Annotated in this window: 116 protein-coding genes and 1 tRNA gene (1 of these 117 running past the window's edge); 51 read left to right on the forward strand and 66 right to left on the reverse strand. The window is 71.7% G+C overall.

Going from position 1 to position 113,069, the window contains the following annotated elements; translation table 11 throughout:
* Positions 1-110: the final stretch of a type II 3-dehydroquinate dehydratase gene (locus EV378_RS04975; RefSeq protein WP_207908579.1), read on the forward strand. Its footprint begins 415 nt before the window's first position; only the last 110 of its 525 coding nucleotides appear in the window; its start codon lies off the left edge, out of view; the stop codon is at positions 108-110.
* Positions 111-159: 49 nt separating this feature from the next.
* Positions 160-552, forward strand: coding sequence for a YchJ family protein (locus EV378_RS04980; protein ID WP_132421527.1), 393 nt, complete (start codon positions 160-162; stop codon positions 550-552).
* A 96-nt stretch (positions 553-648) separates the two neighbouring features.
* On the opposite strand, the gene EV378_RS04985 is transcribed toward EV378_RS04980, so the two are convergent.
* Complete coding sequence (locus EV378_RS04985; RefSeq protein ID WP_132421528.1) at positions 649-2,106, reverse strand: pyridoxal phosphate-dependent decarboxylase family protein; 1,458 nt, start codon at positions 2,104-2,106, stop codon at positions 649-651.
* Complete coding sequence (locus tag EV378_RS04990; protein ID WP_132421529.1) at positions 2,099-3,391, reverse strand: MFS transporter; 1,293 nt, start codon at positions 3,389-3,391, stop codon at positions 2,099-2,101. The genes EV378_RS04985 and EV378_RS04990 overlap by 8 nt, the downstream gene beginning before the upstream one ends.
* Positions 3,392-3,534: 143 nt before the next feature.
* Here EV378_RS04990 and EV378_RS04995 point away from each other — a divergent pair, with 143 nt between their 5' ends.
* Both EV378_RS04995 and EV378_RS05000 read left to right on the forward strand, forming a co-directional pair.
* Positions 3,535-4,011 (forward strand): hypothetical protein, encoded by a 477-nt coding sequence (locus EV378_RS04995; protein ID WP_132421530.1) that lies wholly within the window; start codon positions 3,535-3,537, stop codon positions 4,009-4,011.
* A gap of 75 nt (positions 4,012-4,086) precedes the next feature.
* A complete protein-coding gene (locus EV378_RS05000) occupies positions 4,087-4,848 on the forward strand; it encodes a DUF5995 family protein (RefSeq protein WP_132421531.1) in 762 nt (253 codons plus the stop codon).
* Between the two features lie 25 nt (positions 4,849-4,873).
* Here EV378_RS05000 and EV378_RS05005 read toward each other — a convergent pair whose 3' ends face one another.
* The gene (locus EV378_RS05005) at positions 4,874-5,446 is read right to left on the reverse strand and encodes a hypothetical protein (RefSeq protein ID WP_132421532.1); all 573 of its coding nucleotides are present in this window, start codon (positions 5,444-5,446) and stop codon (positions 4,874-4,876) included.
* A 109-nt stretch (positions 5,447-5,555) separates the two neighbouring features.
* Here EV378_RS05005 and EV378_RS05010 point away from each other — a divergent pair, with 109 nt between their 5' ends.
* From EV378_RS05010 to EV378_RS05035, 6 genes are all read left to right on the forward strand, one after another.
* Positions 5,556-5,843, forward strand: a complete 288-nt coding sequence (locus tag EV378_RS05010; RefSeq protein WP_132421533.1) for a hypothetical protein — start codon at positions 5,556-5,558, stop codon at positions 5,841-5,843.
* Positions 5,844-5,847: 4 nt separating this feature from the next.
* Complete coding sequence (locus EV378_RS05015) at positions 5,848-6,429, forward strand: hypothetical protein (protein ID WP_132421534.1); 582 nt, start codon at positions 5,848-5,850, stop codon at positions 6,427-6,429.
* The gene (locus tag EV378_RS05020) at positions 6,414-7,025 is read left to right on the forward strand and encodes a hypothetical protein (protein ID WP_132421535.1); all 612 of its coding nucleotides are present in this window, start codon (positions 6,414-6,416) and stop codon (positions 7,023-7,025) included. The genes EV378_RS05015 and EV378_RS05020 overlap by 16 nt, the downstream gene beginning before the upstream one ends.
* Before the next feature lie 83 nt (positions 7,026-7,108).
* Entirely contained in the window at positions 7,109-7,951 is an 843-nt protein-coding gene (locus EV378_RS05025; protein WP_132421536.1) for a DMT family transporter, read from the forward strand.
* A 42-nt stretch (positions 7,952-7,993) separates the two neighbouring features.
* A complete protein-coding gene (locus EV378_RS05030) occupies positions 7,994-8,701 on the forward strand; it encodes a hypothetical protein (protein ID WP_132421537.1) in 708 nt (235 codons plus the stop codon).
* A gap of 123 nt (positions 8,702-8,824) precedes the next feature.
* The gene (locus EV378_RS05035) at positions 8,825-9,547 is read left to right on the forward strand and encodes a dienelactone hydrolase family protein (RefSeq protein ID WP_132421538.1); all 723 of its coding nucleotides are present in this window, start codon (positions 8,825-8,827) and stop codon (positions 9,545-9,547) included.
* A 231-nt stretch (positions 9,548-9,778) separates the two neighbouring features.
* On the opposite strand, the gene EV378_RS05040 is transcribed toward EV378_RS05035, so the two are convergent.
* The 4 genes from EV378_RS05040 to EV378_RS05050 form a co-directional block, all read right to left on the reverse strand.
* Positions 9,779-10,075 carry a ribbon-helix-helix protein, CopG family gene (locus tag EV378_RS05040; protein WP_132421539.1) on the reverse strand — a complete coding sequence of 99 codons (297 nt, stop codon included), beginning with the start codon at positions 10,073-10,075 and terminating at the stop codon, positions 9,779-9,781.
* 246 nt (positions 10,076-10,321) lie between these two features.
* Positions 10,322-10,489, reverse strand: coding sequence for a hypothetical protein (locus tag EV378_RS35220; RefSeq protein WP_165922145.1), 168 nt, complete (start codon positions 10,487-10,489; stop codon positions 10,322-10,324).
* Between the two features lie 102 nt (positions 10,490-10,591).
* On the reverse strand, positions 10,592-11,983 hold the full coding sequence (locus tag EV378_RS05045) for a flavin monoamine oxidase family protein (RefSeq protein WP_132421540.1): 1,392 nt from the start codon (positions 11,981-11,983) through the stop codon (positions 10,592-10,594).
* Positions 11,984-12,082: 99 nt separating this feature from the next.
* Complete coding sequence (locus EV378_RS05050; protein ID WP_132421541.1) at positions 12,083-12,688, reverse strand: TetR/AcrR family transcriptional regulator; 606 nt, start codon at positions 12,686-12,688, stop codon at positions 12,083-12,085.
* A 553-nt stretch (positions 12,689-13,241) separates the two neighbouring features.
* On the opposite strand from EV378_RS05050, the gene EV378_RS05055 reads away from it, so the two are divergent.
* Entirely contained in the window at positions 13,242-15,968 is a 2,727-nt protein-coding gene (locus EV378_RS05055; protein WP_132421542.1) for an NACHT domain-containing protein, read from the forward strand.
* A 71-nt stretch (positions 15,969-16,039) separates the two neighbouring features.
* Here EV378_RS05055 and EV378_RS05060 read toward each other — a convergent pair whose 3' ends face one another.
* Entirely contained in the window at positions 16,040-17,083 is a 1,044-nt protein-coding gene (locus tag EV378_RS05060; protein ID WP_132421543.1) for a hypothetical protein, read from the reverse strand.
* A gap of 391 nt (positions 17,084-17,474) precedes the next feature.
* Between EV378_RS05060 and EV378_RS37000 the strand changes: the two genes are divergently transcribed.
* The 3 genes from EV378_RS37000 to EV378_RS05070 are packed head-to-tail and all read left to right on the forward strand — an operon-like array spanning position 17,475 to position 19,765.
* On the forward strand, positions 17,475-17,819 hold the full coding sequence (locus tag EV378_RS37000; protein WP_424511204.1) for an effector-associated constant component EACC1: 345 nt from the start codon (positions 17,475-17,477) through the stop codon (positions 17,817-17,819).
* A 31-nt stretch (positions 17,820-17,850) separates the two neighbouring features.
* A complete protein-coding gene (locus tag EV378_RS05065; protein ID WP_132421544.1) occupies positions 17,851-18,594 on the forward strand; it encodes a caspase family protein in 744 nt (247 codons plus the stop codon).
* Entirely contained in the window at positions 18,578-19,765 is a 1,188-nt protein-coding gene (locus tag EV378_RS05070) for a serine/threonine protein kinase (protein ID WP_243653291.1), read from the forward strand. The genes EV378_RS05065 and EV378_RS05070 overlap by 17 nt, the downstream gene beginning before the upstream one ends.
* Positions 19,766-19,816: 51 nt before the next feature.
* Here the strand turns inward: EV378_RS05070 and EV378_RS05075 are convergent, their stop codons facing one another.
* The gene (locus EV378_RS05075; protein ID WP_132421546.1) at positions 19,817-20,497 is read right to left on the reverse strand and encodes a DUF5710 domain-containing protein; all 681 of its coding nucleotides are present in this window, start codon (positions 20,495-20,497) and stop codon (positions 19,817-19,819) included.
* Positions 20,498-20,933: 436 nt separating this feature from the next.
* Entirely contained in the window at positions 20,934-21,740 is an 807-nt protein-coding gene (locus EV378_RS05080) for a hypothetical protein (protein ID WP_132421547.1), read from the reverse strand.
* Between the two features lie 43 nt (positions 21,741-21,783).
* Here EV378_RS05080 and EV378_RS05085 point away from each other — a divergent pair, with 43 nt between their 5' ends.
* The 4 genes from EV378_RS05085 to EV378_RS05100 all read left to right on the forward strand — a co-directional run bounded on the left by EV378_RS05085 (position 21,784) and on the right by EV378_RS05100 (position 23,328).
* Complete coding sequence (locus EV378_RS05085) at positions 21,784-22,326, forward strand: hypothetical protein (RefSeq protein WP_132421548.1); 543 nt, start codon at positions 21,784-21,786, stop codon at positions 22,324-22,326.
* Between the two features lie 33 nt (positions 22,327-22,359).
* A complete protein-coding gene (locus EV378_RS05090) occupies positions 22,360-22,659 on the forward strand; it encodes a hypothetical protein (RefSeq protein WP_132421549.1) in 300 nt (99 codons plus the stop codon).
* On the forward strand, positions 22,660-23,055 hold the full coding sequence (locus tag EV378_RS05095) for a hypothetical protein (protein WP_132421550.1): 396 nt from the start codon (positions 22,660-22,662) through the stop codon (positions 23,053-23,055).
* Between the two features lie 87 nt (positions 23,056-23,142).
* Positions 23,143-23,328, forward strand: a complete 186-nt coding sequence (locus EV378_RS05100; protein WP_132421551.1) for a hypothetical protein — start codon at positions 23,143-23,145, stop codon at positions 23,326-23,328.
* On the opposite strand, the gene EV378_RS05105 is transcribed toward EV378_RS05100, so the two are convergent.
* From EV378_RS05105 to EV378_RS05135, 6 genes are all read right to left on the reverse strand, one after another.
* Complete coding sequence (locus EV378_RS05105; protein WP_132421552.1) at positions 23,305-24,498, reverse strand: AAA family ATPase; 1,194 nt, start codon at positions 24,496-24,498, stop codon at positions 23,305-23,307. The two genes, EV378_RS05100 and EV378_RS05105, sit on opposite strands and share 24 nt — an antisense overlap.
* Positions 24,495-24,851, reverse strand: coding sequence for a site-specific integrase (locus EV378_RS05110; protein ID WP_132421553.1), 357 nt, complete (start codon positions 24,849-24,851; stop codon positions 24,495-24,497). The genes EV378_RS05105 and EV378_RS05110 overlap by 4 nt, the downstream gene beginning before the upstream one ends.
* Positions 24,848-25,393 carry a tyrosine-type recombinase/integrase gene (locus EV378_RS35225; protein WP_165922147.1) on the reverse strand — a complete coding sequence of 182 codons (546 nt, stop codon included), beginning with the start codon at positions 25,391-25,393 and terminating at the stop codon, positions 24,848-24,850. Before EV378_RS35225 ends, EV378_RS05110 begins: the two co-directional genes overlap by 4 nt.
* A 307-nt stretch (positions 25,394-25,700) precedes the next feature.
* A tRNA-Val gene (locus tag EV378_RS05125) sits at positions 25,701-25,772 on the reverse strand.
* Positions 25,773-25,799: 27 nt separating this feature from the next.
* Positions 25,800-26,258 carry a peroxiredoxin gene (locus EV378_RS05130; protein WP_132421555.1) on the reverse strand — a complete coding sequence of 153 codons (459 nt, stop codon included), beginning with the start codon at positions 26,256-26,258 and terminating at the stop codon, positions 25,800-25,802.
* Positions 26,259-26,267: 9 nt separating this feature from the next.
* Positions 26,268-26,645 carry a DUF5655 domain-containing protein gene (locus EV378_RS05135; RefSeq protein ID WP_132421556.1) on the reverse strand — a complete coding sequence of 126 codons (378 nt, stop codon included), beginning with the start codon at positions 26,643-26,645 and terminating at the stop codon, positions 26,268-26,270.
* A gap of 148 nt (positions 26,646-26,793) precedes the next feature.
* Between EV378_RS05135 and EV378_RS05140 the strand changes: the two genes are divergently transcribed.
* On the forward strand, positions 26,794-27,057 hold the full coding sequence (locus EV378_RS05140) for a hypothetical protein (protein ID WP_132421557.1): 264 nt from the start codon (positions 26,794-26,796) through the stop codon (positions 27,055-27,057).
* A gap of 550 nt (positions 27,058-27,607) precedes the next feature.
* On the opposite strand, the gene EV378_RS05145 is transcribed toward EV378_RS05140, so the two are convergent.
* Together EV378_RS05145 and EV378_RS05150 are read right to left on the reverse strand one after the other, a co-directional pair.
* Positions 27,608-28,744, reverse strand: coding sequence for an MFS transporter (locus EV378_RS05145; RefSeq protein ID WP_207908580.1), 1,137 nt, complete (start codon positions 28,742-28,744; stop codon positions 27,608-27,610).
* A gap of 8 nt (positions 28,745-28,752) precedes the next feature.
* Positions 28,753-29,190, reverse strand: coding sequence for a DUF3052 domain-containing protein (locus tag EV378_RS05150; protein ID WP_132427454.1), 438 nt, complete (start codon positions 29,188-29,190; stop codon positions 28,753-28,755).
* Positions 29,191-29,479: 289 nt separating this feature from the next.
* Here EV378_RS05150 and aceE point away from each other — a divergent pair, with 289 nt between their 5' ends.
* Together aceE and EV378_RS05160 are read left to right on the forward strand one after the other, a co-directional pair.
* Positions 29,480-32,272 carry a pyruvate dehydrogenase (acetyl-transferring), homodimeric type gene (gene aceE, locus EV378_RS05155; protein ID WP_132421558.1) on the forward strand — a complete coding sequence of 931 codons (2,793 nt, stop codon included), beginning with the start codon at positions 29,480-29,482 and terminating at the stop codon, positions 32,270-32,272.
* A 303-nt stretch (positions 32,273-32,575) separates the two neighbouring features.
* On the forward strand, positions 32,576-32,782 hold the full coding sequence (locus EV378_RS05160) for a cold-shock protein (RefSeq protein WP_132421559.1): 207 nt from the start codon (positions 32,576-32,578) through the stop codon (positions 32,780-32,782).
* A 37-nt stretch (positions 32,783-32,819) separates the two neighbouring features.
* Here EV378_RS05160 and EV378_RS05165 read toward each other — a convergent pair whose 3' ends face one another.
* Entirely contained in the window at positions 32,820-33,557 is a 738-nt protein-coding gene (locus EV378_RS05165) for a pirin family protein (protein ID WP_132421560.1), read from the reverse strand.
* Between the two features lie 66 nt (positions 33,558-33,623).
* Here EV378_RS05165 and EV378_RS05170 point away from each other — a divergent pair, with 66 nt between their 5' ends.
* From EV378_RS05170 to EV378_RS05190, 5 genes are all read left to right on the forward strand, one after another.
* On the forward strand, positions 33,624-34,949 hold the full coding sequence (locus EV378_RS05170; RefSeq protein WP_243653292.1) for a PucR family transcriptional regulator: 1,326 nt from the start codon (positions 33,624-33,626) through the stop codon (positions 34,947-34,949).
* A 117-nt stretch (positions 34,950-35,066) separates the two neighbouring features.
* Complete coding sequence (locus EV378_RS05175) at positions 35,067-35,996, forward strand: ACP S-malonyltransferase (protein WP_132421561.1); 930 nt, start codon at positions 35,067-35,069, stop codon at positions 35,994-35,996.
* The gene (locus EV378_RS05180) at positions 35,993-36,979 is read left to right on the forward strand and encodes a beta-ketoacyl-ACP synthase III (protein WP_132421562.1); all 987 of its coding nucleotides are present in this window, start codon (positions 35,993-35,995) and stop codon (positions 36,977-36,979) included. The genes EV378_RS05175 and EV378_RS05180 overlap by 4 nt, the downstream gene beginning before the upstream one ends.
* Positions 36,980-37,024: 45 nt before the next feature.
* The gene (locus tag EV378_RS05185; protein ID WP_010231572.1) at positions 37,025-37,267 is read left to right on the forward strand and encodes an acyl carrier protein; all 243 of its coding nucleotides are present in this window, start codon (positions 37,025-37,027) and stop codon (positions 37,265-37,267) included.
* 38 nt (positions 37,268-37,305) lie between these two features.
* A complete protein-coding gene (locus EV378_RS05190; protein ID WP_132421563.1) occupies positions 37,306-38,550 on the forward strand; it encodes a beta-ketoacyl-[acyl-carrier-protein] synthase family protein in 1,245 nt (414 codons plus the stop codon).
* A gap of 53 nt (positions 38,551-38,603) precedes the next feature.
* Here EV378_RS05190 and EV378_RS05195 read toward each other — a convergent pair whose 3' ends face one another.
* The 4 genes from EV378_RS05195 to EV378_RS05210 form a co-directional block, all read right to left on the reverse strand.
* A complete protein-coding gene (locus EV378_RS05195) occupies positions 38,604-39,164 on the reverse strand; it encodes a hypothetical protein (RefSeq protein ID WP_132421564.1) in 561 nt (186 codons plus the stop codon).
* A gap of 70 nt (positions 39,165-39,234) precedes the next feature.
* Entirely contained in the window at positions 39,235-39,723 is a 489-nt protein-coding gene (locus EV378_RS05200; protein ID WP_165922148.1) for a DUF3145 domain-containing protein, read from the reverse strand.
* Positions 39,724-39,918: 195 nt separating this feature from the next.
* Positions 39,919-40,980 carry an MBL fold metallo-hydrolase gene (locus EV378_RS05205; RefSeq protein WP_243653293.1) on the reverse strand — a complete coding sequence of 354 codons (1,062 nt, stop codon included), beginning with the start codon at positions 40,978-40,980 and terminating at the stop codon, positions 39,919-39,921.
* A gap of 14 nt (positions 40,981-40,994) precedes the next feature.
* Complete coding sequence (locus EV378_RS05210) at positions 40,995-41,663, reverse strand: transglutaminase domain-containing protein (RefSeq protein WP_207908581.1); 669 nt, start codon at positions 41,661-41,663, stop codon at positions 40,995-40,997.
* A 205-nt stretch (positions 41,664-41,868) separates the two neighbouring features.
* On the opposite strand from EV378_RS05210, the gene EV378_RS05215 reads away from it, so the two are divergent.
* Genes EV378_RS05215 through EV378_RS05225 form a run of 3 tightly spaced genes read left to right on the forward strand, consistent with a single transcriptional unit; the run spans position 41,869 to position 43,137 of the window.
* Positions 41,869-42,081, forward strand: a complete 213-nt coding sequence (locus EV378_RS05215; RefSeq protein ID WP_132421567.1) for a helix-turn-helix domain-containing protein — start codon at positions 41,869-41,871, stop codon at positions 42,079-42,081.
* Positions 42,082-42,085: 4 nt separating this feature from the next.
* Positions 42,086-42,853: a methyltransferase domain-containing protein gene (locus EV378_RS05220; RefSeq protein ID WP_132421568.1), complete on the forward strand. Its 768-nt coding sequence runs from the start codon at positions 42,086-42,088 to the stop codon at positions 42,851-42,853.
* Positions 42,854-42,900: 47 nt separating this feature from the next.
* Positions 42,901-43,137: a hypothetical protein gene (locus EV378_RS05225; RefSeq protein WP_132421569.1), complete on the forward strand. Its 237-nt coding sequence runs from the start codon at positions 42,901-42,903 to the stop codon at positions 43,135-43,137.
* Between the two features lie 3 nt (positions 43,138-43,140).
* On the opposite strand, the gene EV378_RS05230 is transcribed toward EV378_RS05225, so the two are convergent.
* Complete coding sequence (locus tag EV378_RS05230) at positions 43,141-44,136, reverse strand: pirin family protein (protein WP_132421570.1); 996 nt, start codon at positions 44,134-44,136, stop codon at positions 43,141-43,143.
* A complete protein-coding gene (locus EV378_RS05235; protein ID WP_132421571.1) occupies positions 44,133-44,627 on the reverse strand; it encodes an NUDIX hydrolase in 495 nt (164 codons plus the stop codon). The genes EV378_RS05230 and EV378_RS05235 overlap by 4 nt, the downstream gene beginning before the upstream one ends.
* 260 nt (positions 44,628-44,887) lie before the next feature.
* Between EV378_RS05235 and EV378_RS05240 the strand changes: the two genes are divergently transcribed.
* Positions 44,888-45,886 (forward strand): alpha/beta fold hydrolase, encoded by a 999-nt coding sequence (locus tag EV378_RS05240; RefSeq protein WP_132421572.1) that lies wholly within the window; start codon positions 44,888-44,890, stop codon positions 45,884-45,886.
* 16 nt (positions 45,887-45,902) lie between these two features.
* Here EV378_RS05240 and EV378_RS05245 read toward each other — a convergent pair whose 3' ends face one another.
* The 5 genes from EV378_RS05245 to EV378_RS35230 form a co-directional block, all read right to left on the reverse strand.
* Positions 45,903-46,595: a DUF1345 domain-containing protein gene (locus tag EV378_RS05245; protein WP_132421573.1), complete on the reverse strand. Its 693-nt coding sequence runs from the start codon at positions 46,593-46,595 to the stop codon at positions 45,903-45,905.
* Positions 46,592-47,347: a DUF1345 domain-containing protein gene (locus tag EV378_RS05250; RefSeq protein ID WP_165922149.1), complete on the reverse strand. Its 756-nt coding sequence runs from the start codon at positions 47,345-47,347 to the stop codon at positions 46,592-46,594. Before EV378_RS05250 ends, EV378_RS05245 begins: the two co-directional genes overlap by 4 nt.
* A 105-nt stretch (positions 47,348-47,452) precedes the next feature.
* Positions 47,453-50,335, reverse strand: coding sequence for a vitamin B12-dependent ribonucleotide reductase (locus EV378_RS05255; RefSeq protein ID WP_132421575.1), 2,883 nt, complete (start codon positions 50,333-50,335; stop codon positions 47,453-47,455).
* Positions 50,336-50,429: 94 nt separating this feature from the next.
* Positions 50,430-50,933: a transcriptional regulator NrdR gene (nrdR, locus tag EV378_RS05260; protein WP_132421576.1), complete on the reverse strand. Its 504-nt coding sequence runs from the start codon at positions 50,931-50,933 to the stop codon at positions 50,430-50,432.
* 2,097 nt (positions 50,934-53,030) lie between these two features.
* Entirely contained in the window at positions 53,031-53,180 is a 150-nt protein-coding gene (locus tag EV378_RS35230) for a hypothetical protein (RefSeq protein WP_165922150.1), read from the reverse strand.
* A gap of 386 nt (positions 53,181-53,566) precedes the next feature.
* On the opposite strand from EV378_RS35230, the gene lexA reads away from it, so the two are divergent.
* Positions 53,567-54,310, forward strand: coding sequence for a transcriptional repressor LexA (gene lexA / locus EV378_RS05265; protein ID WP_132421577.1), 744 nt, complete (start codon positions 53,567-53,569; stop codon positions 54,308-54,310).
* A 48-nt stretch (positions 54,311-54,358) separates the two neighbouring features.
* Here the strand turns inward: lexA and EV378_RS05270 are convergent, their stop codons facing one another.
* Genes EV378_RS05270 through EV378_RS05285 form a run of 4 tightly spaced genes read right to left on the reverse strand, consistent with a single transcriptional unit; the run spans position 54,359 to position 58,615 of the window.
* Positions 54,359-55,537 carry a hypothetical protein gene (locus EV378_RS05270; protein ID WP_132421578.1) on the reverse strand — a complete coding sequence of 393 codons (1,179 nt, stop codon included), beginning with the start codon at positions 55,535-55,537 and terminating at the stop codon, positions 54,359-54,361.
* The gene (gene hflX, locus EV378_RS05275) at positions 55,423-56,934 is read right to left on the reverse strand and encodes a GTPase HflX (protein WP_132421579.1); all 1,512 of its coding nucleotides are present in this window, start codon (positions 56,932-56,934) and stop codon (positions 55,423-55,425) included. Before hflX ends, EV378_RS05270 begins: the two co-directional genes overlap by 115 nt.
* A 47-nt stretch (positions 56,935-56,981) precedes the next feature.
* Entirely contained in the window at positions 56,982-57,911 is a 930-nt protein-coding gene (gene miaA / locus EV378_RS05280; RefSeq protein WP_132421580.1) for a tRNA (adenosine(37)-N6)-dimethylallyltransferase MiaA, read from the reverse strand.
* The gene (locus EV378_RS05285) at positions 57,908-58,615 is read right to left on the reverse strand and encodes a class III extradiol ring-cleavage dioxygenase family protein (RefSeq protein ID WP_132421581.1); all 708 of its coding nucleotides are present in this window, start codon (positions 58,613-58,615) and stop codon (positions 57,908-57,910) included. The genes miaA and EV378_RS05285 overlap by 4 nt, the downstream gene beginning before the upstream one ends.
* Positions 58,616-58,999: 384 nt before the next feature.
* Here EV378_RS05285 and EV378_RS05295 point away from each other — a divergent pair, with 384 nt between their 5' ends.
* Positions 59,000-60,295, forward strand: coding sequence for a DUF349 domain-containing protein (locus EV378_RS05295; protein ID WP_132421582.1), 1,296 nt, complete (start codon positions 59,000-59,002; stop codon positions 60,293-60,295).
* 19 nt (positions 60,296-60,314) lie between these two features.
* Here EV378_RS05295 and EV378_RS05300 read toward each other — a convergent pair whose 3' ends face one another.
* Both EV378_RS05300 and miaB read right to left on the reverse strand, forming a co-directional pair.
* Entirely contained in the window at positions 60,315-60,794 is a 480-nt protein-coding gene (locus EV378_RS05300; RefSeq protein ID WP_132421583.1) for an Rv2732c family membrane protein, read from the reverse strand.
* Positions 60,791-62,272: a tRNA (N6-isopentenyl adenosine(37)-C2)-methylthiotransferase MiaB gene (miaB, locus tag EV378_RS05305; protein ID WP_132421584.1), complete on the reverse strand. Its 1,482-nt coding sequence runs from the start codon at positions 62,270-62,272 to the stop codon at positions 60,791-60,793. The genes EV378_RS05300 and miaB overlap by 4 nt, the downstream gene beginning before the upstream one ends.
* 57 nt (positions 62,273-62,329) lie before the next feature.
* Between miaB and EV378_RS05310 the strand changes: the two genes are divergently transcribed.
* Positions 62,330-63,325: a TAXI family TRAP transporter solute-binding subunit gene (locus tag EV378_RS05310; RefSeq protein WP_132421585.1), complete on the forward strand. Its 996-nt coding sequence runs from the start codon at positions 62,330-62,332 to the stop codon at positions 63,323-63,325.
* Here EV378_RS05310 and EV378_RS05315 read toward each other — a convergent pair.
* Both EV378_RS05315 and EV378_RS05320 read right to left on the reverse strand, forming a co-directional pair.
* On the reverse strand, positions 63,313-64,743 hold the full coding sequence (locus EV378_RS05315; protein WP_132421586.1) for a sensor histidine kinase: 1,431 nt from the start codon (positions 64,741-64,743) through the stop codon (positions 63,313-63,315). The genes EV378_RS05310 and EV378_RS05315 overlap by 13 nt on opposite strands.
* A gap of 2 nt (positions 64,744-64,745) precedes the next feature.
* The gene (locus EV378_RS05320; protein WP_132421587.1) at positions 64,746-65,423 is read right to left on the reverse strand and encodes a response regulator transcription factor; all 678 of its coding nucleotides are present in this window, start codon (positions 65,421-65,423) and stop codon (positions 64,746-64,748) included.
* A gap of 141 nt (positions 65,424-65,564) precedes the next feature.
* On the opposite strand from EV378_RS05320, the gene EV378_RS05325 reads away from it, so the two are divergent.
* The 4 genes from EV378_RS05325 to EV378_RS05340 are packed head-to-tail and all read left to right on the forward strand — an operon-like array spanning position 65,565 to position 68,768.
* Positions 65,565-66,293 (forward strand): amino acid ABC transporter ATP-binding protein, encoded by a 729-nt coding sequence (locus EV378_RS05325; RefSeq protein ID WP_207908728.1) that lies wholly within the window; start codon positions 65,565-65,567, stop codon positions 66,291-66,293.
* Positions 66,294-66,309: 16 nt separating this feature from the next.
* Positions 66,310-67,206 (forward strand): glutamate ABC transporter substrate-binding protein, encoded by an 897-nt coding sequence (locus tag EV378_RS05330; protein WP_132421589.1) that lies wholly within the window; start codon positions 66,310-66,312, stop codon positions 67,204-67,206.
* Positions 67,207-67,239: 33 nt separating this feature from the next.
* Positions 67,240-67,887 carry an amino acid ABC transporter permease gene (locus EV378_RS05335; RefSeq protein WP_132421590.1) on the forward strand — a complete coding sequence of 216 codons (648 nt, stop codon included), beginning with the start codon at positions 67,240-67,242 and terminating at the stop codon, positions 67,885-67,887.
* Entirely contained in the window at positions 67,884-68,768 is an 885-nt protein-coding gene (locus tag EV378_RS05340) for an amino acid ABC transporter permease (protein ID WP_243653294.1), read from the forward strand. Before EV378_RS05335 ends, EV378_RS05340 begins: the two co-directional genes overlap by 4 nt.
* A 3-nt stretch (positions 68,769-68,771) precedes the next feature.
* On the opposite strand, the gene EV378_RS05345 is transcribed toward EV378_RS05340, so the two are convergent.
* The 3 genes from EV378_RS05345 to EV378_RS05355 form a co-directional block, all read right to left on the reverse strand.
* A complete protein-coding gene (locus tag EV378_RS05345) occupies positions 68,772-70,757 on the reverse strand; it encodes an alpha/beta hydrolase family protein (protein WP_243653295.1) in 1,986 nt (661 codons plus the stop codon).
* Between the two features lie 113 nt (positions 70,758-70,870).
* Positions 70,871-71,560, reverse strand: a complete 690-nt coding sequence (locus tag EV378_RS05350; protein ID WP_132421592.1) for a DUF899 domain-containing protein — start codon at positions 71,558-71,560, stop codon at positions 70,871-70,873.
* A 64-nt stretch (positions 71,561-71,624) separates the two neighbouring features.
* A complete protein-coding gene (locus tag EV378_RS05355; protein ID WP_132421593.1) occupies positions 71,625-71,945 on the reverse strand; it encodes a hypothetical protein in 321 nt (106 codons plus the stop codon).
* A 29-nt stretch (positions 71,946-71,974) separates the two neighbouring features.
* On the opposite strand from EV378_RS05355, the gene EV378_RS05360 reads away from it, so the two are divergent.
* On the forward strand, positions 71,975-72,199 hold the full coding sequence (locus EV378_RS05360) for a hypothetical protein (RefSeq protein WP_132421594.1): 225 nt from the start codon (positions 71,975-71,977) through the stop codon (positions 72,197-72,199).
* A 69-nt stretch (positions 72,200-72,268) separates the two neighbouring features.
* Here the strand turns inward: EV378_RS05360 and EV378_RS05365 are convergent, their stop codons facing one another.
* The 9 genes from EV378_RS05365 to EV378_RS05405 all read right to left on the reverse strand — a co-directional run bounded on the left by EV378_RS05365 (position 72,269) and on the right by EV378_RS05405 (position 82,000).
* The gene (locus EV378_RS05365) at positions 72,269-73,039 is read right to left on the reverse strand and encodes a succinate dehydrogenase/fumarate reductase iron-sulfur subunit (RefSeq protein WP_132421595.1); all 771 of its coding nucleotides are present in this window, start codon (positions 73,037-73,039) and stop codon (positions 72,269-72,271) included.
* Between the two features lie 2 nt (positions 73,040-73,041).
* Entirely contained in the window at positions 73,042-74,955 is a 1,914-nt protein-coding gene (locus EV378_RS05370) for a fumarate reductase/succinate dehydrogenase flavoprotein subunit (RefSeq protein WP_132421596.1), read from the reverse strand.
* Between the two features lie 5 nt (positions 74,956-74,960).
* The gene (locus EV378_RS05375; protein WP_132421597.1) at positions 74,961-75,761 is read right to left on the reverse strand and encodes a hypothetical protein; all 801 of its coding nucleotides are present in this window, start codon (positions 75,759-75,761) and stop codon (positions 74,961-74,963) included.
* Positions 75,762-75,955: 194 nt separating this feature from the next.
* Positions 75,956-76,606 carry an alpha-ketoglutarate-dependent dioxygenase AlkB family protein gene (locus EV378_RS05380; protein WP_132421598.1) on the reverse strand — a complete coding sequence of 217 codons (651 nt, stop codon included), beginning with the start codon at positions 76,604-76,606 and terminating at the stop codon, positions 75,956-75,958.
* Between the two features lie 236 nt (positions 76,607-76,842).
* Entirely contained in the window at positions 76,843-77,589 is a 747-nt protein-coding gene (locus tag EV378_RS05385; protein ID WP_132421599.1) for a methylated-DNA--[protein]-cysteine S-methyltransferase, read from the reverse strand.
* The gene (locus EV378_RS05390; protein ID WP_243653296.1) at positions 77,586-78,203 is read right to left on the reverse strand and encodes an RNA polymerase sigma factor; all 618 of its coding nucleotides are present in this window, start codon (positions 78,201-78,203) and stop codon (positions 77,586-77,588) included. The genes EV378_RS05385 and EV378_RS05390 overlap by 4 nt, the downstream gene beginning before the upstream one ends.
* Before the next feature lie 343 nt (positions 78,204-78,546).
* Positions 78,547-79,305 (reverse strand): succinate dehydrogenase/fumarate reductase iron-sulfur subunit, encoded by a 759-nt coding sequence (locus tag EV378_RS05395; RefSeq protein ID WP_132421601.1) that lies wholly within the window; start codon positions 79,303-79,305, stop codon positions 78,547-78,549.
* Entirely contained in the window at positions 79,302-81,248 is a 1,947-nt protein-coding gene (locus EV378_RS05400) for a fumarate reductase/succinate dehydrogenase flavoprotein subunit (RefSeq protein ID WP_132421602.1), read from the reverse strand. The genes EV378_RS05395 and EV378_RS05400 overlap by 4 nt, the downstream gene beginning before the upstream one ends.
* Entirely contained in the window at positions 81,248-82,000 is a 753-nt protein-coding gene (locus EV378_RS05405) for a succinate dehydrogenase cytochrome b subunit (protein WP_243653297.1), read from the reverse strand. Before EV378_RS05405 ends, EV378_RS05400 begins: the two co-directional genes overlap by 1 nt.
* A gap of 51 nt (positions 82,001-82,051) precedes the next feature.
* On the opposite strand from EV378_RS05405, the gene EV378_RS05410 reads away from it, so the two are divergent.
* Positions 82,052-83,002 carry a LysR family transcriptional regulator gene (locus EV378_RS05410; protein WP_132421603.1) on the forward strand — a complete coding sequence of 317 codons (951 nt, stop codon included), beginning with the start codon at positions 82,052-82,054 and terminating at the stop codon, positions 83,000-83,002.
* 16 nt (positions 83,003-83,018) lie between these two features.
* Positions 83,019-83,741 carry a mycothiol-dependent nitroreductase Rv2466c family protein gene (locus EV378_RS05415; protein ID WP_341540408.1) on the forward strand — a complete coding sequence of 241 codons (723 nt, stop codon included), beginning with the start codon at positions 83,019-83,021 and terminating at the stop codon, positions 83,739-83,741.
* 36 nt (positions 83,742-83,777) lie between these two features.
* Here the strand turns inward: EV378_RS05415 and EV378_RS05420 are convergent, their stop codons facing one another.
* The 4 genes from EV378_RS05420 to EV378_RS05435 form a co-directional block, all read right to left on the reverse strand.
* Positions 83,778-84,548, reverse strand: a complete 771-nt coding sequence (locus EV378_RS05420; protein WP_132421605.1) for a hypothetical protein — start codon at positions 84,546-84,548, stop codon at positions 83,778-83,780.
* Between the two features lie 64 nt (positions 84,549-84,612).
* Positions 84,613-85,695 carry a regulatory protein RecX gene (locus EV378_RS36880; protein ID WP_132421606.1) on the reverse strand — a complete coding sequence of 361 codons (1,083 nt, stop codon included), beginning with the start codon at positions 85,693-85,695 and terminating at the stop codon, positions 84,613-84,615.
* A gap of 2 nt (positions 85,696-85,697) precedes the next feature.
* Entirely contained in the window at positions 85,698-86,759 is a 1,062-nt protein-coding gene (recA, locus tag EV378_RS05430; protein ID WP_132421607.1) for a recombinase RecA, read from the reverse strand.
* Between the two features lie 258 nt (positions 86,760-87,017).
* Positions 87,018-87,212: a DUF3046 domain-containing protein gene (locus tag EV378_RS05435; RefSeq protein WP_132421608.1), complete on the reverse strand. Its 195-nt coding sequence runs from the start codon at positions 87,210-87,212 to the stop codon at positions 87,018-87,020.
* A gap of 63 nt (positions 87,213-87,275) precedes the next feature.
* On the opposite strand from EV378_RS05435, the gene EV378_RS36695 reads away from it, so the two are divergent.
* From EV378_RS36695 to EV378_RS05450, 4 genes are all read left to right on the forward strand, one after another.
* Positions 87,276-87,404, forward strand: a complete 129-nt coding sequence (locus EV378_RS36695) for a hypothetical protein (RefSeq protein ID WP_279389593.1) — start codon at positions 87,276-87,278, stop codon at positions 87,402-87,404.
* A gap of 66 nt (positions 87,405-87,470) precedes the next feature.
* On the forward strand, positions 87,471-87,980 hold the full coding sequence (locus EV378_RS05440) for a hypothetical protein (protein ID WP_132421609.1): 510 nt from the start codon (positions 87,471-87,473) through the stop codon (positions 87,978-87,980).
* Between the two features lie 104 nt (positions 87,981-88,084).
* Positions 88,085-88,672 (forward strand): TIGR03086 family metal-binding protein, encoded by a 588-nt coding sequence (locus EV378_RS05445; protein WP_243653298.1) that lies wholly within the window; start codon positions 88,085-88,087, stop codon positions 88,670-88,672.
* 40 nt (positions 88,673-88,712) lie between these two features.
* Complete coding sequence (locus EV378_RS05450; protein WP_481404375.1) at positions 88,713-93,827, forward strand: ATP-dependent helicase; 5,115 nt, start codon at positions 88,713-88,715, stop codon at positions 93,825-93,827.
* Positions 93,828-94,015: 188 nt separating this feature from the next.
* Here EV378_RS05450 and EV378_RS05455 read toward each other — a convergent pair whose 3' ends face one another.
* From EV378_RS05455 to EV378_RS05465, 3 genes are all read right to left on the reverse strand, one after another.
* Positions 94,016-94,642, reverse strand: coding sequence for an ankyrin repeat domain-containing protein (locus EV378_RS05455; RefSeq protein ID WP_207908582.1), 627 nt, complete (start codon positions 94,640-94,642; stop codon positions 94,016-94,018).
* Between the two features lie 66 nt (positions 94,643-94,708).
* Positions 94,709-95,989, reverse strand: coding sequence for an S-adenosylmethionine:tRNA ribosyltransferase-isomerase (locus tag EV378_RS05460; protein WP_132421611.1), 1,281 nt, complete (start codon positions 95,987-95,989; stop codon positions 94,709-94,711).
* Complete coding sequence (locus tag EV378_RS05465) at positions 95,986-96,675, reverse strand: SDR family NAD(P)-dependent oxidoreductase (protein WP_132421612.1); 690 nt, start codon at positions 96,673-96,675, stop codon at positions 95,986-95,988. The genes EV378_RS05460 and EV378_RS05465 overlap by 4 nt, the downstream gene beginning before the upstream one ends.
* A gap of 192 nt (positions 96,676-96,867) precedes the next feature.
* On the opposite strand from EV378_RS05465, the gene EV378_RS05470 reads away from it, so the two are divergent.
* Positions 96,868-98,316, forward strand: coding sequence for a glycosyltransferase family 39 protein (locus EV378_RS05470; RefSeq protein WP_132421613.1), 1,449 nt, complete (start codon positions 96,868-96,870; stop codon positions 98,314-98,316).
* Between the two features lie 36 nt (positions 98,317-98,352).
* On the opposite strand, the gene EV378_RS05475 is transcribed toward EV378_RS05470, so the two are convergent.
* Positions 98,353-98,790: a hypothetical protein gene (locus EV378_RS05475; protein WP_132421614.1), complete on the reverse strand. Its 438-nt coding sequence runs from the start codon at positions 98,788-98,790 to the stop codon at positions 98,353-98,355.
* 72 nt (positions 98,791-98,862) lie between these two features.
* Here EV378_RS05475 and EV378_RS05480 point away from each other — a divergent pair, with 72 nt between their 5' ends.
* Together EV378_RS05480 and EV378_RS05485 are read left to right on the forward strand one after the other, a co-directional pair.
* Positions 98,863-100,827, forward strand: a complete 1,965-nt coding sequence (locus tag EV378_RS05480) for an acetoacetate--CoA ligase (protein ID WP_132421615.1) — start codon at positions 98,863-98,865, stop codon at positions 100,825-100,827.
* A gap of 334 nt (positions 100,828-101,161) precedes the next feature.
* A complete protein-coding gene (locus EV378_RS05485; protein ID WP_132421616.1) occupies positions 101,162-102,001 on the forward strand; it encodes a DNA-formamidopyrimidine glycosylase family protein in 840 nt (279 codons plus the stop codon).
* A gap of 93 nt (positions 102,002-102,094) precedes the next feature.
* On the opposite strand, the gene EV378_RS05490 is transcribed toward EV378_RS05485, so the two are convergent.
* The 4 genes from EV378_RS05490 to EV378_RS05505 form a co-directional block, all read right to left on the reverse strand.
* The gene (locus EV378_RS05490) at positions 102,095-102,934 is read right to left on the reverse strand and encodes a PspA/IM30 family protein (protein WP_132421617.1); all 840 of its coding nucleotides are present in this window, start codon (positions 102,932-102,934) and stop codon (positions 102,095-102,097) included.
* A 216-nt stretch (positions 102,935-103,150) separates the two neighbouring features.
* Positions 103,151-103,522 carry a helix-turn-helix domain-containing protein gene (locus EV378_RS05495; protein ID WP_132421618.1) on the reverse strand — a complete coding sequence of 124 codons (372 nt, stop codon included), beginning with the start codon at positions 103,520-103,522 and terminating at the stop codon, positions 103,151-103,153.
* Between the two features lie 137 nt (positions 103,523-103,659).
* On the reverse strand, positions 103,660-104,292 hold the full coding sequence (pgsA, locus tag EV378_RS05500; RefSeq protein WP_132421619.1) for a CDP-diacylglycerol--glycerol-3-phosphate 3-phosphatidyltransferase: 633 nt from the start codon (positions 104,290-104,292) through the stop codon (positions 103,660-103,662).
* A 73-nt stretch (positions 104,293-104,365) separates the two neighbouring features.
* Positions 104,366-105,868 carry a MiaB/RimO family radical SAM methylthiotransferase gene (locus EV378_RS05505; RefSeq protein ID WP_243653299.1) on the reverse strand — a complete coding sequence of 501 codons (1,503 nt, stop codon included), beginning with the start codon at positions 105,866-105,868 and terminating at the stop codon, positions 104,366-104,368.
* 58 nt (positions 105,869-105,926) lie between these two features.
* Between EV378_RS05505 and EV378_RS05510 the strand changes: the two genes are divergently transcribed.
* Both EV378_RS05510 and EV378_RS05515 read left to right on the forward strand, forming a co-directional pair.
* Positions 105,927-106,424, forward strand: coding sequence for an amino-acid N-acetyltransferase (locus tag EV378_RS05510; protein ID WP_132421620.1), 498 nt, complete (start codon positions 105,927-105,929; stop codon positions 106,422-106,424).
* Positions 106,425-106,434: 10 nt separating this feature from the next.
* Positions 106,435-107,265: a helix-turn-helix domain-containing protein gene (locus tag EV378_RS05515; RefSeq protein WP_132421621.1), complete on the forward strand. Its 831-nt coding sequence runs from the start codon at positions 106,435-106,437 to the stop codon at positions 107,263-107,265.
* Between the two features lie 105 nt (positions 107,266-107,370).
* On the opposite strand, the gene EV378_RS05520 is transcribed toward EV378_RS05515, so the two are convergent.
* Both EV378_RS05520 and gvpJ read right to left on the reverse strand, forming a co-directional pair.
* Positions 107,371-107,841, reverse strand: a complete 471-nt coding sequence (locus EV378_RS05520) for a hypothetical protein (protein WP_132421622.1) — start codon at positions 107,839-107,841, stop codon at positions 107,371-107,373.
* Positions 107,838-108,224 carry a gas vesicle protein GvpJ gene (gene gvpJ / locus EV378_RS05525; RefSeq protein WP_243653300.1) on the reverse strand — a complete coding sequence of 129 codons (387 nt, stop codon included), beginning with the start codon at positions 108,222-108,224 and terminating at the stop codon, positions 107,838-107,840. The genes EV378_RS05520 and gvpJ overlap by 4 nt, the downstream gene beginning before the upstream one ends.
* 158 nt (positions 108,225-108,382) lie before the next feature.
* Between gvpJ and EV378_RS05530 the strand changes: the two genes are divergently transcribed.
* Together EV378_RS05530 and EV378_RS05535 are read left to right on the forward strand one after the other, a co-directional pair.
* Complete coding sequence (locus EV378_RS05530) at positions 108,383-108,772, forward strand: VOC family protein (protein ID WP_132421624.1); 390 nt, start codon at positions 108,383-108,385, stop codon at positions 108,770-108,772.
* Between the two features lie 13 nt (positions 108,773-108,785).
* A complete protein-coding gene (locus EV378_RS05535; protein WP_132421625.1) occupies positions 108,786-109,283 on the forward strand; it encodes a tRNA (cytidine(34)-2'-O)-methyltransferase in 498 nt (165 codons plus the stop codon).
* Here EV378_RS05535 and EV378_RS05540 read toward each other — a convergent pair.
* Together EV378_RS05540 and EV378_RS05545 are read right to left on the reverse strand one after the other, a co-directional pair.
* Positions 109,252-110,121 (reverse strand): YceI family protein, encoded by an 870-nt coding sequence (locus EV378_RS05540; RefSeq protein ID WP_243653301.1) that lies wholly within the window; start codon positions 110,119-110,121, stop codon positions 109,252-109,254. The two genes, EV378_RS05535 and EV378_RS05540, sit on opposite strands and share 32 nt — an antisense overlap.
* A 106-nt stretch (positions 110,122-110,227) precedes the next feature.
* Positions 110,228-112,804, reverse strand: a complete 2,577-nt coding sequence (locus EV378_RS05545) for a DNA translocase FtsK (protein ID WP_132421626.1) — start codon at positions 112,802-112,804, stop codon at positions 110,228-110,230.
* Positions 112,805-113,069: the final 265 nt, after the last annotated feature.

Below are 113,069 nucleotides of genomic sequence, written 5' to 3' on the forward strand. Positions count from 1 at the left end.
CCGGGCTGGTGATGGGGCTGCGGCAGTACAGCTACCTCGGTGCGCTGCTGGCCCTGACGCTCGCGCTGGACGACGAGTCGTTCCTGGACGGAGGCGCGCGCCGGCACTGAGCGGCCTTGAGCAGCCTCGAGCGGCACTGACACGGCATACTCGTCGGCCGTGGCTCCCCGACCCTGCCCGTGCGGCCTTCCCGAACCGTTCGAGTCCTGCTGTGGGCGCTACCTCGGCCCGGACGGTGCCGCGCCGCCCACGGCGGAGGCGCTGATGCGCTCGCGGTTCACGGCGTTCGCCCGGGGCGACGTCGAGCACCTGCGGCGCACGTGGCACCCGGACACGCGGCCGTCGGAGATCACCCTGGACCCGTCGATGCGGTGGCTCCGGCTGGAGGTCCTGGACCGCTCCGGCGGGAGCCTGTTCGACACCGAGGGCGTCGTCGAGTTCCGCGCCCATCACAAGGAGGGACCGCGGACCGGCGTGCTGCACGAGCGCAGCCGGTTCGTGAAGGAGTCCGGACGGTGGGTCTACCGCGACGGGGACACGACCTGGATGTGAGGCGATCCGGTCGAGATGGCGCTCATGGCTGCTCGACCAGTGCCGGAGCAGCCATGAGCGCCATGTCAACCGGTGTCGATCACGGCTGACGGCGGGTCAGCGGGTGAGCCGGTCCAGGAACGCGATCAGCAGCGCCTCGCGCAGGCGCGGTGGGGCGACGTCGAGCAGCGCGTTCACCGGGGCCATCCGCTTCGGCACCGAGACCGTGCCACCCGCCGACGTGCTTCCTCCCGCGGAGGCGGGATCGACACTGCCGCCCAGGCCGGCGAGCGCGAGCAGGCCGTCGAACGCGGCGTCGTCCAGTGTGGACGGGTCGAGCGCCGCTGCGGCCGCGCGCAGGTCGGGGTCGACGGTCACCGGGCCGGCCGCGACGGCCGCGTCCACCGACTCGCGCAGCGCGACCACGAAGTCGTCGACGCCGCCCGCCGTCGCCGCGCACACGGTGAGGTGCAGCGTCGCGGGCAGCCCGCGGAACGCCATCTGCGGCTGGACGAACCAGCCGCGCTCGCCCATCTCGTCGGACAGGGTGAACACGTCGAGCGCGTCGTCGCAGGCCACGGCCAGCAGCGACGCGTCCGGCTCGGCGGCCAGGCGCAGATGCTCCGTCCCGCGCACCGCGTCGGCGAGTACCCGCGTCGCGTCCACGGTGGTCGCCACGAGCGCGCGGTAGCCGTCGGCGCCGATGTGCGCCACGACCGCCCATGCCGCGGCGAGCGGACCGCCGGAGCGTGTGGACTGCATCGTCGCGTTCAGCATCGTGTAGCCGGGCCAGTCGGCGCTGGCGAAGAACTGCGGCCGGCGCAGGGCCGGGTCGCGGTACAGCAGCAGCGAGACGCCCTTCGGTGTGTAGGCGTACTTGTGCAGGTCCGCGGACAGGCTGGTCACGCCCGGGACGACGAAGTCCCACGGGTCGGGGTGCGCCATCCAGGGCAGCACCCAGCCACCGATGCACGCGTCGACGTGGCAGCGCACGCCGCGCCCGGCCGCGTCGGCGGCGACCACGGCGACCGGGTCGACGACGCCGTGCGCGTAGGACGGCGCGGACACGGCCACCAGCACCAGCCGCTCCCCTGCCGCGTCCATCGCGTCGGCCATCGCTCCCGGGTCCGCGCGCATCGTGTCCGGGTCGACGTCGACGGTCACCAGCTCGACGCCGAAGTAGTGCGCCGCCTTGTGGAACGCACCGTGCACCGTGGACGGAGCCACCATCACCGGGGACTCCACATCGGACCGTGCGTCGCGCGCGGTTTGGACGGCGAGCAGGATCGACTCGGTCCCGCCGGAGGTGACCGTGCCGACGGCGCCCTCCGGTGCGTGGAACAGCGGCCGGGCGAACGCGACGAGATCGCGCTCCATCGCGGCCAGGCTGGGGAACGCCGTCGGGTCCAGCCCGTTCGTCGACCCGAAGCTCGCCAGCGCCTCCCGTCCGACGCGGTCCGCCTCGGCGAGCCCGGAGTCGTAGACGTAGGCGAGCGTGCGCCCGCCGTGCGTGGGCAGGTCGCCGCCGCGCAGCGCCTCCAGGCGGGCCAGGACCGTGTCGCCGGGCTCAGGCATGCGCCGTCCTCTCGTCGAGCGAGTACCTCCGCAGCGGCAGCAGGCTGAGTGCCACCAGCACCGCAGGGACGATCGTGAAGCCGACCGCGATCGCGGTCAGCGCCGACGGGGACTGTGCCGTCCCTCCCGTCGACTCGGCGTACCCGCCGACGGCCAGGACCAGCCCGTACAGGCCGGGGCCGAGCGCGAGCCCGAGCGTCTCCCCCGCCGTCCAGAGCCCGGTGAAGATCCCGATGCGGTTGGCGCCCGACGCCCGGGTCGCGGCGGCGGCGACGTCGGGCAGCATCGCGAGCGGGCAGACCTGCGTGCCCGCGTACCCGATGCCGGCGATCCCGGCGGCGACGTAGGACGGCCACGCCACGTCGCTCGTCACCGTCCACAGTGCCACCGCCCCGACGACGAGCACGACGGTCGACGCGAGGTAGCCGGCCTTCTTCCCCCGGTGCCGGCACCAGCGCTCCCACAGCGGGCTGACCAGCAGCGCCGGACCGACGAACGCCGCGAACAGCACGGACGAGGCCGCCGGGTCGGCGAGCAGGTACCGGGCGACGTAGGAGACGCCGGCCAGCAGCGCCCCGACACCGAGCGCCTGGGCGACGAACGCGACCAGCAGCCGTCGGAAATCGGGCTCGGAGACGACCACCCGCAGCTGCTCGCGCAGCGGGCCTCTCGGCGCCTCGGTCGCGTCCTCCGTGACGCCTGCCGTCGCCACGTAGGCGCCTACCGTGCCGATCAGCAGCAGCACGCCGACGTAGGCACCCATCGCCGTGTAGCCGAACGTGTCGACGATCAGTGGCGCCGTCGCCCCGGACAGCAGGATCGCGATGGCGATCACCGCGACCCGCCACGTCATCATCCGCGTCCGCTCCCCCGCGTCCGAGGTGATCTCCGCGGGCATCGCGTTGAACGGCACCTGGAAGAAAGCGTAGGCCGTGGCACACACCAGGAACGCCACGAGCACCCAGACCGCCGCGAGCGCCGGCGGCCCGGACGGTCCGGCGAAGATCAGCGCGAACGTGACCGCCAGCGCGATGCCGGCCCTCAGCAGGAACGGCCTGCGACGACCGCGCGGCGATTGGCTGCGGTCGCTGATCCGCCCGGCGATCGGGTTCAGCACCACGTCCCACGCCTTCGGCACGAACACGATCAGGCCGGCGACGATCGCGGCCACGCCGAGCGTGTCGGTGAGGTATGGGAGCAGCAACAGGCCCGGAACGGTGCCGAACGTGCCGGTCGCGACGCTGCCCATCGCGTAGCCGCGACGCACCCGGGCGGGGAGGGCCATGAGGCGCAACGCTAGCGACCGCCGATCCGCGCGGACAGGGCAGCGGGTGATCGGCGCCATGGACCTCGAGCTTGACCCTGCCGCAACGGCACGGTCTGAACTGGACCTCGACACCGACCGGAGACCACGCAGAGAGGTCCACCATGGACTCGTTCGTCCCCCAGCTCGTCGAGTTCGTCGGCGGCCTGCACCCCGTGCTGCAGTTCCTGGCCGTGTTCGTGATCGGACTCGTCCCGTTCCTGGAGTCGCACTTCGGCGCGTTCGTGGGCACGCTGACCGGCGTCCCGGTGGTGCTCGCGGCGCTCGCCGCGATCGTCGGGAACCTGCTGGCCGTCGCGCTCGCCGTCCGGGCGGGGAGCGCCGTGCAGCGCAAGGTCGCGAGCCGCCGCGGCGAGCCGAGCAGGCGGGCCAGGAAGGTCCTGACCAACGTGGACAGGTTCGGCGTCCCGGTGGCCAGCCTGCTCGGCCCGTTCGTGATGGCGACCGCCATCTCGACGTTCGCCATGATCGGCGCCGGTCTGGACCGGCGGACCGTGATCATCTGGCAGGCGATCGCCGTCACCGTGTGGGGCGTCGTGTTCGCGGCGCTGGCGACCGGCGTGATCGCGTTCGTCGCGTGACACCGGCCATGGCGGCGACCGCCACCAGCGTCAGCGAGCGGTAACGCACGGTCAGCTCCCGCCGAGTCCGCACCCGTGCGCAGCCTGGCGGAGTTCACCGGTGAGGTCTCGTCCATCCCGCAGGTCGTGACGGCGCTGAGCGCCATCCGCGACGCGTCGGCCGAGGACCTCTTCCAGCCGGAGATCGACGGGATCTCGGCGTTCACCCGGCTCTACACGATCATCACGCAGAACGTGCTGGACACCGTCGACCGCAAGAAGACGCGCCGGTTCAACGACCCGGACTTCCTGACCCGCCTCGACCTGGAGTTCGCCCGCCGGTACCTCGCGGCGATCAAGGCCTACCAGTCCGGGTCGCCGGACACCCCGGCCTCCTGGTCGGTGCTGTTCGACCGGCGGCGCGACCAGGACATCCGGCACGTGAACTTCGCCGCCTGCGGGGTGAACGCCCACGTCAACTTCGACCTGACGTTCGCCCTGATCGAGACGTGGCGGGACTTCCCGCCGAACGACGCCCGCCGCGAGGACTACGACCAGGTCAACGACATCTTCGCCGAGGAGATGGACGAGCTCCGCGAGGACTTCGGCGCGTTCCTCGCCGAGACCCGCGACGGCGGGATCCTGGACCGGTTCGGGAACTTCGCGTCCGACCTGGTCGTGCGCGTCACCCGCAGCTGGGCGTGGGACTCGGCCGTCGACGTGTGGGACACCTACGACCCCGACCAGGACGGCGGAGGGCAGAGGTTCCAGAACGCGTACGCCCGCGAGCTCGGCGCCCAGGACCGGGCCGCGTCGCTCGCGGGCCGGATGCTGCTGGGCGCGCCGACGCTGCCCTGACCGTCCGGACCACCTGGTCCGGCACTCAGCCGGCCGGCGCGCCGCAGTTCTGGCAGAACGCCGTACCGCGCTGCGGCGAGCCGCACCCGACGCACGGCGGCGCGTCGTAGGACGTGCCGCACGACCCGCAGAACCGGCCCGATCCCTGGGCCCCGCAGTGCCCGCAGAAGCGGACGTCGCCCGGCACGGTGCCGTAGGAGGGCCCCGGCACCGGAGTCGTCACCGCACAGTTGCGGCAACGGCCGACGCGCTCGTCCCAGCAACCGCCGCTGCAGACCCAGTCGCTGCACGTGCCGCACTGCCGGAACTCGTGCGCGACGTCCGCGGCGGCCTCGACCATGTGCTGGTCGCTCATGGTGCCGCGGGTGCTGGGCCGGTTCCACTGCGCCATCAGCCCGATCTGCTGGATCCGGCTGCCGATCTCACCGCCGAGGATCGTGCCGCCCAGTGCGGCCAGACGGCCGCCGAACCCGGTCACGGAGTGACGGAACGTCGAGCGGTAGCCGTTGCCGCATCGCTGGCAATGGAACTCGAACTGGTAGCCGTCGCTGGTACTGCAGTCCGTCACGTTGCTGGTGAAGCGGATCACCTCGGGCATCGTCGGATCCCGTCCCTTCTCGACTGTCGGGGTAGTCGTCGAGAGGGCCGGGAGTGCTACACGCTCCGGCCATGGCGTGATCGGGGCTCCGGTGGTTACGTTCCCTGCCATGAGCGCCAAGTCCGACTCCCGGCTCGCCGAGTTCCTGCGACGGGTACGGGCCGGCGACGGCGACGCCTCACCGGTCGAGATCGTCTTCGGGCAGCCGTCGATGTCGGAGGTCCAGGAGTCGATCGCGCTGCAGTTCGCCGCGTCGGTCCGCGAGATGGGCTACATCGAGCCGGCAAGTGGCCCGGACGGTGAGCTCCGCAGCGTGCGGGTGACCCCGGAAGGCGGGGAGTGGCTCGACGAGTACGACCGGCGCGACCGGACCCTGCACCCGCGGTACTCGTCGTGACCCCATGCTGATCACGTTCAGCTTCACCCGGATCGCGATCTCCGTCCGGCGCTGGTTCGAGGTGGCCGCCGACGCCACGACGGAGACCGGCGCGCGCGTCGAGATCGCGCTGCTCGAGCCCCAGGAGCACCGCGGCAGCGAGTCCGCGGCCCAACGGCTCGTCGTGGACCGGACGTTCTGGCGCGCCGACATCTTCGGTCGTACGGACGTCCCCGACGACCCGTACTCGGCGGCGCACTTCCATCCCGTGTTCAGCGGGCCGGAACCGTCGGACCGGGTGTGGTCCGACGAGCTCACGCAGGACGCGTGGGGCTGGCTCCGCGGGCACCTCCTGGACATCGAGAGGACGGCCGTCGACGCAGGCGTCGAACCGGGGATGGCCGCCGACGACGCCGGGGCCGTCCGCGCCGCCACCGATCGGATCGTCGCCACGGCGCAGGACCTCGGACCCGAACACGTGCTCGGCCGGGACGAGACGTTCCGCCTCACCCGTGACGCGGCTCTGCGCGTCCGGATGCTGATCGGCCTGGTCGAGGACCCGGCCGCGCTGGACGAGGACTACCTCCGGCCGTGGATGGACGCGTAGCGGAGCCCTCCCCGGGGGAGGGCACGAGCATCGAACCCGGCGACTTCGTGCTCGGCGTCGCGCGCGGCCACCGCAAGCACCAGCTGATCAAGCTGGTTCAGGGTGCCCGCCTCGCCCCCGAACACCGCCGGTACGCCGGCTACACGCACGCCGCACTCGTCGTCAGCGCGGACGGTGACCTGCTCGAGGCGTTCGGCCAGGGGATGCGGCTCTCGCATCTCGACGATCTCGCGATGCGACCCCACCAGGTCGTGCACGTCACCGCGTCGCCGGAGGTCCGCGAGCGTGTCGTCGCGATCGGGTTGCACGCGTTCGCCGGGCGGGCCCGGTACAACGCGCTGGCGATCGTGAGCACGGCGCTGACGTCCGCCACCGGGCGCCCGGTGAGCCTGAGCGTCGCCGGGACGCACACCTGCTCGGGACTCGTCGCGCATGCCCTGCTCGCGGCCGGGGCGGTCTACGACGTCGACGCGGCACTGGTCACGCCCGCCCAGCTCGCGATCCACTTCGGCGCTCCGCAGCCTCCTCCGGAGGACCCGTCGCCGGCCTGTCGGACCCGACGATCGGTCGGTCGGCCCGCCGTCACGGCGCCCTGATCCCGGCCCGCCGGAAAACCCCGTCGTCTCTCGACGATCTTGGCTCGTAACCTCACACGCATGTGCGACGACGCGGGTGGCCCGTGCTAGCGGTCGGGCTCGCCCTGGTCTCGGCGCTGGCCTACGGCACGTCGGACTACATCGGCGGGGTCCTGAGCAAGACGCGGTCCAGCTGGACGGTCGCGCTCGTCGCGCAGCTCGTGTCCGCGCTGGTGACCGCCGCGCTGGCCCTGGTGTTCGCCGGGAGTCCGACGGGCGCCGACTTCGGCTGGGCCGCGGCGGGTGGCGTCGGTGAGGCGGTCGGCATCGCGGCCCTCTACCGCGGCCTCGCGCGCGGCCGGATGGGGATCGTCGCCCCGATCTCGGGCATCGGTGCGACGCTCGTGCCGGTGGTCGTGGGTGTCGCGACCGGCGACCAGCCGTCGGTGACGGCGTGGATCGGCATCGCGCTGGCGTTCCCGGCCGTCTACCTCATCCCCCGCGCACCCGGCTCGGCCTCGGACGGATCCACGTCGGACGGAGTGGTCACCGGGACGGTCGCCGGGCTGGGCTTCGGCGCCCAGTTCGCGTTCGTCGGCCAGATCGGCGACGGATCGGGGTTCCTCCCGCTCGCCCTGCTCTGGCTCGTCTCGGCCGCGACGATCGCCGTCGTCGCGACCCTGCTGCGGCAGCCGTGGATCCCGCGCCGGGACGGCCGGCTGGGGCCGGTGCTCGCGTTCGGTCCGATCAGCGCGGTCGCGGTCGCGTCGTTCCTGCTGGCGACGCGCGAGGGGCTGTTCACCGTGGTCTCGGTGATCGCCGCGCTGTACCCGGCGGTCACGGTCGCGATGGCCGCCGCCGTGTTGCGCGAGCGGATCGGCAGGCTGCAGGCCGTCGGGCTGCTCCTCGCCGCCGCGACCGTCGTCCTGGTGACGGTCGGCAGGTGACCCGCCGCGCGGCCGGCGGGTGGACGCGGTAGGAAATCGGACGTGGCGGAACGGAAGAACGGCACGCTGACCCCGACGTCCGGCGACGGGCCGCGCGGCCTGCGCGGGTGGGTGCTGCGGCAGGGGGTGGAACGGGCACTCAAGGCGCAGCAGCCGCTGGTGACCGCACGGATCGCGGCGATCCGGCGCAAGAAGCCGAACGCGACCCCGGCCGAGGTGATCACGACCCTGGGCAGGCAGTACCGGACCGCGGTCGCCCTGACCGGCGCCGGAGGCGGTGCGCTGGCCATCGTCCCCGCGCTCGGCACCGTCGCGTCCCTGGCCACCGCGACCACCGAGGCCGTCGCCACCCTGGACGCCGCCGTGCTCTACACGCTGGCCGTCGCCGAGGTACACGCACTGCCGACCGACGAACCGCAACGCCGGCAGGCGATCGTGCTCGGCGTCGTCGTCGGGCAGGGTGCGCAGGAGGCCCTGCAGAAGCTGGCCGGACGCTCGCGCGGCTGGGCCGAGGACGTGACCGACCGCCTGCCGATCGGACGGCTCGGCGCCCTGAACGCGTTCCTGGTGCGCTGGTTCGCGAAGCGGTTCCTGATCCGCCAGGGCACCCTGGCGCTGGGACGGGCGTTGCCGCTGGGCATCGGGGTGGCCATCGGGGTCACCGGGAACCTGGCCATCGCCCGTGCGGTGATCCGTTCGGCCGAGCAGGCGTTCGGGCCGCCGCCGGCGACGTGGCCGGGTCACGGCTGAGCCGGTGGTGCTGCCGCGGGAACCGGGGTTGTGACGGTTCGCGCATGTCGGGGCCACCCGCGCTGTTATGCCGGCGGCGAACACCGGCCGGACCGGGCCTGACGGTCCCTACCGTTCAGTCTCATGACGATGGCGACGCGTCCGGTCGAGTACACGGCCGACGGTCTGACGATGATCGGGCATCTCGCGCTCCCGGGCGGTACCGACCGGCGGCCCGCGGTGCTGCTCGGGCCGGAGGGCGTGGGGCTCAGCGACGTCGAACGCCGCCGGGCCGATGCCCTCGCCGAGATGGGGTACGTGGTGCTGGCCTTCGACCTCCACGGCGGGCGCTATCTGGCTGACCCCGAGGAGATGCTGGCCCGGTGCATGCCGCTGCTCGGTGATCCCGACCGGATGCGGGGAATCGGCCGTGCGGCCCTCGACGTGTTGCGCGCCGAACCGCGGACCGACCCCGACCGGATCGCCGCCCTCGGTTACGGCACCGGGGGCGCCATCGGGCTGGAACTCGGGCGCGACGGCGTCGACCTGCGCGCGATCGGGACGGTCAACGCAGTGACCACGGGGCGACCGGGAGAAGCGGCGCGCATCCGCTGCCCGGTGTGGGCGGGGGTCGGGTCGGAAGACCCGATCATGCCGCCTGCGCAACGGAACGCGTTCACCGCGGAGATGCAGGGCGCCGGCGTCGACTGGCGCCTCACCGTCTACGGCGGCGCCCTGCACGCCTTCCACCACCCGCCGGTCGGCCACGCGACGGTCCCCGGCGTCGACTACCACCCGCGGCACGCACAACGAGCCTGGCGCGACGTCGTCGACCTGCTCACCGAGTGCCTGCCCGTGACCCAGTGATCCGGTCATGACGTTGCCGGTCAGATGCGTGGGCGCGGCAGGGCTCGAACCTGCGACCACTCGGGTGTGAGGAGCGCCGACGACGTCCCTCCTGGCCACGACCTGCGACTACTGTGCGCGCTCCACCCCCAATCGAACGGCGGAGACCACGCCACGCGACGAGAGTTCGTGTCACGAGTGGTGTCACGCCCGAAGGCGGGTGGACCGTGCGCGGAGGTAGGTCTCGTCAGGTCAGCCGGCGTCGCGCAGATACCTCTCCAACGCGTCCCGCGCGATCTCCGACACCGATCGACCCTCGGTCACCGCACGCTGCTCGGCCTGACGCCGAACCTGCTCCGGTACCCGGAACGACACCCGCGGCGAATGCCGCCCCACCTCGCCGAGCGCGGGGCGACCCGGCCGCACGAGCCGCAACGCCTCCGCCGCGGCCTGCTCCGCGTACGCCTCGGTCACCCGCCGGCCCTGTCGGTCCCGAACCTCCTCGGTATCCAGATCGACGTCCGGACCGACCTCGTGACCCTCGCTCATCGGTCCTCCTCAAGGCCGTCGGCACGACATGGACGACCAACCATTCGTCCGGCAGGTCGAGCGCGACGATCTCCAACTCGACACCGGGATCGTCGGGCCCGATCCACACGAGCCGAACGTCTGCGGTTTCCGTCGCCGGCACTGCGACCGGCGAGACCGAGTTGATGACGTGCATTGCGTGCGCCTTGCCGACGCGGTGCCGGCGGGCAGGACACGTGAACCTGACCCGCACCCGGACAAGTTTTGTCAGACATAACCCGTCGAGAGCAAGACCGATGGCGACCTGCAGCCCTCTGTCGTATACGCCGTCTCCCGGGACATCAGGGCGTCGCGGTCCCCAGCGAGGTCGTCGGCATGGAAGGCGACCGCGACCGAGACCACGACGCGCACCCACCCGACGACGATCAGCTCCACCGCCGTCGCGATCCGGACGCCGTCGGTCGGGCTGCGGCCACCCGCGTCCCCGACCTCACGGGACGGAACACTCGTCGCAGTCCCGCCATGTCGGCTGCACGCTCACCCCACAGACGACGCCGGCCGACGCTCGCTCGTCCGGTCCAGCTCGTTCAGGACGTCCTCGGCGGTGACCCGGCCGGAGCGGACGGCGCCCTCCATGTAGCCGCTCCAGTCGACGGCGTACTCCGCGCCGGCCCAGTGGATGCGTCCCACCGGTTCCCGCAGGGCGGGGCCGTAGCTGGTCCAGGTGCCGGGGGCGAAGTGGGCGCCGTAGCAGCCGCGCGTGAACTCCTCCGCGCTCCAGTCCTTCTCGACGTAGGAAACGGGATCCGCCGCGTCGGGGCCGAAGTAGCGCACGAAGCGGTCGAGCACGGCCGTGCGGCGCTGCTCGTCGGGGAGCCGTTGCCAGCGACGGGCGTCGCCGCCCTCGACGAAGCCGAGCAGGACACCGACCTCGGCGCCGGGCGGGGAGACGTCGAAGGTCACCTTGACCGGGCCGGTGTCGGAGATCGCCTGCCCGTTGAGGCCGGTGTCGCGCCAGAACGGCGTCCGGTACGCCGCGAAGCACTTCGCCACGGTGCCGGCCGGTACCCGTTGGGTCAGCTGGTCGCGCCAGGCCGGCAGGACCGGGGAGTAGTCCAGCCGCCCCGACAGCGTCGGGGGGAGTGCCACGATCACTCGCGACGCGTGCAGGTGCTCGCCGGTCCTCGTCGTGACGGTGACTCCCCCGTCGTCCTGGACGATGCCGGAGACGACCGCTCCCAGCCGCACGTCGAGGTCCTCGGCGAGTCGTTGCGCGACCCGGACCGAGCCGCCGACCACGCGGTCCCTCTGCGCGCCCCGGTCCACCGAGATCAGCGTCTCGATGTCGCCGTTGCTGGCCGTGTAGAACAGCGTGTGCAGCAAGGACAGGTCCGTGGAGTCCGCCGAGTAGATCGCCTCGGCGAGCACCCGGAAGTAGGCACGCCCGGTCGGCGTCCGCAGGTTGCGACGGAGCCAGGACTCGTAGGTCTGCCCGTCGAGCAGCGCCGCGCGCGGGTGCGCCCACGGAGCGGCCGGATCGACACTGCGGGCCAGTCTCCCGAACCGGGCCAAACCCTGGGCGAGATCGGCGAGCGCAATCGGGTTCAGCTTCGGCGTCGCCCCCTTGTGCGACGGCATCCGGGACCGTCTGCCGCCGAGGTCCAGGACCAGGGTTCCGGCGTCGTTCCACGTGGGGAAGGTCTCGAGACCCAGCTCGGCGACCAACCGGTACATCTCGGTGTGGCCCTCCCCCAGCCAGGTGCCACCGAGCTCGATCGGCTGCCCCTCGAGCACGCCACCCTCGGTGCGCCCGCCGACCCGGTCACGCGCCTCCAGCACGGTCACCGACCGCCCGGACCGCGCGATGGTCCGCGCCGCGCTCAGCCCGGCCAGCCCCGCTCCGACGACCACCACGTCCAGGTCCGACATCGACGCCTCCACGCCTCACCAATCAAGTCAGTCGTATGACTGATTCACGGAACATACGAGTCGACCTCGGCACGACGCAAGGTCCGGTACCTGCCGCGCCTACGTTCGGCCGGGGCCCGCGAGCGCGACGACCATGTCGACCATCGCCTCGACGTCCTCGCGAGAGCGGGACTCGTCGGGGTCGCAGACGTACTGCAGGATCAGCCCGTCGAGGCCGGCGACGATGACGCGGGCGAGCCGGCCGAACGGAACAGCGCACGTCTCCCCCGCCCGGTGCGCGGCAGCCTGGCACCACTCGGCGACGACACGGCAGTAGCGCTCGTACTGCCACCGGGCCAGGTGCTCCTGCCCTCCAGCCCGCAGGGCATACGTTGTCAGCTCGTACTGCATGAGCTGCAGGCCGCGGTGGCCTGCGACGAGGCTCGACCAGAATCTCCGCACACCCTCGCGGATCGCGTGCGCCAGTCCCCGGTCGAGCTCGGCCGAGTCCTGCAGCACCTCCGCGATCTCCTCGACCACGTCCTCGATGACCGCCTGCAGGAGCTTCTCCTTCGACGGGAAGACGTACTGCATCGTCCCCAGCGGGACGCCGGCCTGCGCGGCGACCGCCCGCAGCGACGTGCCCGCGACGCCGTCGCGTGCCAGTGCGGTCCGCGCGGCGCCGATCAGCTGCGCGCGACGGACGGATGCTTCGACGTAGGGCACGGCGCCACCTTCCCGGTCAGACGACTGAGATGGTGCCATGTCGGCAGGCGTCGACGATCCGAGCGGGCGGGCCGCTTCCTCCACGAACCGCGCGCTCAAGCCTGCCCAGGGCCAGGAACGTCGCAGTGCTCAGTTCGGCGGAGTGCGGTCACGACCACATGAACGAGGACGACTCACCGGCGACGCAACCGACGCGAAGCAGAGAGACCGCAGGCGACATCGGAGAGTGGGCGCGGCAGGGTTCGAACCTGCGACCGCTCGGGTGTAAAGAGCGCCGACGACATCGACTACCGCCACAACCTGCGACAACTGCAGCCAGGTACACCGCGCCAAACAGCCAGAACCACACTAGACCCCCAACGTTCGTGTCACGGATGGTGTCACGCGACGCTCCTATGTGGCGGCTCGTACGTGGTAGAGGAGCCTCGGGGCCGATCACCGCGGAGCAGCTTAAATCGGCAACCTCAACCTGTACGGCTGGAAGCTGCGGTCGCTTGAGCTCCCGCAAAGGGCAGTGCAGGTCGGAAGGCGCAGATCGTCTACCCTCGCGCATGTGTTGTTTGACTTGACCAGGCTGGGCAGTCAACGGTTCGAGCACATGGTTCAGGCGTTGGCCCTCGACTGCATTGGCCCCGGAATACAAGTCTTTGGTAGGGGCCCCGATGGCGGCCGGGAGGCGACCTTCGACGGAGAGGTCCACCTCGATGGCAAGGCGAAGTGGGACGGCTATGGAGTCATCCAAGCCAAGTACCGTGACCGACTAACTGGAACGAGTGAAGACCAGAAGTGGTTCTTTGAGCAAGTTACGGCGGAGCTGGACGCGTGGATCAAACCCACAAGTAGACGCAAACTGAACCCGCCGAAGTATCTTATCATTGCAACAAATGTGCCGTTGACCGCAGTGGCAGAGTCCGGGGGGATCGATCGCCTGGACAAGCTTGTTACCGTATATCGAGACATGCAAGATAAGGATGGGAATAGAATTGGCTTACCCGACCTTCTCGACCATGCGCTCTGGCACGCCGAATATCTGGATCGACTCCTAGAAGGCAGCGAAGATATTCGGCATGCGTACGCCGACTTAGTCCTTCCTGGAGATGTACTAAGTCGACTCTTTGGAGTTCTGGACGGGCACGAGCGTCGAATCGCGGAGAGCTGGATTGGACATTTAAGCCGCGCCATTGCCGATGACTCCAGTGTCGAGCTTGGCGAATCAGGCGACATGGCCAACACACCATTGAAGCTAGCCGATGTAGCTGTTGACCTTCCGGCCCAGACTGACTCAGCGTCACTAACTACTGCGATTTCGGCAGTCATCGCACGATCGGATCACATTCTTCACCCGGCGCTCCACCCCGCGGCAAACGATCGCATGATAATGCTCGGAGGACCAGGTTCCGGAAAATCGACTCTATCGAGAATAATATGCCAAATCTACCGTAGTTCAATGCTTGCTTCTTATGCCCCGGGTCACATAACTCGACAAACCAGCCGCCTCGCTGGCGACGTGCAACAAATGCTGCTAGCCGGTGGTCTATCCCAACCGACTTTGCACCGCCTGCCAGTGCGGGTAGTGCTAGGTAAGTACGCTGACGCCGTAAGCAAGTTTCGACAGTTGACGCTCCTGCAGCATGTGACGGATCTAATTAATCAGCGCGCTTCGGAAGACGTCTCTGTTGCGGACGTTAAAGCATTGATGCGGAAGTGGCCAACTCTCGTGGCCCTCGACGGGCTCGACGAAGTTTCATCCGCGAGCGTCCGGGCCGACGTCTCTATCAAGATTGCAGACTTTCTAGAAGAGATGGCAGCGGCTCAAATAGACATTATGATGCTATGCACGTCGCGGCCAATTGGCTATGAGGACGATCCCCGCGTCGACTTTGAACACCTAAATTTAGTCCCCCTTTCTACTCAAGATGCCATCAGATATGCGCGTCGCCTGCTAGAGAAACGGTTCGAAGCCAGCCCCGAACGCCAAGAGCAGACGCTGCAGCGGCTGTCGCATGCTGCAAAGAGCGATGACACAGCGAAAGTAATGACCACGCCGCTACAGGTCACGATTCTGGCGCTTATCCTCGAGCAACGAACGCGCGCGCCAGCAAGCCGATGGGCGCTCTTCAGTGCCTACTACGATACAATCTTCGCACGCGAATGCAATAAGGCTGGCGAGCTAGGCGTACTTCTTGAAAGGTACCGCAGCCAGGTTAATGGTCTTCATGAGCAGTGCGCCTTAACTATTCACTGTAGGGCCGAGCGAGAGGGTCAAGCCGAGTCGATTCTTCCTATTGACGCTGTTGAACGTATCGCTCGCGATATCCTAGTCGAGGATGGCTACACCTCCACGGACATCGACCCGCTAATCGGCCAGCTTCTACGCCTAGCGCGCGAACGTCTCGTATTAATGGTGCCCCGGCAGAGCGGTGTGGCGTTCGAGGTTCGCAGCCTGACCGAGTTCTTTGCTGCCCGCGCGCTCATGGCGGGCGAAGACGCAGCTGACAGATTGCAGACCTTGATCACGTCAGCACACTGGAGCAACACCTGGCTCCTGGCTTCCGGCTACATCTTTAACGATCGCCGCGGCATGCGCGATGCGGTAGTGGCGAGGCTAGACAGGATCGACCAACTATTGTGGGCGCACCGCTTAGTCATGCCGGGAGCCGCACTAGCCATCGATGCGCTTGCGGATGGATTTGCTGCGCACGCACCGGGATATGAGTTGCAACTTACACAATCTGCAATGCGCCTGTTGAATGGGCCGATCGGTGAACATATTACCCGGCTGGCCCGGACATTGGCGCCACTGATGGCCGAGTCGAGGGATATTCGGTCTGCTGTAAACCAGGAGGTTGACGCGCGCATCGCACAGGGCACACCAGGCTCGCTCCGTGCCTTCCTTTCGGGTCTCGTCGACTCTGACACTGACGCGATAGCGGCAGCTGCGACCAGTAAACTGGCAGACTATGATGAAGAGCGTGGTCCGGAGCTTCATCCCGACTACACTTCTGATGCAACTGACGAATTCTGCATAGGTGAGGATCTCAATAGCAGATTGGTTAGTGTTGGCACCCCTAAACGACGCCTAACGGCGAGTTCTGATCCATCAAGAATATTGACGATCAGTTACGATGGAACGCCCGCAACGGCTTGGGTAATACCCGCCCGCGAAATCTTAATCGAGTACGTTATGAGCATATCCGATAAACGTTCTCAGATCCGAAAGATTCTCAGCGACGCCATGCAACGCGACGATGTCAGCTACTCGCTACTTGAGGACGGTTAAAAGATCCGTCGAAACGGCGTCAGGCTAAGTTTCCTGGATAAGCCGGTTACGCGACCGCGCCGCAACTCCAGCTAAGCAGCATCGTCCTCGGTCTCCTCGCTAATCTGCTCCTGAGCCTCACGGACCAGCGAGGTCGCCAGTGTCACAGCAATGAGCGCGTTGGCTGGACTGTATTGCACACGTCCGACAGCGTGTGCGCTGGCGTGGCGGTTGAACCGATCGGGGACTGGGTCACCGGCAGGAGCGTTGAACATCTTCAGAGCTGCCACGGCAGGAATGTGCACGAGTCCCCACCGCAGCTCAGACAGCGAAGCGTTTTCCTTGTGATCCTCGATCTCGGCCTTGACCTTTGCGTAGTAGCCACTAATGCGCTCAGGCTCGATTGTGAAGCGCAACGTCGTGTCGAAGATCGACGCAGCAAGGGCCTGCGCAGCAACCAGGTGGCCACCCTCAGCCACAGTCAGCATCTCCTCGAGCATCTCGGCCAGCTCGACAAGATCCTCGTCGACAACGTCGGCAATGACGGTCCGACAGTCCTCGATGATCTCGGCTTGGTGGCCCGCGAAGATCTGGCCACGCTCGTCGTCCGTCTCAGCCTGGATCAGCTGGTTCAGGATCGATGCTCGAGGCACCCATGCGGTCGGGTAGCCGGCCTCGGTGATGTCGAAGAGCTCGCTGATGCGAACCATGTCATTGAGCTCCTGCCAGTTCGGCGGAAGTCCCCGATGTATGGCGTCAGCGATCTTGCCGAAGTCGATCCGGGAAAGGACGCCGGCGAGCTGTTCACGTAAGCCTTCGAGCCAGACGAAGTCGATCTGCTGCAGATGCTCCGCCACGGCCTGCGCTGCCTCGGTCTGGATCTTGATCAGCTGTTGGTTGCGGGCGACCACCGCAGAGATGGCGTCGGTCTGACGCTTCACCACCGGTAGCTCGGCGATCCGGCCAGCCAGTGGCTGCATGATCCTCCTGATCCGCTCGACGTGAGCGTCCAGACCTCGGGCGAGGCTGTTCATGGCTTCCTCGGACGGCTGCCAGACATTGCTGGCGTCATTGGTTGCTTCCTCGTCCCCGTGCCCGTCCGCGGGTTCGTATGGCGGCCGCCGGTCGTCGGACACTGCTGGCCTCCTTCGTCGTGTCGAGGAGGCGAGCGTAGAGGTGAGCACCGATGACCACGGGCTGTCACACCCCCGCGCCACCGTCGAGTTGTGACGGGGATGCAGCTCGGCTCTTGCCAGTCCTCCGCGAGCGGCAAGATCGGTGTCTCCAGCTCGCCGAATCTGCGGTACAGATCGATCCGACACGCCACCGCCGGCCGCGGGTGGTGCAAGCGGCGTACTTGGTTCGTGGACGTTGTCCACAGCCTTGTCTTGCCGTACGGACGTGCTCGGTCACTCTTCGTCGCCCGACAACAGCTTGGACTCAACCGCTGAGGTGCTCCGACCCCAGAAGTAACGGATGCGTTCTACCGAACGAAGGTCGAGCAGGGACTCAAGCGGAGGGTGCTGCATGCAGCTCAACTTGCGGGTCGTCGACGGTGAGAATCCGATCGATGAACTGCACCACCTAGAAAGATGGCTGTCTAATGAGCAAGACCTTCGAGGCCGTCTGACGTATCCGGTCGCTGACATTACCCCTAAAGGCGAGATGGGCGGGCTTAGCGACGTACTTGTCGCGAGCCTCGCTAGCGGCGGAGCAGTAACAGTACTGGTCCAATCAATTCAATCCTGGATCGCTGCCCAGCGGCCAAAGGTATCGGTTGAGATCAAGACCAGGAAAGGAGACTCCATTCGAGTCGACGCTGAGGGGTTTTCCCCGGATGACTTGACGCGACTCCTTAAGGAGATCGATTGAAATTCTTTCGATGGCCGTGGACTGATTCAGCGTGACTGATGAAGCTGCGTTCGGCCGCCTCCCCGACCCGTCGGCTTCGCGCGTTGTCCTAATTGGCGCCAGCGAATTTAGCCATCTCAGTAGCTTGCCATCTGTTTCGCGTAACGTGGCCGCGCTTTCGGCGGCCTTCCGCAATCTCGATCTATGGGGCCTGCCGCAGCAGCATTGTGTCACCGTGCAGAATCCGGACTCGCTGACGGAACTGGTCACGCCGGTTGATGAAGCTGCTTCGTGCGCGGAAGACACGCTCATCGTCTACTACTCAGGCCATGGACTGGTCGATCGCGAAACCGGCGAGCTGCATCTTGCACTTCGCGGATCCATTGCCGATCGATCCTATACCGCTGTTCGGTATGACCTCGTACGACAGCAAGTCCTCCGAAGTCCGGCTCGACGCAAACTCATCATTCTCGACTGCTGCTATAGCGGCCGCGCACTCGGTTTAATGGGAGACGCCGCCACCGCTCTTGCAGAAGAAGCCGCTGCGGAGGGCACGCTAGTTATTGCCTCCGCGCCTGAAAATAGCGCGGCTTTGGCACCAGAAGGAGAGAACTTCACCGCGTTCACAGGAGAACTCCTAGATGTCCTTGATCGCGGCGTGAACTCTGAGGCCGAATACCTTGACGTAGATCTAGTTTATCGGAGAGTGTTCAGCGCACTCAAGGCTAAAATCGAGACCACTCCCGCAGAAGCGCGAGAGAAATACTGCTGGACGACTAGTGATTGCCCGCAATAGGGCACACCTGCGCTCAGATCTAATTCGACGTCTGCCCTCAGGTGACATTTTGCGAGCGGCGGAGGCTTTTGGCAATCGTTTCGATTTTCGTGAGACTCTCCATCGTTCCCGAAACACTGAGGTAGCGAGGTACTTCGACCAAGATTTCGGGAGGCAGGTTGTCGTTCGGTTCACCTTCGCAGAAGCCGACCAAGAGATCACGCCCGCTGTCTTGCGCAGCTTTAGGGCGACCACACGGATTCTGGCTGCTGCCGCTCATCCAGCAATTGTCTCAGTATATGAATCAGGTCTGACTTTTCGTGAATCGACCGAAGCACTCTTCGTGATCTTGGAAGACATGGACGCTGGATCGCTCCGAGAAAGGTTGCCAATCACCGAATCCGAGGCGGCAGATACTATAAGTATCGTACAGCGCTGGTTCGGACCACTTATGGCCGCGCTAGATCGACTTCATAGGTTGGAGATCGTTCACCGCAACCTCCGGCCCGAGACATTACTAATCGATACATTCGACCGGGTTAAACTAGGCGGCTTTCGATTTGCATCCTATTTATCCGACCTAGAGGCAAGAGCGAACTCCTCACCTCCGCAGGGCCTGCCAGCCGCTTACACGGCCCCAGAGGTAACGGCCGGGCAGGCTGTTACCGTGCGCTCCGATATCTACTCAATCGGCTGCATTCTCTATGAGGTACTGGCTCGGCGGCCAGTCTTCGTTGGAGAGTCAGACGTAGAACAAGCTTACATGCACCTTCGCGAGAAGCCTGATCCGCCGTCGGCATTAACGTCGTCCTCAGCAATTCAGCCGCTTGACAAGATCGCGCTGCGGGCACTTGCGAAAGACCCGAGCGATCGCTATGAATCTGTTTCCGATATGCAGCTGGAACTGGACCAGGCAGTCGCTAGCGCCGTAGCAGCTCTCGTCGGCGCCGGATATCCTCAGGCGGAAGTGGGAGAAGATGTTGCCGAGCCCGACGGCGAAGCCGAGCAGGCCAATAAAGTCGTAGTCGAGCAGCCGATACAGCGAATGGCTGAACCGGCACGAAGCGCCGGGGGTTCACTGAGCTCTGAACGACAGGACGCAAGGAAGTCGAGCGGCAGCGGAGGGTTGTTTCTTCTCGTTGCGCTACTTGTGCTGATGATTGTGATTGCCGCCTTGGTCGGAGTTCGGTGACCGCGTAGGAGGATCTGGGGCGTACCACGCCCGCAGCATGTGATCTGGCGTTCATCTGGGTGGGACCAACTCGATCCCTTGCCGGGTTAGGACGGTCAAGTCCAGAAACCATTCTCGAAGACTCCGGGCGTGCCACAGGTCGACTGCGTCGGAGATATGGCTTTTCGCTTGCGCAGCGCTGAGGCCGTTCACAGCCATCAGGTGATGGAACGCCTGGTCCGCCGTTCCATGTATTTCAGCGAGGCCGTAATGGGTGGTGCGGTGGCAGTCGGTGCACAGGCAGACGAGCCGGCGCAGCGACTGGACGCTGTGCTTGGCGTCGTAGGCCCACCGCTCGTGTGCTTCGAGCCATCGTTGTTCGGCGCGGTTCTCGGCCGCTCCACATGCCTCGCAGGTGCGGCCGGCTCGGCGGGTGACCATCCAGCGGACGCGATCCCAGTCGCGGGGTGCGACGCAGCTGCGGACGTTCGTGAACCACGACGTCGTCGGAATGAGGTCGACGAACAGGCCCGGCTTGTAGGTGCGGTCCTCGCCCGGTAGCAGGTCGGGAAGCTCTGGGCGCGCAGCCCACTGCTGCAGCTCGGGCGTGGCCGGTCGCGGGTCGTACCAGCGGCGGGCGTGCGGGTCCCAGCGCGCGCCGACTGCCTTCGCGGCATCCTTCTCCGCGTAGGGGACGTCGAGCCAGATGCGATCCGCCCGCGTGGTGGCCGTGCTGCTGGACGGCTGGCCCATGGTCGTCGCCTCCCTCGTCGTCTCAACGACCGAGGGTCTCACCGACCACCGACATTAATCGAGCACGAAGGCTGCGTCGGCGGCCGTTCAGCGGGGTCGGAGGGCATGTGAAGGTACGAGCTGGCGGTCGGCGATGTAGCGCTCGGTGCGGCCGTCGCGGTACGGAATGTGCAGCGTGACGACCCCGAACCACCGCCCGTCGCTGCCTCGTACCCACTCCCAGAACCCGCCCGGGATCTCCTGATCGAGATCGAGGCCGGCCGGCAACGCGTCGACGTTCCCGGCGCCCGGGTAGGCCCGTCGTAGGTCGACCCACACCGCCCGCGCGCGTGGCCCCGCCAGGCCATATCTATCGGCTCGGCCTCGACTCGAACGCACGGTCGAATGATGACCGACCGGCGGCGGATCCGCCACGACGGCCCGCTCACATCGGACGTCAGCGGTGGAGGACGTCCACGTCGCCGTCCGTGTCGGCGTCATCGTGCCCGGTGCCGTCGGCTCGATCGTCGGCGTCCCAGGCAGCGAGGTCGTCAGCGTGGTCGGCCTCGACCGTCTGCTCGTAGCGGCGGCGCTGCTCGATCTCTTGCAGCGCGACTTGTGCTCGCGCGACGTCCTCGGCGGTCTCGTCGAGCGTCGGGATCCCGGCTCGGGTACTGGTGTCCGCTCGTTCGTCGGCCTGGGGGGCGCTGAGTTCGCGGATGCCCGGGACGTCGGTCTCGGCCACCTGCTCGGCGACATCGTCCGCCTCCTCCACGTCGGCGGCACGCTGGTTGGTCGGGTGGTCGCTGAGCTCGTAGTCCTCGGTGATCTCGCGGTGGCGGTCGGTCTCGGCCTGTTCGGCGCGGTGGGCTTCGATCCACTCGTCGGCGGTGACCCGGTCGGGCGCTTCGGGGTCGACTCCGCGAGCGCGGAGCTCGGCTCCCGCGCGGTGCGCGTTGTCCCGCGTGACAGCGGTTTCGGCGAACCAATGCGACCGTGCTTCGTCGACCTCTCCCAGTTCGCGGGACACCTGCTGCGCGTCGGCGGCGTCGGCGGAGGCGTTCTCGGACGCGTCGCGGAGGGTCTCGATCTGGTCGTCGTCTCGGCCCGGGCTCTTCGCACGGGCGGCCCAGACGGCGGCGTCGGTGCGCGAGCGCGCGGCGTGCTGGTGGGCGGCGGCCAGATCGTCGTCGACGTGCCGTGGCGCCCAGGTCTCCTCGCGCTTGAGAGCGTGGTAGCGGGCCCGGAGCTGGCCGTCGCTCATTCCGGCCTCCTCGGCGCCGGCGTCGACCAGGCCGAGCGCCTTCGTGGGCGGTGCGGAACACGGCGGCCTTCTCGACCATGCCGGGCGCCGGGGCGGCGCCGAGCAGGTCGGTCTCGTCGCCCTGGTGGGCGGCGAGCTCCCGGTGGGCGCCTGCCCACCCGGCGCGCTGCTCCCATTCCTGGCGAGCCAGTGGGTCCTCGGCGCTGTCCGGGACCGGTCCGAGGGAGTCGAGCGCCCACCCGGGCGGGTCGTTCGCCAGCTCGGCGCCCAGCTCGTGGCGGCGGGTGTCCGCGGCGTCGGCGCGGTCCTGCAGGAACTGGCGGTCCTTCTCGTCGGTGACCGTGGCGGGGATGAGATCGGCGGCGCTGTCCAGGTGCGGGGTGAGGCGGCCCAGCAGGCTGCTGGTGATGCGGTGGTGCAGCACCTGGGCCGGGGACTTGGCGTCGGTGAGGCCGCGGTCGTCGCGGGCGGCGTCGGCGAGGACCTGGTCCGGGTCGTGGCCGGCCAGCTCGGCGGTGCGCAGCAGCCGCTCCAGCGTCGGCATCGCCTCGTCGGCGGCAAGCCGCGTCCGCTCGTGGGCGGTTAGGGTGCCGTCGGCGGCCAGGGCGTCGAGGGTGCTGTGGGTGCGCTCGGCGGTGACGCGTTGCGCGACGTGGATGAGCTTGTCGAGGTGGGTCATGGTCGAGGCGGCCTGCTGCTGGGCACGTTCCTGCTCGGAGAGGGAAGAGCGTTGCTGCTCGGCGGCGTCGAGGAGGTCCTCGATCACGGCGCGGGCGGTGCGGGGTTCGAGCTCGAACGTGCGCCCGGTCTCAGAGTCCTCGGCCAGGCGGCGGGTGGCGGTCCAGGCTGTGTTGTCGTCGCGGCCGCGGGTCATCGCGACGTAGACCGCGGCCGCGTCCATGCCGGTGCCGACGACTGAGTGGGTGGTGTCGACGGTGCGTCCCTGGGCGGCGTGCACGGTGGAGGCGTAGGCGAGCGTGACGTGCTCGGCGACGTAGCCGGCGGGCAACTGCAGGGTCTCCCCCGCGGCCGGACCGGTGGCGCGTTCGACGGTGAGTCCGCCGTCCTCGCGAATGGCGGTGACGCTGAAGGTCTGCCGGTTCAGCGGGACGCCGTCGTTGCCCTCGAACCCGGCCAGGTGCCAGGCGTTCGCGCGGGCCTGGATGACGTCGCCGACCCCGGCGACACAGCCCTGCGCGCCGTCAGCGCCGAGCGCCACACCCGCCTCGTCGACGAGGCCGAGTCGGACGAGGTCGGCGCGCAGGGCGGCGCCGACGCGGGCGGCGTCCTCGTTCGAGGCGACCAGCAGCAGTGACTCCTGCCCGGTGACGGTGTCGCCGAGCCAGGCGCGGGCGGCGTCGGACTCGGCCTGGTCTGCGGTGCCGGCGTCGAAGAGCCGGCCGTGCTTGGCGTACTCGTCGAGCGCGCCGCGGTCGCCGTCGCGCAGTCGCAGCGATGCAGGGCCTTCCCAGTCGGCGGTGAAGCGGCGGACGTCGGTGAGTTCGTAGTGGATCCCGCACTCGGCGAGGTCGGCGAGGGTGCCGCCGGGGCCGACGGCGGCGAGCTAGTGGGGGTCGCCGACGAGTAGCAGCTTGGCGCCCGCGGCCTGGCAGCGCTGGTGGATCTCGCCCAGCTCCGTGGTGCCGGCCATCCCGGCCTCGTCCACGACGACCAAGTCTCCGGCGCGCAGACGAAGGGCGTCGTCGCCGAACCGGTCGGGTGCGCCCAGGCGGGCGGTGTCGAGGCGTCGCTGGGCGCCGAGCCACCGGTGGGTGTTGGCGGTCGTGAGGCCGTCCTCGGCGAGCACCTGCGCGGCGATCTCGGAGGGCGCCAGCCCGAACACCCGCCGCTCCCCCAGCTCCCGCGGGCCCTCGCCCGGTGCGCCCGGCTGGTCGCCCGAACCGGGTGTGGCGCGCCCGGTCCAGGCGTCAGCGAGCGCGCCGACGGTGAACGACTTCCCGGTCCCGGCGGCGGCGACCATCACCTCGAGTTGCGCGCCGGACGTGAGGATCCCGCGCAGGGCGGCGGCCTGGTCGTCGCCGAGCTCGCGCCCGGACGCGGCCATCTGCGCCACCAGCGCGTCGGCCTGCTCGGTGGTCAGGGCGGGTGCGCCGCGGTCGACGGCGGCGTCGCGCAGGGCCTGGTCGGCGGCCAGTTGCCCGACGGTCGAGAACCGGGCGGACCCGGGTCCTTCGAACACTGACGCTCCGTTCTGCAGTCGCAGGTCCTCGGGCCACGCGCTGGTATCGGTCTCGGGGACGTGCCGGAGACCGGCCTGCAGGGCTTCATCGGTCAGACCGTCGAGCAGCTCCCGCACCCGCTCCGGAGACAGGCCGAGGTTGCCGGGTAGCTCGTCAGACACAGCGCGGATCAGGTCGGAGCGGGTGAAGGAGCCGCCCTGCTCGGCGACCCGGGCGAGTGCACGGTCCAGGACGTCGCGTACCGAGAACTCGGCCGCTGGGTCGGATTGCTGGGCACGGTCGAGCACGTCGGTGGCGACTGCGGTGAGGCCGGCGCCGACTTCGGCGCGCAGTTCGGCGTCCCACCGGTCCAGGCGTTGCTCGGTGGTCTCCCCTTCGTGTGCCTTCGCGGCGCGGGTGGCGAGGGTGGCTTCCTGGGCGAGGCGGGTGCGCTGCAGGGCGTTGGGCTCGTGGCCGTACCGCTCCTTGTAGGCGTCGACGAGTTCCTGGGTTTTGGCGGTGATCGCTCGGTGGCGGGAGGAGAACAGGTCGATGACGTCCTGGCGGACGCCGATCACCTCGCGGGCCTTGCCGTCGGGGCGGGTGCGGAGTAATAGCGCAGGTTGTGCAGGTGCGTGTCCAGTCCGAGGCGCGCGGCCATCCGGGCGTACCGCTGCGTTACCGACGATGGCACGAGGTGCGAACTACCATCCGGCTCCAGCGAGAACACGAATGCGTTATCTGAGAACCCGATCCCAAGGACATCGGCCCGCTCCTCGCACCGTGTGCGGTGCTCACGAAGGATCGCCACCGTCTCGGAATCGAGCACGATCCGTCGCTGCTGGTGAGTCTTGGTGTCCTTATCTCGCCGGACCCGACCATCCTGCGCGATCGCGCGGCGCAGCATCAGTGTCCTACCGTCGAGGTTCACATGAGCCACCGCAGCGCGCACAGCTCCCCGCGGCGGCAGCCCGTCGTCATCGCCAGCCAGACCAGCGCGCCCCAGTCCGGATCGCGCCACGCCTCGGCGACGATCCGCGCCGCCTGGGCGGCATTCGGCGGCGTTGGGTCCGGCGGCGGCTTCGCAGGCGGGTCGACGAACTCGACCGGGTTCACCGATACCCATCGCCAGCGCACACCGCGGGTGTACGCGCCGTTCAGCACGAAATGGATGTGTCGCACGGTCGCAGGCGCCAGCGGGCGGCACGTGTGTGAACGGCACCGGTCGTCGCACACGTGCTCGCGCGGAGTCCGGTGGTCGACTCCGCATTGCCCCGAGCAGTGCGCCCGGCACCGCCTGAGCTCGGCGTAGAGCGAGTCCAGGGCCTCGGCGCCGACGGCGCCAGCCTTCGTCTCTCCGATGAACGGCCGGACGTGCTTCTCCAAGTACCGCCTGTATGCCTTATGCGTAGTCGGCCCGACATCGAGCGTCTCCAGGTACCGATCGAGGAGCTGGTCGAGGGTCGCACTCATGCGCGGGCTCCGCTGCTCGTCGACCTGGTTCAGGAGCCGCGTGCGCGGCCTCCGCCCGAGCGGCCTGCTTTGGCCCGGGCTCGACGATCTCGACGAGCGTGTTCCGCTTCCCTGACACCGGGTCCTTGCCGCCGTAGACACGGACGCGCAGCGCTCCGCTGGGCAGCTCGTCGATCGCGCCGCGCTGTCGCTGGCGACCGGCCTTCGCCCGTGTCATGACACGAGGGTACGACCGCTTCGTGTCACGAATGGTGTCATGCGCGACTGGGATCGATCATGAAGATCAGATATTGGCTGGTCAAAGAGGTGGGCGCGGCAGGGTTCGAACCTGCGACCGCTCGGGTGTAAACCGAGTGCTCTCCCGCTGAGCTACGCGCCCCGGAGCCGGGGATCCGGCCCGCAGGTTCTACAGGGCCGAGAGGGCTTTGCGCCACCCGTCCTGGTCACGGGCCTCCCCCGGGCCGTTCACCTCGGTGAAGGCGAGCGTCCCGTCCGTGCGGACGAGGAACGTGCCGCGCAGGGCGAAGCCGGCCCTGTCGTTGAACACGCCGTACCGCTGGGCGACCGCGCCGTGCGGCCAGAAGTCCGACAGCAACGGGAACCGGTAGTCCCGCGCCTCGGCCCAGGCCTTCAGCGTGAACGGGTGGTCCACCGAGACCGGGAGGACCTGGACGCGGTCGTTCTGGAACGTGCCGAGGTCCTCGCGGAGCTCGTTGAGCTCGCCCGTGCAGACCCCGGAGAACGCGAACGGGTAGAACACGACCAGCACGGCCTTGTCGCCGCGGAACGACGAGAGCGTGACCGGCTGCTTGTTCTGGTCCTGCAGGGTGAAGTCGGGAGCCTCGGAGCCCACCTCGAGTGCCATGCCCCGAGCCTAGCGGCCGCGCCGCAGCCCCGGACCGACCGTCGTGCGGGCCTCCTCGATCAAGGCGCGGAGGTCGTCGTCGAACTGCTCGGGGTCGCGCAGCGTGATCCGGTGCATGATCACGGTCTTCGACGTCGGGAAGGCCGTCCGGAGCCTCGGGTGCGACGCCTCACGCATCAGCTCGAGGCCGATCTCCAGATAGTGGCTCTTGACGTAGCCGGAGGTGAAGATCCGCGTCCGCCGGTACTGCACCTGACTCGTGTGGACCTGCTCCTCGACGTCGGGCAGGCCCCGGCAGAACGTCCGGTACAGCGTGAACAACGCCAGGTCGTCGGCGTCGAGGGGCGCCGTCAGTTCGTCCCACGTGGACTCCACGAGCGACAGCATGCCAGCACCCGGACGACCGTTCGGCGATGTGGCGACCGATACTCCCGGAAACGGTCGAACTCGATTGACTCGGAAGGTACGTAAAGGCAGTGTTTACGGCAGCGGACCAGCAGATCCGCTAGCCCAACGAGTTTTTCGGCAGCCCCTCATGTTCTTGTTCTCGGCCGCCTTGCGGAGCGCCCGCGCGGCCCGCGCCCGTATCTCGACCGATCCGTACCTTCTCCTTGCCCACAGTGCCCGTCGCGACGCGAACGTCCTGACGGACGAGACCGACGGGCCCACGCTCGGCGGACCGTTCCTGCACTGGGTCCCGGACCATCCCGACGGTGACCGCCTCGCGGGTGAGTTCCTCCCGATCCCGGTGGACGACGCGAAGGCGGTCGCGGCCGGGCGGCCGCGTCGCCGTCGCTGAACCTGATCACACCGAGATCGGCGGCAGGGTCCGGTTCTGGCGAGATCGTGTCCTGAACCGGATGTGACTCCTTGCGACCGCGCCCGCCGAAGATCAGCGGTTCGGTTCTGATCGTGGCCAACTACGGCACCGATCAGGACCCGACTGACGATCATCGTCGAGGCCGAAGGCCTGGGAGCGCCGCCCTGACCCGCCCCGGTGGACCGGCCGGCCCGGTGGTGGGTCGGTGAGCCCGGTGGTGGGTCGGTGAGCCCGGTGGCGGGTCGGTGAGCCCGCTGGTGGGTCGGTGAGCCGGTAGGCCGTCACGCCCGCAGCCACGTCCGCTCATGATCAGTCGTCGCGTCCGGATCAGAGCCGAATCCGGCCATCATCCGTACGCATCCGATGATCACTGGTCGGCAGCGGCTCAGGAAAGGCGCTCCCGGAACGCGGCGCTGATGCGGGACCAAGTGGGGCCAGACCCCACGCCGGCCGGCGGGCGCCAGGCCACGCCCGGCCGCGCCGGACCCCACACCGGGCCGCGCCAGACCCACGCCGGACGATGCGGACCTCACGCCGGACGTCGGGCACCCAACCATGCGCTCGTCACGGCCGAGGCCAGGGCAAGCACGCCCAACGGGATCGCGAGCTCCGTCACGTCCACGAAGGACGTCGCGAGCCACGGGGCGGCGAATCCGACGTAGGCGGCGGTGTAGAACAGCCCGTTGACCGCGCCACGACGTTCCGGTGCGGCCAGACGACCGACCAGCGTGAGGCCGGCGTTCAAGCACAGACCACCGCCCGCGCCGAGCAGGAATCCTGCCACGCCGACGAGCACGACCGACCCGGTGAACGCCGCGGCGACGCCGCAGCCGTAGCCGAGCGCTCCGAGCGCCGCTCCGGTCGGTCCGACGAAGCGACCGAGCCGGTGCGCGAACGGCTGCACGAGCGTGCCGGTGCCGAGCGTCAGGGCGGCGAGCAGGCCGGTGAACGCGACCAGGCCGGAACGCCCGGGCAACAGCAGCGGCAGAACGGTCACCGACACCGACGGGAACGCGTACACGCACACTGCCGTCGGGACGACGATCCGTCCGAACGTCCGCCGGGACGGGCGGTCGAGCCCGGGGCGCGGGAGCAGGCTCGTACCGGCGGCGACGACCGGGCGGGGTCCGAGACCGACGACCGCGACCATGAGAGCGACCGCGACGATCATGATCGCGACGTGCACGAGGTACGGCAGCGTCAGCGGCAGCGGCCCGTACGCGGCCAGCAGGCCGGACGCGAGCGGGCCCAGGCAGAACCCGGCGGTCTGGGCGACGGAAGCGGCTCGGGCGGCCCGGGAAGGCGAACCGGGGTACAACTCCTGCAGCCACGCGCTGCCCACGCTGAACACGGCGCCGGACGCGAGGCCCTGCAGGAACCGCGCCGCGAACAACAGCGCCAGCGCCTGCGATCCGGCCAGGAACACCAGCGACGCGAGCGTCACGACGACGGCCGCGGGCAGCAGCACCCGCACGCGCCCGTACCGGTCCGACGCCGGGCCACCGAGCAGCAGTGACGGCGCCAGACCGAGCGCGTACACACCGAAGATCGCCGCGAGGGTGCTCGCCGAGAGATCGAGCTCCGACCGGTAGACGAGCAGCAACGGGGTCGGCACGTTCGTGCCGAACGCGACGGCGAACAGCAGACCCCGCGCGACCCACCGCACGCGGTGGCTCAGCGCTGTTTGCCCTTGCCCGCCTTGGGGGACGCCAGTCGCGCGCCGGCCCAGTCGTCGCCGACGCTCTGGTTCGACGTCTGGGACAGGCCCGCCGTCCCGGCCGCCTCGGCGATCTCGGACGGCTCCAGGTGACCGTCGCGACCGGTCTTCGGCGTCAGCACCCAGACCACGCCCTCTTCGGCGAGCGGTCCGCGGGCGTCGACGAGGTTGTCGGTCAGGTCGCCGTCGCCCTCCCGGAACCAGAGCAGGACGACGTCGATGACCTCCTGCGCATCCTCGTCGAGCATCTCCTCGCCGGTGACGTCCTCCACCGCTTCGCGGATGGCCTCGTCGACGTCGGAGTCGTACCCCAGTTCCTGGACGACCATGCCCGGCTCGATGCCGAGCTTGCCCGCGATGTCGGACTGCTGTCCGGCACCCTCCGCGGCCACCACTCGTTCCCCTCTCACGCAGTCTTCGCTACCTCATCCGGGCACGGGGCGCTGAAGGCCGTCGGGGCCGGATGCGGAATCCGAACACGTGGGCCGTACCCCGCGCAACCGCCACCCATCCCCGTCGTGCCTCAGGACACGAACGGTTCAGTTACGCACCGGTAGTACATAACCTCGGACAGGCCTGTGACCGTCCGGTTTCGACCACCTGACGGAAGGGGCAGGATGGTCATCGGGTCATCACCCACCCGGCCATCCATCGACGACGATCACGCCCACGCGAGGAGATCCCTTGACCGCGCAGAGCAGCCAGACGGGCAGCACCGACGGCGGGGAGCCACGCCGTGTGAACATCATCCGGGACGGCCTCGCCGCCCACCTTCCGGACATCGATCCGGACGAGACCGCGGAGTGGCTGGAGTCGTTCGACGCGGCGCTCGAGCAGGGCGGCCAGGCCCGCGCCCGCTACCTGATGTTGACGCTGTTGCAGCGCGCACGGGAGAAGCACGTCGGCGTACCGGCGCTGACCAGCACGGACTACGTGAACACGATCCCGACCGACCGTGAGCCGTGGTTCCCGGGCGACGAGGACGCCGAGCGCTCCTACCGCCGCTGGATCCGCTGGAACGCCGCGATGACCGTGCACCGCGCGCAGCGGCCGGGGATCGGCGTCGGCGGGCACATCTCGTCGTACGCGTCGTCGGCGAGCCTCTACGAGGTCGGCTTCAACCACTTCTTCCGCGGCAAGGAGCACCCGGGCGGCGGCGACCAGGTCTACATCCAGGGCCACGCCTCCCCCGGCATCTACGCCCGCGCCTACCTCGAGGGCCGGCTGTCCGAGGACCGCCTCGACGGCTTCCGCCAGGAGCTCTCGCACGGGGGCAAGGGCGCCGGTCTGCCGTCGTACCCGCACCCCCGGCTGATGCCGGACTTCTGGGAGTTCCCGACGGTCTCGATGGGCCTCGGTCCGATGAACGCGATCATGCAGGCGCGGTTCAACCGCTACCTCGGCGACCGCGGCATCTCGGACACGTCCGACCAGCACGTGTGGGCGTTCCTCGGCGACGGCGAGATGGACGAGCCGGAGTCGCGCGGGCTGATCCACGTGGCGGCGACCGAGGGGCTGGACAACCTCACGTTCGTCGTCAACTGCAACCTGCAGCGTCTCGACGGCCCGGTGCGCGGCAACGGGAAGATCATCCAGGAGCTGGAGGCCTTCTTCCGCGGCGCCGGCTGGAACGTGATCAAGGTGATCTGGGGCCGCGAGTGGGACGCCCTGCTGCACGCCGACCGCGACGGCGCCCTGATCAACCTGATGAACCAGACCCCGGACGGCGACTACCAGACCTACAAGGCCAACGACGGCGCCTACGTCCGTGACCACTTCTTCGGCCGCGACCCGCGCACGAAGTCGCTGGTCGAGCCGATGTCCGACGCGGAGATCTGGAACCTCAAGCGCGGCGGCCACGACTACCGCAAGGTGCACGCCGCCTACGCCGCGGCGATGTCGCACCACGGCCAGCCGACCGTGATCCTGGCGAAGACGATCAAGGGATACGGCCTGGGCTCGCACTTCGCCGGCCGCAACGCCACGCACCAGATGAAGAAGCTCAGCCTCGACGACCTCAAGCAGTTCCGCGACGAGCAGCGGATCCCGATCTCGGACGCGCAGCTGGAGCGCGACCCGTACCTGCCGCCGTACTACCACCCGGGCGAGGACGCCCCGGAGATCCAGTACATGGCCGAGCGCAGGCGGGCGCTGGGCGGTCCGCTGCCGTCGCGGCGGACGACGTCGACGCCGCTCGTGCTGCCCGGGGACAAGGTCTACGACTTCATCCGGAAGGGCTCCGGGAAGCAGGAGGTCGCCACCACGATGGCGTTCGTCCGGCTGCTCCGGGAGCTGATCAAGGACAAGGACATGGGCGGCCGGTTCGTGCCGATCATCCCGGACGAGGCCCGGACGTTCGGCATGGACTCGATGTTCCCGACCCAGAAGATCTACAACCCGCACGGGCAGCAGTACACGTCCGTCGACGCCGAGCTGATGCTCGCGTACAAGGAGTCCGAGCAGGGCCAGATCCTGCACGAGGGGATCAACGAGGCCGGGTCGGTCGGGTCGTTCACGGCGGCGGGCACGTCGTACGCCACGCACGGCGAGGCGATGATCCCGGTCTACATCTTCTACTCGATGTTCGGCTTCCAGCGCACCGGCGACTCGATCTGGGCCGCGGCCGACCAGATGGCCCGCGGGTTCCTGGTCGGCGCCACCGCGGGGCGCACGACGCTGACCGGTGAGGGCCTGCAGCACAACGACGGCCACTCGCTGCTGCTCGCCTCGACGAACACCGCCGTCGTCGCGTACGACCCGGCGTTCTCCTACGAGATCGCGCACATCGTCAAGGACGGCCTTCGCCGGATGGTGGGTGACGACCCGGAGAACGTCATCTACTACCTGACCGTCTACAACGAGCCGTACCAGCAGCCGGCCGAGCCCGAGGGCGTCGACCTCGAGGGCGTGCTGCGCGGCATGTACCGCTACGCCGATGCGCCGTCGGCGTCCGGTCCGAGGGTGCGCCTGCTCGCGTCCGGCGTCGCGATGCCGTGGGCACTCAAGGCCCAGCAGATGCTCGCCGACGAGTGGGACGTCGGTGCCGAGGTCTGGTCCGTGACGTCGTGGGGCGAGCTGCGCCGCGACGGCGTGGAGGCCGAGCACCACAACCTGATCCACCCGGGCGACGAGCCGGTCGAGTCCTATGTGGCCCAGGTGCTGGGCGCCGGTGACCACGCCGACGCACCGGTGGTCGCCGTGTCCGACTGGATGCGGGCCGTCCCGGACCAGATCCGGCAGTGGTCGCCGGCCCCGTTCAGCTCGCTGGGCACCGACGGGTTCGGCCTGTCCGACACCCGGCCCGCCGTGCGGCGGCACTTCGCCGTCGACGCCGAGTCGATCACCGTCGCGGCGCTGGCCGCGCTCGGGAAGCAGGGGGCGGTCAAGCCGGAGCTCGCCGCCGAGGCGGCGTCCGGCTACAAGATCGACGACCCGCAGGCGGCCGGGCCGCAGGAGGGCGACGGCGGGGTCGCCTGACGCCCCGCTCGCCGGGAGCCTCGCCCCGAGACTCACCCGGACGAACGAACGGCACCATCGGGCAATCGGACTGCTCGAGGGTGCCGTTCGTTCGCGATCGGGCTGGCCGCGCGACGAGATGGATGTCCGGATCGGTGGGAATCAGTCCAGCTCAGACTCTCGTCGGGCGACGCAGATCACGATAGGCTCCCTCCGATCGTCGGGTACGGAGTCCGTGTGCGGCGTTCCCGGCCGGGTCGTGGACCGTTGCACCCCGCCGGCGTGGCCCCCGACGCGTAGTCGGGCCAGGTACGAGGAGCAGGAATGGCAGAAGGCACCGTCAAGTGGTTCAACAGCGAGAAGGGCTACGGCTTCCTCGCTCCCGACGGTGGTGGCGCGGACGTGTTCGTGCACTACTCGGCGATTGAGATCCAGGGCTACAAGACGCTCGACGAGGGCCAGCGCGTCTCGTTCGACATCGAGCAGGGCCAGAAAGGCCCCCAGGCCAGCAAGGTCTCGCCGCTCGGCTGACCTGCGGTAACACGCCCGCTGAGCGGCCGCGAGCGACTCAGCCCAGCGAGGCGTCCATCTCCCAGACCAGGATCTCGGCTCCGTCCGCACCCGCGGTCACCCGCTGACCGTCGCTTCCGGACACGCGGGCCGAGTCCCCTGTGTACAACGCCCCGGCACCTTCCAGGTCCACCGTTCCGCGGGGGACGAACAGGTGCGCCATCGGGGCGTCGGGAAGCGTGCTGACCGCCCCCGGCCGGAGCCTGACGGCGTGCAGCGCGGCGTTCCGCTGCGCGATCGGGATCGCGCGGTCCGCAGCGTGGCGGGCCATTCCGGACGCGACGACGACCGGATCGCCCGCCTCGAGCGGCGCGGACACGTCGTGCTGCGCGTACCCCGGCGCGACGTCGTCGGGCCCGGGCAGCACCCACATCTGGACGTAGTGCACGCCCTGGAGCTCCGCCCCGTTGCGCTCGGAGTGCCGGATCCCGGTGCCCGCACTCATCCGTTGCGCGAGCCCGGGACCGATCACCCCGCGGTGGCCCTCGGAGTCCTCGTGCGCGAGTGATCCGGACAGCACCCACGTGACGATCTCCATGTCCTTGTGGGCGTGCATGTCGAACCCGGCCCCGGGGCCCAGGCGGTCCTCGTTGTTGACCATCAGCAGCCCGAAGTGCGTGTTCGACGGGTCGTAGTGCGGTCCGTAGGAGAAGCTGTGCCGGGAGTCCAGCCAGTCGGTCCGGGTGGTCATCCGGTCCGACGACCGGCGCACGTCCACGTCGTGGCGTTCCTGCATCCCGCTCCTCGTCCGCCGGTGCCGCTGTCGGTGCCGCTGTCGGGGCCCCGTGCCATGCTGCCGCACGTGGCCACCGAGGACCTGCCGGTCGCAGCGACGACGCTGCGCAGGCTGGAGCGCGCCGCGGGCCGTCTCGCCGGTGACTGCCTGGCCGCGATGGAGGAACGCCAGCCGTGGTTCGCCCGGCTGCCGGCGGACGAGCGGGCGTCGGTCGCACTGGTCACGCAGACCGGGGTGGCGAACTTCGTGTCCTGGCTCGCCGAGCCGGCCGCGACCATCCGGCTGACGGCGGAGGCGTTCCGGATCGCTCCTCGGGATCTGGCGCGCCGGATCAGCCTGCGCCGCACCGTCGAGCTCGTCCGGATCGCGACCGAGGTGTTCGAGCACCAGCTGCCACCGCTGGCCGCCGACGACCGGGAGCGGCGGGTGCTCACCGAAGCGGTCCTCCGGTTCGGGCGGGAGATCGCGTTCGCCGCGGCCACCGTGTACGCGGGCGCCGCCGAGTCGCGCGGTGCGTGGGACGCGCGGCTGGAGGCGCTCGTCGTCGACGGCGTCGTGCGCGGGGACACCGACGGCGCGCTGGTCTCCCGCGCGGCGGCGCTCGGCTGGGACCCGGACGCCCCGGTCCGGTGCCTGGTCGGCAGTCCACCGACGCCGGGCTCGAACGCCGGGCCGGAGTCCCCGGAGCTGCTCACCGAGCTCCGCAGGCAGGCCGCCCGGCGCGGGCACGAGGTGCTCGTCGGGGTGCAGGGACGGCGGCTGGTGATGCTGCTGCACCCGGTGCGGGGCAGCGGGGAGGACCCGGACGCGCTGCCGGACATCGCGGACGGCTTCGGGCCGGGACCGGTCGTCGCGGGCCCGGTCAGCCCCGGCCTGCTGCGCAGCAGCGCGGCCGTGGCGGAGGCGCTCGCCGGGCTGCGCGCGGCACCGGGGTGGCCGTCCGCGCCGCGTCCGGTGGACAGCGACGACCTGCTGCCGGAACGCGCGCTCTGCGGCGATCCGTCCGCCCCGGCCCGGCTGCGCACCGCACTCGTCGAACCGCTGCGGGCGGCGGGCGGGGAGCTGCTGCACACGCTGGCCGCCTACCTCGAGGGCGGCGGCGTGCTGGAGGCCTGTGCCCGTGCGCTGTTCGTGCACCCGAACACCGTGCGCTACCGGCTGCGGCGGATCGCCGACATCACCGGGTACGCCCCGGCCGACGCCCGCGGCGCGTTCGTGCTGCGCGTCGCGCTCGTCGCGGACCGCACGGCGGAGCCCGCCGCGACGTCGCCGCCACCGGCACCGCACGGCACGAACGGCGTGCCCCGGCACGACACGCCCGGCCCGCCCGACGTGCGGTCCTCGCCGGAGGCGGCGACGATCGGCCGATCCCTACAACCTGACGGTGGTTGAGCCCGCATTGTCAGCCCCGTCACACGCTCGCTGTTGGAGGATCCCTCCAACCACGACGACCAGAGTTCGTGGATACCGACATCCCACGACGACCGCCGAGAGGTGTGTGATGAACCGGTGATCGCCCTGCTCGCGCCCGGCCAGGGGGCACAGTCCCCCGGCATGCTCACGCCGTGGCTGGAGGACCCCTCCTCGAAGGAGTCGCTCGAGCGGTGGTCCGAGGCCGTCGGACTGGACCTCGTCCGGCTCGGGACCACAGCGGACGCCGAGGAGATCACCGACACCGCGGTCACCCAGCCGCTGATCGTCGCGTCCGGCCTGCTGGCCGCACGCCGGCTGCTCGCCGACGTCACACTGTCCGCCGACACCGTCGTGGCCGGCCACTCGATCGGTGAGCTCACCGCCTGCGCGATCGCCGGTGTGCTCTCCGACGACGACGCCGTCGCGCTGGCCGGCGTGCGCGGCCGGGAGATGGCCGCGGCGTGCGCGGCCGCGCCGACGTCGATGGCCGCCGTCCTGGGCGGCGACGAGGAGACCGTGCTCGCCCGGCTGTCCGAGCTCGGGCTGGACCCGGCGAACCGCAACGGTGCCGGGCAGATCGTCGCGGCCGGGCCGAAGGACGCGATCGAGACGCTCGTCGCCGAGCCCCCGGACGGCTCGAAGGTGCGGGCGCTGGCCGTCGCGGGCGCGTTCCACACCCGGTTCATGGACCCGGCCCGCGAGGCGCTCGCCGGGTACGCGGGGTCGGTCTCGACCGGGGATCCGCAGCTCACACTGCTGTCCAACGCGGACGGCGCCGTCGTCACGAGCGGCGCCGACGCGCTCACCCGGCTCGTCGAGCAGGTGACCCGGACGGTCCGCTGGGACACCTGCATGGAGACGCTCGCGTCCCGGGGCGTCACCGCGTCGGTCGAGCTGCCGCCGGGCGCGACGCTGACCGGGCTCGTCAAGCGGGCCGTCAAGGGCACCGCCACACTGGCGGTGAAGACACCCGACAAGCTCGGCGACGCGGCCGCGCTCGTCGCGGAGCACGGAGGTGCCGGATGACCGGGCTGCAGCTGCCGACCACGGTGCCCGGAGCACGGATCCTGGGCATCGGCAGCTTCCAGCCGGAGCGTGTGGTCACCAACCAGGACCTCGAGAAGATCGTCGAGACCGACGACGCGTGGATCCGTTCGCGCGTCGGCATCGCCGAGCGCCGGGTCGCGGGCCCCGACGAGTCGCTGCCGTGGATGGCGGTCACCGCGGGCCGTGCCGCGATCACCGACGCGGGTGTGGACCCGTCGGACCTGGACGCCGTCGTCGTCGCGAACTGCACGATGCCGAACCCGATCCCGAACGCCGCCGCCCAGGTGGCCACCGGCGTCGGCGCGAACGGGATCGCCGCGTTCGACCTGAACGCCGCCTGCGCCGGCTTCTCCTACGGCCTCGCGGTCGCCTCGGACATGGTCCGCGCGGGCACCGCCCGGACGGTCCTCGTGGTCGGCGCCGAGAAGCTCTCCGACTGGATCGACTGGCAGGACCGCTCGACCTGCATCATCTTCGCCGACGCGGCGGGCGCGGCCGTGGTCGGTGTGGCCGACGATGCCTCGGTCGGGATCGGACCTGTCTCCTGGGGCAGTGCGGGCGATGTGGCGTCGACCATCCGCATCCTCGGCGAGACGACGAACAAGCTGCACCAGGAGGGCCAGGCGGTGTTCCGCTGGGCGACCAGCCAGATCGCGCCGGTGGCGCTGGACGCGATCGCGCGGGCCGGGCTGGAGCCTTCCGACATCGACGTCCTGATCCCGCACCAGGCGAACCTGCGCATCGTCGAGGCGATCGCCAAGAAACTGCGGGCCAAGGGCGCGCGCGAGGACATGGTCGTCGCCGACGACATCGTCACGTCCGGCAACACGTCGTCGGCCTCGATCCCGATGGCGCTGGACCACATGCGTGCCGCCGGACGGGTACGGTCCGGCGACACACTGCTGCTCGTAGGCTTCGGCGCAGGCCTGTCCTACGCCGGGCAGGTCGTCGTCTGTCCATAACAGACGACCTGCAAGCACCACCACAACCCGAGGGAGACACCGACCGTGGCTGACAACGCTGAGATCCTCTCCGGCCTCGCCGAGATCGTCGAGGAGGTCGCCGGCATCGACACCGCCGAGGTGACGCCGGAGAAGTCGTTCGTCGACGACCTGGACATCGACTCGCTGTCCATGGTGGAGATCGCCGTCCAGGCCGAGGACAAGTTCGGCGCGAAGATCCCGGACGACCAGCTGGCCGAGCTCAAGACCGTCGGCGACGCCGTCGACTTCATCGCCAAGCACCAGTGAGCCCGGCCGGCTGAGCCGGTCGCTAGGAGGAGACGTAGATGACCGACGGAGTCGTCGTCACCGGGTACGGCGCGACCACCCCGCTCGGTGGTGACGCCGCATCCACCTGGGAGGCGCTGCTCGCAGGCCGGTCCGGAGTCGGCACCACGAAGGCCGAGTGGACCGAGCGGTTCGACCTGCCGGTGCACATCTCGGCGCAGCTCGCGGTGGAGCCCACCGACGTGCTGGCCCGGGTGCAGGCACGGCGGATGGACCGCTGCGAGCAGGTCGCGGTCGTCGCGGCGCGTGAGGCGTGGGCGCACGCCGGCCTCGGCGAGCCGGGGCAGCCCGGTGACGTCGTCGAGCCCGAGCGGCTCGCCGTGGTCATCGGCGCCGGGATCGGCGGGGCCCCGACCCTGCTGGCCCAGGACGACCTCCTCGAGGAGCACGGCCTGCGGAAGGTCTCGCCGCTCACCGTCCCGATGCTGATGCCGAACGGGCCGGCCGCCATGGTCAGCCTGGAGTACGCCGCCCGCGGCGGGGTCCACTCCCCCGCGTCGGCGTGCGCGACCGGCGCCGAGGCGATCGCGTGGGCCTACCGGCTGCTCAAGGCCGGGGAGGTCGACGTCGTGCTGGCCGGCGGTGCGGAGTCCTGCATCGTGCCGATCACCGTGGCCGGGTTCGTGCAGGCCCGCACGCTGTCCCAGCGCAACGACGAGCCGGAGAAGGCCTCCCGGCCGTTCGACACCGGGCGCGACGGGTTCGTGCTCGGCGAGGGCGCCGGCGTCGTCGCGCTGGAGCGCGAGGAGTTCGCGAAGGCCCGCGGCGCGACGGTGCACGGCAGGCTCGCCGGCATCGGGCTGACCTCGGACGCCTACCACATCACCGGCCCCGAGCCGGAGGGCGTGGGCCAGTCCCGGGCGATGCGCAAGGCCGTCGAGACCGCCGGTCTGGAGCCGTCCGACGTCACGCACGTGAACTGCCACGCCACGTCGACCGTCGTCGGCGACGTCGGCGAGACGAAGGCGATCCGCAAGGCGCTCGGGGACCACCCGGTCCTCACCGCGCCGAAGGGCGCGCTGGGCCACCTGGTGGGCGGTGCGGGCGCCGTCGAGGGGATCATCACGATGCTCTCGGTGCAGCGGGACGTGATCCCTCCGACGATCAACCTCGAGGACAAGGACCCGGGCGTCGAGCTCGACGTCGTCTCCGGGGAGCCGCGCGAGACCACCGTGGACGCGGCGGTGAACAACTCGTTCGGGTTCGGCGGGCACAACGCCTCGCTGCTGTTCACGAAGGCCTGAGCCCCGGCGGTCGAGGGGCGAAGCAGCGGCACCGACCGGACCCCGTCCCGGTTCTAGCAGGGGGCGCCGAGCGTGTTCTCGGCCTCTCCGACCTCGAGCCGGGGCGGGGATCCGGCCATCGGCATCGACGCCCGCCAGCAGATCCGGCCGACCTTCAGTCCGGCCGGGCCGTCGTCGGGGTTCTGCACGCTCACGAACCGGACGAGGGCGAGCACCCGTCCCTGGTCCAGGTCGACGATGCGGTCCACGCGGATCGTGCCGTCGGTCGTGGACCCGATGCCGCGCAGCCACTCGTCGCGCGGCTGCTGCGACGCGCGCTCGTCGGTCACGACCTGGCTCCACGTCGCGTAGTCGCGGTTGTTTATCGCGTTGAAGTAGAGCTGGATCTGCTCGAGGACCAACTGCGCCGCGGGATGTGTCGCGGCGTCCGCGCTGAGCGCGACCGTGTCCGCGCCCGCACCGGAGTCCGGCAACGACGACGGTGCCGATCCCGGCGGGACGCCCTCGGCCGAGCGTCCGGCAGTGAACCACGCGGCTCCGCCGAGCAAGACGAGGACGACGACCAGGATCACGACCGTCACGACGGTCCATCGCCCGCCCGTCCTCGTCGCCACGCCCCCCAGTTTGCCGAACGGCCGCCCGCGGCCGCGCAGGGACCCTCGGTCGGCCGGGAGATCGCCGGGCTCAGCCGACCTGGTGCAGCCAGGTCACCGGCGCGCCGTCGCCGGCGAAGCGGAACGTCTCCAGCTCGTCGTCCCACGCCGTGCCCAGCAACTGGTCCAGCCTGCGGTGCAGCTGTCCGCCCGACGCCTCCGCCATCACGGCGCGGACCTGGTCCTCGGGCAGCACGACGTCGCCGTTCGCGCTGGTCCGGCCCCGCCACATGCCGAGGCCCGGCACGTGCGAGAACCGCTCGCCGTCGACACCGGTCGTCGGGTCCTCGGTGACCTCGAAACGCAGCATCGACCACGCCCGCAGGGCACCGGCGATCGCGCCGCCGCTCCCGGCCGGACCGGTCCACGAGCACTCGGCCCGCATCTGCCCCGTCGCGGCCGGTTGGGGCGACCACTCCAGGGAAACCCGGGTGCCCAGGACACCCGAGATCGCCCACTCGACGTGCGGACAGACCGCGGTCGGCGACGAGTGGACGAAAACCACTCCACGTGTGTTCAACCTGACCTCCGGTGTGCCACTGCAGACGAGGATCGTCTTCCCCTACGTCCTCGGTGCGCGGTCCGCCGGCGGCGCGTTCACACGGGTGCAAGTGTCGTGCTTCTCCAGGCGCCTCCTGAGGGCGGGCGTACGTCGGAGATCACTGTGCCGCATCCGGCCCGGCGAGGCCAGGCCCCGCGCCGGTGTGTCGGCGGGTCAGGCGAGTTGGTAGCGCGCGACGCCGTCGATCTCGGCGACGCCCAGCGCCCCGCGCTCGACGAGCACGTCGAGGTGCGCCGTCGTCTCCATCACGGCGAGCATCTTGTTGAACAGGTCCAGGTCGTCGAGCCGGTGCTCGCGACGGGTCCAGCGCAGCCGCTCGGCCACCTCGCGGCCGGACGTCGCGCCGGCGGCCACCGCCGCCAGGCTCGCGTCCAGACGCGTCGCGTGGTGGGCCAGCAGCTCGTCGACGCGCTCGTGCACCCGGCGCCCGAGCGGACCGTGCGCGGGCAGCAGCTGCGCGTCCGGGCGCGTGCGCAGCAGCTCCAGCGACGTGAGGAACTGGGCCAGCGGGCTCGTCACCGGCGCGGGCTGCAGGCCGATCGACGGCGTGATCCGCGGCAGCACGTGGTCACCGGCGAACAGGAGGTCCGACGCGTCGTCGGCGAACACGAGGTGCCCGCGCGTGTGGCCCGGCGTCTCGACGGCCTCGAGCCGCCGGACGGGCTCCTCCCCCGGCTCGCCGAGCTCGATCACGGCGCGGTCGGCGACCCACTCGTCGGGGTCCTCCCACTCCCGCGGGTCCGGCTGCGGCCACGGGTGGTCGAGGATGAAGTCGGCGATGTCGTCCGCGCCGGCGCGGCGCAGGCGGGTGGCATCCGTGCTGCCGGGCCGGTGGTCCGCCGCGTGCATCGCGTCGAAGTTCGGGCGCTCACCGGCCCCGACCATCACCCGCGCCCCGAACTCGCGGCGCAACATCGAGGCCAGCGTGTAGTGGTCGCGGTGGGCGTGCGTGACCAGGAAGCGGCGGACGTCGCCGAAGTCGGATCCGAGCGCCTTGAGCGCGCCCTCGAGCAGCTCCCGCGCCTCGTCGATGGCCCAGCCGGAGTCGATCAGGGTCCAGCCGTCGGCGTCGGCGACCGCGAACACGTTGACCGCGCGCAGGCCGTCCTGGGGCAGCGGCAGCGGGATGCGGTAGACGTCCGGCGCGCACCGGAACACCCCCGATGCCGTCCAGTCGCCGTCCGGGTCGTCGTCGGTCACGGATGCTGCGGTCACCATCGCACCCTAGGTCAACGGGTGAACGTGTCCGACCCTGCGTCCGCTGTGAACATGCCCTCACCGTAGTACTCGCGGAACGTGGCCATCAGCGCGTCGAACGGGAGATCGGCGTGCAGGCCCCGGTCGCGCACGTACTCCATGTACTGGTCGCCGTTGCCGTCGTAGGGGTGCATCAGCGCGTCGGTGCGGCCGTCGAAGGAGATCGGGTCGACGCCGAAGCGGGCGCACAGCTCGGCGTTGAACGCCGGCGTGGCCTTGACCCAGCGGCCGTCCAGGTACAGCGCCGTGTAGCCGTGGTAGACGAACAGGTCCGCGCCGTTCATCCGGGCGCGCAGCCGGGGCGTGTTCAGGTGGTTGCGGACGTCGGCGAACCCGGCGCGGGCCGGGATCCCGGCGGCCCGGGCCGCGGCGGTGAGCAGCACGGCCTTCGGGACGCACCAGTTGTGGTCCTGCTCGACGATCCGGCTCGCCCGGTAGGCCTCCGGATCGGTGGTGAGGCAGAACGGGTCGTACCAGAACTCGTCGCGGACGGCGTCGAACAGCGCGATCGCCCTCTCCGTCCGGGTCTCGCGGCCGGCCGTGACCCGCTCGGCGAACGCGCGCACGTTCGGGGCGTCGGAGTCCACGAACCACGCCGGAGCGAGGTCCGCGTCTACGGGCACGTCCGTCTCGACGGTCACACGACCACTCCCCCGGTCACGGCGACGTTGCACCACGCACCTTACGCCACGACAGACGCAACTCTTCGTGATCGTGCACGCACCCACCGTCGATCAGCGGGGGCGGTCCCACCCGGTCGGGTGGGGTGATCAACCCCGGAGTGTCAGGCATTCCGGGCTATCGTCTCGGGACGCAATACCAGGGATCATGAGGGGCGCGAACGACATGGATGGACGGATCCCCGACCAGCGGGGGACTCAGGAGGCACCGTTCCTGACGGTGGCCGAAGTGGCGGAACGGATGCGGGTGTCCCGGATGACCGTCTACCGCCTCGTCCACAGTGGCGAGTTGCCCGCCGTCCGATTCGGACGGTCGTTCCGCGTGCCGCCGGAGGCCGTCGACGAGTTGATCGAGTCGGCCCGCTATCCCGGCCAGTAGCCCCATGCTCCCGTTCGACGACGGCGACAGCGCGCGACGGCTCGCGGCGACCTACGCGACGCCGGACGTCGTCGGGCAACGGCGTCGCACGCTGGAGCTGCTGGACGTGCGGCCCGGCGAGCGGGTGCTCGACGTCGGGACCGGGCCGGGGCAGCTGCTCGCATCGCTCGCGGCGGCGGTCGGGCCGACCGGCGCCGCGGCCGGTCTGGACCCGAGCCCGGCGATGGCCGCGATGGCCCGGGAGCGCTGCGGAGACCTGGCCACGGTGTCCGACGGCGGCGTCGACGGCGCCGGATCGCTCCCGGACGGGCCGTTCGACGCGCTCGTCTGCACCCAGGTCATGGAGTACGTCCCGGACGTGCCGGCCGCACTGCGCGAGTTCGCCCGCGTGCTGCGCCCCGGTGGGCGGGTGCTCGTGCTGGACACGGACTGGGACTCCGCCGTCTGGCACGTCGACGACCGGGACCGGCACCGGCGGGTCATGGACGCCTGGGACGACCACCTCGCGCACCCGCGCCTGCCCTCCACGCTCGGTCCGCTGCTGCGCGGGGCCGGTTTCGACGACGTCCGGGTCGACGTCATCCCGCTGCTGAACCCGGTGTGGGACACCGACACGTTCAGCGCAGGGATGAGCCGCATGATCGCCCGGTACGTGCCGGGTCATCAGGGGGTGACCGACGACGAGGCGCGGGCCTGGCTCGCCGACGTCACCGACCGCGACGACTACTTCTTCTCGCTCAACCGCTACTGCTTCCGCGCGGCGCTGCCCTGATCCGTGGCCGGGTTCCGTTCCGGGAGCCCACCGGCGAGAATCCGCGGATGCCTCCCCAGCACGACGGTCTCGTCCCGGCGCTGGTCCGGGTCGGCAACCAGCTCGGCCAGGTCCGGTGGTTCCGGGTCATCCCGCGGGCCGGCGAGTGGGTCAACCACGCACCGGTCGGGTGGCCGCGCGACGACTACGAGGTCGAGTGGGTCCTGCACTGGGCCTGGGACCCCGACGGCGACGAGGAGCGTCCGGACGTCAGCGTGGAGATCTGCCTCGTCGACCCGGAGTGATCCTCAGCGGCGGTCCTCGACGCGACCGCGGGGGCGCAGCCGGCCTGCGGCCGGGAGCGCCGGCGCCGGGAGCGGGTCGCCATCGAAGCCGGGCACCGTGCCGAACCGGTCGCCTGCCGCGGATCCCGCGATCCCGGCCTGCCACTCGTCGCGGAACCCGGCGATCTCCCGCGCGCTGCGGCCGACGAAGTTCCAGAACATGACGATCTTCTCGTCGAACGGCTCGCCGCCGATCAGCAGCATCCGGTCGTCCGGACCGTTCGCCCGCAGGCGCAGGTCCGGCCGCCCGCAACCCAGGTAGAGCAGCTCGTCGCCGGCCAGCGCGCCGCCGTCGACGTCCGGGTGACCGGAGACCGGCAGGACGGCGTACTCCCAGCTCGGGTCCAGCGGCACCAGCACGTCGGCGCCGCGGCCCAGCGTCAGGTCCACGCCGGCCAACGGGCTGTGCACCCGGCCCGGCGAGCGCGCGCCGGCGAACTCGCCGAGCAGGACGGTCGCGGACAGCCCGCGGTCGGTGACCACCGGCAGGTCGGCGTGGTGCTCGAAGCGCGGTTCGACGTCCCGGTCGGCCTCCGGCAGCGCCACCCACAGCTGGGCGCCCTTCAGCACGGGCGAGTGCGGGTCCGGCGACTGCTCGGAGTGCGCGATGCCGTGCCCGGCCGTCATCAGCCCGAGCTCGCCGGCGCGTACGACCCGGTCGCTGCCCAGCGAATCGCGGTGGTGCACCTCACCGTCGAGGAGCCAGCTCACGGTCTGCAGGCCGGTGTGCGGGTGCGGGGCGACCTGCATGCCGGGCTCGTCGGCGATGTCGTCCGGGCCGTAGGCGTCGACGAAGCACCACGCACCGACCATCCGCCTGCCCATCCGGGGCAGCAGCCGTCGGACCTCGGTGCTCTCGCCGAGCCGGACCGTCTTCGCCTCGATCCGCTCCCGCACCGGCACGGCGGCCGGGTCACCGGCGCAGATCTGCACCGACGGGTCGGGCGCGAGGTCACTCATCCGAGCAGGCTATCCCCCGGCGCGGCGAACCCGTGCGTCGCGATCGGCGGCACGGAACCGCTGCGCACGGCGTCCAGGACCTGCAGCTCGTGCGGGACGACCGGGTCCGGCAGCGCGTCGAGGGCGAACCAGCGCAGGTCGGCGCTCTTGTCCGGCTCGCTCCGCCGGGGCTCGCCGGTCCAGCGGCGGCAGGTGAAGAAGAAGTCGACGCGCTCGTCGACCGGATCGCCGGTGTTCTGCGTGCGGTGCAGTGTGATCAGCGGCACCAGATCGTCCGGGACGACGGTCACGCCCAGCTCCTCGAGCGCCTCCCGGCACGCGGCCACCGGGGCAGGCTCTCCCTGCTCGACGTGACCGGCCGCGGCGGCCGCCCAGTACCCGTCACGGAACCCGGTGTTGGAGCGCAGCTGGAGCAGCACCTCGGTGCCGGCCTCCGTGTCGCGGAGCAGGAGTACGTAGGCGGCCGGGACCACGCGGAAGCGACTCGTCACGGCTCGACTCTAGGCCGGGCCCATGTCGGTGATCGTGAGCGTCCGTGGCCGGGCAGGGCGCTCGGGTAGGGGTCGTCGTCGCGGCGGCGGTCGTCCGGGACGCGGTCGGTGGACCGCAGCGGGTCGTGCCGGATCAGGCCGGCGGGTGACGGCGACGCCCCACGGTGCCGGCGAGATGGTCGTCGCAGCTGCGGGCGCCCGCGCCCGAGGACACGTCGGGGCAACACGGGGGTAATGCGGCGGGCCTACCGTCCACGCGCATGGCCGTCCGGAACTCCCCCCGCGTGGGGGCGGACCGGCTCGGCGTCGTCCCGCCGCGAGGCTCCGAGCTCCGCTACCGGACGGTGCACGGCTACCGGCGGGCGTTCCGTGTGGCCGGGTCCGGCTCGCCGCTGGTGCTCGTGCACGGCATCGGGGACAGCTCCGCGACCTGGGAGAGCGTGCTGCCCGCGCTGGCCAGGCGACACCTCGTCGTCGCACCGGACCTGCTCGGGCACGGGCACTCGGACAAGCCGCGGGCCGACTACTCGGTCGCCGCGTACGCGAACGGCGTCCGCGACCTGCTCGGCGTCCTCGGGCTGGAACGGGTGACCCTGGTCGGGCACTCGCTGGGCGGCGGGGTGGCGATGCAGTTCGCGTACCAGTACCCGGACCGGGTGGAGCGGCTCGTGCTGGTCGGCAGCGGCGGGGCCGGGCCGGAGGTGACGCCGCTGTTGCGGGCCGCGAGCCTGCCGGGCGCGCAGCTCGCGATGGCGGCGCTGCGCCTGCCAGGGGTGCGGCTGCAGATCGGCGCGCTGGCCGAGGCGCTGCGCCTGGCCGGCGGCGACCTCGGCGTCGACGCCAGGGAGCTGCTGCGCGTGGTCGACGCGCTGCCGGACGCGACGGCCAGGGCGGCGTTCCTGCGCACGTTGCGGGCGGTGGTGGACTGGCGCGGGCAGGTCGTGACGATGCTGGACCGCTGCTACCTGACGCGTGGCATGCCGACGCTGCTGGTGTGGGGCGGGCGGGACGCCGTCGTGCCGGTCGCGCACGCGCACCGCGCCCACGCGGCGATGCCGGGCAGCCGACTGGAGATCGTCGAGGGGGCCGGGCACTTCCCGTTCCACACCGACCCGGCCCGCTTCGTCGCGCTGGTCGACGAGTTCGTGGCGTCCACCCGGCCCGCGCAGTGGAACCGGGAGCAGTGGCGACAGTTGTTGCGCAGCAGGCCGCCCGGGCCAGGGCCGGGCGACAACGGTGCCGAGCGGTCGGCGACGTGAGTGCCGGGCACCCGGCTCACCGGACGATGAGGGCGACGACCAGTCCCGCGATCGCGGTGTTGTACACGAAGGACAGCACCGCATGCCACAGCACGGTCGCCCGCACCAACGACGAGCGGATCTCGGCGTCCGAGGTGGCGAACGCCAGCCCGATCGTGAACGAGAAGTAGGCGAAGTCGCGCAGCCGGGGCGTGGACGTACCCGGGAACGTGATCGGTTCGCTGCCGGTCCGCTCGGCCTCCTGCCGCCAGATGCGGGCGTAGCGCTCCGCGTAGCTCAGGTGCAGCACCGACCAGGCCACGACGACGGTCGCGACGGACAGGCCGACCACGGCCCGCTCGAACTCCGGTCCGTACGCGAGCCCGACGAGCGGTCGGCCCGCCAGCACGCTGCCCGCGCCCAGTACCTCGGCGGCCGTCGCCACGGTGACGAGGCGGCCGGTCCGGCGGCCGGCCAGCAGCCGTTCCCACCCTGGCGCGTCACGGCGGGACGGTCGCAACCGGACCAGCCGGACGATGATGTAGACCGCCCCGAGCCCGAGCCACACCGCGCCGTACACCACCAGCACGAACGGATCCCGGTACATCCGGACATCGACGAAGGGCAGCACGGCCGCCGCGACGAGCAGGGCGTCGACCGTCCGGCTGAGCCAGAAGCCCACCCCTCGGCGCACCGTGGCCGGACCGGGTTCCACGACGGAGCCGGTCACGTCACGAGCCCGATCACGATGCCCAGGATCACGCTGCTGTAGACGAACGACAGCACGGCGTGCCGCGTGACGACGCCCCGGACGTGATCCGACCGGATCACGCAGTCCGACGTGGACACGGCCACGCCGACGGTGAACGAGAAGTACACGAAGTCCAGCAGGGTCGGCGCGGTCGTTCCGGGGAACACGATCGGAGGGTCACCGCGCGAACGCAGCCAGATCCGGGCGTAGCGCTCCGCGTAGCCGGCGTGCAGCATCGCCCACGCCACGAACACGACCGGCAGCGCCACGATCGCGGAGAGGTTCGCGGCGTTCGTCAGCTGCGACCGGAGGACCGCGTCCGGAAGGCTCCGCGCCAGATCCAGCAGCGCCGGGCGCAGGGCGATCGCCAGCGCCGACGAGACGATCATCACGACGGTCGCGAGCTGGACGAGGTAGCCGGTGACGCGACCGTTGAGCCGGTAGGGCCACATCGGGTCGCCGAGCCGGGCCCGGCGCGCCCGCGTGATCCGGACGATCAGGTGGATCATCCCGAGCAACACCCAGAGCACTGTCCACTGCAAGGTCGCCACGGCAGCGGTGGCCGCGACGTAGAACCGCGGATCGAACATCACCGCGACCACGATCGCGACCAGTGCGAGGTCGACGACCTGGGACAGCACGAACACCGGGCCCCGCCGGACGCGGCGGGCGAGAACCTCGTCCTCGCCCGCCGCGGCCTGATCGTCGGTCACCGACGCGCCGTCCCCCATGGGCGGCATTCTGGGGTGGTTGCCCCGCTCTGTCGACTTCGCCGGTCGGCACGCGAGCACCGCTCGAGCGATCCGGGCTCGCGGCGCCGCCCCGCGGGGTCGGACTCAGCTGCAGCCGCTGGTGGAGCCGCAGCCCTCACAGAGGTAGCAGGAGCCGGCCGGACGCATCTTCGTCCCGCAGGTCATGCACAGCGGTGCGTCGGCGGCCTTGCCCAGACGCAGCTCCAGCAGCTCCGTCGAGCTACCCACCTCGGCGGGGGCCGGGTCCACCCCGGCCGGCTCGTCCTGCTTGGCCGTGACCGCCGGGACGGAGGACCGGATCTCGTCCATGTCCACGTCACCGTCGGTGCCGTAGGACTCGGAGACCTGGGCGGTCCGCTCGTCGGCCGAGAAGATGCCCAGCTGGACCCGCTTCTCGTACGGCAGGTGGTCCAGCGCGAGCCTGCGGAACAGGTAGTCCAGCACGCTGGTGGCGATCCGGACGTCCGGGTCGTCGGTCATGCCGGCCGGCTCGAAGCGCAGGTTGGAGAACTTCGAGACGTAGAACTCCAGCGGGATGCCGTACTGCAGACCCACCGAGATGGACATGGAGAACGCGTCCATCACGCCGGCCAGCGTCGAGCCCTGCTTGCCGAGCTTGACGAAGATCTCGCCGAGACCGTCGTCCGGGTAGCTGCCGGCGGTCAGGTAGCCCTCGGCGCCGCCGACCGTGAACGACACCGTCTCGCTCGGCCGCTTCTTCGGCAGCCGCTTGCGGACCGGCCGCTGCTCGACGATGACCTTCGGCGCCGCCTCGACCTCCGCGGCCTTCTTGTCGCCCTTGCCGGCGGACAGCGGCTGGCCGACCTTGCAGTTGTCGCGGTAGATCGCGAGCGCCTTCAGGCCGAGCCGCCAGCCCTCGAGGTAGATCCGCTCGACGTCCTCGACGGTCGCCCGCTCGGGCATGTTCACCGTCTTGGAGATCGCGCCGGACAGGAACGGCTGCGCCGCGGCCATCATCCGGACGTGCCCCATCGGGGCGATCGTCCGGTCCCCCATCGCGCAGTCGAACACCTCGTAGTGCTCGGGCTTCATCCCGGGAGCGTCGACGACGTGGCCGTGCTCGGCGACGTACTCGACGATCGCCTCGGCCTGCTCGGGCTGGTAGCCGAGGTTGTCCAGCGCGCGGCGGACGGTCTGGTTGACGATCTGCATCGAGCCGCCGCCGACCAGCTTCTTGAACTTGACCAGCGCCAGGTCCGGCTCGATGCCGGTCGTGTCGCAGTCCATCATCAGGCCGATCGTGCCGGTCGGGGCCAGCACCGAGGCCTGTGCGTTGCGCCAGCCGTTCGTCTCGCCGATGTCCTGGCACTGCTTCCAGGTGATCGTCGCGAGCTTCTGGATCGGGCTGCTCGCCGGGTACGTGCGGATCCGGTCGTTCTCCGAGGCGTGCTTGCGGATCACCCGCTGGTGCGCCTCCGCGTTGCGGGCGTAGCCCTCGTACGGGCCGACGATGCCGGCGAGCTCCGCGGAGCGCTTGTAGGCGGCGCCGGTCATCAGCGACGTGATGGACCCGGCCAGCGCCCGGCCGCCCTCGGAGTCGTACGCGTGCCCGGTCGCCATCAGCAGCGCGCCCAGGTTGGCGTAGCCGATGCCCAGCTGCCGGTAGGCGCGGGTGGTCTCGGCGATCGGCTCGGTCGGGAAGTCCGCGAACTGGATCGAGATGTCCATCGCCGTGATGATCAGCTCGACGGACTTCGCGAACGTCTCGGCGTCGAACCGGTCGTTCTCGTCGAGGAACTTCATGAGGTTCAGCGACGCCAGGTTGCAGCTGGAGTTGTCCAGGTGCATGTACTCCGAGCACGGGTTCGACGCGGTGATCCGGCCCGACTCGGGGCAGGTGTGCCAGTCGTTGATCGTGCTGTCGTACTGGACGCCGGGGTCGGCGCAGTTCCACGCCGCGTCGGCGATGCCGTGGAAGAGCTTCCGCGCGTCGACGGTGTCGATCACCTCGCCGGTCGTGCGGGAGCGCAGACCGAAGTCGCCGTTCTCCTCGACCGCGCGCATGAACTCGTCGGAGACCCGGACGGAGTTGTTCGCGTTCTGGTATTGCACCGACGTGATGTCGGCACCACCGAGGTCCATGTCGAACCCGGCGTCGCGCAGCACGCGGACCTTGGCCTCCTCCTTGGCCTTGGTCTCGACGAACTCCTCGATGTCCGGGTGGTCGACGTCCAGGACGACCATCTTCGCCGCCCGGCGGGTCGCGCCACCGGACTTGATCGTCCCGGCGCTCGCGTCGGCACCGCGCATGAACGACACCGGGCCGGACGCGGTGCCTCCGGAGTGCAGCAGCTCCTTCGACGACCGGATGCGGGACAGGTTCAGGCCCGCGCCGGAACCGCCCTTGAAGATCAGTCCCTCCTCGCGGTACCAGTTCAGGATCGACTCCATGGTGTCGTCGACCGAGAGGATGAAGCAGGCGCTGACCTGCTGGGGGCTCGTGGTGCCGACGTTGAACCAGACCGGCGAGTTGAAGCTGAACACCTGGTGCAGCAGCATCCAGGTCAGCTCGTGGGCGAACACCTCGGCGTCCGCGTCGGAGGCGAAGTACCCGCCGTCGACACCGGCGCGGTGGTAGGCACCGACGACCCGGTCGATCAGCTGGCGCAGGCTCGACTCGCGCTCGGCGGTACCGACGGCGCCGCGGAAGTACTTGCTGGTGACGATGTTCGTGGCGTTCACCGACCAGTGCGCCGGGAACTCCACGCCGCGCTGCTCGAAGTTGATCGAGCCGTCGCGCCAGTTCGTCATGACGACGTCGCGGCGCTCCCACTCCACCTCGTCGTAGGGGTGAGTCCCCGCCGTGGTGAATACGCGCTGCACCACGAGACCGGCCGGGGTCCTGCCGGCCGCCGCCTTCCCCGTGCGGCGGCCGGACTTCCCGGTCGTGTCGGCCGGCTTGCCGGCCTCCTGCTCAGTCGTCGGACCCCCGACGGTCTCGGTCATATCGTGCGTCCCTCCGCATCCGCGTCCGTGGATCCGCGCGCTGGGGCCGCGCGGATCTCCGTCTCCCGTCGCGAGTACGCGCGACGGGCGGCGGTCATGCGTCGCCGGCCTGCGCCGGCGGCGCGCCGACCTGGTCGACGGTTGCTTCCCCGGCAACCCTCGACCGCAGGTCGGCGATCTCCTTCTCGAAATCGTCGATCGACGAGAACGACCGGTACACGCTCGCGAAGCGCAGGTACGCGACTTCGTCGAGCTCGCGCAGCGGTCCGAGAATGGCCAGCCCCACCTCGTGGCTGGGCACCTCGGCCACACCGCCCGCCCGGACGTTCTCCTCGACCTTGTGGGCGAGCTGCTGCAGGTCGTCCTCGTCGACCGGACGACCCTGGCACGCCCTCCGAACCCCGCCGACGACCTTCTGCCGGCTGAACGGTTCGGTCACCCCGCTGCGCTTGACGACGGCGAGCACGGCCTCCTCGACCGTGGTGAACCGCTTCGCGCACGAGGCACAGGACCGGCGACGACGCGTTGCGGTGCCGTCGTCGGCGGTCCGGGAGTCGATCACCCGCGAATCCGGGTGCCGACAGAACGGGCAGCGCATGACACTTCCTCCCGTTCCCGGCCCCCAACTTCTGGGAGAACGACATCAATGTAACCCCAATATGTAGGGGTACGCCAGCAACTGACGCGCGTCGCGCCTCACTTCAGCCGATCGTGCTCGGAGCGTCGCACAGGGCTACCGACGCTCCCGCGGTGCCCGGCGCCGAGACGGTCGACGTCCGCCCTGCTCGCGTACCTGGTCAACCGATCGCCGTGCCACCACGACACGGGCCAGGGCTCCGCCGTCGGGGACACGCCGGGGACACGCGCCGGGCGGGCGCGCCGTCGCGCCGAGACCTGCGGTCCGGCGTCAGCGGGCAGCACCGCCCCACCGTCGACGGGCCGCACGGTCGGCCAGCCGCACCGTCGACGAGCCGCGCCGCCCGTCAGCGGACCCCACCGCCCACGCCGTCGACGGGTCACGCGACGGGTCATGCGACGGGCCGCGCGACGGGTCACGCGACGGGTCACGCGACGGGTCACGCGACGGGTCACGCGACGGGCCGTGCGACGGAAGGCAGCATCGGCGATGCCTCACCGCCGACGGGCGGCTCCGCCGACGAGCCGCGCGTCAACGCGAGATCGACGTCGACACCGCCGGCGGCGCGCTGTGCGCGTCGGCCGAGAGATCGGCGACGAGGCCCAGCACCACGACGACGGTCGCCGAGCACAGCGTGACCGCCACCCCGACCAGAGCGCGCTCGGCGCGCGTCGGCTGCGCCCGCCGACGGGCGCGCGTACGGAGACCCGGCGTACCGAGACACGCACGCCGCCGCGTCACCGGGGCCCGCCCCGGCCGGGACACGCCGGCTCCGTGAGCCACGGCGGACCAGCCTCCCGTCACGCGCCCGGCCGTCCCCCACCCGCCGTCGGCGGGCGCACCGCCGCTGCGCTCGGTGTCGGCGGACGATCCGTCGACCGCCCGCGCGACGGGCCTCACCGGCCGCGCAACGGGCCTCGACGGCCGCGCATCGCCCGCACAGGCGCGCACGGTCCGCGCCGGAACCGCCCGCGACGCGGACGCGACCGGCGCGTCCCCTCGCCCGGGGCCCCGCGCCCCCGAGCGCGACGACCGGACCCGTGCCGCCAGACCACTTCTCACCGAACCTGCTGCTCTCATCGGTCCCTCCGCCCTCGTGGACCCGACCTGCCCGGACCGGGTCGAACGTGCGTGCGAGAGGTGTAGCACCGACCCCCGACAAGAACGGCGGCCTCGCACCGGGTACCTCCCTGGACGTCGACACCCGCACGGGAGTTGGCCGCCGTGGGCAGGACCGCGTCGAGCGAGTCCATTCGGTCGACGAGCGGGTAACACCTGCCGCCCGACACGTCGCGGCGCTCCCCCGCCTGCGGCCCGACACGTCGCGGCGCTGCCCCGCCTGCTCCCCGCGGGAGCTGCTCTCGGCCGGCCATCCGGCACGAGAGGAGCTCCCGTCCATCGGGGGCGGGTGGCGCCGGTCGTCGGCCACGGTCGGCGAGGACAGCGGCGGGACTGTCACTCGTGGCGCGACATCACCGTTCCTGCTGATCACCAGCCGGCACGCGGCGCGCCACCGACCATGATCGGCGGGAGTGGCGCGAGAGCGCCACCGGTGGCGCGATCCGACCGGTCGCGCCGATCATGCGGAGGCGCGACCGCCACGCCGGTCGCAGCGCGGGTCACAGCGCGGGTCACAGCGCGGGTCACAGCGCGGGTCACAGCGCGGGTCACAGCCCGCCGTCACGGATCACAGCCCGCCGTCACGATGCGGGGCACGTGCCGCGGACGACGCCGCGTACCCCCACTACGCGCTGCGCGAGGAGGACGGTGTTCTCCGGTCGAGATCGCACCACCGGCGCCGACGACGGTTCGCGAACAGCTATGCGTGCGATCTCGACCGACGGCCGGCGAGGAGCGAGCGCGCCGCCGGCATCCCGTCGAGTGCGCGCATCCACGCGCGCCAGGCACGGGGCGTTTGCCGGTTCGAATGTGGTCGACAGCAGCTGCCCCTCACGACCGTGAGGGCGCGACGCGTTCCATGACGCGGCCACCGCGGTCCGGCTCCGGGGTGGTGCGGGGTCGCCGCGCGTGACCCGCCCCGGCGCCCCGGCCGCCGGACTACGGGTGCGCGACGGACGAGACCGGAGCACCGGCCGGGGCCGACGAGGCGCTCGCGACGTCGGCCAGCAGCCCCAGGCCGAACACGGCGGCCGCCGAGGCGACGACCAGACCGACGCCGGCGGTGACCCGCCGAAGGAGACCGGCCACGTGCTCAGCCGGCTGCGGCGGGACGACCGGAGACGGGCACATCGCCCCACCCCGGACGCGCACCGAGGCCGGGCGAGCCGGCCCCCGGCGGTCCCGCGTGACCGGACGCCGTTGCGGGACACGCCGCACGGACAGGTCCTTCCGCGACGGGACCTCGACGTGCCGGGCCCCGGCCCGCTCCATGGTGATCATGGTCCCTGCCTCTCCGGATCCGGCCACCCGGACCCACGATCGCACTGATGTTCGATCGAACGCTCGTGCGACGTTGTACCACCCACCACCGACAAGAATCCACGACACACCGGCGTGTCGTTCGAACACGTGTTTGGCGGTGTCGGTGGTGGGCGCTACCGTTCGTGCCGACGAACACGAGGAGGCGAAACGCGATGACGGCGTCTGATGCTGACGGCGCGGACGAGTCGGGCAGGGGCGCGGCCACCGACGGAGCGGGGCAGGTGCGTGACTTCCCCGATCCCGCGGCGGACACGCGCGGCCTCACACCCCGGCAGCGCAAGGTGCTCGAGGTCATCCGGGACTGGGTGGAGCGGTTCGGCTACCCGCCGAGCGTGCGGGAGATCGGGGACGCGGTCGGGCTGACGTCGACCTCGTCGGTGCACCACCAGCTGCGGGCCCTGGAGCGCAAGGGGTTCCTGCGGAGGGACCCGAACCGGACCCGTGCGGTGGACGTCCGCGGCCCGGAGGCGGAGGACGAGGGCGGCGGCGAGAGCACGGAGGCCGTCCGCGCGGAGCGGCCCGCCCCGGCGTTCGTGCCGTTGATCGGTGACATCGCCGCGGGTGGTCCGATCCTGGCCGAGCAGGCCGTGCAGAGCGTGTTCCCGCTCCCCCGCGAGATCGTCGGCGAGGGCACGCTGTTCCTGCTCAACGTCAAGGGTGACTCGATGCTGAACGCCGCGATCACCGACGGGGACTGGGTCGTCGTCCGGCAGCAGCCGGTGGCCGAGCAGGGCGAGATGGTCGCCGCGATGCTGGACGGCGAGGCCACGGTCAAGACGTTCAAGCGCAAGGACGGGCACATCTGGCTGATGCCGGAGAACGAGGCCTACCAGCCGATCCCGGGGGACGACGCGACGATCCTCGGCCGGGTCGTCGCGGTGCTGCGCCGGGTCTGACGGGGTGCGGTGTGCGCTGCGCCGCCCGGTGCGCACGGCGGCGGATGCTCACCGCCTGCGCCGGGCGTGCAGCGTCATCGCCACGGCCAGTCCGCAGAGCAGGACCGCGACCGTGCCGGCGCCGATGATCGCGGGCAACGCCGCGGGCGTCGACGGTCCCGGTGGGGCGTCGGGCTGGGCGGCCACGGGTGCGTCCGGTGCGACGGCCTCGCCGACGGCGCCGGGGACCGTCCGGATCGTCGCCGGTCGCCCGCCCCGGGCCTCGCCTCCCGACACCAGCGTCCCGTCCGCGGTGAGTGCGACGGCCTCGCCCTGCGCCTCGTCCGGCAGCGCGACCTGCACCGGCGGGCCGGCCAGAGCTTCCACCAGCCCGGATGCGGTGGCGCCCGACGGGAGACGGAACAGCCAGGCGTCGGTGTAGGTCCGCACCGCGACGACACGGCCCGGCCCGGCTGCACCGGCCGGGGACAGTCCGGCCCCGGTGATCGTCCGCGACCCGGCGGATCCCAGCGGGCCACCCGGCGTCGTGGACTCCGGCAGCACGATCTGCCCGACCCGTCGCAGGGGCGTGGTCCCGGCACCCGGCGCTCCGTCCGGACGGTAGATCCCCGCCGCCCCGACCGTCTTCGTGACGATCAGCGGCACGCCGTCGTCCGCGACGACGAGCGCCTCGGCGTCGTGCGGCCCGTCCGGATAGGCGAACCGGTGCAACCGGGCCGGCCCCGCGGACGGCAGCACGATCGCCGCCACCGTGTCCCGCTCGCCGGTGTTGTCACCGATGTCGGCGAGCCAGAGCGCACCGTCCGGACCGATCCCGACGTCCTCGACGTCCACCGGGTCGATCGGCGCCGAGCGCTCGCCCGTCGTCGCACATCCGCCGGGGTCGAGCGAGATCGCCCGGGAGACCCGGCCGCCGTCCGCGATCGCCCACCACCGCGCCCCGTCCGCGACGAGCCCGGACAGCTCGGTGAGCCGCTGGTCGGGGACGGCGCAGGTCACCCCCGTCGCGGCCATGGCGGAGGGCGCAGCCATCACGGAGGGCACGGCCATCGCGGAGGAGGCGACCAGCCCCGCGACCAGCACGAGGAGCGGGACGAGCAGGCGTAGGGCGGTCAGCGCCCGGTGCCGTCGGCGGCGGGCGGCGCGCCGGACCCCGACGGCCCCGATTCGGACGACCCCGAGCCGGACGACCCCGAGCCGGACGACCCCGCAGCAACGGACGAGCACGCGAACGACAGCACCGCGGTGCCCAGCTCCGGACCGACCCTTGCCCGCAGCCACGTGCCGTCCGGCGTGTGGTCCTCGGCCAGGACCTCGCCCTCGGAGTGGACCCGGGCGACGAGCCCGCCCTCCGTGTACGGCAGCAGCAGCTCGACCTCGTACTCCGGCCGTGGCAACAGCTCCGCGATCCGCTCGCGCAGCTTGGCCACGCCGTCGCCACGGCGGGCGGAGACGAACACAGCGCCGAGCTGGGCGTGTCGCAGGCGGGCCAGCTGCAGGTCACCGGCGGCGTCGGTCTTGTTGACGACGAGCAGCTCCGGCGGCATCCGCCCCTCCTGCTCCTCGCCGATCTCGACGAGCACCTGCCGCACCGCGGCGATCTGGTCGTCCGGCAGCGGATCGGACGCGTCCACGACGTGCACCAGCAGATCGGCCTGCGCGGCCTCCTCCAGTGTGGAGCGGAACGCCTCGACCAGCTGGTGCGGCAGGTGCCGGACGAACCCGACCGTGTCGGTGAGCGTGTACGCCCGGCCGTCCGGTGTCTCGGCCTTGCGGGTCGTCGGGTCCAGCGTGGCGAACAGCGCGTCCTCGACCAGCACTCCGGCGTCCGTCAACACGTTGAGCAGCGACGACTTGCCGGCGTTCGTGTACCCGACGATCGCGACGGACGGGACGGCGTTGCGCCGCCGACCGCTCCGCTGGGTGTCCCGCACGCGGCGCATCGCACCGATCTCGCGGCGGAGCTTGGACATCCGCGCGCGGATCCGGCGCCGGTCCAGCTCGATCTTCGTCTCACCGGGGCCACGGCCACCGATACCGACACCGCCCGCGGCGCGACCACCGACCTGCCGGGACAGCGCCTCACCCCAACCACGCAGCCGCGGCAGCAGGTAGGACAGCTGGGCGAGCTCGACCTGCGCCTTGCCGTCCCGCGAGCGGGCGTGCTGGGCGAAGATGTCGAGGATCAGCGCCGTCCGGTCGATGACCTTGACCTTGAGTTTCTCCTCGAGCTGGCGGAGCTGGCCGGGCGAGAGCTCGCCGTCGCAGATCACGGTGTCCGCGCCCGTGGCCTGCACGGCCGAGCCGAGCTCGTCGACCTTTCCGGCGCCGATGAACGTCGCCGGATCCGGTGAGGTGCGGCGCTGCACGAGCCCGTCCATCACCTCGGAGCCGGCCGTCTCGGCCAGCCGTGCGAGCTCCGCGAGCGAGGCCTCCGCCTGCTGGGACGTGCCCTCGGTCCAGACCCCGACGAGCACGACGCGCTCCAGGCGCAGCTGCCGGTACTCGACCTCGGTGACGTCGGTGAGCTCGGTGGACAGTCCGGCGACCCGGCGCAGTGAGGAGCGTTCTTCGAGCTCGAGGTCTCCGCTGGACGGCGCGGTCGGCGTGAGGGCATCAGTCATCGTGTGTCCATCGTCCCACGATCACGGTCACGCTGTCGGCACCGTTTTCAGCCCGGGCGGGAGCACGCGGTGACGTGGGCCAGTGCCCGGTCGAGAAGGGACGGGTCGGCGCCGTCGAGCCAGTGGATGCGCTTGTCCCGCCGGAACCACGACCTCTGGCGGCGGACGAACTTCCGGGTCGCGCGCACCGTCTCCTCCCGGACCCACGCCAGGTCCGGCGGATCGGCCGCGTCCAGCGCGTCGAGGACCTGGCGGTAGCCGAGCGCGCGCGACGCCGTCCGGCCGTCGCGCAGTCCGAGCGGCAGCAGCGCCCGCGTCTCCGCGAGCAGGCCGGAGGAGAGCATCCGGTCGACCCGGACCGCGACCCGGTCGTCCAGCGACGCGACGTCCCGGTCCACGCCGAGCAGCACGGCGTCGTAGAGCGGTTCGGTCGCCCGCGGCAGCGTCGCGCGGAACGGGCCACCGGTCAGCGCGATCACCTCCAGCGCCCGCACGATCCGCCGGCCGTTCGACGGCAGCACCTCGGCCGCCGCGGCCGGGTCCTGTCCGGCGAGCCGTCGGTGCAGGGCATGCGGCCCGTCGGCGGCCAGCTCGGCCTCCAGTGACGCGCGCAGTTCCGGGTCGGTGCCGGGGAACTCCAGCGGGTCGAGCACGGCCTGCACGTACAGACCGGAACCACCGACCAGCACCGGGGTGCGCCCGGCGGCCCGCAGCGCCTCGATGTCGGCGCGCGCGTGCCGCTGGTAGGCGGCCACCGACGCCGTCTCGGTGACGTCGAGGACGTCGATCTGGTGGTGCGGCACCCCGCGGCGCTCGCCGGGCGGCAGCTTCGCGGTACCGACGTCGAGGCCGCGGTAGAGCTGCATCGCGTCCGCGTTGACCACCTCGCCGCCCAGGTGCATGGCGAGCTCGAGGCCGAGGTCGGACTTGCCGGTCGCGGTCGGACCGACGACGGCGACCAGCGGCGGAGCGTTCACGCCCGGCGCGTCCAGGCGGCGACGTGGTACGCCACGCCGTACGGGACCGACGTGTGCCGCACCGCCGGTCCCCACTCCCCGCCCGCCAGCGCGGCCCCGGCGAGCACCTGCCACGGCGCGCGCCCGACCGCACCCAGCTCGGCAGCCAGGTGCGGGTCCAGCCCGGCGAGCGCGTCCGGGTCCGGCTCGTCCAGTGCGGCGGCGACGACGGCGTCGAACGCCTCGGCGCGCTCGTCGAAGCCTCCGGGAGCGGTCGGCGTGTGCCGGGCCGACCCGTCGCCGACGACGAGCAGCCCGGCGTCGTCCGATCCGGCCAGCTCGGCGCCGAGCGCCAGACACTCGTCGGTCCCGCTGTCCGGCGCGACGAGCTCGCCGCGCATCCGGTCGGCCCGCTCGCCGGCCGCCCACGCGGCGACCAGCAGCGGCAGCGGCAGGCCGGGGCCCTCGTCGGCGGTGCCCGTCCCGGCCAGCGCGACCGGCACGTCCCGGCCGTACCCGGCGAACGACCCGCGGGTGCCCGGGTCGACCGTGCGTCGGCCACCCGGGTCGGCGCCGACCACGACCCAGTCGCGCGCGGCGTCCGCGACCGCGCCGACGGCGGCGAGGCAGGCCGCGCGCAGGGCCTCCGTCTCCACCGCGGCACCGGCGGCCAGCTCCGGGACGAGCAGCGGCGGCTGGGGCAGGACGGCGATCGCGGCGAGCACGGTCGCCGAGCGTAGGCGACGAGCGGTCGCCAGCGGCCGGGGCGGGCGACCACCCGATCGGGGGACGGCTCACCGCCCGTCGCCCGCCGCCCGCGGCGCGGAACCTCCCCGGTACGCCGCCAGCGGTTCCGCGCAGGCCCTGGAACTGCTTGAATCGCCGATCCGACGGTCCGACGGCAACCTGACGGCCGATCGACGTGTGCACGGCTCCGCCTCTCGGCGGAGCGCCCGTGGCGAGGTCGCCACGGGCCGGACGAGGAGGACTCGGTGGCCGAGACAGACCCGAACCGGACCGCGCAGGACGACCAGGGAGCCGCAGCGGCCCCGCCCCGCCCGGTCCCCGGCCCCCGGGGTCCCGTACCCGGCCCTCCCCCGAACCGCCCGGTGCCCGGCCCGCCGCCCGCGCCCGCGCCGACCGCGACCTCGGTCGCGTCCGTGCCGGCCGTCTCGTCGCCGGTCCCGTCGGCCTCCGCCGACCCCACGCGCTGGGGCCGCGCCGACGACGACGGCACGATCCACCTGGTCACCTCCGAGGGCGAGCGGGTGATCGGCTCGTTCCAGGCGGGTACGCCCGCAGAGGGCCTGGAGCACTTCGCCCGCCGGTTCGACGACCTGGTGACCGAGGCCGAGGTCGTCGCGTCCCGGATCGAGGCGGGCGGCGACACGAAGGCCGCGCTGTCCAGCGCGAAGACGCTGCGCGACGGCCTGGACGAGGCGCACGTCGTGGGCGACGTGCCCGCCCTGCGGGCGCGGCTCGACGACCTGATGGGCCAGGCGGAGGCCGGGGTGGCGGCGGCGCGGGCCGACCGGGACCGGCAGCGGGCCGACGCCGTCGCGCGCAAGGAGGCCCTCGCCGTCGAAGCCGAGAAGATGGCCGAGGACTCCACCCAGTGGAAGCAGGCCGGGGACCGCTACAAGCAGATCCTCGACGAGTGGCGCGCGATCAAGGGCGTCGACCGCAAGACCGACGAGGCGCTCTGGAAGCGCTTCTCCCGCGCCAGGGAGGCGTTCAACCGCCGCCGCGGGTCGCACTTCGCGGACCTGGACCGCCAGCGTCTGACGGCGAAGTCGCGCAAGGAGGAGCTGGTCGTGGAGGCGGAGTCGCTGACGGAGTCCGACGAGTGGTCGGCGACCGCGCAGCGCTACCGCGACCTGATGACGGAGTGGAAGGCCGCCGGGCGCGCGCACCGGGACGCCGACGACGCGCTGTGGGCCCGCTTCCGCGGCGCGCAGGACGCGTTCTTCGCCCGCCGCAACGCCGTGTTCGCCGAGCGGGACGCCGAGTTCGCCGCGAACGGCGAGGCCAAGCGGAACCTGCTGGCCGAGGCCGAGAAGATCGACCTGTCCGACCCGGACGGCGCCCGTGCCGCGCTGCGCGGCATCCAGGCCCGCTGGGAGGAGATCGGCAAGGTCCCGCGCGACGACGTCCGCGCGCTGGAGGGGCGTCTGCGCACGGTGGAGACCCAGGTCGCCAACGCCGCCCAGGCGCAGTGGCGACGCACCGACCCGGAGGCGCAGGCACGCGTCGAGCAGTTCCGCGCCAAGGTCACGCAGTTCGAGGAGCAGGCCGCCAAGGCGGAGGCGGCCGGGGACGCCCGCCGCGCCGAGAAGGCACGCGCGCAGGCCGCCCAGTGGCGCGAGTGGTCGGAGACCGCCGAGCAGGCCGTCGACCAGCGGTAGGGCGGCCCCGCGGTGACGCTCAGCCCCGCAGCGCGATCCCCGCCCAGGTGAACGTCAGCAGCAGCACGCCGACCACGCCGAGGACCATCCCGGCCTCCGGGCCGGGCAGGCCGGTGTCGGAGCCGATCTGGCGCGACCAGATCGCCCACAGCCCGTTGACCGTCGAGATCCCGCAGCCGACCGCGCACAGCCACGCCAGCGGCCACCAGCGGGTCGTCAGGGCGAGCACGGAGCCGGCCACGCCGAACCCGAGCAGCGTGAACGTGAACAACCGCGGCAGCGGGCCGTAGCCCGCCTCGCCGCCCGCGATCTGCCAGCCGGGCGCGCCCGCGACCCACGGCAGCAGCACGGCTGCCACCAGCACCATCACACCGACGGCGACGACGACGGCGCGCACGCCGGGGTCGAAGCGTCGCTCGACCAGCTTGGGCAGGCCCGCGATCTCCTCGTCGAGGGCCCGCAGCTCCTCGGGAACGGGCGACCGCTCGTCGGCGTTCATCGGACGACCTCCGGGGTGGAGCAGGCGGACACGACCGGTTCGGACGCCGGCGGCGCACCGATCGACGGCAGACCGAGCGCGGTGGGCGCGCCGCCGGGACGCAGCCCGATCTCGTGCGCGTCGCCCGCCCGGGTGCGGCGGTGGGACAGCACCCCGTCGGCGGCGAGCAGGTGGTGCGGGGCGCCGTAGTCGATGCGCACCGTCACCACGTCGCCCGGGCGGACACCGTCGGAGCCCGGGGCGAAGTGCACGAGCCGCCCGTCGCGCGCGCGGCCGGACAGCCGCCGCGTCGCACCGTCCTTGCGGCCCTCGCCGGTGGACACGAGCACCTCGAGCTCGCGGCCTTCCTGCGCCCGGTTGCCCGCCCAGGAGATCTCCTCCTGCAGCGCGACGAGCCGCTCGTAGCGCTCCTGGACGACGTGCTTCGGCAGTTGCCCGTCCAACGAGGCGGCCGGGGTGCCGGGGCGGGGCGAGTACTGGAACGTGAACGCCTGCGCGAACCGTGCCTCACGCACCACGTCCAGCGTCGCCTCGAAGTCGGCGTCGGTCTCGCCCGGGAACCCGACGATGATGTCGGTGGAGATCGCGGCGTCCGGGATCGACGCGCGGACGTCGGAGAGGATGCCCAGGAACCGCGCCGAGCGGTAGGAGCGGCGCATCCGGCGCAGCACGTCGTCGGAACCGGACTGCAGCGGCATGTGCAGCTGCGGGCACACGTTCGGCGTCTCGGCCATCGCGGCGATCACGTCCGAGGTGAAGTCGCGCGGGTGCGGCGAGGTGAACCGGACGCGCTCCAGGCCGTCGATGCCGCCACACGCCCGGAGCAGCTTGGAGAACGCCTGACGGTCGCCGAAGTCGACGCCGTAGGCGTTCACGTTCTGCCCGAGCAGCGTCACCTCCAGCACGCCGTCCGCGACGAGCGCCTGGACCTCGGCGAGCACGTCGCCGGGACGACGGTCGCGCTCGGCGCCGCGCAGCGACGGGACGATGCAGAACGTGCAGGTGTTGTTGCAGCCCACCGAGATCGACACCCAGCCCGCGTAGGCGGACTCGCGCCGCGCCGGCAACGTCGACGGGAACACCTCGAGCGACTCGGCGATCTCCACCTCGGCGCGGGCGTTGTGCCGGGCCCTGTCGAGCAGCGTCGGCAGCGCGTGCACGTTGTGCGTACCGAACACGACGTCCACCCACGGCGCCCGCTTCACGATGGTGTCGCGGTCCTTCTGCGCGAGGCAGCCGCCGACGGCGATCTGCATGTCCGGGTTCGCCTGCTTGGCCGGGCGGAGGTGCCCGAGGTTGCCGTAGAGCTTGTTGTCCGCGTTCTCGCGCACGGCGCACGTGTTGAACACGACGACGTCGGCGGCGTCCGGATCGGCGGCACGGTCGTACCCGGCCTGTTCCAGGAGTCCGGCCATCCGCTCCGAGTCGTGCACGTTCATCTGGCACCCGTAGGTGCGCACGGCGTAGGTGCGGCTCACGCCCCGAGGGTAGGCGTCACGGCCCGGGCGTGCCGCACCGCCCGGGCCGGGTGAAGAATGCCCGGAGTGCGGGCGCGACGGGTGCGGGTGGGGCGGCGCACCGTGCTGCGCGCGGCCGCGGGCACCGGCCTCCTGGCCGCGACGTCCCCTGTCGCCGGCTGCGGGCGCAGCGGTCCCGACCCGAGGCTCACGATCGGCAGCGGCACCCGGCCGGGGGTCTACATCCGGATGGCGGAGGTGCTGGCCGACGCGTGGACCGAGCGGCTCGACCTCACCGTCCGACCGGAGGTGCTGTCCACGGCGGGCTCGGTCGCGAACATGGCGCTGCTGCGCTCCGGTCGGGCCCAGCTCGCGATCAGCCAGGTGGACTCCACGGCGGACTACCTCGCGACGCTCTCACCGGACGCCCCGGTCGCACCCCGGGCACTCGCCCGACTGTACGACGACGTCACGCACGTCGTCGTGTCCCAGGACGCGCCGTACCGCCGGCTCGCCGACCTGCGCGGGGCACGGGTGTCGATCGGCCCGGCGGGCAGCGGCTACAACACGATCGCCCGCCGCCTGTTCGACGCGGCCGGGATCGGCGTGCAGGGCCTCGGGAAGATCATCGAGCTCGGTCTCGACGAGGCGCCGTCGGCACTGGCCGTCGGCGACCTCGACGCGTTCTTCTGGTCCGGCGGCGTTCCCACCGACGGCATCGTCGAGCTGGCCGGGGTGCACCCGATCCGGCTGATCGACCTCAGCGACGTGCTGTCCCGCGTCCGGGCCAACTCGGACGTCTACACGATCAGCACGGTGCCCGCCGCGACGTACCGGCTCCCGGCGCCGGTGAGCACGCTGTCCGTGCGCAACGTGCTGGTCGCGACCGCCGCGATGCCCGACGACGTGGCGCAGATGCTGGTGCGCACCGTGTTCGACGAGCAGCCCCGCCTGTCGGCGGCCAACCCGGCCGCCGTGACGATCGACTCGCGCTCGGCGATCGGGACCCAACCGATCCCGCTGCACCCCGGCGCGCAGGCGTTCTACCGCGCCACGAAGGGCTACTCCGGCTGAACCGACGCCGCGACCGGTGCCGTCCCCAGCAGCGCCGTCACGCACAGCCCGGTCCCGGCCGGGCTGGCCAGGCGGAACTCGCCGCCCGCGAGCTGCACCGTGCGCTCCGCGATGGCCAGGCCCAGACCGCTTCCCTCCACGTTGCTCTGCCCCGGGGCGCGCCAGAACCGGTCGGTGGCGCGGGCGAGCTGCTCGTCGCTCATGCCGGGGCCGCCGTCGGTCACCTCGACGCCGACCCGGTCGCCGCGCCGCAGTGTCCGGACCTCGATCCGGCCGCCGTCCGGTGTGTACTTGAGCGCGTTGTCCAGCACGGCGTCGAGGACGGCCTCGATCCCGCCGCCGGCGATCCGGGCCCGCAGGCCGCGCGGCCCGGAGCGCACCAGCTCGACGCCGCCGTGCTCGGCCAGCGGCCGCCAGGCCTCCAGCCGGTCGTCCACGCACGCGTCCACGTCGGACACCGCATCCCCCGCGTCGCCGTCCGGGGCGCCCTCGGCGCGGGCCAGCGCGAGCAGCCCGTCGAGCACCGACGAGAGCCGCTCGGCCTCCTCGAGCGCCGCGGCGTGGTCGTCGGCGCCGTCGTGGTCGACGTGCTCGGACAGATTGGACAGGCGCAGGCGCAGTGCGGTCAGCGGGTTGCGCAGCTGGTGGCTGGCGTCCGCGACGAACGCGCGCTGGGCGGACATCGCCTGCGTGACCGACGCGGCCATCCGGTCGAAGGACACCGACAGCTGTCGGAGCTCCGGCGGACCGGCGTTGCGCGCCACCGGGTCCGGCTTCCCGCCGGCCCGCACGGACGCCTCCACCCGGCCGGTGCCCTCGTCCAGGCGGCGCACCGGTCCGAGGATCCAGCGCACCAGCGGGAGCGCGACGAGCACGCCCAGCAGCAGCGCCGCGAGGACCAGTCCGGCGAGCAGCGCCCACGTCCGCAGCTCGGCGGCGCCCAGCGCGTCGGTCGGCGAGACCGTCACCGCGGCGCCGACCACCTCGCCGTCGACGAGCACCGGCTCGGCCAGCACCATCGGCGCGTCGTCCCACGGCAGCAGCAGCGGGTACTGCGCCGAGCGCCTGCCCGCCAGCGCGAGCTGCACCCGTTGCAGCTCGTCGGTGGTCAGCACCGGCGGCTGCGGGCGGCTGGTGACCACCGGACGTTGGGAGCGGTCGAAGACCAGCACCGCGACGCCGTACACCTGGTCGTAGCGCTCGACCTCGGCGGTGAACGCGCGCGTGCCGCCGGTGTCCCCACCGGACTCGATCAGCGGACGCTGGGCGCCCGCGGCGAACGAGATCGTGTCCGTGAGCCGGTCGGCGAACACCTCGTCCTGGGTGCCGCGCGCGTCGGTCAGCGCCAGCGGCACGGCCAGGCCCAGCGCCAGCAGCCCGACCAGCACCAGCACGATCACCAGCAGCCGGCTGCGCATGGCTATTCGCCCGCGTCGGCGAAGCGGTAGCCCACGCCGCGCACGGTCTGCACCAGCTCCGGGCGGCCGAGCTTCGTGCGCAGCGTCGCGACGTGCACGTCCAGCGTCCGGTTCGCGCCGGGCCAGGTCCTGCCCCACACCTCGGCGACGATCTGGTTGCGGGTGCAGACCGCGCCGTCGGCCCGCGCCAGCATCGCGAGCACCTGGAACTCCTTGCGCGTCAACGCGACCTGCTCGCCGTCGACGGTCACCTGGTGGCGGTCCAGATCGACGTGCACGTCGCGGACCTCGACGACGCCGTCCCCGGAGGCCCCCTCGGACGCGGGCACCCGGCGCCGCCGGTGCACGGCGTGGATGCGCGCGACGAGCTCGCCGACGTCGTACGGCTTGACCAGGTAGTCGTCGGCGCCGGAGTGCAGGCCCAGGATCCGGTCGTCGATCTCGCCGCGGGCGGTCACCACGAGCACCGGGACCTCGCTGACCTCGCGGATGTCCCGGCAGACGTCCATCCCGTCGCGGTCCGGGAGCCCGAGGTCGAGGAGCACGACGTCGGCGCCCTCGAGGTGGTCCAGGACGTCGCGGCCACGGTCCAGGCGTGTGGTGCTCATGCCGTGCCGGTGCAGCGCGGGACGCAGCGCCGCGCAGATCCGGTCGTCGTCCTCGACCAGCAGGATGTGCACGCCGCGCCTCCCCTCCTCCACCTGTAATCCGAGCGCAACCCTAAGGCTTGCTCAAGGTGATGGACTCGCTTGTCCGTTTCGCACCACGATCCGAGCTTCCGTCCCGTCCTACCGGAGGTACCGATGGCCACCGAGCCTCCCATGATCCGCATGGCGGGCGTGGACAAGCACTTCGGTGATCTCCACGTGCTGCGCGACATCGACCTCGAGGTGGCCCGCGGCCAGGTCGTCGTCGTGCTCGGCCCGTCGGGGTCCGGCAAGTCGACGCTGTGCCGCACGATCAACCGCCTGGAGCCGGTCGACTCCGGCACGATCGAGGTCGACGGCGTCGCGCTGCCCGCGGAGGGCAGGGACCTGGCCGCCCTCCGGGCCGACGTCGGGATGGTCTTCCAGGCCTTCAACCTGTTCGGGCACAAGACGATCCTCGAGAACGTGACGCTCGCGCCGCAGAAGGTGCGACGGGCCGGACGCGCGGACGCCGAGAAGGAGGCCATGGCGCTGCTGGAGCGCGTCGGCATCGCGAACCAGCGCGACAAGTACCCGTCGCAGCTCTCCGGCGGACAGCAGCAGCGTGCCGCCATCGCACGTGCGCTGGCCATGCGCCCCAAGGTGATGCTGTTCGACGAGCCGACGTCCGCATTGGACCCGGAGATGGTCCAGGAGGTGCTGGACACGATGTCCGGCCTCGCCAAGGACGGCATGACCATGCTCGTGGTCACGCACGAGATGGGCTTCGCGCGACGTGCCGCGCACCGCGTGGTGTTCATGAGCGACGGCGAGATCGTCGAGGACTCCACACCGGAGGCGTTCTTCACGTCGCCGACCAGCGACCGCGCCCGGGACTTCCTGGGCAAGATCCTCACCCACTGATCCCCCGGAGACGATCATGAGATTGCGTGCGTTGGCGGCCGGCCTGCTGGTCGGTTCCCTGGTTCTCGCCGGCTGCGGCCGCGAGGGCTCCCCGAGCGGCGAGGCTTCGTCGTTCCAACCCCAGGTGGCCGAGAACGTCCAGGTGGCGGGCTCACCCACGTTCGCGGCGGCGCAGCAGCGCGGCCGCGTCGTCGTCGGCGTCAAGGACGACCAGCCGAACCTCGGCTTCCGGGACGCGACGACCGGCCAGTTCGCGGGCTTCGACGTCGACACGGCCCGCCAGATCGCCGGCCAGCTCGGCTTCGGCCCTGACAAGATCGAGTTCAAGACGATCCCCTCCGCGGCGCGCGAGAGCGCGATCGCCCGCGGCGACGTGGACTACTACGTCGGCACGTACTCGATCACCGACAAGCGCAAGCAGCAGATCTCGTTCGCCGGGCCGTATTACGTGACCGGTCAGAGCCTGCTCGTGCGCTCCGACGAGTCGGCGATCACGAGCAAGGACACGCTCAAGGGCAAGAAGGTCTGCTCCGCGACCGGCTCCACGCCGATCCAGCGCGTCCGCGACCAGAGCCTGACCGAGCCGGGCAACATCGTCGAGTTCCAGACCTACACCCAGTGCGTTGACCAGCTGCGCAACCGCCAGGTCGACGCCGTCACCACGGACGAGGCGATCCTCAAGGGCTACGCGGCGCAGGCACCGGACCAGCTCAAGATCGTCGGCGAGCCGTTCCCGACGCCGGACACCGAGAAGTACGGCGTCGGCCTGAAGAAGGACGACACGGCGCTGCGCGGCAAGATCAACGACGTGCTGCAGGCCTCGTTCACCGACGGCACCTGGCAGACGATCTACGACGGCACGCTGGGCAAGTCGGGCACGGCCGCGCAGCCGCCGACGCTCGACCGGTACTGAGTCACACCACGACGGCTGCGGAGGCGACGACGCATGGACGTCCTGTTCGACAACCTCGACCTCTACGGCCGGGCGTTCCTCGGGACGATCATGCTGTTCGTCGTCTCCGCGGTCGGCTCGCTCGTGCTCGGCACCGTGATCGCCGGGATGCGGGTGAGCCCGGTGCCCGCGCTGCGCGCGTTCGGCACGCTGTACGTGAACATCCTGCGGAACACCCCGCTCACGCTGGTGCTGTTCTTCATGGCGTTCGCCTACCCGCGCCTCGAACTGGTGGAGCTGTCGTTCTTCGCGCTGGCCTGCACCGGGCTGACGCTCTACACGGCCGCGTTCGTGTGCGAGGTGATCCGGTCCGGGATCAACACCGTCCCGGTCGGGCAGGCCGAGGCCTCCCGGGCGCTGGGCATGACGTTCACCCGCACGCTGTCGTCGGTGGTGCTGCCGCAGGCCGTGCGCGCCACCGTGCCGCCGATGACGAACATCCAGATCGCGCTGTTGAAGAACACGACGATCGCCGCCGGGTTCTCCGTGTTCGAGGCGGGCGGGATCTACGCGAACCTCTCCGAACGGGGCTACGACGTGCTGACCGGCCTGCTCTGGGTGGCGCTGTTCTTCGTGATCCTGGTGGTGCCGCTGACGATCCTGCAGCGGCGTCTCGACGCGCGGTGGAGCGTTGCCCGGTGAGCGCCGCGTCGGTTCTCTACGACGTCCCGGGGCCCGCCGCCCGCCGTCGCAACCTCCTGATCGGGGTCGTCGGCACGCTCGTGGTGCTCGGGATCGTCGGGTTCGTGATCGTCCAGTTCGCCGCGACCGGCCAGTTCGACGCCCGGCTCTGGGAGTGGATCACCTACGTCAACATCCAGTACCTGCTGCTGGACTCCCTGCTGAACACGGTCAGCGCGTTCGCCGTGGCGGCCGTGCTGTCGCTCGCGTTCGGCGCCGTGTTCGCGGCCGGGCGGCTGTCCGACCACCGGTGGGTGCGCGGGCCGTCGACGTTCGTCGTCGAGCTGTTCCGCGCCGTCCCGCTGCTCGTGATGATCTTCATCCTCTACTTCGGGCTGTCCAGGAGCCTGGGGCTGGACGTGCCGGCGTTCTGGGCCGTCGTGATCGGCCTGATGCTCTACAACGGCTCGGTGCTGGCCGAGGTGTTCCGCGCCGGCGTACTGGCGCTCCCGCGCGGGCAGTCCGAGGCCGCCTACGCGCTGGGCCTGCGCAAGACGCAGGTGATGACGTCGGTCCTGCTGCCGCAGGCACTGCGGGCCATGCTGCCGACCGTGCTCAGCCAGCTCGTCGTGGTGCTCAAGGACACCGCGCTCGGGTTCATCATCCTGTACCCGGAGCTGCTCTACCAGGCGCGCTTCCTGGGCAGCCAGCTGCAGCTGGGCGCGCCGATCCTGCAGGTCGCGCTCGTGATCGCGGTCATCTACATCGCGATGTGCCTGCTGCTGTCGGGGCTGGCGAAGCTGCTGGAACGACGGCTGTCGCGCACGCCGAAGGCCGGTGCCGCCGCTGCGGCACCGCGCCAGGACGTCGCGCTCAGCGGCTTCGCCGGCGGCGCCGCCTGAGCCTCACCCGAGGTTCTCCACGTCGACCGGCTCGATGCCCTCGTCGGCGGGCAGCTCGAACCCGAACACCTGGGCGTAGAAGGAGAGCTCCGCGTCGAGGGCGCGGCGGATGTTCTCCGCCTTGCGGAAGCCGTGCTGCTCGCCGGCGAAGAGCAGGTAGGCCACCGGCAGCTTCTGCGCCCGCAGCGCGTTCACGATCATCTCCGACTGGTTCGGCGGGACGATCGCGTCCTCGTCGCCCTGCAGGACGATGAGCGGCGTGGAGAACGCGTCGACGTGCGTGATCGGCGAGCGCTCCCGGTAGACGTCGGCGGCCTCCGGGTACGGGCCGACGAGGCCGTCCAGGTAGCGGGACTCGAACTTGTGCGTGTCCGCGGCGAGCGCGCCCAGGTCGGCGACGCCGAAGTGGTCCGCCCCGGCCGCGAACGGGGTGTCGGCCCTGGCCAGCGCGGCGAGCGTCGTGTACCCGCCCGCGCTGCCGCCCCGGATCGCCAGGCGCTCCGGGTCGACGCGTCCCTGGCCGGCGAGCGCCCGCGCGGCGGCCAGGCAGTCCGCGACGTCGACGATCCCCCACGCGCCCTTGAGCTGCTCGCGGTACTCGCGGCCGTAGCCGGTGGAGCCGCCGTAGTTCACGTCGACGACGCCGAACCCGCGGCTCGTCCAGTACTGCACGCCCGTGCTGAACACGGGCGACGCCGCACCCGTCGGTCCACCGTGGATCACGACGAGCAGTGGCGGGAGCTCCCCCTCCGGCGCCTCGCCCGCGCTCGACGGCGGGTAGTACAGCGCGTGCCCGGTGCGCGCGTTCCCGTCGCCGTCGACGGACGGGAACGCGATCGCCTCCGGCACCGAGATCGCGTCCTCGTCGAGGCCGAGGTCGCGTGGCGGGCAGAGCGTCGTCAGCCGCGGGCCGTCGAGATCGACGGTCACCCGGTGCACGGCCGGCTCGGCCAGCGGGCTGCCCGCCACGCACACCACGTCGTCCGGGCCCACCGCACGCACGGAGCCGATCAGCGTGAACGGCAGGTCCAGCACGGACAGCGCGCCGTCGGTGTCCCGCACGCACAGCGCGTCGAACCCGTCGCGGGAGCGCGCGAACACGACCCGGCCGTCGTCGAGCAGTGCGTAGCGGGAGCCGCCGAGCGCCCATCCGGGGACGCCGATCTCGGCGTCGACCCGGACCAGCGGCTCGATGTCGCTGCCCGGCAGCCAGCGGTAGAGGTTCCACCAGCCGGTGCGGTCGGACAGGAACGTCAGCGACCCGTCGGCCTGCCAGCACGGCTCGGTGACCGACTCCCCCGGCCCGCCCGCGACGACCGCCTCCATGCCGCTGTCCAGCGCGCGGACGTTGAGCACGACGTCGTCCCACGGCATCGACGGGTGGTCCCAGGACAGCCACGCCAGTACGTTCCCGTCCGGGGAGATCCGCGGTGCCGCGACGAAGTCCGGCCCGGTGACCAGCACCTCCGGTTCGGACGGCTCCCGGGCGTCCAGGCGGACGATCTCGTTCACGACGTCGGTGGCCGGAGCGTGCTCCGACGGGTGGTGCTCACGGATCGCGACCATCCACGTGCCGTCCGGGGAGACGTCGCCGTCGGCGTAGCGGTCGCCGCGCGGGACGGCCGGGTCCGGCGTCAGCACGGTCGTCCGGCCGCTGTCGGGATCGAGCCTCCGCACGCGCTGGTCGGTCCACTCGACGTACCAGAGCGGGCCCGCCCCGGGGCCGTCGTGCGCGGTGTGCGTCCACCACGCGCCGCCGCCGTACTCGTGCACGGCCGTCCGCACGTTCACGTCGTCGCCGAGCAGGTCGACCGGCTCTCCCCCGGCCACCCGGCGCACCAGCTGGGTACGGCCGCCCTCCTGGGGACGGCTCTCCGCCCAGACGACGCCGTCACCGTCCGGCCGTACCCCCGACGGGCGCGCACCGGCGGACACCACCAGCTCGGACGTGACCGGAGTCGGCCACGAGCCGTATCCCGAGATCGTCACGGCCTCCACGCTAGGTCACCCGCCCGGGCGTCGGCGCGGCACCCGCCGAGATGCGTGTCATTGCTGTGCGGAGATCTCTGCGCAGCAATGGTGCGCATCTCGGCGGGAGTCGATCAGGCGCGAGACGGGTACTCGTCGCGCTTGCGGGGCCAGGTGGAGAAGTCCTCGCCGCGGCCGGCGGGCGCTCGGTCGAGCAGCTGCCAGGTGGCGTTCAGCGCCTCCGTGCCGCGGTCGTAGGTCGAGTACGTGTGGTGGACGACGCCGTCGGCCAGTGCGAAGCAGCTCAGCGCCATCAGCTCCATCACGTCGAGCATGCTGCCGCTGCCCGACCCGTAGTCCCGGTTCGTCGTCGGGACGTGCATGGTCGCGAACATGTCCGCGTCGAAGTCGGATCCACCGGACGAGACCCACTCGACGTCCCAGCCCATCCGCCGCCTGTAGGCCTCGAGGACCGGCAGCGGCGAGCGCGAGGACAGCAGGAACGTCACGTCGCGTTGCGCGAGGTGCGGGACGGCCCCGACCAGGTTGTCGGTCTCGAACGTGCACCCGGGGCACCCCTCCGGCGTGTTCGGCCCGTGCATGAAGTGCCGCACGATCAGCTGCGAGCGCCCGTCGAAGAGCTCGGCGAGCGTGCGCCTCCCGGCCGAGGTCTCGAAGCGGTACTCCTTCTCGACCGGCACCCAGGGCAGGGCCCGGCGCTGCTCGGCCAGCTCGGTGCTGCGCCGGGTCAGCTCCTTCTCCCTCGCCAGCAGCTCGCGGTGCGCGGCCTGCCACTCGTCACGTGTTCCGACGGTGTGCGTCATCGTCGTCCTCCCCACGGTCGTCCGTACCCCTGGGCCGACTCCCGCGAGGCGGGCGACTCATCGGTCAGGGCGATCGCAGAGCCGTGCGCAGCAACGACACGGCCCGCGGCAGCGCCCCGGGCCGCAGGACCGGCATGATCCCGACGATCCCGCGCAGCCCCGTCCACCAGCGCACCGAGCCGTCCGCGCGGACCACGCCGATCGCCGGCCGCGCGCAGCCGGACACCGTCGCGGGCAGGTTCGGGTAGATGTCCGCGAGCCGCGGTTCGCGGCAGGAACGGGACCGCACGCGGACAGTGACGCACTCCGGGAGCTCACGCGCGATCGTCGAACACCGGGGGCAGGCGGCGTCGAAGACGACGACCAGCTCGCGAACCCGGCTCACGAGGCCAGTATCCGGCTAGCCTCGGACCCATGAGCGACACCACGCCGGAGCCCCCGGCCCCGGACTACGACGAACACGGCGTCCCGAGCCTCGACTACGTGCGGGACAAGATCGAGGGCCGGTACGCGACGGCGCTCGGCGCCACCGAGCTGGCCGGCGGCGACGAGCGCGCGCAGGAACAGGCCGACCAGCAGGCCGAGCGGGACAAGAAGGCCGCCGACAGGCTGGCCGAGATCCGCAAGTCCCTGGGCTGACCTCCCCGGACGAACGAACGGCACCGTCGAGCAGTGTCACTGCTCGACGGTGCCGTTCGTTGCCTCAGATCAGGCGCCGGAGCGCTTGAAGATCTTGCTGCCCAGCCAGACCAGCGGGTCGTACTTGCGGTCGACGGCGCGCTCCTTCATCGGGATCAGAGCGTTGTCGGTGATCTTGATGTGCTCGGGGCAGACCTCGGTGCAGCACTTCGTGATGTTGCACATGCCGAGGCCGTGCTCCTCCTGGGCGTCCACGGCGCGGTTGCCGTGCGCGTCCAGCGGGTGCATGTCCAGCTCCGCCATCCGCATCAGGTAGCGCGGACCGGCGAAGGCCTCCTTGTTCTCCTCGTGGTCGCGGACCACGTGGCAGGTGTTCTGGCACAGGTAGCACTCGATGCACTTGCGGAACTCCTGGCTCCGCTCCACGTCGACCTGCTGCATCCGGTACTCGCCCGGCTCCACGCCCTCCGGCGGCTGGAACGACGGGATCTCCCGCGCCTTCGTGTAGTTGAACGACACGTCGGTCACCAGGTCCCGGATCACCGGGAACGTGCGCAGCGGCGTCACCGTGACGACCTCGTCCTCGGCGAACGTGTTCATCCGCGTCATGCACATCAGGCGCGGCCTGCCGTTGATCTCCGCCGAGCACGACCCGCACTTGCCTGCCTTGCAGTTCCAGCGCACGGCGAGGTCGTTGGCCTCGGTGGCCTGCAGGCGGTGGATGATGTCGAGGACGACCTCGCCCTCGTTCACCTCCACCGGGTAGTCGACGAGATCGCCCTTCTCGTCGTCGCCGCGCCACACCCGGAAGTGGTGCAGGTGGGACTTCGACTCAGCCATGCTCAGGCACCTTCCACGGAACCGGCGCGGTGCTCGCCCAGCTCCTCGCCGGTGTAGTACTTCTTCAGCTCGTCCATCTCGAACAGGTCGAACAGGTCCGACCGCATCGGGATCTGCTCCTTGCGGGTCAGCTCCACGTTGTCCTCGCCCAGCGCGGAGCAGACCAGCAGCAGGTGCCGCCAGTCGGAGTCCATCACCGGGTAGTCGTCGCGCGTGTGCCCGCCGCGGCTCTCCTGGCGCTCCAGCGCGGCCTTCCCGACGCAGAGCGAGACGAGCAGCATGTTCCGCAGGTCCAGCGCGATGTGCCAGCCGGGGTTGAACTCCCGGTGCCCCTCAACCGTCACGGTCCGGGTGCGGGCGGCGATGTCCTCGAGCTTCTTGAGGGCCATCTCCATCTCGTCTTCCTTGCGGATGATGCCGACGAGCTCGTGCATCGTCTTCTGCAGCTCCTGCTGCACCGCGAACGGGTTCTCCCCGCCGTCGGTGGCCGTGGAGAACGGCAGCAGCGCGCGGTCGAGCGCGTCGCTCACGTCGGAGTCCGCGACGGCAGGGGTGGCGCCCAGCCCGTCGACGTACTCCGCCGCGGACAGACCGGAGCGGCGGCCGAACACCAGCAGGTCGGACAGCGAGTTGCCGCCGAGCCGGTTCGAGCCGTGCATGCCGCCCGCCACCTCACCGGCGGCGAACAGGCCCGGCACGATCGACATCGCGGTGTCCGGGTCGACCTCGACGCCGCCCATCACGTAGTGGCAGGTCGGGCCCACCTCCATCGGCTCCTGCGTGATGTCGACGTCGGCCAGCTCCTTGAACTGGTGGTGCATCGACGGCAGGCGCTTGAGGATCTGCTCGGGCTTCAGGCGGGACGCGATGTCCAGGTACACGCCGCCGTGCGGGGTGCCGCGGCCGGCCTTCACCTCGGAGTTGATCGCGCGGGCGACCTCGTCACGCGGGAGCAGCTCCGGGGGACGGCGGTTGTTGTCCGCGTCCTCGTACCAGCGGTCGCCCTCCTCCTCGGTGGTCGCGTACTGCTCCTTGAACACGTCCGGGATGTAGTCGAACATGAACCGCTTGCCGTCGGAGTTCTTCAGAACGCCGCCGTCACCGCGGACCGACTCGGTGACCAGGATCCCGCGCACCGACGGCGGCCAGACCATGCCCGTCGGGTGGAACTGCAGGAACTCCATGTTGATCAGCGTCGCGCCCGCGCGCAGGGCCAGCGCGTGCCCGTCGCCGGTGTACTCCCAGGAGTTCGACGTGACGGAGTAGCTCTTCCCGACGCCGCCGGTCGCCAGCACGATCGCCGGGGTGTCGAAGCGGAGGAACTGCCCGCTGCCGCGGTAGTAGCCGAAGCAGCCGGAGATCTTCCCGTCCGTCTTGAACAGCTCGGTGATCGTCGTCTCGTGGAAGACCTTGATCTTCGACTCGTAGTCGCCGGTCTCGCGGAAGTCCTCCTGCTGCAGCGACACGACCTTCTGCTGCAGCGTGCGGATCAGTTCCAGGCCGGTGCGGTCACCGACGTGGGCCAGGCGCGGGTAGGTGTGCCCGCCGAAGTTGCGCTGGCTGATCGTGCCGTCCGGCAGCCGGTCGAACAGCGCGCCGTAGGTCTCCAGCTCCCAGACGCGGTCCGGGGCCTCCTTGGCGTGCAGCTCGGCCATCCGCCAGTTGTTCAGGAACTTCCCGCCGCGCATGGTGTCGCGGTAGTGGACCTGCCAGTTGTCGTTGTGGTTGGCGTTGCCCATCGACGCGGCGCAGCCACCCTCGGCCATCACCGTGTGGGCCTTGCCGAACAGCGACTTCGAGATGATCGCCGTCTTCTTGCCCTGCAGCCGCGCCTCGATCGCCGCGCGCAGCCCGGCACCTCCGGCGCCGATGACGACGACGTCGTACTCGTGGTGCTCGATCTTCTCGTCGGTCATTTCCGTCACCCCACGATCCGCAGGTCGGAGATCCATCCGGCCGAGACGGCCATGATGTAGAAGTCGGTGATCGCCAGGCTGGCCAGCGTCGCCCAGGCGTACTGCATGTGCCGCGTGTTCAGCTTCGTGACGAAGGTCCACATCTTGTAGCGCATCGGGTGCTTCGAGAAGTTGTTGATCCGGCCGCCGACGCCGCTGCGGCACGAGTGGCAGGACGCCGTGTAGATGAACAGCAGCACCACGTTCGCCACCAGGATGATGTTCCCGAGGCCGAGCCCGAACGAGCCGTCCGGCTTGACGAACGCGATCACCGCGTCGTAGGCGTTGATCAGTGTGATGAGCGCCGCCAGGTAGAAGAAGTACCGGTGCGCGTTCTGCAGGATCAGCGGGAAGCGCGTCTCGCCGGAGTACTTCCGGTGCGGCTCGGCCACGGCGCAGGCCGGCGGCGACAGCCAGAACGCCCGGTAGTAGGCCTTGCGGTAGTAGTAGCAGGTCAGCCGGAACAGCAGCAGGAACGGCAACGTCAGCGCTGCGTACGGGATGAACCACACGTCCGGCAGGAACTGCCCGAAGTGCGACGCCTCCGGCACGCAGCCGGTCGAGAAGCACGGCGAGTAGAACGGCGTCAGGTAGCCGTAGTCGGCCACCCAGTAGTCGCTCTGCATGAAGACCCGCACCGTGGCGTAGATGACCCACGCCGCCAGTCCCACGAAGTTCGCCAGCGGCGGGAGCCACCAGCGGTCCGTGCGCAGCGTCCGTGCCGCGATCTGCGCCCGCCCGGCGGCCGCGTCAGTGGTGGATGACACGCGGTGGAGCTCCTCTGTGTTCGCCGACGTCGGGTCGCCCCGGACACGACGTCGTGTCCTGATCTGTCGCGTTCTCGCATCGCAGCTTCAAGGTGCGGCAAGTTCGGGCAGCGTACGACGGCGGCGTCCGGTCAGCCGTGTCAGGTTCGCCTATGACGCCCAGGCAGAGACGCGTGTCACACGGCCGTGGATGATCAACTGGACTCGAGGCCGGACTCGCGGAGCGTGATGTTCAGACGACCGCTGGTCAGCCCGATGTCCGGCACGTCCGCGTCGGGGAGCAGGCGCGGCACCCCGTGGTAGGCGAAACGGCTCGGTCCGCCGAACACGACGAGGTCACCGGACAGCAGGTCGACGTCGGTGTACGGCTTCCCGCGGTTCTCGGTGTTGCCGAACCGGAACACGCACCCCGCGCCCAGTGACAGGGACACGACCGGGGCGTCCGTGCGCTCGTCGACGTCGCGGTGCTGGCCCATGCGGGCGTCGCCGTCGTAGAAGTTGATCAGGGCGACGTCCGGGCGGTAGTCCCCCGGCATCCCGGCCGCCGCCACCGCGTCCCTGCCCAGCTCTCCCAGCCGGTCCGGGAACGGCGCGACCGGGGAGCCGTCCTGGTCGTCGCGGGTGCGCGAGTAGCGGTACGGGATCCAGTGCCAGCCCAGGCAGACCATCCGCACGGACATCTGATGCCCGCTCGGCAGCGTCGCGGCACGGATGCCGGGGCCCTCGGACGCCCAAGCCCGGCAGGCCACGACGAGCTCGCGTTGGCGCTCGACGCTCAGCCAGCCGGGCACGTGGACGGCCCCGGACGCCAACTCGCGCCGCGGTCGCGCGAACAGCTCCGGCACGACACCTCCTCACCACGTCCTCGCCCGTGTGCGCTCCCCAGCCCGAACGAACGGCACCTTCGAGCAATCACATTGCCCCAACGGCACCCTCGTTCGGCGGCCGGCCACCCGCCGCCCCCGATCCCGCCATCACGAACGAACGGCACCTTCGAGCAATGTCACTGCCCCAACGGCACCCTCGTTCGGTCCGGTCACGGCATGGCGAGCGAGCGAGTCACGGCACGACCGTGGCGCGGTCACGCCACCGCTGCCGGGCGGCAGTCCCGGCACGGGCGATACCCGGCGGCCCGCGCGGCGTCGACCTTCCGGAACGGACGCCGGTGCGGCCCGGTGATCCGCCGCGCGTGGTGGCAGCTCGGGAAGCAGACGATGCCGGTCGTGTCGCTGGCCACGAACAGCTCGCCGCGGGCGGTGGCCGCGTCGGCGCCGTCGACGTCGAGGCCCTCGGCGCTCAGCAGCTCCCGCTTGCGCTCGGCGCCGTACATGTAGTCCCCGAGCACGCCGGTCCCCCGAACCACGCGGTGGCACGGCACCAGCAGCGGCACCGGGTTGCGGGCCAGCACCGACGCGGCCGCCCGGACGGCTGCCGGACGCCCGGCCTCGCGCGCCACCCAGCCGTACGGGCGCACCTGCCCGGCCGGGATCCGGCTGGTCACGTCCAGCACCGACCGCTCGAACTCGGACAAGCCGCCGACGTCCAGGTCGGGCCCCTGCCCCTTCGACCCCTTCAACGCGGGCAACAACCCGCGCGGCGCCTTCGACAGCTGTCGCAACGGTCGTCCGAACCGCTCGCGGTAGGTCTCGGCGAACGACTCGCCCGGCGTCCCGTCGGCGGAGCGCAAATACTGCACCCCGGCGCCGGTGACGGCCACGTGGACGTCACCCAACCTGCTCGGCGCGGTCAGCCATCCGGCGAACACGCGCGCCTCCAGGTCCGGGCCGTTCTGCTCGGCCAGCCCGGCCAGGCTCTCCTCGATACTCATCGCGTTGCCTCCTCGCGCAGGTTCTCCACCAACGGCCGCAGGCGCGCCAGACCGCGGGAGATGTGCGACTTCGCCGTCCCCTCGGCCACGCCGAGCACCTCGGCCACCTCACCCGTTCCCAGGCCGACGACGTGCCGCAGCACGACCGCCGTCCGCTGCACCTCGGACAGCTGCGCGAGCGCGGCGCCCAGCTCGCGCTGCAGCTCGCCCGACTCGGCGTGCTGCTCGACCCCATGGCCCGTCCCCGGCTCGTCGGCCGCCGTCTCGTACGACGGCGGCGGCGCCGGTCTCCGCGACCGGTCCCGTGCCGCGTTGCGGGCGGTGTTGCGCAGGATCGTCAGGAGCCACGGCCGGATCCGCAGCGTCTGCAAGCGGGCCGCGTCGTACGAGCGCAACGCGCGGTAAGCGCGCAGGAACGCGTCCGCGGCGAGGTCCTCGGCATCGGCCGGATCCCGGACGAACTGCCTCGCCACCGACCAGACGACACCGCGGTGCCGCCGCATCAGCACCGCAAACCCGCCGTCGAGGTCGGCCGCCAGGTGCGCGGCCAGCGCGGCGTCCGGCTCGTCGGCTCTGTCGTCGTCCGGCGGGCTCGGCACGTCCGTGGCCCTCACGTCGTCGACGATCCCACTGCCCATGTGAGTACCGAACACCGCGATCGCCCGCGTGGTTGCAGCGCCTCGGCATGATCAGCGGAACCGGCCGGATCGCGCCATCCGTGACGTGGTTCCTACCACTCCCGCCGATCATGAGCGGCCGGCGAGCCGGCGCCGAACTCGTGATCGCCGCAACCGGTTGGAACGCGCCATCCGTGACGCGGGGCCGACCACTCCCGCCGATCTTGTGCGCTCATCGGCCGGCACCAAGCTCATGATCGGCGCAACCGGTTGCAACGCGCCATTAGTGACGCGAAGCCGACCACTTCCGCCGATCATGCGTGCCGCGGGGCGCCGGGGGTCAGGCGCTGCGGCGCTTCCCGGCCACCGTCGCGGCGAGATAGTCCCGGTTGAGCTGGGAGATCACGTCGAGAGGGATCTCCTTCGGGCAGGCGCTGGTGCAGGCGCCGGTGTTCGTGCAGCCGCCGAAACCGGCGTCGTCGTGGGCCTCGACCATGGCGACGACGCGCTCGTAGCGCTCCGGCTGCCCCTGCGGGAGCTCGCCGAGGTGGGTCAGCTTGGCCCCCAGGAACAACGACGCGGATCCGTTCGGGCACGCCGCGACGCACGCGCCGCAGCCGATGCAGTTCGCCGCCTCGAACGAGCGGTCCGCGGCGGCCTTGCGCACCGGGGTGGCGTGCGCGTCCGGGGCCGAGCCGGTGTTCACCGACACGTACCCGCCCGCCTGAATGATCTTGTCGAACGCGCCGCGGTCGACGACCAGGTCCTTGATCACGCCGAACGACCCGGAACGGAACGGCTCGATGACGACCGTGTCGCCGTCGTCGTAGTGACGCATGTGCAGCTGGCAGGCGGTGGTGGCGCGCTGCGGGCCGTGCGGGCGGCCGTCGATGACCATGCTGCAGGAGCCGCAGATGCCCTCGCGGCAGTCGTGGTCGAACGCGACCGGCTCCTCGCCGGACAGGATCAGCTTCTCGTTCAGGACGTCGAGCATCTCCAGGAACGACATGTCGTCGTCGACGTCGTCCAGTGTGTACGGCTCGAGATGTCCCTTGTCGACGGAGTCACGCTGGCGCCAGATCTTCAGGGTGAGTCTCACTTGTAGCTCCGCTGGGTGGGATGGACGTAGTCGAAGACCAGGTCCTCGCGGTGCAGGACGGGGGCCTGTCCACGGCCTGTGAACTCCCAGGCCGCGGTGTAGGCGAAGTGCTCGTCGTCGCGCAGTGCCTCGCCGTCGTCGGTCTGGCTCTCCGCGCGGAAGTGGCCGCCGCAGGACTCGTTGCGGTGCAACGCGTCCAGGCACATGAGCTCGGCGAGCTCGAGGAAGTCGGCGACGCGGCCGGCCTTCTCCAGGCTCTGGTTCAGCTCCGCGCCGGTGCCGGGGACCATCACGTTGGACCAGAACTCCCTGCGCAGCTCCGGGATCCGGTCGAGCGCCTTGCGCAGGCCCTCGTCGGAGCGCTCCATGCCGCAGTAGTCCCACATGATGTGCCCGAGCTCGCGGTGGAACGAGTCGACCGTGCGGTTGCCCTTGATCGAGAGCAGCGTCCGGACCCGGTCGGTCACCGCGTTCCGTGCGTCGACGACCTCGGGCGACTCCTCGGTGACCGGCTCCAATGTGGTCGTCGCGAGATAGTCGCCGATCGTGACCGGGAGGACGAAGTAGCCGTCGGCCAGGCCCTGCATCAGCGCCGAGGCGCCGAGCCGGTTAGCTCCGTGGTCGGAGAAGTTCGCCTCCCCCGTGACGTACAGGCCGGGGATCGTGGACTGCAGGTCGTAGTCCACCCACAGGCCGCCCATCGTGTAGTGCACGGCGGGGTAGATCCGCATCGGGACCTCGTACGGGTTCTCCCCGGTGATCCGCTCGTACATCTCGAAGAGGTTGCCGTACTTGGCCTCGACGGCCTTGCGGCCGAGCCGCTGGATGGCGTCGTCGAAGTCGAGGTACACGCCGAGCCCGCCCGGGCCGACGCCCCGCTTCTCGTCGCACACCTCCTTGGCCGCCCTGGACGCGATGTCGCGGGGTACCAGGTTGCCGAAGGCGGGGTACTTGCGCTCCAGGAAGTAGTCGCGCTCGGCGTGCGGGATGTCGTTCGGCTTGCGGTCGTCGCCGATGCGCTGCGGGACCCAGACGCGGCCGTCGTTGCGCAGCGACTCGGACATCAGCGTCAGCTTCGACTGGTGGTCGCCGGACACCGGGATGCACGTCGGGTGGATCTGGGTGAAGCACGGGTTCGCGAACAGCGCACCCTTGCGGTGTGCGCGCCACGACGCGGTCACGTTGCAGCCCTTGGCGTTCGTCGACAGGTAGAACACGTTCCCGTAGCCGCCGGAGGCGAGCACGACGGCGTCCGCGAGATGGGTCTCGATCTCGCCGGTGACCATGTCGCGCGCGACGATGCCGCGCGCCCGCCCGTCGACGACGATCAGCTCGAGCATCTCGTGACGCGTGTGCATGGTGACCGTGCCGGCCTGTACCTGCCGCTCCAGGGCCTGGTACGCGCCGAGGAGCAGCTGCTGGCCGGTCTGGCCACGCGCGTAGAACGTGCGGCTGACCTGGACGCCGCCGAAGCTGCGGGTGTCGAGCAGGCCGCCGTACTCGCGGGCGAACGGGACACCCTGTGCGACGCACTGGTCGATGATCTGGCGGCTGATCTCCGCGAGACGGTGCACATTGGACTCGCGGGCGCGGAAGTCGCCGCCCTTCACGGTGTCGTAGAACAGCCGGTAGACGCTGTCGCCGTCGTTGCGGTAGTTCTTCGCCGCGTTGATCCCGCCCTGCGCGGCGATGGAGTGCGCCCGGCGTGGGCTGTCCTGGTAGCAGAACGTGTCGACCTGGTAGCCGGCCTCGCCGAGCGTGGCGCTGGCCGATCCACCGGCCAGGCCGGACCCGACGACGACGATCTTCTTGGACCGCTTGTTTGCCGGGTTGACCAGCTTCACGCCGAACCGGCGGCGCTCCCAGCGGGTCTCGATCGGGCCCTCGGGGGCCGCGCCGTCGGCGACCGGCTCGCCGGTCTCGTACTCGCTGTACGGGCTCATCACACCACTCCGAACGTGACGGCGATCGGGACCGCGAGGAACCCGACGGTCAGCAGGACGGCGAACACCGTCGAGACGATCTGCAGGGGCCGCTGCCGGCGGCCGTTCGAGACGCCGAGCGTCTGCAGGGCCGACCACAGGCCGTGCCGGACATGGAGCCCGACGGCGACGACGGCCAGGACGTAGAACAGCGTCACGTACCAGCGGCTCGGGGCGAAGTCGGCGACGACGTTCGCGTAGACCTGCAGGTGCTCACCGTTCGGGTTCAGCGTGCCGGTCGTCAGGTCGAGCAGGTGGTAGACGACGAACAACACGATGATCACGCCGCCCCACCGCATGGTGCGGGCGGCGTAGCTCCCGGGCAGCTTGTGGTTGCCCCCTGCGTAACGGATCGGCCGGGCACGACGGGCCCGCAGCGCGAGCACGGTCGCCGACCAGATGTGCGCCAGCACCGACACGGTCAGCACGACCCGGACGATCCAGAGCATGCCCTCGTAGGGCAGGGCCGGCTCGAGGATCTCCCGCAACCAACGGGCGTACCCGTCCAGCTCGGCGCCCCCGAAGAAGATCTTCAGGTTCCCGATCATGTGCAGGACGAGGTACAGCAGCAGGAACGCGCCGCTGACCGCCATCACGAACTTCAGCAGCACACCCGGGATGCGGGGGCGCCGCGGCTTGCGCGCAGCTGCCCCCTTCGCCGGGGTGGACGTCGACACGGTGACCACGTCGATCAGTGGAACGGTCGAGACCACGGAAGGTCCAATGCATCGGGAGAACGGAATCGATAGCTCTACGCTATGGCGGTGACACTTCAGCAGCTCCTGTACTTCGTCGCGGTCGCGGACGTGCGGAGCTTCACCCGCGCCGCCGACGTGTCCGGCGTCGCACAGCCCACGTTGAGCCGGGCATTACGGACACTGGAGACGGAGCTGGGCGCACCGCTGTTCGACCGCGGCGCGACCGTCACGCTCACGCCGGCCGGGGAGGCGGTGCTCCCCCTGGCACGCCGGATGCTCGCCGACGCGGACACGGCGCGGAGCACGGTCGCCGAGATCGCCGGGGTGCGACGGGGGCGGGTCCGGATCGGTGCGACACCGTCGCTGTGCATCGGCGTGCTGGCCGATGTGCTGCGCGTGTTCCACCAGCAACACCCGGGGATCCACGTCGAGCTGACCGAGGCCGGGTCCCAGCCGCTGGTCGACGGCCTGGTGCGCGGGTCGCTCGACATCGCTCTCGTGATCGTGCCGCCGGACGGCGTGGATCCCGCCCTGCACACCGCGCCGCTGCTGCGGGAGCGGTTGTCGGTCGCGTCGCCGTCGTCGCGCCGCCCGCTCGCGACGCGCGGCTCGATCACCGTCGGCGAGCTGGCCCGCCACCATCTCGTGATGCCGGCGCGGGGTTACGACCTGCGCGAGGTGACGCTGCGCGCGTACGCGGCCGCCGGGGTGGAGCCGCGGATCGCGGTCGAGGGTGCGCAGATGGACGCGGTGCTCCGGCTGGTGGAGGCCGGCACCGGCATGGCCGTCGTGCCGGACCTCGTGTTCGCCGGGCGCCCCCGGCTGCGACGGACGGTGCTCAACCCGGCGCTGTACCGGACGGTCGCGGTGGCGCGACGGACGGACATCGCCCCACCGCCCGCCGTGATCGCGTTCGCGGACACGCTGGTCGGGCACCTGGCGGACGACCCGGTCCAGTCCGCAGGAGACGTCCAGGTCCTGCACCGGAGGCGGACCGGGCGGGAGCTGCTCGGCTGAGGCCTACGCTCTGCCCGTGGCCGACCTGCATTTCTACTTCGATCCGGTGTGCCCCTTCGCGTGGATGACCAGCAAGTGGGTGCGAATGGTCGCCGAGCAGCGTGACTACACCGTGGACTGGCGGTTCATCTCGCTGCGGCTGCTGAACGCACACGTCGACTACGACGCCCACTTCCCGCCGGAATACGAGGCGGGCCACACGGCCGGGCTGCGGCTGCTGCGCGTCTGCGCGGCAGCCCGGGAGTCACACGGCACGGAGGCGATCGCCGGGCTCTACCGCGAGCTGGGCACCGCGATCTTCGACCGGGAGCGTGTGCCCGACGAGGCCGGCGCACACGAGCGGCGCGGCACGCGCGGGTTCGCCGAGCCGGTCCTGAGCGCGGCCGGGCTTCCCGTCACGCTGGCCGAGGCCCTCGAGGACACCTCCTACGACTCCGTCGTGCAGGCCGAGACGGACGAAGCGCTCGGCCTGACCGGCAAGGACGTCGGGACACCGATCCTGCACTTCGAGCCACCCGCCGGAGTCGCGTTCTTCGGTCCGGTGATCAGCCGCCTGCCGTCGGCGGACGAGGCGGCCGAGCTGTGGGACCACGTCGTCGGGCTCGCCCGCTTCGGCGGGTTCGCCGAGCTGAAGCGGAGCCTGCGCGAACGCCCCCAGCTCCGCGCGCTCGGCGTCGACACCGACCAGGTCGGTCTGACCGAGGACTGGCACGGCGGGAGCAGACGGCTGAAGAAGTGACCGGGCCCGGCTCGCGAGCAGTTCGACTCCGGACGGTCAGACCGCGTCCCGCACGGTCGCGATCTTGTCCCGGTTGCTCGCGAACCGGACGCGGTCCGGGTCGAGCCGGTCGATCAGGTCGATCAGCGCGTGCTGGACCTCGACGAGCCGGGCGAGGTCCGGTCCGGTCAGGTCGGCGATGCGGTCACGTGGCCGGGCGAGCCACCGGACGAACGCCGGCGAGTCGAGCCGGTCGACGAACGCGGCGTAGCCGAGGCAGGTGGAACGCACACCGGTCGGCCGGGGTTCGGCCAGTTCGACGATCATCAGCTCGCCGATCGCCCGCTGCTGGCCGCGGTAGACGTAGAAGTCGTCGCGGCGGCGCCGGGACGTCGACGCGAACGTGCCCTGGATCCGGTCGAGCTCGGCCTTGAGCGCGCCGGTCTCCTGCTCGTCGGCCAGGTCCAGGAACTGCAGCTCACGGCGGACGATCTCCAGCCAGCCGAAGAACTCGGCGATCACGTACAGCGTGTTCGTGACGAAATAGTCGTGCTCGGTGTCGCCGCGGCCGCGGAAGCCGCCGTGCATGTTCCAGATCCGGCTCTGCAGGTCGTAGGCCGCCCGGAGCAGTGGGTTGCGGTAGGCACGGACGAGCTCGGCGGTCTGCGCGCGACGGTCGTTCGCGGCGCGCTGCTCGGCCAGCTCGTGCTTCACGACCTCGAGCTCACGGTTCGCCCGCCGGCGCAGGACCTCGACACCGATCGCCGACGTCAACGCGATCACCGCGGAGATCACGGCGACGACGATCGCAACGGTGGCGGGGCTCATCGGTCTCCTCGGTCGACGGTCCGGACGCGCAGCGACCCTAGCGACGATCTACCGGGGCCTGGCGTCAGTCCTCCGGCGGCTCCTCGCCCATCTCGTCCTCCTCGGCGCCGCGGGCAGCGATCGCGTCCCGGACGACGGAGTAGGCGACGCCCGCGCCGTAGCCCTTGCGCGCGAGCATCCCGACCAGGCGACGGGACGCCGACGCGCGTTCCTCGCGGGTGCCGACCTTCACGGTGCGGATCTTCTTCTCGACCAGCTCGCGAGCCCGCGCCTCCTCGGACTCGGCGTCGATCTCGGTCAGTGCCTCGTCCGCGATCTCCTTCGCGACACCCTTGCGGCGCAGCTCCTGCGCGATCGCCCGCTTGCCCAGGCCACGGTGACGGTGGCGCGACCGGACCCACTGACCGGCGAACGCCTCGTCGTCGACGAGCCCGACCTCGTCGAACCGCTCCAGCACCCGATCCGCGACGTCCTCCGGGATCTCCTTGCGCACCAGCGCATCCCGGAGCTCCTGGACCGTGCGCGCGCGGTCGGTGAGCAGACGCAGGCAGATCTCCTTCGCCCGGGACTCGTCGTCCTGTGGAGATCCGGCGTCCGCGCGGGCGACGCCGCGACCGCCTCGGGCCCCTCGTCGGCCGCCGGTCGTGCTGCGCCCTCGCGTCGTACCGTCAGCCTCGTCGTCGTCCGCTCCCGGCTCGGGCGGCCCAGAGCCGTTCGTCGCAGCCGTCGAGTCCGCGTCGCCGCGGAGCACATCGGACACCGGGCGACCGAACGCCGGGCGCGCCCGCGTCACGTCACGGCCGGAACCACCGCCGTCGGCCGGTCCGGCCCGGTCACCGCGGGACCGGCCACCACGGTCCGACCGATCCGAGCCACCGCGCCGCCCTGCTCCGCTCCCCCGACGGTCGGTGGGCGCCGTCCCGCCGAACCTGGCTCGGCGGGGGGTGCCGCCGGATCCGGAGTCGGCGGGAGGGTCGTCGAACGACGCCACCCTGGCTTCGTCGTCGGATGCGTCCTCGTCGTCCAGATCGAACGACGCCACACGCATCGTCGGGCTCGACCCGTCGGCCTCGTCGAGCGCGTCGAAGTCGGCGACCCGGACCGGACCGGACGATCCGTCGTCGAACCGGCCGTCCTCGGTGGACACGCTCAGAAGTCGACCGGCGCGGGCAGCGGCTCGACCGCACCACCGGCGGCCTCGATCTCGGCGTCGAGCACGGCGCCGATCCCCAGCTTCTCCTTGATCCGCTTCTCGACCTCGGCCGCGACGTCCGGGTTCTCCTTCAGGAACTTGCGGGCGTTCTCCTTGCCCTGTCCCATCTGGTCGCCCTCGTACGTGTACCAGGCGCCCGACTTGCGGATGATCCCCTGCTCGACGCCGACGTCGATGAGTGAACCCTCGCGGCTGATGCCGACGCCGTACAGCACGTCGAACTCGGCCTGCTTGAACGGCGGGGCGACCTTGTTCTTCACGACCTTGACGCGGGTCCGGCTACCGACCATGTCGGCGCCGTCCTTCAGCGTCTCGATCCGGCGGATGTCCATCCGGACCGACGCGTAGAACTTCAGCGCCTTGCCTCCGGTCGTCGTCTCCGGCGAGCCGAACATGACGCCGATCTTCTCGCGCAGCTGGTTGATGAAGATCGCCGTGGTGCCGGACGTGCTCAGCGCGCCGGTGATCTTCCGCAGCGCCTGGCTCATCAGGCGCGCCTGCAGACCGACGTGGCTGTCACCCATCTCGCCCTCGATCTCGGCGCGCGGCACGAGCGCGGCCACCGAGTCGATCACGATGATGTCCAGCGCGCCGGAGCGGATCAGCATGTCCGTGATCTCGAGCGCCTGCTCACCGGTGTCCGGCTGGGAGACCAGCAGGTCGTCCGTGTTCACCCCGAGCGCCTTGGCGTACTCCGGGTCGAGCGCGTGCTCGGCGTCGACGAACGCCGCGACGCCGCCCGCCGCCTGTGCGTTCGCCACCGCGTGCAGCGCGAGCGTGGTCTTACCGCTGGACTCGGGGCCGTAGATCTCGACCACGCGGCCCCGGGGGATCCCGCCGATGCCGAGCGCGACGTCGAGCGCGATGGAGCCGGTGGAGATGGCGCTGATCGGCGTGCGGGTCTGGTCGCCCAGGCGCATCACCGAGCCCTTGCCGTGGTTCTTCTCGATCTGCGCGAGTGCGAGCTCGAGAGCCTTCTCGCGGTCCGGAGCGGTCATCTGTTGCCTCGCTGATCTGCGATCGGATGATGTCTGTGCTGTCTGCGTTGTCGCCGGGGAGGTCTGCGGAGACTTCGGGGCGGTCTTGCGGGGAGCCACGGGACAAATGTATGGGGTCCCCCCGACAATTCCGCCGCCCGGATCACCGTCTGTGGACGGCGCCGTCACGTTGTGGACAACACCATAGGCGAACACCCGTTCGATGCGGGCACCGACACGCCGACCGTGTATCCGCCCGCGCCGAGCGGCGAGTGCGCGTCAGCGTCGGGCCGGCGGCACCTCGTACGCCTCGCACACCGCGCGCCAGATCCGGCGCAGGTCGACGCCGGACTCGACGGCCTGCTCGACGGTCTGCCCGTCGAGCTCGGCGAACACGTGGTCCCGGGACAGGGATCCGGCCCGGACGGCCCCGAACTCGCCCTCCATCAGCTCGCGGAAGTGGCTCAGTCGCACCGGGCGAGCGTATCGCGTCCGGACGGCGGCGCCGGATCACCACCCGCCGGTACCGTGGGCGATATGTCCGTCCTCGCGCAGGCCATGACCGATATCGGCTCGCCGCTGGCCTGGCAGATCGTGTCGGTGCTCGCGCTGCTGGGCGCGCTGGTCGTCCTGCTCCGGTGGTGGTTCGCGAACCGCAGACGCTGACCGTCCGGCCCGGCGCAGGACGCGGCGGTTAGGCTCGCCCGCCGACACGACGAGCGGGAGGCACGCATGGCGAGGTCGACACCGGCGGGGCAGGGCGACGGCGGCATCGAGCAGGCGTACGGGCTCGTCGCGGAGACGCTGTCCGGCGCCGTGCGGGAGACGATCGAGCAGAACGACCCGCAGCCGGCCAGGGACGCCGTCCGCCGCGTCACCGCCGTCGACGACCGGGTGCCCTCCGGCGACGAGCCGCCTCCCGGATGGTCGCTGGCGTTCCTCGTGCTCGCGGACTGGTTCGACGTCGCGCGCACCCGTCTCGCCGACCATCCGGACCGCACCGACCGCGCGCTGGACTGGATCGAGGAGCACCTCGGGCGGCGCTACCGCTCCAGGGCGAGCTACACGATCGCGCCGCTGACCAGCATCGAGAAGGCGCGCGAGACGTCGCACTACGTCGAGGCGCTCGGGAACGACTTCCTGGCCAGCATGGTCTGGGCCGCTGCCGCGGTCACCGACCTCTACCCCGACGAGACCGGCGGGAAGGACTGGCTCCGCCGCGAGTCGGACGCCGCGCGCTGACCGGTCTTGTACTCAACCGATGAGTTGAGAACGATGGGGGAGTCGGAGCCCTCGTAGGTCACGGCGAACAGGTCGCCGGACACCGAGAGCCGGAGGACGGACCCGTGAGCATCCCCAGCACCCCCGCCGACGAGCACCGTGAGATGGCCGCGCCGTTCACCCGCCTGGTCGGCGCCGTCCCGGACGATGCCTGGTCCGCGCCGTCCCCGGTCGACGGCTGGAGCGCCCGTGACGTCGTACGCCACCTCTGCGAGTGGTTCCCGGCGTTCCTGAGCGCGTACGCGGGCGTCGATCTGAAGGCCGGCCCGTCGGTGGACGAGGACCCGGTCGGCGCGTGGCAGTCCCTCGACGACCAGGTCCAGAGCCTGCTGGAGGAGCCCGCGAGCGGGGAGCGGACGCTCGCGATCCCGTACGCGGACCCGATGCCGTTGCCACGCGGAATCGTGCAGTTCTTCAGCGGCGACGTGTTCATGCACGCCTGGGACCTGGCCCGCGCCACCGGGCAGGACGTCGCGCTGGAACCGGACCGCTGCGCGGAGATGGTCGCCGGGATGGAGCCGATCGAGGAGCTGATGCGCTCCAGCGGGCAGTTCGGTCCCCGCGTCGAGGTCGCCGCGAACGCCGACCCACAGACGCGGTTGCTCGGCTTCATCGGCCGCGATCCGGCATGGCGGGCGCCCGCAGGATCCTGACGGGCGCGCGGTCGCCGCGAAACTGTCGGTGGTCGCGCGCATAGTGGGTCCCGTGAGTGCACTCGAGGGCTTCTCCCCCGCCACCCGGCAGTGGTTCGAGGGCGCGTTCGCCGCGCCCACGGCCGCTCAGGAGGGTGCGTGGTCGGCCGCGCAGGCGGGTCGGAACGCCCTGGTCGTCGCACCCACCGGGTCCGGCAAGACGCTGGCCGCATTCCTCTGGGCGCTGGACCGGCTGGCCGCGGAACCGGTGCCGGACGAGCCGAAGCACCGCTGCCGGGTGCTCTACGTGTCGCCGCTCAAGGCACTGGCCGTGGACGTGCAGCGGAACCTGCGCTCCCCGCTCACCGGCATCCGCCAGGCCGCGCAGCGCCTCGGTGAGCCGGTCCCGGACGTCACGGTCGGCATGCGCACCGGCGACACGCCGGCCGACGAGCGCCGCCAGTTCGCCCGCACCCCTCCGGACGTGCTGGTTACGACGCCCGAGTCGCTGTTCCTGCTGCTGACGTCCGCGGCGCGGGAGTCGCTGCGCGGCGTGCGCACGGTGATCGTGGACGAGGTGCACGCCGTCGCGGGCACGAAGCGCGGCGCGCATCTCGCGTTGTCCCTGGAACGGCTCGAGGAGATCGTCGAGCGGAGCCCCCAGCGGATCGGGCTCTCGGCAACCGTGCGCCCGGTGGACGAGGTGTCCACGTACCTGTCCGGTGCCCGGCCGGTCGACGTCGTGCAGCCCGCGACGGCGAAGACGATCCGGGTCGAGGTGCAGGTCCCGGTGCCGGACCTGGCGGCGCTCGACGAACGGCCCGCTCCCGGCAGCACCGACGAGGAGGTCGTCGGCTCGGCGGCGGGCACGGCGCAGAAGCCGTCGATCTGGCCCGCGGTCGAGGAGCGGCTGCTCGGGCTCGTCCGCGAGCACCGGTCGACGATCGTGTTCTCGAACTCGCGGCGGCTGGCCGAACGGCTGACGTCCCGGTTGAACGAGCTGGCGGCCGAGCAGGCCGAGGAGGCCGTCGATCTCGACGGTGACGGCGGAGCCGGTCCGCAGTCGGCGTTCCCGGCCGAGGCCGTCGGCCAGTCGGGGGTCGGCGGTGGTGCCGCGCCGAGCGTGGCGAAGGCGCACCACGGATCGATGTCACGTGATCAGCGGACGCTGGTCGAGGAGGAGCTCAAGTCCGGCGTGCTGCCCTGCGTGGTCGCGACGTCCAGCCTCGAGCTGGGCATCGACATGGGAGCCGTGGACCTCGTGGTCCAGGTGGAGGCGCCGCCGTCGGTGGCCTCCGGGCTGCAACGGGTCGGTCGGGCCGGGCACCAGGTCGGCGCCGTGTCCGAGGGCGTCGTGTTCCCGAAGTACCGGGGAGATCTCGTGTCCTGCGCCGTCGTGGCCGAGCGGATGGGGTCCGGGAAGATCGAGTCACTGCGTTACCCGCGCAACCCGCTCGACGTACTGGCCCAGCAGATCGTCGCCATGGTGGCGCTGGAACCGTGGTCGCTGTCCGAGCTCGCGGCCGTCGTGCGGCGGTCGGCCCCGTTCGCGGCGCTGCCGGACTCGGCACTGCACTCGGTGCTGGACATGCTCGCCGGCCGCTACCCGTCCGAGGAGTTCGGCGAGCTCCGCGCACGGATCACGTGGGACCGGGTCACCGACGAGCTGCGCGCCCGCCCCGGTGCCCAGCGGCTCGCGGTCACCTCCGGCGGCACGATCCCGGACCGGGGATTGTTCACCGTGATGACCCCGGGCGGCGCCGACGGGTCCGGATCGCGGGTCGGTGAGCTCGACGAGGAGATGGTCTACGAGTCCCGCGTCGGGGACACGTTCCTGCTGGGCACCTCGTCCTGGCGGGTCGAGGACATCACGCACGACCGCGTGATCGTCACCCCGGCGCCGGGCGTGCCGGCCCGGATGCCGTTCTGGAAGGGCGAGTCGATCGGACGGCCGCTCGAGCTGGGCCGGGCGGTGGGGGCGTTCGTCCGGGAGATGTCCTCTCTGGACGACGCGTCGGCACGCGCCAGGGCCGCCGAGGCCGGGCTCGACGAGTGGGCCCGTGACAACCTGCTGTCCTACCTGCGCGAGCAGCGGGAGTCGACCCGGCACGTGCCGAGCGACCGGACGATCCTGGTCGAGCGGTTCCGCGACGAGCTCGGCGACTGGCGTCTGGTCGTGCACTCGCCGTTCGGGGCCCAGGTCAACGGCCCGTGGGCGCTCGCGATCGCGGCGCGGATGCGCGAGCGGCGCGGGGTCGAGGTGAGCGCGTCCGGTGCGGACGACGGGATCGTGCTCCGGCTGCCGGACGCGATGGACGACGCCGGTGCCGAGGTCGTCCCCTCGGCCGAGGACGTGCTGCTCGAGCCCGGTGAGATCGAGCAGATCGTCGTCAACGAGCTCGGCTCGTCGGCGCTGTTCGCGTCCCGGTTCCGGGAGTGCGCGGCACGGGCCCTCCTGCTGCCGCGACGAGATCCCAAGCGGCGCAGCCCACTGTGGCAACAGCGGCAGCGCTCCGCGCAGCTGCTCTCGGTGGCCGGGAAGTTCGAGCAGTTCCCGATCACGCTCGAGGCGATGCGCGAGTGTGTGCAGGACGTGTACGACCTGCCCGGTCTGCGCGAGCTGATGAACGACGTCGGCGGGCGGAAGGTGAAGGTGGCCGAGGTCGAGACGTCCTCGCCGTCGCCGTTCGCGCGCAGCCTGCTGTTCGGCTACGTCGGGATGTTCCTTTACGAGGCGGACGCGCCACTGGCCGAGCGGCGGGCGGCGGCGCTGTCGCTGGACTCGACGCTGCTCTCCGAACTGCTCGGGTCGGAGGCGATCCGGGAGCTGCTCGACCCGGACGTGCTCGCCGAGATCGAGGGGCAGCTGCAGCGCACCGATCCGGACCGGCACGCGCGGGACGCGGAGGGTGCGGCCGACCTGCTGCGTTTCGTCGGCGACCTGTCCGACGACGAGGGCCGCGCCCGCGGGGTCGACCCGGCGTGGTTCGTCGAGCTGGAGACGGCGCGGCGCGCGCTGCGGGTGCGCATCGCGGGTGAGCGGCGCTGGATCGCGATCGAGGACGCCGGGAAGATCCGCGACGCGCTCGGGGCGGCGTTGCCGGTCGGCGTGCCGGAGGCGTTCACCGAGCCGGTGCCGGATCCGCTCGGGGACCTGATCGTGCGCTACGCCCGCACGCACGGGCCGTTCGCCGCCCGCGAGTGTGCGGAGCGGTTCGGTCTCGGGGTGGCCGTGGTCGCCGGGGTGCTGGACCGGCTCACCGGGACCGGGCGGCTCGTCCGCGGTGAGCTGCGTCCGCAGGCCGCCGTCCCGGCCGGGACGACGTCGGAGATCGAGTTCTGCGACGCCGAGGTGCTCCGGCGGCTGCGACGCGCGTCGCTGGCGCGGCTGCGCCACGAGGTGGAGCCGGTCGAACAGCGTGCCCTGGGCCGGTTCCTGCCCGTGTGGCAGGGCGTGCAGGTCCGCTCCGGCGGTGAGCGTCGCGGGCGGGTCCGGCGGGCGCCCGGCGCCGAGGACGTGCTGGGCGTCGTGGAGCAGCTCGCCGGGGCGCCGCTGCCGGCGAGTGCGGTGGAGTCGCTGATCCTGCCCGCACGGCTGCCCGGCTACACGCCCGCGCTGCTCGACGAGCTGACCGCGGCGGGCGAGGTGACGTGGGCCGGGTGCGGGTCACTCGCCGGGCAGGACGGCTGGCTGGCTCTGGCTCCGGCCGACGTCGCCGACCTTCTGCTGCCGGAACCGGACCTGGACACCGCGGGCACTCCCCTGCACACCGCGGTGCTCGCGGCGCTCGGGGTGACGGACCCCGCGCAGCTGTCCGATCCGGACGGTTCCGGGGGCGGGGCGCTGTTCTTCCGGGAGCTCGCCACCCGCGCCGGACAGTTGTTGCGGGACCGGGGGTCGGCAGCCGGCGAAGCCGGCGGGGAGGGGACGACACAGCACGAACCGGCCCCCGGCGACGACGACGTGGTGGCCGCGATCTGGGACCTCGTCTGGGCCGGAGCGCTGACGAACGACACGCTCGGCCCCCTTCGCGCCCGGCTCGGCGGCAGCGGCAACCGGCGTGGCGGGGCCGGCAGGCAGGGCGGCGCGCACCGGACGGCGCGGCGTGCCCCGCGCGGGCGGTACGCGCAGCTGCGGGCGGGGCGGCCGTCGATGCCGAGCCGGACCGGGCCGCCGTCGGTCGGCGGGCGCTGGTCGGTGGCGGTCGCGCGGGAGCCGGACCCGACCCGTCGTGCCCATGCGGCCGCCGAGGCGTTCCTGGAGCGGCACGGCGTGCTGACCCGGGGTGCGCTCGGGACCGAGCGGGTCTCCGGCGGGTTCGCCGGCGTCTACAAGGTGCTCCGTGCGATGGAGGAGTCCGGTCGGTGCCGGCGCGGGTACATCGTGGAGGGCCTCGGCGCCGCGCAGTTCGCCGTGCCCGGCGCGATCGACCGGGTGCGGGCACTGGCCGGTGACGGCGCCGCGCCGTCCGCCGCCGGGTCGGCACCCTCGACCGGGTCGGTGGCAGGCACCGGATTGGCGCGCGACGCCGGACCGGGCCACGGCGCCGCATCCGAGCCGACGACGGCCGGAACGGGTCCGATCGACGCCGTCCCGGCCGGCCACGCTCGAGACGGCGGCGCACCCGAGTACAGCGCACCCGACGATGCCGGGGACCCGGACGAGGTCGGGCCAGGGACCGGCGTTCCGGCGGACCTCGTGCGGCAGAGTGTCTTCCCCGGCGCCGGTGCCGGCCGCTTCGACGAGTTCGACGACGGCGCGGGCTTCGGGGTCCGTGCCCGCAGCCCGCAGGAGGCGTGGCGGGAACGCACGCGGGTGGTGCTCGCCGCCGCCGACCCGGCACAGCCGCACGGTGCTGCGCTGCCCTGGCCGGACACGGTCGGCGAGACCAAGCACCGGCCGGGACGGAAGGCGGGTGCGCTCGTCGTGCTCGTCGACGGCGGACCGGCGCTCTACGTGGAACGCGGCGGCAAGTCACTGCTGTCGTTCACCACCGAGCGCGACGAGCTCCGCGCCGCCGCGGACGCACTGGCCGGGGCCGTGCACGAGGGATGGCTCGGCTCGCTGGCCGTCGAACGCGCCGACGGTGTCGACTCGCTCGGGTCGGAGATGGCGGAGGTGCTGACCGAGGCCGGATTCCGGGTCACGCCGAAGGGGTTGCGCCTGCGCGCGTAGCCGGTCGGGCGCTCCCGCCGCGACGGCCCGCCGGACCTGCGCGGTGCGACGAGCTCGCGGTGCCAGCGACGTCAGGCGGACAGTTCGTCGACGGTCCGGGCCCCGCGGCCGCGGAGCAGCGCCACGAGGTCCCCGGCCTGCTCGCGCTCCGCGGCGTCGAGCGGCGTGAGCCGTGCCCACGGCGGCACCTAGTCCAGGTCGGCGCCACGGCCGAGCAGGAAGTCGGCGGTCTCGGTCCGGCCGCCGTGGCACGCTCCCCAGAACGCGGCGTCGACGTCGTCCTGCCCGGGCGGCTCGCCGTTCGCGAACGCACGCTCCACACGATCGAGCAGGCCGAGCGTCGCGGCGTCGACGAGCGTCGTCGTCGCACCCCGTTCGACCAGGCGGAACGCGGCTCGCCACTGCTTGTAGCTCCGAGCGTCGGCCAGCGGTGTCCCGCCGCCGATCACCGCGCCGCGCGCCTCGATGTCGGCCCCGGCATCGAGCAGCGCGTCGAGCACATCGACGTCGTCGCTGCTCGCCGCCCAGTGCAGCGGCGTCTCCTCGTGCTCCCCGCGGAACCGGGCGTTCACGTTCGCACCGGCCTCGACGAGCAACCCGACACTGACCGGGCCGTCCTGGAAGTGCCCGGGCCACCCGGTCACCACGTGGAGCAGCGACCACGAGACGTTCGACAACGGGTCGGCGTCGCGCAACCAGGCCAGCGCCAGCCACGGCTCCTCGTCGAGCAGGAGCCTCAGCTCGTCGCACATCCCTTCCTGAATGGCCCACACGGCGGCCTGCGACAGCTCGTCGTCCTCGTTGATCGTGACCAACGCGACCTCCCGCGAATGCTCGAACCGTCATCGTCGGCGACGCCCGGTCGGCCCGCAACAACGAGATCACCCGAGCGCGGGCAGCACCAGGCACGAGTCGCCGAACTCGTGCCACAGGTAGCCGCGGCCGAGTGCGGACCGGTAGGCGCGGCCGACCAGACGGGGCCCGGCGACGGCCTCGAGCAGCAGCAGGTGCGACGCCTCCGGCTCGTGCCAGCCGGTGACCAGCCCGGTCACGGTGCGCACCGGCCGGTCCGGCCCCAGCACCAGGTCGGTCCACCCCTCTCCGGAGCGGACCGTCCCGTCCGGCGACGCGACCGTCTCCAGCGCGCGGGTGACGGTCGTCCCGACGGCGACCACGCGCCGCCCGGCCGCACGGGTCGCGTTCACGGCGGCGGCCGTCCCGGCGGGGACGCGGTAGCGCTCCGGCAGCGGCACCTCGTCGGCCTCCGGAGAGGACACCCCGGCGTGGAGCGTGATCGTCGCGAGGCCGACGCCCCTGGCGCGCAGCCCGTCCAGCACCCGACCGGACAACGGACGCGCCGCGCTGGGCATCTCGGCTCCGGCGAGCTCGCCGGGGGTCCGGGACGCGACGACGGTCCGGTAGTCCTGCAGCGGTCGCGGCGCGCGCAGGTAGCCGTAGCGGATGGGGCGCCCGACGGCGGCGAGGTACCCGGGCAGGCCGCCCTCGACCGGCAGGGTCGCACGCCACAGGCGGTTCCCGGACGTCGTCGAACGATCCGGGTAGCCGGCGACCAGCCGCAGCACGGCCCCGGCGGGCAGGGTGACCGTCTCCCCCGCCCGACCGTCGCCGACCCGCTCCCCGTCCGGCGACCGCAGTTCCACGACGATGCTGCCGGCACGGTCGGCGCGACCGGGCCCGTCGCTGCCGGCGATCCCGCTGCGGTCGCCCCCGATGGCGTCACCGCCGTCCGGATCCGGTCCGGACACGTGGACGACGACCGGGCGGCCGTCCTCGCGCACGCCGTCCAGCGCGGCGGGTTCGGTGTCCGACGTGTTCACCACGATCAGGTCCCCCGGCCGCAGCGCAGCGGGGAGGCCGGTGAACCGCGTGTGCCGGATCGGCCGGTGTGCCGCCGCGACGAGCAGCCGCACCTCGTCGCGGGCCAGACCACGTGCCTCCGGCGGACGGTCCGCGGACAGCTGCGGCGGCACCGTGAACCGGGTCGCGGCCTGCGCGCGTCGCCAGGGCTCGGCGCGGGCGGCGCTCGCAGCCGTGCGTCCGGGCTGCTCGCCACCCGCCGGACCGGCGCCCGCCCACCCCTCGGTCGGGCGGTTCGCGGCGCGTCCGGCGCCGGCCCCGCGGCCGGGATCGCCGCGCCTCACGCCGGACTCCCGGCCAGGTCGGACGCCCGGTACCGACCGCTCGGCGGGCGTTCGTCGAGCAGTCGCAGCAGAGCGGGCACGACCGTCTCCGGCTCAGGGCGGTCCGAGATGTCCTCCCCCGGGAACGCGGCCTGGTGCATGGCCGTGCGCATGTCGCCGGGATCGAACGCGTGCACGCGGATCCCGGGCTCCTCGACCCCGAGCTGGGTCGCGAGACGATCCAGCGCCGCCTTCGCCGCGCCGTACCCGCCCCACCCCGGGTACGCCTCGACGGCGACGTCGGAGCTGAGCGTCACGACGGCGGGCGCGGGCGACCGCCGCAGCGCAGGGAGCAGCAGCCTGGTGAGACCCAGCGGCGCGACGACCGTCGTCTCCAGGACGGCGCGCAGCGCATCGAGCGGGTAGTCGGCCAGTGGCGGAAGCGGGGACGGGCCGAGCTCACCAGCGTTGTGCACGAGCAGGTCCAACCGCTCCCCGAGCCGGTCGGCGACGGCGGCGCGGAACGTCGGGTCGGTGATGTCGCCCGGGGCGACGGTGACGCCGGGCAGCCCGGAGACAGCGGCCGCGAGCCGGTCGGCGTCCCGCGCGACGGTCGTGACCCGCGTGCCGCGGCGGGCCAGTGCGGTGGTGAGGGCGAGACCGAACCCGGTCCCGGCCCCGGTGACGAGGGCTGTGTCGTATGCCATGCCACCACCGTGCAAGCTACACCTGACTTCAGGTCAATAAGCCGGGCAGGAGGCCCGCACCGCGGCGGGACCGCCACACAGCACGGCAAGGAACAACGAAAGTTGCTCCGGGAGCCCTCCCCCGGCCGCAGCGGACGATCGGCTTCTGCGATCGACTGGGCCGGTAGGAGCCGGAGAGCAGGAGGGATCCCCGTGCAGACCGTCCCGACCACCCGAGAAGCGGCGTCACCGTCGGTGCCCACGTTCGCCCGCGCACCGGTGTTCGTGATCGCCGCGCTGACCGCGCTGGCCCATCTCGGGTTCGCGATCGCCGGGCGCGGCTACTGGCTCGACGAGGTCCTCATGCTGGCCGTCGGCCGGCACCACCTCGACTGGGGCTCAGCCGACCAGCCACCCGTCGTGCCCCTGCTCGCGGCTGCGGCCGACGCGATCGCGCCCGGCTCGATGGTCGCGCTGCGGGTGCCGGCGATCCTCGCCACCGCGGCGGCCGTTGTCGTCGCGGCGCTGCTGGCCCGCGAGCTCGGCGGGGACCGCAGGGCCCAGCTGATCACGGCAGGTGCGCAGGCGACGGCGGCGTGGCTGTCGTTCTCCGGGCACTGGCTGACGCCGTACGCGCTGGAGCCACTGCAGTGGCTGCTGATCGCGTGGTTGCTGGCCCGCTGGACGAACCGCCGCGACGACCGGTTGCTGCTCGTGCTCGGCGTCGTCGTCGGGATCGCGATCGAGACGAAGTTCCAGGTGCTGGGACTCTGCGCGGTGCTGGTGCTCGCCGTCGCCGTCGTCGGCCCGCGCGAGCTGTTCCGGCGTCCGGCGCTGTGGGCGGGCGCGGTGGTCGCCGCCCTGGTCGCGGCGCCGACGATGATCTGGCAGGCCGTGCACGGCTGGCCGCAGCTGGGGATGGCGACGGTTGCCGCGGACGAGGCCCAGTACCTCTACGGCGGGCGCCCCGGCGTCGCCGTGCTGCTCGTCGTGATCGCCGGGTTCCCGGGGACCGTGCTCGCCGTCTACGGGCTGGTCCGGTTCCTGCGCGGCCCCGACCTGCGGCCGTACCGCTTCCTCGGCGTCTCCGCGCTGGTGCTCTACGTCGTGTTCGTCGTGACCGAGGGCCGGTTCTACTACCTGGCCGGCATGCTCGGCGTGCTGATCGCGGCCGGTGCCGTCGGCCTGCAGCGGCGCCGGGAGGCCCGCGGGGCGCCGCGACGGGTGTGGCCGTGGTTCGGGATCGGGATCGTCGTGGCCGCGGCGGCGCTGTGGGTGTCCGGACCGTCCGCCGACCCGGCGACGCCGGAGCGCTTCACCCAGCAGGCCGCCGAGGCCTACCGCTCGCTGCCGCCCGAGCAGAGGGAGCACACGGCCGTCGTCGGCGGGTCCTACATCTACGCGTCCTATCTGGACGCGTACTCCGACGAGGTCGGGCTCCCGGAGGCGTACAGCGGCAACCGCAGCTACGGCTACTTCCCGCCGCCCAGCGAGGACAAGGACACCGTGCTGTACCTCGGTGAGCAGCCGGAGTCGTTGCGCCCCTGGTTCTCCGACGTGCGACCGGTCGGCGAGCCCGGCGCGAACCTCTCCCTGGCCACCGGCCGCACGGCACCGTGGTCGGTGATCTCCGAGCAGTGGCGGACCCTGACGGTCTCGTGAGCGAGGCTCGCCGAGCGAACAGACAGTGCTGACCGGTCACCGGCCGACGGCCGCGACCATCGTGCGCAGGTCCTGTTGCACCGCGGCCAGGGCCGGACCGCAGGTCGCCGGGTCGCCGGCCGGTCCGGCATTCGGCGCGGCCACGCAGCCGTCGCCGGTGAACGTGGAGACCCCGCGCTGCACGGCATCGGCGGCACCGCTTGCCCGCGGGGCACGGTCGCGGACGGCGGGCAGCGCCGCCTCGACCTCGCCGATGAACCGCCCGCACCCCTTGTAGACGCCGGCCGGGTCCTCGCGGGCGCACTCGTCCTGGCTGATCGACGCGAGCTTCGTGCGCAGGTCGTCCAGCGTCGCGCTGGGCACGACGCCGTTCGGAAGAGTGGGCTCCGGGCCGGTCACCGTGACGGCGTTGCTGCTGCCACAGGCGGCCGCCACGAGCAGGACGGCCAGCACGACGAGCACCCGGTACAGCACCGCCCGACCCTAACCGCACGGGCTCGCGCGTACCGCTTTCCCCCCTGACGGCGAACCTGCATCATCTCGACCATGAGCGACGACGCCGTCCCCCCGCCCGGAAGAGTCCTCCGCGAACCGGGATCTCCCGAGGGCACCGGGCTCGGTTCGTACCGGGACTGGCTGGCCGCGAACGGCGGCCCGGACGTCGGCTCCTACGACGAGTTGTTGCGCTGGTCGCTCTACCGGCCGGAGGCGTTCTGGGCCTCGATCTGGGACCACTTCGGCGTGCGCGGTGAGCGTGGTGACCAGGTGCTCGGCCGCACGGAGATGCCGGGGGCCGAGTGGTTCCCGGGCGCCCGCCTGAACTACGCCGAGCACATGGTGGGCGCGCTGGACGACCCGGCCTCCGACGAGAACGACCTCGCGATCATCGCCCGCTCGCAGACCCGCGACCCGCTCGAGATGACCTACGGAGAGCTGCGCGACCAGGTCGGACGGGCCCGCGCGGGCCTGATCCGGCTCGGCGTCGGCCACGGCGACCGGGTCGCCGCGTACGTGCCGCACGTGCCGGAGGCGATCGTCGTGTTCCTGGCCGCGGCCAGCCTGGGCGCGATCTGGGCGGCCTGCGCGCCGGAGTTCGGCGCCCGCAGCGTCGTGGACCGGCTCGGCCAGGTGGAGCCGACGGTGCTGATCGCGGTCTCGTCGTACCGCTACGGGGAGAAGGTCATCGACCACCGCGACGAGCTCGAGACCATCCGCGCGGGCCTGCCGACGGTGCAGCACGTCGTCGCACTCGACTACGGCGACCACCCGGTACCGGACGCGCTGTCCTGGACCGACTTCCTGTCCGAGGCGGCGGCACCGGAGTTCGACCGGGTCGCGTTCGACCACCCGCTCTACGTCCTGTTCTCCTCCGGCACCACCGGCCTGCCGAAGGCGATCGTGCACGGCCACGGCGGCATCCTGATGGAGCACCTCAAGCTGTTCGGCCTGCTGATGGAGGTCCGTCCCGGCGAGCGGATGTTCTGGTTCACGACGACGGCGTGGGCGATGTGGAACATCACGATCTCCGGTCTGCTCCGGCACGGGACGCTCGTGCTGCTCGACGGCAACCCGCTCTGGCCGGACCTCGGGGCGCAGTGGAAGCTCGCGGCGGAGGCCGGCGTGTCGCTGCTCGGCCTGAGCCCCGGCTACATCATGTCCTGCCGCAAGGAGGGCATCACGCCACCGACGTGGCCGGAGCTGCGCATGATCGGCACGACCGGCGCGCCGCTGCCTGCGGAGGCGTTCGACTGGCTCTACGAGAAGCTCGGGCCGGAGCTGATCGTCAACCCGTTCAGCGGCGGCACGGACGTGTGCAGCGGGTTCGTCGGTGGCAGTCCGTGGCAGCCGGTCTACCGCGGCGAGATGGCGGGCGTGGCCCTCGGCTGCGACGTGACGGCGTTCGACGAGGCCGGGAACCCGGTCGTCGGGCAGCTGGGAGAGCTCGTGCTGCGGGCGCCGATGCCGTCGATGCCGGTGTCGTTCTGGAACGACGAGGACGGCTCGCGCTACCGCGACGCCTACTTCGACACCTACGACGGCATCTGGCGTCACGGGGACTGGGTGTACTTCACCGAGCGCGGCAGCTGCGTGATCACCGGCCGCTCGGACGCCACGCTGAACCGGGGCGGGGTGCGCCTGGGCACGGCCGAGTTCTACACCGTCGTCGAGGAGCTGCCGGAGGTGGCGGACTCGCTCGTCGTGCACCTGGAGGACAGCGAGGGCGGGTCCGGCGAGCTGATGCTGTTCGTCGCGCTGGTCGACGGCGCCGAGCTCGACGACGACCTGCGCACGCGGATCGCGGGCGCGCTGCGGCGGGAACTGTCCCCACGGCACGTACCGGACCTGGTCGCCGCGGTGCCGGCGGTGCCGCGCACGCTGACCGGCAAGAAGCTGGAGAAGCCGATCAAACAGGTGCTGCGCGGGCGCTCCGTCGACGAGGTGATCAGCGCGGACGCGGTGTCCGGCGCCGATGCCGTCCCCGCGTTCGTGGCGGCGGCGGGCCGGAGCTGACCCGCTTCCGGCAGCACACGAGCCGGACTGCCGCACCCCGTCTCGGCGTGTCGCATCCGCCGCAACGGGTGCGACACGCCGGCGCGGGGTGCGACACCGGGCTCCGGGGTGCGGCACCGGGCTCCGGGGTGCGGCACCGAGCTCCGGGGTGCGACACCGAGCTCCGGGGTGCGACACCGAGCTCCGGGGTGCGACACCGAGCTCCGGGGTGCGACACCGAGCTCCGGGGTGCGACACCGAGCTCCGGGGTGCGACACCGAGCTCCGGGGTGCGACACCGAGCTCCGGAGTGCGGCAGGCGCGCGACGGCGCCCGGCGAGCAGTACCGTCGCGGGGTGCCCGAGGGTGACACCGTCTACCTGGCCGGGAAGCGCCTGCACGTGGCGCTCACCGGGCATCGGCTACTGCGCGGCGAGCTGCGCCACCCCGCACTCGTCGACCACGATCTGGCCGGTCTGACCGTCACCGGCGTCGCGTCCGTCGGGAAGCACCTGTTCACGCGCTTCGACGACGGCCGCAGCCTGCACAGCCACTTCCGGATGGACGGCTCGTGGCACCTGTACCGGCCGGGCGACCGGTGGAAGCGGGTCGCGCACGAGGCGCGGGCGGTGCTGGAGACGTCCGAGCGGGTCGCGGTCGGGTTCGCGCTGCACGACATGGAGCTGCTGCCGACCGACGACGAGGACCGGCTCGTCGGGCACCTCGGCCCGGACCTGCTCGACCCGGACTGGGGCGACGAGCACGCCGCCGAGGCGCTGCGCCGGCTCACCGCCCGCGGGGAGCACGAGCTGGGGCTGGCGCTGCTGGAGCAGCGGGTGATGGCGGGCGTCGGGAACCTCTACCGCAACGACGTGTGCTTCCTGCTGGGGCTGACGCCCTGGGTGCTGGTGCGCGACACACCGGACCTGCCGGGCGTGATCGCGTTGTGCCGCAAGCTCCTGCTGTCCAATGCGGACCGTCCTGAGCAGACGACGACGGGCTCGCTGGCCCGTGGCGAGGCACACTGGGTGTTCGAGCGGGGCGGCAGGCCGTGCCGCCGGTGCGGGACACGCGTCCTGGTCGCCGACCAGGGCCGCGCACCGTACGCACGCGTCACGTACTGGTGCCCACACTGCCAGTCCGGACCCGCCCCGCGACCGCAACGCCCGGCCCGTCGCGGAGCCGTCCGCCGCTAGAGACCGCCCAGCGCACCTCCCCGAAGCGAACGAAGGTGCCGTTCGAGCAATGTGATTGCTCGAACGGCACCTTCGTTCGGGAGGAAAGGGGGGTCAGGCGGTACCCGGCTGCTGCTGGGTCTGCTGCGGGTTCTGCGCCGGCGCCGGGTTGGACTGCGGCGCGGCCGGGATCTGCTGGGTCGTGCCCTGCCCGACCTCGCCAGCGACCGGACGGCCCTCCATCGACGCGCGGATCTGCTCCAGGCGGCTGGCGCCCGCCATGTCCGTGGTCGCCTGCTGGACCTCCAGCATCCGGCCCTGGACCGAGTTCTGCGCCAGGTCGGCCGCGCCGAGCGCGTTCGCGTAGCGCTTCTCGATCTTGTCCCGGACCTCGTCCAGCGAGGGCGCGTTGCCCGGGGCGGACAGCTCGCTCATGCTCTGCAGCGACTTGGCGGCCTGCTCCTGCATCTTGGCCTGCTCGAGCTGGCTGAGCAGCTTCGTCCGCTCGCCGATCTTCTGCTGCAGCATCATCGAGTTGCGCTCGACGGCCTGCTTGGCCTGCTCGGCCGCGCCGATCGACTGGTCGTGCAGCGTCTTGAGGTCCTCGACGTTCTGCTCGGCCGTGACCAGCTGCGTCGCGGTGGACTGGGCGGCCTGCTCGTACTGCTGGGCCTTCTGCTCGTCACCCTGTGCACGGGCCTGGTCGGCCAGCACCAGAGCCTGGCGCGCCGAGGACTGCAGCTTCTCGATCTCGCCGAGCTGGCGGTTCAGCTTCATCTCGAGCTGTCGCTGGTTGCCGATCACCGACGCGGCCTGCTGGGAGAGCTGCTGATGCTGCTTCTGCGCGTCCTCGATGGCCTGCTGGATCTGGACCTTCGGGTCCGCGTGCTCGTCCACCTTCGACGAGAACAGTGCCGACAGATAGCTGAAGAACTTCGTGAATCCGTTGGCCATCTGACCCGACTACCTCCGCGTGCGACATCGCTGACAGTGCCCGTTCTCGGGCTGCACCGATCCGGACGACCCCGCGTTCCCCCTGCGACAGCCGTGTTCGGCCCCACCCATCCTGTCACCGGGTCGACACCTGGTGCCAGTGCGACCGGACACTATCGCCGTGTCGTTACCCGGCGACCCGCGGGTCCACCTGCGGAACAGGCGCCTGAGGAGATCTCAAGCGGCCGACGCGACGGGGGTGCCGGACTTCGCGCCGGACCCCATGCCGGCCGGTCGGCCGGCCAGCCGCAGCTCGGCGTGGCGCTGCCCGATCGGGACGAGCACCTCGTCGGTCCGCGCGCCGGCACCGACGGCGGGGCCGGAGACGGCCATCTCCGCGGCGACCTCGACGAGCAGGTCCGCGACGGTGATGTCGAGTGCCTCGCAGATCGCGGCGAGCAGCTCGCTGGACGGTTCCTTGCGCCCGCGCTCGACCTCGGAGAGGTAGCCGAGGCTCACCCGTGCCGCCCGCGAGATGTCCCGCAGCGTGCGACGGCGCAGGGTCCGAGCGCGTCGCAGGCCACTGCCGATGGCCTCCCGCAACAGCATGAGCCCTCCTCCGTCCGTCCGGACCGGACACCACGTGCGTGACCGCCCGGTCCGACCCACCGTACCGACTCGCCCCCGCCGCCGTCGCCGCCGACACCGGCCGACCGTGTCCGCTGACGGCGAACACGACCCCCGGCTCAGCCGTCGACGGGTGATCCGGACGCCGCGGGCGCCCGCAGCGCGCGCACGACGTAGTCGACGCCGGTCACGACCGTGAGCACGAGCGCGACCAGCAGCGCGACCCACTGGACGGCGACCATCGCCGTCGCGATCGACGGGAGCACCGGCAGGAGCAGCAGGCCGATCGCGAGCGTCTGCGCGGCCGTCTTCGCCTTCCCGCCCCGGCTGGCCGGGATCACCGTGCCGCGGCGCACCACCCACAGCCGCATGACGGTGATGCCGATCTCCCGGCCCATGATCACCACGGTGATCCACCACGGCACCTGGCCGAGTATCGAGAGCCCGATGAACGCGGCCCCGGTCAGTGCCTTGTCCGCGATCGGGTCGGCGAGCGCCCCGAACCAGGTGACCAGTCCGCGGCGGCGGGCCAGCTGCCCGTCGAGCCGGTCGGTGAACGCGGCGACGGCGAACACGGCGAACGCGGCCAGCCGCCAGCGCGTGTCGGTGCCGCCGTCGGTGAACAGCACGACCACGAACACCGGGACCAGCAGCAGGCGCAGGCAGGTCAGCGCGTTCGCGATGTTCAGCAGCGGCGCGGCCCCGCGGACCGGCAGCGACGAGCCGGGCGTCCGTTCCGACGGCGCGCTCACGAGTCCTCCCCGCCGGCGCTCGGCGACCGCGTTCGCGGCGCTGCTCTGCTCGATGACGAGCTCGCACGCTCGCTCATGGGGCGACCGCCGCCTCCAGCCGGTCGGCGCGCGGCAGCACCTCGACGGCCTCGACGAGCAGGTCGACGCCCTCGCTGCCGACCACCCGGGCACGCACGAGGTCGCCGGGAGCCAGGTCGGTGTCGTCGAGGAACGCGTCGGGGAACACGCACTCGCCGTCCGCGTCCGGCCCCTGGTGCAGGGCGCGGCCCGCGCAGTCGTCCTCCTCGGACTCCGCGCGCTCGACGAGCACGACGACCTCGGTGCCGATCCGGTCCTCGGCACGCTGGGTCATCAGCTCGTCGGCCAGCTCGGAGATCCGCGCGACGCGCGCGGCGACCTCGGACGGGTCCAGCTTGCCGTCGAAACCCTCGGCCTCGGTGCCGTCCTCGTCGGAGTAGCCGAACACGCCGACGGCGTCCAGCCGGGCGCCGGTGAGGAACGCCTCCAGCTCGGCCAGGTCCTCCTCGGTCTCGCCGGGGAAGCCGACGATCACGTTCGACCGGATCCCGGCCTCGGGGGCCAGCTCGCGGATGCGCGCGCACAGGTCGAGGAAGTCGGTCCGGGACCCGAACCGGCGCATCCGGCGCAGCAGCGGGCCGCTGGCGTGCTGGAACGACAGGTCGAAGTACGGTGCGACGCCCTCGGTGCCGGCGATCGTCGCGAGCAGGTCGGGGCGCAGCTCGGCGGGCTGCAGGTAGGCGACCCGCACCCGCTCGATCCCGGGCAGCGCGCCGATCCGGGGCAGCAGGTCGACGAGCGCGCGCGTCCCGCCGGGCAGGTCCTTGCCGTAGGACGTCGAGTTCTCGCTGACCAGCACGAGCTCGCGGACGCCCTGCTCGGCCAGCCACGCCGCCTCGCCGAGCACGTCGGCGGGCGGGCGGGACACGAAGCTGCCGCGGAACGACGGGATCGCGCAGAACGAGCAGCGACGGTCGCAGCCCGAGGCCAGCTTCAGCGAGGCGACCGGGCCGTCGGCCAGGCGGCGCCGACGGCCGTCCCGCCGGGGCTCCTCTCCCACGCGCCCCAGGTCCGGCACCCACTCGTGGCCGGGCACCGACACGTCGGCGGTGGCGGCGGGGCGCTGCACCGGGCTGATCGGCAGCAGCGTGCGGCGGTCGACCGGGACGTGCGGGGCCGGGGCGTGCCCGCCGAGCACGTCGGACAGGCGTTCGCCGAGCTCCGGGTAGTCGTCGAAACCGAGCACGGCGTCCGCCTCGGGGAGATCGCGGGCCAGCTCGGCGCCGTAGCGCTCGGCCAGGCACCCGACGGCGACGACCTTCGCACCCGCCGGGCGCGCCACGTCGGACGCGGCCAGCACGGTGTCGATCGAGTCCTTCTTCGCCTGTTCGACGAACCCGCAGGTGTTGACGACGATGACGTCCGGCTCACCGGACTCGGCGTCCACCAGCTCCCACCCGCTGCCGGCGAGGCGACCGGCCAGCTCCTCGGAGTCGACCTCGTTGCGGGCGCAGCCGAGCGTGAGCAGGGCGGCACGACGGGGTTCTGCAGGGGACACGACCCAAGGGTAGACGCCGCGACGCGGCCGCTCTGCGTGCCCGTCTACGGTTCGACCCGTGTCCGGCCTGACCGTCCGCCGAGCCCGCACGCCCGACGTGCGCGCGATCCGCGACCTCGTCGACTCCTACGCCGGGCGGGTGCTCCTGGACAAGGAGACGGTCACGCTCTACGAGACGGTGCCGGAGTTCCTCGTCGCCGAGCTCGACGGGCGTGTGGTCGGCTGCGGTGCGCTGCACGTGCTGTGGGAGGACCTCGGCGAGGTCCGCACGGTCGCCGTGCATCCCGAGGTCACCGGGCACGGGGTGGGGCACGCGCTCGTCGACGCGCTGATCGCGGGGGCGCGCGAGCTCGGCCTGTCCCGGGTGTTCGTGCTGACGTTCGAGAAGCAGTTCTTCGCCCGGCACGGGTTCGCCGAGATCGACGGGACCCCGGTGTCGGCGGACGTGTTCGCCGCGATGCTGCGGTCCTACGACGCGGGCGTCGCCGAGTTCCTGGACCTCGCGCACGTCAAGCCGAACACGCTGGGCAACGTCCGGATGCTGCTGACCCTCTAACCTGGTCGCCATGGCGGGACCGGCGATCCCGACGGTGGAGACCGACGGCACCCACCGCTGGCGGACCTCGGCCCGGCTGCGCGAGCACGTGCGGGAGATCTGGGCGTGGCGGCAGGGTGCGGGTCCTCCCGGGACGCACCAGGGCGTGCCCGGCGGGCACCTGACCGTCGTGCTCTGTCTCGACGGCGACGTCGAGGTCCTGAAGGCTCCGGACCCCGCGCGCGGTCCCGGACGGTTCGTCAGCTCCGTCGCCGGGCTGCACGACGCGCCCGCGGTGCTCGCCACCGGTCCGGCGCAGACCGGCATGCAGCTGGAGCTGACGTGGCGCGGTGCCCGCGCGCTGCTCGGACTGCCCGCCGGGGAGCTGGCCGGCGACGTCGTCGACCTCGCCGTGCTGCTTCCCGGGCTGGACGCGCTGCTCGACCGGTTGCACGGGACCCCGACATGGCCGGCCCGGTTCGCCCTGCTCGACGCGTGGCTCTGCGACCTGCTGGACACCCGCGAGCGGCCGTCGGTCCCGGCTCCGGAGCTCGCACGGGCCTGGGACCGGCTGATGAGCACCGGCGGCACGGCGAGGGTCGAGGACCTGGCCGCCGACGTCGGCTGGAGCAGGCGCCACCTGGGCGCGCGCTTCCGGGCCGAGACCGGGCTGGGCACCAAGACGGCGGCCCGGCTGATCCGCTTCGAGCGCGCTCTGGGCCTGCTGCGCTCGCCGGCGCGCCCCGGCCTGGCCGAGGTGGCCGCCGTCTGCGGCTACGCGGACCAGCCGCACCTGGCTCGGGACTTCCGGGATCTGGCGGGCCTCACCGCGACGGAGTGGCTGGCCGAGCGTTCGCTCTGAGCCGTCCGACGGGTGCCCGCGCGAGCGGCCGACCGAGCGGCCGCCCTGGGGTGGGCGCCGGGGCGCTCACTCCGAGCCACCTACCGGGTGTCTGCTCGGGTGGCGTCAGGCCGCCGACCGCACCGCCGCCACGACGGCCCACACGAGCAGGGCCACGACCAGCACCACCAGCGCGACGAGCAGCAGCACCGGCGAGAGCGCCAGCACGACCCCGACCAGCACCTTCGCCCACGCCGCGAGCGCGGCGAACCCGCCCTTGATCGCGCCCCACACGGCGTTGCGGCCCTGCGCCATCGCCCTGGCCGCCCCGATCGCGGCACCGACGCCCGGTCCACCCTCCTGCGCCATCCGCTCCAGGGATCCGGCCAGGTCGTCGACCTTCTCCAGGGCCATCGCGGACAGCCGGTCGAGGAGCGCGACGAGCACCCGCTCCCCCGCCGCCCGCAGTCTCTCGCCGGGCGTCGGCCAGAGATCGGGGACGGCGGCATCGGGAACCGCAGCATCAGGAACCGCGGCATCAGGAACCGCTCTCAGGTGCCGCGCGCCCGCGCCCCGCACCGCCATCGCACTCGTCATCGCGACTCCTCCTTCTGCGACCGGCGTTCCTCGCGCAGCTCCTGCAGCCACTCTTTGCCGCCCTCGAGCACGCCGGCGGCGATCTCGCGCTTGCGGCCGGGCTTCTTCTGCCCCGAGCCGGAGCCGCCGCCTCCGCCGAGGAGCTTCTCGATCCCGGAGTCCCCCGAGGACTGCTCGAGCCGTCCGACGGCCTCCGCGTAGCGCAGGTAGGTGTCCACGCTGGCGACGACGATCCGGGCCTGGATCGTGATCAGCTCCAGACCGATGATCGAGATCTTCGCCCACACGTCGATGACGAGGCCCTTGTCCAGGATGAGCTCGACGACCTGGGCGAGATCACCCTGCGCGCGCCGCTCGACCCGACCCCCTCCCGCGGTGGCCACCCCGTTCACCCGGTCCGCCCTCCCCGCCGGTGCCCGCGCGTCACCCGGTCGAGTCGCACTGTGGCACAACCGGAGACGACCCGCCGCGCTGCTCGGCCGTCCGGCGGATCCGGTTCGTCCAAGACTCCGGCGGCGCCGCAGCGCCAGGATCTCGTCCCATGAGCGACGTTCCCAGCGTGTGGGCGAGCCTGGCCTGCACCGACCCCCGCGTGATGATCCGCTTCCTGGTCGAGGCGTTCGGGTTCACCGAGCGCGTCGTCTACGCCGACGGGCAGACCGTCCACCACGCCGAGCTGACCTGGACCGGCCCGTCCGGGCAGGCCGGAGGCGTCATGCTCGGCCCGGCGGCCGAGTGCGGCGAGATGCCGCCCCCCGGCTCCGGGGCGATCCACGTCGTCACCGACGACCCGGACGGCCGCTTCGCCGCCGCCGTCGCGGCCGGGGCGACCGTCGTGCACGAGCCGACGGACGTCGACTACGGCAGCCGCATCTGCGAGCTCCGCGACCCGGAGGGCAACCTGTGGAGCTTCGGCACCTGGTACGAGTGACAGGCTCTGCCGCGTGTTCCGCATCGCGCTGCACGCCCCGGAGATCCCGCCGAACACCGGCAACGTGATCCGGCTGGCGGCCAACACCGGGGCCGAGCTGCACCTCGTCGGTCCGCTCGGGTTCTCGCTGGCCGAACGGCAGGTCCGGCGGGCCGGGCTGGACTATCACGAGCTGGCCGACGTCCGGGTGCACACCGACTCCGACGCGTTCCGCGCCCACCTCGACGGCATCGCTCCCGCGCCGTCGGTGTGGGCGTTCACGACGGCGGCGGACCGGTCGTACACCGACGTCGCCTACGCCGCGGGCGATGTGCTGCTGTTCGGGCGCGAGTCGGACGGGCTACCGGACGCCGAGGCGGACCGTGCCACCGCACGGGTCGGTCTGCCGATGGTGGGCGGCTCGCGGTCGCTGAACCTCGCGAACGCGGTCGGGATCGCCGTCTACGAGGCGTGGCGGCAGCACGGCTTCGCCGGTGGCATCACTGCCGGACCGCCTGCACGTCGAGCGTGATGTCGATCGTGGACCCGACGACCGGGAGTCCCTTCGCGATCGTCTGCTGCCAGTTGAGCGTGAAGTGCTCGCGGTGCAGCGACGTGGTCGCGACGGCGCCGATCCGCTCCCCGTTCCACTCCGCGTTGCCCAGGAACGTCGTGTCCAGCGCGACGTCGCTGGTCAGCCCGTGCAGCGTGAGATCACCGTCGACGGTCCAGTGGTTCCCACCGTGCTGGACGACCCGCACGCTCGCGAAGCGCAGCTCCGGGAACCGCTCGACGTCCAGGAAGTCGGCCGAACGCAGGTGTGTGTCCCGGGCCTCGACGTTCGTGTCCACACTGGCCGACTCGATGACGACGTCCACGGAGGACTCCTCGAACGGCTCGGTGATCCGGAGCTGCCCGGAGAACCTGTTGAACCGCCCGTACACCTTGGACATCCCGATGTGGCGGGCGACGAACCGGACCGACGAGTGGTCCGGGTCGATCACGTAGATGCCCGGTCGCGGCGGGCGCAGCTCCGGGTCCTCGGTCAGGCCGAACGAACCCATCTCCGAGTGCGTGCCCCACTGGACCTCGACGCTCTCGGTCTCCGCCCGGTAGCCACCGGCCTCGGCGCGCACCCGGTAGCGGCCCGGCATCAGCGCAGACGTGAACTGCCCGTACGGGTCGGCCTCGACGCGCACGATCTCGCGGTCGGCCGCGTCCAGCACGGTGACCGCGCTGCCCGGCAGCGGAGCGCCCGCCGTGTCCCGAACCTGGCCGCTCAGCACGCCTCCGGTCAGCGGGATCGGCAGCAGGGCGTGCCGGTCGGTCGTCCCGCGACCGCCACCGCGGCGGCGCTTGCTCCAGAACACGTCGTGCGACCTCCTGCGTCGAAACGGGCGTACCACTCTCGCACGTCCGTAACGGTCCGGTTAACCCGAGACCGCAGGAAAGGCCGGTCGAGCGACCCACCTCACGTCAGCGGTCGTCGTCCTCGTCCTGCTCGTCGTCCTCGTCCACCGGAGAGCCGTCGGCCGTCCCTCCCCCGCGGATCAGGTAGAGCGCGTTCTCCAGCTCGTCCGGCTTGACGAGAACGTCGCGCGCCTTCGAGCCCTCGGACGGTCCGACGATGTGCCGCGTCTCGAGCAGGTCCATCAGGCGTCCGGCCTTGGCGAAGCCGACGCGCAGCTTGCGCTGCAGCATCGACGTCGACCCGAACTGCGAGGTCACGATCAGCTCGGCGGCCTGCAGCAGCACGTCGAGGTCGTCGCCGATGTCGGCGTCGATCTCCTTCTTCTCGCCGGCCTTCTGCGCCGTGACGCCCTCGGTGTAGCTGGGCTCGGCCTGCTCCTTGGTGAACGCGACGACCCGGGCGATCTCGTCGTCGTCGATGAACGCGCCCTGCATGCGGGTCGGCTTACCCGCCCCCATCGGCAGGTAGAGCGCGTCGCCCATACCGATCAGCTTCTCGGCGCCCGGCTGGTCCAGGATGACCCGGGAGTCGGTCAGCGACGACGTCGCGAACGCCAGCCGGCTCGGGACGTTCGTCTTGATCAGGCCGGTGACGACGTCCACGGACGGCCGCTGGGTCGCCAGGATCAGGTGGATGCCGGCCGCACGGGCCTTCTGGGTGATCCGGACGATCGCGTCCTCGACGTCCCGGGGTGCGGTCATCATCAGGTCGGCGAGCTCGTCGACGATCGTCATGATGTACGGGTACGGCCGGTACACCCGCTCGCTGCCCGGCGGCGCGACGATCTCGCCGGAGCGGACCTTGCGGTTGAAGTCGTCGATGTGCCGGACCCGGTTGGCCTGCATGTCCTGGTAGCGCTGCTCCATCTCCTCCACCAGCCAGGCCAGCGCCGCGGCGGCCTTCTTCGGCTGGGTGATGATGGGCGTGATCAGGTGCGGGATGCCTTCGTACGGCGTCAGCTCGACCATCTTCGGGTCGATCAGGATCATCCGGACCTCGTCCGGCGTGGCCCGGGACAGCAGGCTCACCAGCATCGAGTTCACGAAGCTCGACTTACCCGACCCGGTGGAGCCCGCGACCAGCAGGTGCGGCATCTTCGCCAGGTTCGCGACGAGGTAGTGCCCCTCGATGTCCTTGCCCAGCCCGATGCCCATCGGGTGCTGCTCGGTACGCGCGCTCGCGGAGCGCAGGACGTCGCCGAGGCGGACCATCTCGCGGTCGGTGTTCGGCACCTCGATGCCGACGGCGGACTTGCCGGGGATCGGGGCGAGCAGGCGGATGTTGTCGTTCGCCACGGCGTAGGCCATGTTCCGCTGCAGCTGCGTGATCTTCTCGACCTTCACGGCGGGGCCGAGCTCGATCTCGTAGCGGGTGACCGTCGGGCCGCGGGTGAAGCCGGTGACCTGGGCATCCACGTTGAACTGGTCCAGCACGCCGGTGATCGCCTCGATCATGGCGTCGTTCGCCGTGGACCGGGCCTTGGCGACGGGTCCGACCTCGAGCATGTCGGCGGGCGGGAGCGTGTACTCGGTCTCCACGATCGGCTCGCGGATGGCCATCGACAGCTGCTCGCCGTCCGACGGGGGCGTGTCCTCGGCGGGCGGGGTCTCGACGACGGGCTTCGCCGGCCGCTTGGGCTTGGGCGCCTGCTCGCCCCGTGTCTCCTCGGGAGCGGGCGCGTGCTCGCCCTCCTCGGTGCGGAACGCGTCGGCCTCGCTGGCCTGCTGGCGCCGACGGCTCGGGCGCCTCCGCGCCGGCGGAGCGTCCTCGCCCGCCTCCTTCTCGGCGACGGCGTCGGCCACCGTCTTCGGGGCGTCGGCGTCCGCGCTCTCGTCCTCGGGGACCTCGCCCATCAGGCGGCGGAACCGGGCCGGGACCTCGCGCACCGGCGTGCCGGTGAGCAGCAGCAGCGCGTACGCGGTCAGCAGCACGAGCACCGGGACGGCGACCCAGGCCGTCAACCCGGTGGTCAACGGCGTGGCGGCGACGTAGCCGAGCGCCCCGCCGCCGGTGCGCCACTGCGCGGGGTCCGACGGCGCGCCGGTGGCCAGATGCACCAGCCCGAGCACGCCGAGCGCGAGCAGCAGCGCGCCCGCCACGATCCTCGGCCGGGCCTCCGGGTGTGACGGCGTGGTCACCAGCACGACGCCGACGAGCAGCAGCAGCACCGGCAGGAGCACGCCCGCCACGCCCATCACGGCGCCCACCCCGTAGGTGAACCAGTGGGCGACCACTCCCCCGGCCTCGAACCAGATCCCCGCGGCGGCGATCACGGCCAGCACCAGGAACCCGAACCCGAGGCCGTCCCGTCGGTGCGCCGGGTCGATGTCCCTGGTCCGGCCGATCGCGCGGCCGCCCGCCCTTCCGATCCGCACGATCCCGCGGCCGACCGCGTCGATCGACCGGTCGATCAGGTCGGGGCCCTGGCGACGCGGCGGCCTGCGCTGGGGCTGCCTGCCCTTCCCGCCCGCGGGACGACGCGACCCGCCACGGCCGCTTCCCGACCGGCCGCCCCCCGAACGACCCCGTCCGGTGGCGGCGGCCCGCGCCGTGGTCCTGGACGTGCCCCCGCGAGTTGCCATTGCCTCACGGTAGCGCCGAGGACCGACAGAACCGGGCACCGACGCGGACCCGGCCGCCGCCGGAAACGTCACGCCCGGCCGGACCGCGGTCCGGCCGACACCGACCGCAGAAACGCCGCGCTCCCGTCGCAGCCCGTCCGGCAGAACGCACGGTGATCCGGAGAGCGCGCGGTGATCCGGAGAACGCGCGGTGATCCGGAGAACGCGCGGTGATCCGGAGAACGCGCCTGACCGGGCGCGTGCGTTCGCCCGGCCCGAGCGCGAA

The sequence above is a fragment of the Pseudonocardia endophytica genome (assembly GCF_004339565.1).
GTDB classification, from domain to species: Bacteria; Actinomycetota; Actinomycetes; order Mycobacteriales; family Pseudonocardiaceae; genus Pseudonocardia; species Pseudonocardia endophytica.

Bases quoted from the DNA above. Each gene is read 5' to 3' on its own strand.
- EV378_RS04985 (WP_132421528.1), bottom strand. From the start codon at position 2,106: ATGCCTGAGCCCGGCGACACGGTCCTGGCCCGCCTGGAGGCGCTGCGC.
- EV378_RS04990 (WP_132421529.1), bottom strand. From the start codon at position 3,391: ATGGCCCTCCCCGCCCGGGTGCGTCGCGGCTACGCGATGGGCAGCGTC.
- EV378_RS04995 (WP_132421530.1), top strand. From the start codon at position 3,535: ATGGACTCGTTCGTCCCCCAGCTCGTCGAGTTCGTCGGCGGCCTGCAC.
- EV378_RS05005 (WP_132421532.1), bottom strand. From the start codon at position 5,446: ATGCCCGAGGTGATCCGCTTCACCAGCAACGTGACGGACTGCAGTACC.
- EV378_RS05010 (WP_132421533.1), top strand. From the start codon at position 5,556: ATGAGCGCCAAGTCCGACTCCCGGCTCGCCGAGTTCCTGCGACGGGTA.
- EV378_RS05015 (WP_132421534.1), top strand. From the start codon at position 5,848: ATGCTGATCACGTTCAGCTTCACCCGGATCGCGATCTCCGTCCGGCGC.
- EV378_RS05035 (WP_132421538.1), top strand. From the start codon at position 8,825: ATGACGATGGCGACGCGTCCGGTCGAGTACACGGCCGACGGTCTGACG.
- EV378_RS05040 (WP_132421539.1), bottom strand. From the start codon at position 10,075: ATGAGCGAGGGTCACGAGGTCGGTCCGGACGTCGATCTGGATACCGAG.
- EV378_RS05045 (WP_132421540.1), bottom strand. From the start codon at position 11,983: ATGTCGGACCTGGACGTGGTGGTCGTCGGAGCGGGGCTGGCCGGGCTG.
- EV378_RS37000 (WP_424511204.1), top strand. From the start codon at position 17,475: ATGCAGCTCAACTTGCGGGTCGTCGACGGTGAGAATCCGATCGATGAA.
- EV378_RS05075 (WP_132421546.1), bottom strand. From the start codon at position 20,497: ATGGGCCAGCCGTCCAGCAGCACGGCCACCACGCGGGCGGATCGCATC.
- EV378_RS05080 (WP_132421547.1), bottom strand. From the start codon at position 21,740: ATGAGCGACGGCCAGCTCCGGGCCCGCTACCACGCTCTCAAGCGCGAG.
- EV378_RS35225 (WP_165922147.1), bottom strand. From the start codon at position 25,393: ATGAGTGCGACCCTCGACCAGCTCCTCGATCGGTACCTGGAGACGCTC.
- EV378_RS05130 (WP_132421555.1), bottom strand. From the start codon at position 26,258: ATGGCACTCGAGGTGGGCTCCGAGGCTCCCGACTTCACCCTGCAGGAC.
- EV378_RS05135 (WP_132421556.1), bottom strand. From the start codon at position 26,645: ATGCTGTCGCTCGTGGAGTCCACGTGGGACGAACTGACGGCGCCCCTC.
- EV378_RS05140 (WP_132421557.1), top strand. From the start codon at position 26,794: ATGTTCTTGTTCTCGGCCGCCTTGCGGAGCGCCCGCGCGGCCCGCGCC.
- EV378_RS05160 (WP_132421559.1), top strand. From the start codon at position 32,576: ATGGCAGAAGGCACCGTCAAGTGGTTCAACAGCGAGAAGGGCTACGGC.
- EV378_RS05165 (WP_132421560.1), bottom strand. From the start codon at position 33,557: ATGCAGGAACGCCACGACGTGGACGTGCGCCGGTCGTCGGACCGGATG.
- EV378_RS05180 (WP_132421562.1), top strand. From the start codon at position 35,993: ATGACCGGGCTGCAGCTGCCGACCACGGTGCCCGGAGCACGGATCCTG.
- EV378_RS05190 (WP_132421563.1), top strand. From the start codon at position 37,306: ATGACCGACGGAGTCGTCGTCACCGGGTACGGCGCGACCACCCCGCTC.
- EV378_RS05215 (WP_132421567.1), top strand. From the start codon at position 41,869: ATGGATGGACGGATCCCCGACCAGCGGGGGACTCAGGAGGCACCGTTC.
- EV378_RS05220 (WP_132421568.1), top strand. From the start codon at position 42,086: ATGCTCCCGTTCGACGACGGCGACAGCGCGCGACGGCTCGCGGCGACC.
- EV378_RS05225 (WP_132421569.1), top strand. From the start codon at position 42,901: ATGCCTCCCCAGCACGACGGTCTCGTCCCGGCGCTGGTCCGGGTCGGC.
- EV378_RS05230 (WP_132421570.1), bottom strand. From the start codon at position 44,136: ATGAGTGACCTCGCGCCCGACCCGTCGGTGCAGATCTGCGCCGGTGAC.
- EV378_RS05240 (WP_132421572.1), top strand. From the start codon at position 44,888: ATGGCCGTCCGGAACTCCCCCCGCGTGGGGGCGGACCGGCTCGGCGTC.
- EV378_RS05250 (WP_165922149.1), bottom strand. From the start codon at position 47,347: ATGGGGGACGGCGCGTCGGTGACCGACGATCAGGCCGCGGCGGGCGAG.
- EV378_RS05255 (WP_132421575.1), bottom strand. From the start codon at position 50,335: ATGACCGAGACCGTCGGGGGTCCGACGACTGAGCAGGAGGCCGGCAAG.
- nrdR (WP_132421576.1), bottom strand. From the start codon at position 50,933: ATGCGCTGCCCGTTCTGTCGGCACCCGGATTCGCGGGTGATCGACTCC.
- lexA (WP_132421577.1), top strand. From the start codon at position 53,567: ATGACGGCGTCTGATGCTGACGGCGCGGACGAGTCGGGCAGGGGCGCG.
- hflX (WP_132421579.1), bottom strand. From the start codon at position 56,934: ATGACTGATGCCCTCACGCCGACCGCGCCGTCCAGCGGAGACCTCGAG.
- EV378_RS05300 (WP_132421583.1), bottom strand. From the start codon at position 60,794: ATGAACGCCGACGAGCGGTCGCCCGTTCCCGAGGAGCTGCGGGCCCTC.
- EV378_RS05310 (WP_132421585.1), top strand. From the start codon at position 62,330: ATGCCCGGAGTGCGGGCGCGACGGGTGCGGGTGGGGCGGCGCACCGTG.
- EV378_RS05315 (WP_132421586.1), bottom strand. From the start codon at position 64,743: ATGCGCAGCCGGCTGCTGGTGATCGTGCTGGTGCTGGTCGGGCTGCTG.
- EV378_RS05325 (WP_207908728.1), top strand. From the start codon at position 65,565: ATGATCCGCATGGCGGGCGTGGACAAGCACTTCGGTGATCTCCACGTG.
- EV378_RS05330 (WP_132421589.1), top strand. From the start codon at position 66,310: ATGAGATTGCGTGCGTTGGCGGCCGGCCTGCTGGTCGGTTCCCTGGTT.
- EV378_RS05335 (WP_132421590.1), top strand. From the start codon at position 67,240: ATGGACGTCCTGTTCGACAACCTCGACCTCTACGGCCGGGCGTTCCTC.
- EV378_RS05350 (WP_132421592.1), bottom strand. From the start codon at position 71,560: ATGACGCACACCGTCGGAACACGTGACGAGTGGCAGGCCGCGCACCGC.
- EV378_RS05360 (WP_132421594.1), top strand. From the start codon at position 71,975: ATGAGCGACACCACGCCGGAGCCCCCGGCCCCGGACTACGACGAACAC.
- EV378_RS05365 (WP_132421595.1), bottom strand. From the start codon at position 73,039: ATGGCTGAGTCGAAGTCCCACCTGCACCACTTCCGGGTGTGGCGCGGC.
- EV378_RS05370 (WP_132421596.1), bottom strand. From the start codon at position 74,955: ATGACCGACGAGAAGATCGAGCACCACGAGTACGACGTCGTCGTCATC.
- EV378_RS05385 (WP_132421599.1), bottom strand. From the start codon at position 77,589: ATGAGTATCGAGGAGAGCCTGGCCGGGCTGGCCGAGCAGAACGGCCCG.
- EV378_RS05400 (WP_132421602.1), bottom strand. From the start codon at position 81,248: ATGAGCCCGTACAGCGAGTACGAGACCGGCGAGCCGGTCGCCGACGGC.
- EV378_RS05420 (WP_132421605.1), bottom strand. From the start codon at position 84,548: ATGAGCCCCGCCACCGTTGCGATCGTCGTCGCCGTGATCTCCGCGGTG.
- recA (WP_132421607.1), bottom strand. From the start codon at position 86,759: ATGACCGCTCCGGACCGCGAGAAGGCTCTCGAGCTCGCACTCGCGCAG.
- EV378_RS36695 (WP_279389593.1), top strand. From the start codon at position 87,276: ATGTCCGTCCTCGCGCAGGCCATGACCGATATCGGCTCGCCGCTGGCC.
- EV378_RS05440 (WP_132421609.1), top strand. From the start codon at position 87,471: ATGGCGAGGTCGACACCGGCGGGGCAGGGCGACGGCGGCATCGAGCAG.
- EV378_RS05465 (WP_132421612.1), bottom strand. From the start codon at position 96,675: ATGGCATACGACACAGCCCTCGTCACCGGGGCCGGGACCGGGTTCGGT.
- EV378_RS05480 (WP_132421615.1), top strand. From the start codon at position 98,863: ATGAGCGACGACGCCGTCCCCCCGCCCGGAAGAGTCCTCCGCGAACCG.
- EV378_RS05490 (WP_132421617.1), bottom strand. From the start codon at position 102,934: ATGGCCAACGGATTCACGAAGTTCTTCAGCTATCTGTCGGCACTGTTC.
- EV378_RS05495 (WP_132421618.1), bottom strand. From the start codon at position 103,522: ATGCTGTTGCGGGAGGCCATCGGCAGTGGCCTGCGACGCGCTCGGACC.
- EV378_RS05515 (WP_132421621.1), top strand. From the start codon at position 106,435: ATGGCGGGACCGGCGATCCCGACGGTGGAGACCGACGGCACCCACCGC.
- EV378_RS05520 (WP_132421622.1), bottom strand. From the start codon at position 107,841: ATGACGAGTGCGATGGCGGTGCGGGGCGCGGGCGCGCGGCACCTGAGA.
- EV378_RS05530 (WP_132421624.1), top strand. From the start codon at position 108,383: ATGAGCGACGTTCCCAGCGTGTGGGCGAGCCTGGCCTGCACCGACCCC.
- EV378_RS05545 (WP_132421626.1), bottom strand. From the start codon at position 112,804: ATGGCAACTCGCGGGGGCACGTCCAGGACCACGGCGCGGGCCGCCGCC.